Origin of the sequence: Thiopseudomonas denitrificans (assembly GCF_002866065.1) — a bacterium.
In the GTDB taxonomy this organism is placed as follows: domain Bacteria; phylum Pseudomonadota; class Gammaproteobacteria; order Pseudomonadales; family Pseudomonadaceae; genus Thiopseudomonas; species Thiopseudomonas denitrificans.
The window spans coordinates 228111-341528 of sequence record NZ_LNJZ01000007.1; the positions used below are offsets into that span (position 1 = coordinate 228111).

The following is a 113418-nucleotide window of genomic DNA, read 5'->3' on the forward strand; positions in this document are numbered from 1 at the left end:
TACAGGGCTGCTCGTTAAAACAACTCCGGCAAACTATCGAAAATGGTTAAAACCTGCATGAAGTCGTCACCAGGCGGGCATTGCAGCTGTAACCGTTCACCCGTCACCGGATGATCAAACGCCAGCATCGTGGCCGCCAGCATCAGCCGTGATAAGCCGAAGCGTTCGGCAAAGTACTGGTTGTGTCTGGTGCGGCCATAGCTGGTATCGCCAATGATCGGATGCGCAATGTGCTGCATGTGGCGGCGCAGCTGGTGCTTGCGACCGGTGAGCGGGTGCAGCTCCAGCAGGCTGTAACGGCTGTGCGGGTAACCCTCGACCTGCACGGGAATTTCCACCGTTTTTAGTCGCCGAAAACGGGTGCTGGCTTCACGAACCGGCAGCGTCTCATCTTTAAGGCGCTTGTCGGTGGCGTGCTCGCGCAGTGCATGGTCAATCTCGCCCTGCTCCACTGGCCAGCCACGCACCAGCGCCAGATAGGTTTTGCGCACCTTGCCATCCATCATCTGCCTGCCAAAGGCGCTGGCGCTATCGGCATCACGGGCAAACAGCAACAGCCCGGAGGTAGGCCGGTCCAGCCGGTGACAGGGGAACACATGCGCGCCACCGTTAAGTTCGCGGGCATACTGCAGGGCAAACTCGGTGGCGTGACGATCAATCGGGCTGCGGTGTACCAGCAAACCGGCGGGCTTGTGTACCGCCAGCAGCCAGGGGTCGCGGTAGAGTTCGGTGAGGGGGTTGGGCATTACAATCTGGCCAACACCGCCCGAAAGCTTTCCAGCCCGGCTTCCATGTTTTCGATGATCTCTTCTGCCAGCTCGTCCGGTTCGGGCAGGTTTTCCAGATCGGTCAAGCTTTTGTCCCGCAGCCAGAACACATCCAGACTGGTCTTGTCACGCGCCATCAGCTCGTCAAACGAATAACAGCGCCAGCGGCCATCGGGATTGGTATCGGCATCCCAGCTCGCCACACGCTGAGCGGGGTTGTCCGGGTTGTAGCACTGGATGAAGTCCTGCAAATCCTCAAAACGCAGCGGCTTGCGCTTGAGCGTGTGGTGAATGTTGGTGCGGTAATCGTAATACCAGACCTGTTTGGTCCATGGCTCGGGGCTGGCCGGCTGGTTATCGAAAAACAGCACGTTGGCTTTAACGCCCTGTGCGTAAAAAATGCCCGTCGGCAAACGTAAGATGGTATGCAGGTTGGTGCTTTCCAGCAGTTTTTTGCGGATGGTTTCCCCAGCTCCGCCTTCAAACAGCACGTTGTCCGGCACCACCACGGCGGCCTTGCCGGTGGTTTTCAGCATGCTGCGAATGTGTTGCACAAAATTGAGCTGTTTGTTGGAGGTGGTCGCCCAGAAGTCCTGCCGGTTATAGGTCAGATCGTCGCTTTCCTGCTCGCCTTCTTCGTTGGTAAAGCTCATCGAGCTTTTCTTGCCGAACGGCGGATTCGCCAGCACATAGTCCACACTGAGCGGGCTGGGCGCAATCAGCGCATCATTGGGCGAAATCAGGCTGTCGCCGTCCATCTCGCCGATGTTGTGCAAAAACATGTTCATCAGGCACAAGCGGCGGGTATTGGCAACAATCTCGTTGCCATAAAAAGTGCTGTTTTTCAGGAACAGCTTTTGCTCCCTGTCCAGCCGTTGCGCAGTCAGATAATCATAGGCCGCCAGAAAAAAACCACCCGTGCCGCAGGCCGGATCGGCAATGGTCTTGCCCGGCTGCGGGCGCACACATTCCACCATCGCCTGAATCAGCGGACGCGGGGTGAAATACTGTCCGGCTCCGGATTTGGTGTCCTCGGCGTTTTTCTCCAGCAGCCCTTCATAAATATCGCCTTTGACATCAGCGCCCAGCAACAGCCAGTTGGCATCGTCGATCATGTCAATCAGCCGGTAGAGCTTGGCCGGGTCCTGAATCTTGTTTTGCGCCTTGGTAAAAATCTGCCCCAGCATGCCCTTGCGCCTGCCCAGCTCGCGCAGGATTTCCACATAGAGCATTTCCAGCGAAGCACCCTTGCTGTCTTTCAGCGCCTGCCACGAATATTGTGGCGGAATGCCCATATCGCGGCTATAGGGCGGTTTGCTGTATTCATCCGCCATTTTCAGGAAGATCAGATAGGTGAGCTGCTCCAGATAATCACCATACCCCACCCCGTCATCACGCAGGGTGGTACAGAAACTCCAGACACGGGAAACAATGGATGATGCGTTCATAAATAACCTAAAGACAAAGCCAGCAAATTTTCAGTTAACCACAGCTTTTGCGGATACTGGTTACAGATATACATACAATAATTTCGTGTAACTTACGATGCGGTCTTAAGGTACACGAAAAACTCGGAGAAACTCGCATTAGCCCTGAAACTTTATTCGCCGGATAATTTCCATAAAAAATTCGGGCGACCATACTTGCAGCTCTCTGGCATCACGGATAAAGGGCAGCACATCCGCCTTGGCCTTGTCGATATCCAGACTGGCGATACGCTGCTCCAGCAAGCCCAGCACGGCATCGCCAGTCAGTTGCGCAGGCAAGGCTATCTTTTGATTCTCCAGAAACGTGCAGCTTTGAGCCAGTCGTGCCTGTAAATGCACCAGATCCAGCGGGGTTCTTCTGGACACATACCAAACCAGATCGTACCAGTCCCGGCCTTTGGGGCGATTACCCCATGCCCGACACAAAACAGCGTGCATTTTTCCAGCAAACAAACAAGGCATGGTAAAGGTCTTGATGCTGTGCGAGCGCGGCACCAGGCTGATGACCTCTTCCGTCTGAAAATTGGGCGGTGGGTCTGTATCCACTTCCAGCTTGATTTTTACCGCCTGCCCTTTGTGAATGCCTTGGGTCATCTCTGCTGGTGCTTCGATTGCCAGCAGATGCTCCAGCGTATTGCCCTTGATAAAGGCAGAAGCTACCGCGCTGGCACTATTCTTCTGTTTAATTTCTACACTTACAGTAAAACCATAGGCTTGCAGCGTATCAATAATGGCTTGCCGGAACGGGGTAATATCAAAATCTGGCTGTGATTCAAGCAGGGAAAAATCCAGATCTTCAGAAAACCTCGGCAAACGATGCAAAACCCGCAGTGCCGTGCCGCCGTAAAAAGCCGCTTGCCTGAAAAAACCGGCATCATAAAGTGCAACCAGAACAACCTCTTGCAAAATTTCACGCAATGCATAAAAACCCGAGCTGGCGTTGCTTAAATCGTAGCGGCCAAGCATTTGGGTTATGGCTGGATGGGTCATGGGGTCATTCTCTCTATTACGCTGGCCAATGTGGCCAGATTCCTGGAGCGGTACGCTTCGGCAATGGTTTTTATCAGCTCAACATTCATGTTTTCCGGCAAATCGGCGCGCATATCATCTAGCAGATAATCACGCATATCCCGCTGCGACAGCGTACCGAGCCTCCTGTGATAACGAATTTTGTCACACAGCGCCTTCTCGACCGTGGCGACAAAAATACCGCCCTCAACCCGGTCAAAACGCCAGTCAACGCCCAGCGAATAGGCTTGCAACGGGATTTTTTTGTAGCTGAAGCGCCCCACCGGAGTCTCGTAGTACTTGTCATTGCGCGTGGTTGCCGAAGTCATTTCATACACTGCTTCCGGAATGATCCCGTGAAAGCTTAGCGCATACTCAAAAGACAGGTAGGAAGGCGCATACAAGCCGCCGGCAATCGCTTTCAAGTCAAGAAGATGCTTTCGGTAGGCCGGCGCAAAGCAGTAAAAGCCTTTTTTCAGACGAATCAAATCACCCGCCCTGACCAGGCTGGCAATTTTATTGTTGATGTTGCTCACCGTTCCCGCCAGGCGACTGCTGAGCATCTCGTGCGAGATCAGCGAAATGGGCAACTGGTTGGCAAGCTCGATGGTTTTCACTGGCGCTTTTCACCATGAGTAATACTGGATAAGAGTATTATCTATACCAGACTATGGGTGTGCAAGCAAAAATAAGGCGCTATCACAGGGCTGTCAGCAACTGCCTGCCCAGAGCGGTCAGGCGGTATTTTTGGGTTGGGCTGCGGGGTGCGTCTGGCTGGGTCATTTCGATCAGGCCAGCGTCTAACGCCGGGTTCAGATAGTTTTCTAAAAAAGTCGCCCTGTGTCTCAAGCTGACCGCTTGCATAAGCTCCTTGGTGCTTACCCCCATATCTTAACGAGGAAAGCAGTTTTTTTACTTGTTCGGTTACTTGTTCAGCTACTTGTTCGGCTACTTGTTCGGTTACTTGGTGGGCTACTTGGTGGGTTACTTGGTGGGGGCTTGGTTAGCTCACTGAACGCCCTGTTTCTAACTAAGCCAAGGAAAACTGCGAGTTAAAATGAAAATAATAGCGCCCCTTGCAAATCCACTTTTGAAAAGTGAATTTGCAAGAAAGGCAGGGCAAGCCCAAGTTCTGCAACAATTAACTAAACAAGTCTTCCCGAGAATGCTTTTTTCAGGATTGACTGACGCAACAACTCGACCTTGGCTAACGCCGCTTCGATTTCTTTTTCGTTTTGCTCAATTATGGATAGTTTTTCTTCGAGCTGATTAACTATTTCTTGTTGCTCAGCGAACGAACAATAAGGAAGTGAATACTCTGCAAGCCTTGTTTGATTAATAAAAGGTATATTTACACCTCTTAGTTCATTTTTTAGCTTACTCGTAAAGTGAGAGCTTTGAAGAAAATATAAAAAATATTTAGAAATTGAATAATTATTAAAGCTAAACTTTCCCACGCGCTGATAAAGAATAGAAGGACAGTCTTGCTTTCCAAGAATTGCAACTTTAAGCGAATCACCGAGCATAGGGCGATTTAAAGCCATAACTAGATCACCCTCTTCTAGAATCAAGTTTTGATACATATCTTTAAAGTTTTCTGGCAGGTATGCCGTGCTTTCCCATATAGTTTTTCCGAAGCCAACATTTGCTATTTGAAATAATCGAACTCCAGACTCTGAGTAGTCTGACTTTTTAAATGCGAAACCAGAAAGCATTTCATAAAATGAACCGAAGCGGTGCCAGATCCAACTATCAGGTATCGGTGCCAGCTCAGATATTTCATTCAAAGAGAGCGGTTCCGTATTTTTAAACTTTGCAGGTTTCCTAGGAATTCTACCTTCCTTTCCTTGCGCTTCCCAGTCTTTTACTGCTTGCTGCCATTTTTCAAGCTGCTGCTGATAACGGGCTTCACGTTCTTGCTGGATACGGGCAAGCAGTTGCTCAGGGTTTTCCAGCTTATCGGGGTTATCTTTACGCCATTGTTCGGTGAGTTTGCCTTCAAAGGCATGTTTGAGTAGAGATTGGCGGTAAATTTTTAGCTGTTCTTGAGTCGTCTTTAAGCTAGCAATGCCGCTGTCTAGCTCACTAAATAACTCTTCTATTTTAGTAACTATTTTCTCTTGAGCACTCAAAGAGGGAATGGCAATTAATGCATTCTGCAAATATTGAGCTGGGACACGTCTTTGCCCAACGGCTCCCGTCATATTGTGTTCTGCATCTGAACGAAACTGTTTAGAAGACACAACATAGTAAATATATTTTGCCAGAACGTCTTTATTGACTCGTATGACATGGAACTCGGTCGAGCCAAATCCGACTCCGTTTTTGAGCCTTGGAACAACCGCCATCTTTCCGTTTTCCATGCAAGGCGTTATTTTGGCGAACAGCACATCATTTTCAACAAACCCCGTATATCCTTTTTTTACTTCAATAAAATTACGACTTTCAGAAACATCAATCTTGCCACTTTCTGCTTCAACTGCTGCCATCGGCACAAATGAAACTTCTGTTTCATCGTCAATCGCACTCTTATCGAGCCTTGGATTAATACTGGCAATTTCACCAAGGGGTTTAAGCTTCCACCCTTCAGGTAACTGCTGATTTATTTGCTCTTGCACTCTTTTTCGCCTTGTCAGTACGTAATTCTTAATCTACAACCCAAAACACATCTCAGCCTATACACCGCGACAGCAGCCCGGCACAGCCGGGCCATTCCCCCCAACCAGCACGTGGCATGACGGGGTGCAGGCAAGGCCGGAGCAAAGCATCAGCACCTGTGCCGAAGCTCGCTTCGGTGCGGGTGCGTAGCTTTGCGCAGCGCCTTGCCCGCACCCCACAACCACAGCGCAAAAAATCATCAAGCCACCAGCCCCTTATTCATCTCCGCAATCACCCAGTCCATCCTGTCGCCAAACAACTGATACATCCTGCCCAGCCCGCCCTGCGCATCAAAAGGCGATATCTCCAGATCATCGCGCTGAAAATGGCAAGAAATCATGATCTGGTCACGAATCATATGCAGCCAGGCCAGTTGCTCCTCACTGAATTTTTCTTCCGCACTGTTGTTGTGCTGGAAAATCCAGGTTTTAAAGTTGCGCTGCACAGTGCTGGCAAAGGTGGTGATGCTGGAATCCAGCCCGGTGACGCGGCGGATCAGCGCCACCAGTGCAGTCAGCTCTGAAAGCGGGCTGGCCGGCGTTTGCACCTGATCCAGATGCTCATACGCCTGCCACACCCGTAGCGGAGCCAGCTTGGGGCGATCCTGTTTCAGTTTTTCCAGCAGTTGCTTGAGCTGTTGGTAAGTAACTTCGCTGCGCCGTGCCGGAGTCTGGAAATAAATGCTCAGGGCGTTGATTTCGTCCTGGTGTTCGCGCAGGTAATCGGCAAACTCCAGGGTCAGGGCTTCGGCGTTGCTCTGACTGTCGCCTGCCCATTCGGCCTTGGTGAGCTGGTCGAGGTCGTCATGGACGATGGTTTGTTCCTTGTCACGGCGGATGCTGTCGATCAGCTCGATCAGTTCGCCGTTGAACACTCTGGCCACTTCGCCCACCAGTTGTTGCTGTGCCTGCTGGCGAACTTGATCGCCGGGGTCACTGCCGGCTGGCTGGCCGCTGATGGCAAGGGCGCGTTCTTCCACACGGTCGCCATCAATGGCGTTGAACAGTTCACCGACAATATTAAGCAGCGGCACACCACCGGCTTTTGCGGCTATGCGGGCGCGTTCCTTGTCGTCCAGTTGTTTGTCCAGCCGCGCCAGTCGTCCGGCCAGCGAGGAAACGGTATCGGTATCACTGACTCCCAGCATCACGCCCATGGCGAGGTCTTTCAGCGCCACGCTGGGCTTGCTAATCAGCGGCTGGCTGGCGGTTTTCAGCGATTTGGTCACACCAATGGCATCCACAATCACAAAGTGTGTTTTGGCGCTGGTGGCGGACGGGCTGACTTTTTGCAGGCTGTCTTTGTCCAGGGTGCGGGTGCCGCGTCCTTTCATCTGCTCGAAGTAGTTACGGCTTTTTACGTCGCGCATGAACAGCAGGCATTCCAGCGCCTTGACATCGGTGCCGGTAGCAATCATGTCCACGGTGACGGCAATGCGTGGGTAGTAGTCGTTGCGTAGCTGGTTAAGGATGGATTTGGGGTCTTCGCCTTTTTCCAGCAACTGGCCGTCGGCGCTGGTTTTGTCCTGGGCGACGCGGTAGGTGACTTTTTTGCAGAACTGGTTGCTCTCGCCAAACTCTTCGCGCACGGTCTGAATGATGTCGTCGGCGTGGCTGTCGGTTTTGGCGAAAATCAGGGTTTTGGGGATTTCCTTTCGGCCCGGGAAGATGGTCGGCAGGCTGTCCCGGAACGCACGGATCACGGTACGGATCTGGTCGGGGTTGACGATATCGCGGTCGAGCTGTTTGGCGGTGTAGGCTTCGTCTTCGTCCTGGGTTTCCCAGCGTTTTTTGCGGGTCTGGCGTTCGCGACGCTCGACCAGCAGATCGGCATTGATGGTGCCGCCTTTGGTGGTTTTTTCGGTTTCGATGATGAAGACTTCGTGGCCGACGTTGACGCCGTCAGCAACTGCCTGCTCATGGCTGTATTCGCTAATCAGGTTCTTGCGGAAAAATCCGTAAGTGCGCTGGTCCGGCGTGGCGGTCAGGCCGACCAGATAGGCATCGAAGTATTCCAGTACCTGCCGCCACAGGTTGTAAATGGAGCGGTGGCATTCGTCGATGATGATGACATCGAAAAACTCCGGTGGCAGTTTGGGGTTGTACACCACCGGCAGCGGTTCTCTGGGTTTGGTGTATTGCTCGGCGGGGTTGTGTTCTTCCAGGGCTTCATCCAGCGGTTCGTCCTTGAGGATGGAGTACATGCGCTGGATGGTGCTGATATAGACCTGCGAGTCGGTGGGTACGTGGGGGCTTTTCAGGCGCTGCACCCCGTACAGCTCACCAAACTTGCGGTTGTCGTCGTTGGGCAGGAAGCTGAGAAATTCCTGCTCGGCCTGTTCGCCGAGGTTTTTGGTATCGACCAGAAACAGGATGCGGCTGGCGTTGACCGGCTCTTTCAGCAGGCGGTAGCTGGCGGTGATGGCAGTAAAGGTTTTGCCGGCACCGGTGGCCATCTGGATCAGTGCGCGGGGTTTGTCCTGCTTGAGCGAGGCTTCCAGACTGGCGATCGCGGTGCTCTGACATGTGCGCAGGCCGGTCGGGTCAAGTGCTGGCAAGTCTTGCAGGCGGCCACGCAGGGTTTTGTCCTGCATCAGCCAGTACGCCAGGGTTTCCGGGCGGTGGAAGCTGAAGATTTCCCGCGAGCGCGGGCTGGGGTCGGCATTGTCGGTAAAGCGTGTGATTACACCGGTGCTTTCATAGACAAAACGCAGCGCCTGCTGGTTGTTGATGTATTTTAGCCGTGCCTGTGCGTAGCCCTGGGACTGGTCTTCTACCGTGGTGATCTTGTCGCCCCAACTTTCCGGTTTGGCTTCGATTACGCCAACCGCTTGGCGGTCAACAAACAGCACATAGTCTGCCGGACCAACATCGGTCTGAAATTCGCGCACCGCAATACCGGTTGCAGCGGACGGATTCATCTGTCGGAAATTTTGCACAGCCCAGCCTGCATCACGCAGCATCTGGTCGATACGGTCGCGGGCCTGTTGTTCGGGGTGCTGATTGGGCGCTGACATCCTGCTTCCTTTCTTGCATCTGAAAGTGTTTGATTATAAACACTTGAAAGCGAAGTAACAGCGAACTGTTTTGAGTGATGATTCTGTGCTGCCTGTTACCCCCGCACCAGTCCGATCCGCATACCAAAGAGGCCAAACACTGCATTGAGCGTGGCCAGGGTTGGATTGCCTTCGTCCTGCTCCAGTTGGCGCAGCGAGCGCAGGGAGATTTTGCACATACGGGCAAAGCGTTCTTGCTGCAGGCCGGTGATTTCCTTGCGTAGTCGCAGGGTTGCCTGCCCGAAAGTCAGCTCGCCGCTGGCCTGTAGCCGGGCAATTTCGTCCAGCAGCTGTTTGCGTTGGTCGATGTCCATTACAGCAGCCCCCAATCAGTCAGGCGTTTAGGTAGCTGTGCCAGTGCGATGCGTGGATGATTCATGGTGACTAGCGGTAAACCAAGGTCAGTCAATAAATCCGGCAGCGCTAGAAACTCTTGCGCTGCATGGCGTAGGCGTTGGTACAGCTGCTCTGTATCTGTCCAGTCTCCGGCCAGCTGACAGGCGGCTAACCAATCAACCTGCCCGCCCTGCTCGACCGGCTTTGGCCATTTGGTGGTGCGGGTAATGCCCTCATCGTCCATCACCATGGGCGCAAGGTCATAGATGGGTGCCAGCTCGATTCCACTTTCTGTGCGCAATACGGCAAGGTTACGCCCGTGGTTGTCGCTGTTGCCGAGAATTTGATTGAGCAGGTCACGGCGCAGGTATTCAAATACGAGCTCGTCCACTTGATCCTGCTGGCCAGCGCTACGCCACAACTCAACCAGGCATTTCAGCGCATCGGTATGTTGCATGTAAGCGCCGGGCTGATTGACTTGCGCCAGTGAATACATGGACTCAACCGCACGGCGCTGCACGCCCGCGGCGGTAACGGCTCGGTCAAAACGGTGCATCCACAGGCTGGGCTTGTGCGCTTCTTCCAGTGTCATGCCCTGGGTGGTCACTGTGTTTAAGCCTATCTGGCTTACTGCCTGGTAATAACAGTACTCGCTGCGCAGAATATCTTGGTCGCGCGCGCTGGCTTTGTTGCGGGCAAACTTTACAAACCAGTGTTGCACGGCCTGCGTATCTTCTAGGGCAGCGTCAGGATGCAACCTGCCTTGCGTATCTTCGGTGAGCAGCAGCTTGGGTGCCTCACCGCCCGCGCCGGTAGCGCCACCAATTGCCGCGCCCAGCTCGTAGGCATATTCCAGAAAGCTAGCCTCGCGCTGCACTACATCTTGACGGCTAAAGCCCGCATGTGCCACAGGCTCCTGGACTGCTTCTTTGATGCGCAGGTTACCTATTGGCGCTGCCGTATAACGGGACAGCAGATACAGGTCCAGATGGATATCTTGGGGCCTTTGTGTAGCTAACCTGGCTAACAAAAAACGCCTGGCTGCTCCCGCCGGCAAAATATCCAGCAAAAAAGCCGGTGCATGCTCCAGGTGCCAAGCATCCCAGCTGAGCGGGTAGTTAGCGCTAACTGCCAAGCCAAGACGGGTTTGTAAGGCTTCAAGATGCTCAACCAGGTAATCTGACTGATAGGCCAAATTGCAGCGCCCAGCCAAGCCCAATTCGGGCTGCTGAACGCTTAGGCGGGCGGCATCATGCCAAACTCCCTGGTGATAAAGCTGCAAGGTCAGTGGCTGCATAAAAGCACCATAAGGGCATTATAGTGCCGATAACTATAGTGCTTTTGGCTTTTTTAGGCAATAAAGTGCCGAAAGCTTTATTGCTGTGCGAATAAATTCGCACCTACGAGCGGGCTGGTCCCGCTAGAGCATGCACCTGTCGCAGGGCGAGCCTGCTCCTACAGTGTTCTGTCCGAATAAATTCGGACCTACAGTGATGCAATCCGTAGCCCGCACAGCAGGGTTTGATGAACGCTTTATGTAGGTGCGAATTTATTCGCACACAGGCTTCAACCTCAGAGCATCAAAAACAGGCAGGACAACGCCTAAAATTGCCGATTAGTCGTTATTTTCAGCTTTAGAATGACGAATCCGCCACGCCCTGTGGATCTTCTGGTTACGGGCAAAGTCCTGGTCAATGGTTTGCGCACTGATTTCTTCAATGGCGTAACGCTCGGCCAGCTCCGGTTCCAGCTCGAATTTGCGGAAGTTGTTGGAGAAGTACAGCGTGCCGTCTTTGGCCAGCAGGCGCATGGCTTCGTTGATTAGCGTGCGCTGGTCGCGCTGCACGTCGAACACATCCTGCATGCGCTTGGAGTTGGAGAAGGTGGGCGGGTCGATAAAAATCAGGTCGTATTCACCCTGCTCCTTGGCCAGCCACTGCATGACATCGGTCTGCACCAGCTGGTTCTTCTCGGAAAAGCCGTTCAGCGACAGATTACGCCGTGCCCAGTCGAGGTAGGTTTTCGACAGATCCACGCTGGTAGTAGTACGCGCACCACCGGCGGCAGCATGCACCGTGGCAACGCCGGTGTAGCAGAACAGGTTGAGAAAGCGCTTGCCACGGGCTTCACTGGCAATGCGCAAGCGCAGCGGGCGGTGGTCGAGGAACAGGCCGGTATCCAGATAGTCGGTCAGGTTGACCAGCAGCTTGACGTTGCCTTCACGCACTTCCATAAACTCGCCCTTGCTGGCCTGGCGCTCGTACTGGCTCAGGCCGCTCTGGCGTTCGCGGCGTTTGACCACCACCTTGTCGGGCGATACGCCCAGCGCCGACGGAATCGCCGCCAGCACATCCAGCAGGCGCGATTGCGCCTTGTCGGCATCCACCGATTTGGGCGCGGCATATTCCTGCACATGCACCCAATCACCGTAAATGTCGATGGCCACGGCATATTCGGGCATGTCGGCATCGTACAGGCGATAACACTGAATCTCGTTCTGGCGCAGCCATTTGCCCAGTTGCTTGCGATTCTTTTGCAGGCGGTTGGCGAACATTTGTGCGCCATTGGACAGCATGGCCGGGGCTTCGGCTTTGGCGGTTTCGTTGCCGGACTGCTGGCGGGCAGCGCCCTGTTCCGGCTCACGGGCGGTAACAAAGCTTTGCTCCTGCACATCGAACATCAGCAATTTGCAGGGAATCGCGCCGTTGAAGAAGGAATACTGCTTCTGGCTGCGGATGCCCATGCGCTTGCACAATTGCGGCGCACCGGTGAACACGCCAGCCTGCCAGCCTTGCAACTGGCCACGCATGCGCTCGCCCAGATGCTGATAAAGGTACAGCAGGCTGGCTTCGTCACCCAACCGCTCGCCATAGGGCGGGTTACAAATCATCAGGCCGGGCTGGCCGTGATCGGGGCTGGGCGCATAGGTGGCCAGTTCGCCCTGGTAAACCTTGACCCAGTCGCTCAAACCGGCGCGGGCAATATTGTTGCGGGCGGGCTGCATCAGGCGCGGATCGGCTTCGTAGCCGCGAATCCACAGCGGTTCTTGCTGCAAGCCTTTTTCGGCGCGCTGCTCGGCTTCGTCCAGCAGGCGATTCCAGATAGACGGCACATGCCCCTGCCAACCCTGGAAGCCCCAGTATTCACGGCGCAGGCCGGGCGCTACATCGGCGGCCATCAGTGCGCCTTCAATCAAAAAGGTGCCCATGCCGCACATGGGGTCGCTGAGGGCATAACCCTGTTTGGCCAGCTCCGGCCAGTTGGCGCGCAGCAAAATGGCGGCGGCCAAGTTTTCTTTTAAAGGTGCCGCGCCCTGCTGCAAGCGGTAGCCACGCTGGTGCAGGCTGGTACCGGACAAATCCAGCGCCACGGTAATCTCGTCACGGCGCAAATGGACGTTGACGCGCAGATCGGGATTGCGCTTTTCCACGGTTGGGCGGTTGCCCATGCGGTCACGCAGCGCATCGACAATCGCATCTTTGACCTTGAGCGCGCCAAAGTGACTGTTGTCGATGGCCTTGCTGGTGCCGGAAAAATCAATTGCCAGCGTGCTTTTGCTGTCCAGATGGTCGCGCCAGTCGATGCTTTGAATGGCGGCATACAGCTCGTCGGCGGTACGTACCGGGTAGCGGCCAAGCACCAGCAATACGCGGTTGGCCAGCCGTGACCAGAGGCACAGGCGGTAGGCAGTTTCCAGTGTGCCGCGTCCGCTAACCAGCGCCGGACGCTGGCGCGCCTGCTCCAGCCCCAGCGCCTGCGCTTCGGTGAGCAGCAGTTCTTCCAGGCTTTTCGGGCAGCTAAGGTGAAGTTCAAGCAGATTGTCGTCGGACATGAAACAGGGATCTCGAAAAAATAAAAATGTAGGTCCGGGTTGAACCTGTAGGTGCGAATTTATTCGCACATAACCCCCATATTCACGCAACGAAGCGGAGCCACAGGGTGACGATGGCGCATGTGTGCGAATGAATTCGCACCTACAGAGCGGCGATGGCATCCACCGACTCGCGGATCAGCGCCGGGCCCTTGTACAAAAAGCCGGAATAAATCTGCACCAGGCTGGCACCGGCCTCGATTTTCTCTGCCGCATGCTTGCCTTCGGTAATGCCGCCCACTGCGATGATCGGCAAACGGCCCTGCAGGGTTTCGGCCAGCACCCGCACCACATGGGTGCTCTGCTCGCGTACCGGCGCACCCGACAGCCCACCGGCCTCGTCCGCATGCTGCATGCCTTCCACACCCGCGCGGGACAGGGTGGTGTTGGTAGCAATCACGCCGTCCATGCCACAGCCAAGGATGATGTGTGCAACCTGTGCAACTTCTTCATCGGTCATGTCCGGTGCAATCTTGACCGCAATCGGCACACGCCTGCCGTGCATTTCGGTCAGGTCTTCCTGACGCTGCTGCAGGGCGCTCAGCAGTTCTTTCAGCGAGTCGCCATATTGCAGACTGCGCAGGCCCGGGGTGTTGGGCGAACTGATGTTGACAGTGATATAGCTGGCGCTGGTGTAAACCTTGTCCAGACAGTACAGATAGTCGTCGGTAGCCTGCTCAACCGGAGTAGCCAGGTTCTTGCCAATATTGATGCCCAGCACGCCGTCAAATTTGGCGTTGCGCACCCGATCCAGCAGGTAGTCGACACCACGGTTGTTGAACCCCATGCGATTGATTACGCCTTCGGCCTGCGGCAGGCGGAAGATGCGCGGCTTGGGATTGCCCGGCTGCGGGCGTGGCGTGATGGTACCGATCTCGATGAAGCCGAAGCCCAGATCGGACAGGCCGCGGATGGCATCGCCGTTCTTGTCCAGACCGGCAGCCAAACCTACCGGATTGGGAAAATCAATGCCCATGACATTGACCGGCACGGCAGCCGGCTGGCGCACCGCCAGCTTGCTCAACCCCAGGCGACCGGCAGCGCCGAGCAGGTCAAGCGACAGGTCATGGGCGGTTTCTGGCGACAGGGAAAACAACAGCGGGCGGGCAAGTCTATACATGGCAATCAACGGCGTTAAATTAAAAGCGCAAGTATAGCCGATTACGCCAGCCGTCGCAGTGAAATGAACTTGCCTTGCGCATCAAACGTCAGCTCGAAACTGCCATAAATTCCCTCATGGGTAAGGAACGGTTGCAGGCGTCCCGCCGGCAGGCTGACCGACTTGCCTTCACGGCTGCGCAGCAGCACGCGGTTGGCCGTTCCCTGGTAGACCCGCAAAAACTCGTCTGCGGGCAGATCAATCTCAAGATGTAATTTCAACATGGCCAAATTTTCACAAAACATGCACAATACGACCGGTGTTCAAGATATGTCGTGCTGGTCGCCAGCAGCAGTCAAGGTTTCCGGATTTCCAACAAAATGAGCCAGTCTTCGGTTTTGGGCAACCTGTTCAACTCGGTTTTCAAACGCAAGGGGCAGCAGCCGGATTTTGGCTCTGACGATGTGGCTCGCAAGGTGCGCCTGGAATTTCCGCAACCGCTGCTGCCGGAACCAAGCATACACTGGAAACATACGTTACACCTGCAGCAGCTGGCCAATCTGCCGGCCAGCGCACTGTCCGGACCGGTACAGGAAGACAAGGCTGCGGCCTATCGCTTCATCAGCAAAATTGTCAGCATCAGGACAGAAACTGTCACTTCTTTTGACATGCGCGGCCTGTTCGGTCTGAACCACGAACAGGACGATCTGCTGGCCTGTAACAGTTGGGAAGCCCTCGCCCAGTCCGGCCAATGCCGCAACATACGCATCATCAGCATTCGCGATTTCAACCGCGTCCTGTCGATAGCCATCGGCAAGAGCCAGAGTGTCAACCTGCTGTCGACCGCATGGGAGCCCCGGAAAACTTACTGGGCCGACCCGCAAAACACCTGCGAGCTGGCAGCCTCCCTGGTCTATGCCCGCCGCCGTGAATTGCCGATCAATCTTCCGGCCCAGCTGTATCGCACCCACATCAATGCCGGCGCAATCCGCGAGCTGAAGAAGCATTATCACACCCTGGGCATGCCGGTCGCCGCCTGGACAGACCCGGCCTTCATGAATTACCTGGTAACCCACAAGGTACCCTACGCCCGCCTGCCCCTGTCTCTGGGCAGTCTCTCGTTGCAAACCATTTTGTTGCCACGCAGCAGCCCGCTGGCCAATACCTTTGGCAACGGCCTGCGCCAGGCTGGTGCCCATGAGCTGAGTGACTTTCTACTGACACTGACTCAGGCCTGAACATCCCCGCATCCACCTGCAACAGCAATCCGCTGCAGTTTTAGCGCTTGCATATCCGGAAACACTGTATACAATGCCAGTGTACTGTATAAAATCACAGGTATTCCGGCATGAGCAAACTGACCAAGCGGCAAGGTGAAATTCTTGATTTCCTCAAGGACTGGATCGACGAGCACGGCTATCCGCCAACTCGCATCGAGATTGCCCAGGCGCTGGGTTTCAAGTCACCCAACGCTGCCGAAGATCACCTCAAGGCCCTCGCCCGCAAGGGTGCCATTGAAATGATATCCGGCGCATCGCGCGGTATCCGTGTAATTGACGCGGAAGCGGGTGACGTGACGCCACCCGCAAGCGATAGCGAGCTGCCGGTAATCGGCCGTGTTGCTGCCGGCAGCCCGATTCTGGCCCAGCAGCATATCGACAATACCTGCCCCGTCAGCCCGGATCTGTTCAAGCCCCGCGCCCACTATCTGCTGCAGGTGCGCGGGCAGAGCATGAAAGATGCCGGCATCCTTGATGGCGACCTGCTTGCCGTACACATCACCCGCGAGGCCCGCAACGGCCAGCTGGTGGTTGCCCGTCTTGATGACGAGGTGACCGTCAAGCGCTACCAGCGCAAGGGCAACACTGTCTGGCTGATGCCTGAGAACAGCGATTTTGAACCCATCGAGGTTGACCTCGAAAACCAGCAACTGGTGATCGAGGGTCTCGGCGTCGGTGTCATTCGCAGATAGGGGAAATACATCATGAACCTGCAATCATTCGACAATCAGCCCGGCCTGTTCGACCAGCAAGCTGCGGTCAACCTGCAAAGCCACTCCGAGCCGGAAATGGACAGCCATCCCGAGCCCAGCCCCTGGTGCAGCGAAATCATTCTGAGCGGCCGTGCCGAGCATTGCCTGCATCTGCTGGCCCCCATGCTCAAGCTGCTCAGCGAACAACAGGAGGAACGCTGGCTGGCACTGGTGTCGCCTCCGGAACCCCTTACCATGCAATGGCTGCGCAATGCCGGACTGAACCCGCAACGTACCCTGATCTTGCACCCCAAAGGCCTGCAAAGCAGCCAGGAACTGGCCTGTCAGGTGCTTGAGCTGGGCTGCAGCCACACGGGCGTCACCTGGCTCAGCCCCCTGCCCCTCGCAGCCCGCCAAAGGCTGTCACGCGCGGCCGAGTCCGGCGGGGCGCAAAGCATCAACATCAGTCAGCAGTTTGGCGGTGCCTGAAGCGGCATCCCGCTCACATGCCCCAAACATCACAGGCCCGAGCATCAGCTGATCAATCTGCCCGCTATCCGTTTCGCGGCGGATATGCTGAAAAAACATGCCCGCTTCGGGGTAGTTGCGCATCAGCATCGACAGCCATTGCTTGAGCCGGCCCGGAGCATGTCGCGGATGCACTTTCTGGCGCACACGCTGCCAGAACTCCTGCAGCAGCGGCCAAAGCCCGTGCCAGTCCAGCGGCTGATAGGCCTCACCCGCTATATGGGCCTTGATGTGCAAGGCCAGATCAGGTCGGCACACCAGCCCGCGCCCGATCATCACCGACTCGACACCGCTGATTTCCCGACATTTCTGCCAGTCCTGCAATGACCAGATTTCGCCATTGGCCAGTACCGGTACGCTGACCACGTCCTGAATTTTTGCCACCCACTCCCAGTGCGCCGGCGGCCTGTAGCCCTGCACCTTGGTACGCGCATGCACTACCAGCCGGGTGGCTCCACCTTCAGCCAGGGCGCGGGCGCAGTCCAGTGCCGGACTGGTATCTTCATAACCCAGACGCATCTTGGCGGTCAGGGGAACATGTCCGGGCAAGGCGGCACTCACATAGTCGGCAATCCGGTACAGCCGCTCCGGTTCCCTGAGCAAGATCGAGCCGCCCCTGGATTTATTGACCGTTTTCGCCGGGCAACCGAAGTTCAGATCCACCACTGTTGCGCCCAGCTCGACCGCCCGCGCCGCGTTTTCGGCCAGACACACCGGATCAGAACCCAGCAACTGCAAGCGCATCGGCGTGCCATTGGGTGTACTGCTGCGGCTTTTCAGTTCCGGTGCCAGTTGATAAAAGGCTGCCGGCGCCAGTAGCTGATCGGTTACACGAACGAACTCGCTGACACACCAGTCAATGCCTCCCTGGCGGGTAATCAGGTCACGCAGCATGGCATCGGCCAGGCCTTCCATCGGCGCAAGGGCTATTTCCACCCGCTGTGCTCTCCGGAACAGTCACGCCAGGCACTGCCGTAGCCCGCAACAAATTCGTCCGGCATGCGCCTGGGTTTGCCCGTCGACAGCTGCACGCAGACAAAGGTGGTGCGTGCACGCAGTAGCGTGGCACCATCGGCGGGCCGTACCAGCTGAAACAGCCGGTCCATTTTCAAGCGGCTGTCGGTCTGCACCAGCCAGGTTCCCATCAGTACTTCATCGTCCCGAAGGGCGCTAGCCAGATAGTCGATTTCGTGGCGCAAGACAGCCATGCTGCGGTCCAGCCGGGCAAAGCAGTCAAAGCCCAGCCCCAGCGCGTTTGAATGCTGCCATGCGCAGCTCTCCATCCACTGGACATACACCGCATTGTTGACATGCCGCAACTCGTCAATGTGCTCCGGCAACGCCTTGAACCCGGCCACAAAGGGCTCGGGCCGGTCCCAGGGTAAGTTCATGTTCAACCCGTTCATTGAAAACCACATAGCTATTGTTTTGTCGGCAAACCTGTACAGGTCTGCCCTGCGTTAACAGGATTCCCGTGCCTGTCTGGCCAGCCCGGTAATCGTCGGCCACTCCCGCGCCTCGACCAGCACGCGCGGTGCCAGCCAGCTGCCACCGCAGCAGATTACGTTGGGACGTTCCAGATAGCGGGCCAGACTGGCCGGATTGATACCGCCAGAGGGACAAAAGACCACATCCTGAAATGGCCCGGCATAGCTGTCCAGCAGCTCAAGGCCACGCTCGCCCGCCGGGAACAGCTTCAGCTGGCGAAACCCTGCCTCCCGGGCCTGCATCACTTCCGAGGCGGTTTGCACGCCGGGCAGCCAGGGCATCTGTTGCCCGGTTGCAGCTTCGGCCAGCGCCGGGGTAAAACCCGGGCTCACCGCAAACTGCGCTCCCGCCTGCTGCGCCTGTTGCATCTGCCGTGCACTCAGCACCGTGCCTGCACCCACCACCACTTCGGGCAGCTCCTGCCGGATATGGCGTATCACCTCAAGTGCCGGCCCGGTACGCAACGTCACTTCCAGCACGCTAATACCACCCTGCCACAAGGCGCTGGCCAGCGGTACAGCAAGTGCGGGATCATCAATCACCAGCACCGGCAGCACCGGGGCAGCCTGTACCAGGATACCTTCCATCTTCACGACCTACTCCGCCGGGCGCGCCGGCTTCTTGCGCAGCGGGGCGTGGCCGTCATCGCCGGTCAACGGCTTCTTCCGCAGTGACGGCTTGCGTACCGGTTTTGCGCTTTTTTTGTCGGCGGCTTTTTTCTTTTTGCTGCCAGCAGCCTTGCCCGAGCTTTTCACGTTTTTCGGGCCGTGGTAGCCGCCCTTGAGACCCGGCAGCACGCGCTTCTCGAAAGTCTGCTTGAGGTAGCGCTGAATGCTCGACATCAGGTTCCAGTCCAGATGTTCGATCAGGGAAATGGCCAGTCCGTCTTCACCACTGCGCCCGGTCCGGCCAATGCGATGGACATACTCGTCACCCGAGCGCGGCATGTCATAGTTGATAACCAGGTCAACACCTTCGATATCCAGACCGCGGGCGGCGACATCGGTGGCAATCAGCACCCGCTCGCCGCCCTGGCTGAAACGCTCCAGCGCCATTTTGCGTTCCTGCTGATCTTTTTCACCGTGCAGCACGAACACCCGGTAATCCTGGGCACGCAACCGCCCGTAGAGCTGATCAGCCATGGCCCGGGTATTGGTGAATACCATGGCCTTGCGATAATTCTCGTTGGCCAGCAGCCAGGCCAGCAATTTTTCCTTGTGGGCCGCACTCTCGGCCGTGATCACCTGCTGGCGGGTGGTTTCACTGAGCTGTGACACCGGGTTGAGCATCAGGTGTTGCGGATCACGCAACACCGCCTGGGTGATTTCACGCAATGCCCGTCCGCCGGTGGTGGCAGAAAACAGCAGGGTTTGTTGACGATTGCCACAGGCACTGATGATGGCCTGCATGTCTTCGGCAAAACCCATGTCGAGCATGCGGTCAGCTTCATCCAGAATCAGCCAGCGCACCTCGCCTGCCGGCATGCTGCCGGCCTGGATATGCTCCAGCAAGCGTCCGGGGGTTGCCACCAGCACGTCAGGCACCTTGCGCAGCAGCGCCGACTGTTCCTTGAAGCCTTCGCCGCCGATCACCATGGCCGACTGCAGGAAGGTGAAGCGGGCAAAGCGCTCGGTCTCCTCCAGAATTTGCCGGGCCAGCTCGCGGGTCGGTACCAGAATCAGTACGCGGGTGGCTGGTGTTGCGCCGCCTTCTTGCATAGTAAGCAACTGGTGCAGGACCGGCAGCAGGAAGGCCGCCGTCTTGCCGCTACCAGTCTGTGCAGTGGCGCGCAGGTCGCGTCCCGCCAGAATGACGGGAATCGCCTCTTGCTGTACCGGAGTCGGCTCGACAAAGGCATTTTCTTCCAGCGCTCGCAGCAGGCGCTCATGCAGGTTTAGCTGTGCAAACATCAAGGTTTCCAGATAAATGAGGGCAAAGACGGGATTCTACCTGAAGCGCCAGAACGGGGCGAGGTGCCACGCGAGAACCTGTAAGCAGCCGTTTGACATGGTGGTGGCTCAAGGGATGCTCAGCAAAGGCCTGTCTACTGTATAAGGGGGCTTGCCCCCGACAAGTATTGCAGTTCTCTCAGGAGGCAAGCCGCATTCTGTAGGTGCGAATTCATTCGCACATTGGCCTGCAGCCTCATTATGTACCCGCAGGCCCGGCATCGCGTTCGAATAAATTCGAACCGACACGCACTTTGTAGAAAGTTGTCCGTCGGCATTTCGATTGCCCAGCATCGGCACGCAGCTTTTGCGACGACAAGGTATGATAGGCGCTTTTTTCACCAACGGAATTTTTCTCATGACCGACTCCATCAGCCCGCTGTACGCGGAAATACTCGGTGAAACCGCCCGCATCAGCTGGCAGGAACTGGCACCCTGGTTTGCCAGGGGCCAGCTTCTCTGGGTCGCCGCAGACCTGGACCTGGTCAGTGTGGCCGAAGCCATCGCCAGCGATGACAAGCAGCTGGTCAGTAGCCTGATGCAGCAAAACCGCTTGCACCTCCTGACCGATGAACAAGCTGGCGATCTGCACCAGCGAGACCCCGAACTCTGGGCCACTGTGGTCCGGCCCTGGGTGCTGGTACAGGAACGGGCTACAGATGGCGGCTTCATTCGCCACTGACCATTCACAAGACCTCGGCGTGCCCGCAGCCGGATATCCGGGCCGAAAAGCCGCCTGACCAGCAGGTCATCTAGACATTTTGTCCAATAGCAATGCCGGTTTGCCTGTTTTCCTGTTTCGTTACAACGGGTTCTTGACTAAACTCCATGCGTGTAGAGCGAGCCCCGTGCCCGACACTCATCAAAATGACACTTAGAACTATTACAAAGGCAGGCATTTATGAGCAAAACAACCCGTAACCTGAGCAAACTGCTGGCCGCCATGGCGCTAGCCGGTGCAGCCACTTACAGCATGGCCGCCGAGCCCATCAAGATCGCCCTGGCCGGTCCGGTAACCGGTCCTGTTGCCCAGTACGGCGACATGCAGTCCATGGGTGCCAACATGGCTATCGAGCAGATCAACAAGGCTGGCGGCGTCAACGGCCGCATGCTCGAAGCCGTTACCTATGACGATGCCTGCGATCCCAAACAGGCGGTTGCCGTAGCCAACAAGATCGTCAACGACGGCATCCAGTTCGTTGTTGGCCATCTGTGCTCCGGTTCCACCCAGCCGGCTGCCGACATCTATGAAGAAGAAGGCATCCTGATGATCACCGCCGCGTCCACCGCGCCGGAGCTGACCCAGAAGGGTCACACCCTGATCTTCCGCACCATCGGTCTGGACAACATGCAGGGCCCTGCTGCCGGCAAGTACGTGGTTGAAAACCTCAAGCCTGCCCGCGCTGCCGTTCTGCACGACAAGCAGCAGTACGGTGAAGGTGTTGCCACTGCGGTCAAGGCCGCGCTGGACGAAGCCAAGATCCCTGTTGCGCTGTTTGAAGGCGTAACCGCCGGTGACAAGGACTTCTCTGCTCTGATCGCCAAAATGAAGCGTGAAAACGTCGAGTTCGTCTACTTTGGCGGTTACCACCCGGAAATGGGTGCCTTGCTGCGCCAGTCTGCCGAAAACGGCTTCAAGGCCAGGTTCATGGGCCCAGAGGGTGTGGGTAACACCGACATCACTGCCATTGCCGGCGCTGCCGCTGAAGGCATGATGACCACACTGCCCAAGGCATTTGACGAAGATCCCGCCAACGCCGACCTGGTCAAGGCATTCAAGGACAAGGGACAGGACCCGAGCGGTGCTTTCGTATTCCCTGCCTACGCTGCCGTACAGGTGATGGCTGATGCCATGAAAATCACCAACTCCACCGACACCGACAAGATTGCCGAAGCCATCCGCAGCAACAGCTTCGACACTCCAACCGGTACCCTGGAGTTTGACGAGAAAGGCGACCTGAAAGAATTCAGCTTCATCGTCTACGAGTGGCACGCCGACAACACCAAGACCGCTCTGACCGAGTAAGCCCGTACCCTGCCCCGCCACTGGCGGGGCTTCTGGATGTGCCGCAGCCTTTGCGCAGCAAGCTGTCGGCACTTCCTCTATGTTTACCGGTTGGTATTCCCGCATGATTGACGAGTTTTATTATTTCCTGCAACAGCTGCTCAACGGCCTGACCGTCGGCAGTACCTATGCTCTGATTGCCATTGGTTACACCATGGTTTACGGCATCATCGGCATGATCAACTTCGCCCACGGCGAGGTGTACATGATCGGCAGCTATGTCACCTTCATCGCCCTGACCGGGCTGGCCATGCTGGGCCTGGAAAGTTTGCCGCTGCTGATACTTGGCGCTTTTCTGCTCAGCATGATTGTCACCAGCGCCTACGGTTTCAGTATCGAACGGGTCGCCTACCGGCCGCTGCGCGGCAGCAACCGGCTGATCCCGCTGATTTCCGCTATCGGCATGTCGATCCTGCTGCAAAACTTTGTCCGCATTGCCCAGGGCGCGCGTGACGTGGCCATGCCCAGCATGATCACCGGCGGCATCAGCCTTGGTTCCGATGATGCGGCCGCCAGTCTGTCCTACATGCAGATCATCATTTTTGTCACCACCTTCGTTGCCATGCTGGCTCTGTCCATATTCATCAGCCGCTCGCGTACCGGGCGTGCCTGTCGTGCCTGTGCCGAAGACATCAAGATGACCGGCCTGCTCGGCATCAACAGCAACGCCATCATCGCCATCACCTTTGTCATTGGTGCCGCACTGGCGGCCGTGGCCGGCGTATTGCTGAGCCTGTACTACGGCGTGGTCAACCCCTACATCGGCTTCATGGCCGGCCTGAAGGCCTTTACCGCTGCCGTACTTGGCGGCATTGGCAGCATTCCCGGCGCCGTGCTCGGCGGGCTGGTGCTGGGCGTGACCGAGGCCATGACCTCCGGTTACTTCAGCACCCAGTACAAGGATGCCGTGGCCTTTGCCCTGCTGATCCTGATCCTGCTGTTCCGCCCGACCGGCATTCTGGGTCGTCCCGAGGTGGAGAAAGTCTGATGCGTCTTCACTTCAAATCTGCCATTTTCTCCGCGATTGTCGTTGCCATCCTCACCGCAGTGCTGCTGGGTGTGCGCCTGACTCAGGCCGGCTCGCAGCTCACCGTGGTGGTAGCCGACTCTTCCGTTTACTGGAAAATCGCCGCCGCAGCCGGCTTCATTTTCCTCTACAACCTGCTGCGCGACTGGATCGAGCGTGCCAAAGAGGCCATTCCGCGTCCGGCCGGTTTTGGTCAGCGCAATCTTCTCGACCGCCCGCTGCTGCAGAAGCTGGTCTGGCTGATCATCATCATTGCCGCCCTGGCCTTCCCTTTCCTGGCCGGCCGCAGCCAGATCGACCTGGCCACCCTGGTACTGATCTACGTGATGCTGGGCCTGGGGCTGAACATCGTGGTCGGCCTGGCCGGCCTGCTCGACCTGGGTTACGTCGGCTTCTACGCCGTGGGTGCTTACACCTACGCCCTGCTGGCCCAGTATTTCGGCATCGGCTTCTGGAGCGGGCTGGTCGCCTCCGGCATCATGGCGGCCTTCTTCGGCTTCATTCTGGGCTTTCCTGTATTGCGCCTGCGCGGTGACTATCTGGCCATCGTGACCCTTGGTTTTGGCGAGATCATCCGTATCCTGCTGAACAACCTGACCGACATCACCGGCGGCCCGCGCGGCATCGGCAACATCCCCAAGCCGACGCTGTTCAACCTGGAGTTCGCCCGCCGCGCGCCGGAAGGCACGCAAACCTTCCATGATTATTTCGGCATCGCTTTCAACAGCAACCACAGGGTGATTTTCCTCTACCTGCTGGCACTGGTGCTGGTACTGATCACATTGTTCGTGATCAACCGCCTGATGCGCATGCCGATCGGCCGTACCTGGGAGGCCATGCGTGAAGACGAGATCGCCTGCCGTGCATTGGGCCTGAACCCGACCAACATCAAACTCAGCGCCTTTACCATTGGTGCCACCTTCGCCGGTTTTGCCGGCAGCTTCTTCGCCGCCCGCCAGGGTTTCATCAGCCCCGAGTCTTTCACCTTCATCGAGTCGGCCATCATTCTGGCCATCGTGGTGCTCGGTGGTATGGGTTCGCAGATCGGTGTGGTGCTGGCAGCCATCATCATGACCGTCTTGCCGGAGCTGGCCCGCGAGTTCAATGAATACCGCATGCTGCTGTTCGGCCTGATGATGGTGCTGATGATGATCTGGCGTCCGCAGGGGCTGCTGCCGATGAAACGTCCGCATGTGGAGTTGCGCCAATGAGCAAGAACATTCTTGAAGTCAGCGGACTGCGCATGCGTTTTGGCGGCCTGCTGGCCGTGGACGGTGTCGCGCTGGAAGCCCGTGAAGGCCAGATCGTCTCCATGATCGGCCCCAACGGTGCCGGCAAGACCACGGTATTCAACTGCCTGACCGGTTTCTACAAACCGACCGAAGGCGTGATCCGCTTCCGTGGCGAAGAGATCCAGGGCCTGCCCGGCCACAAGATCGCCAACAAGGGCATGATCCGCACCTTTCAGCACGTGCGCCTGTTCAAAAGCATGACCGTACTGGAAAACCTGCTGGTGGCCCAGCATCGCCTGCTCAACAACAACCTGCTGGCCGGCTTGTTCAAGACCCCGCGCTACCGCGATGCCGAGCAGCGCGCGCTGGAACAGTCCCGCTACTGGCTGGACAAGGTCGGCCTGCTGGAACACGCCAACCGTGAAGCCGGCACTCTGGCCTATGGTCAGCAGCGTTACCTGGAAATCATCCGCTGCATGGTCACCAATCCGACCCTGCTGATGCTGGACGAGCCTGCAGCCGGCCTCAACCCCAGTGAAACCGACGGCCTGAAACACCTGATCGCCGAGTTGCGTGACCACCACGAGATGACCGTGCTGCTGATCGAGCACGATATGAAACTGGTGATGGACATCTCCGACCACATTGTCGTGATCAACCAGGGCGCTCCCCTGGCTGCCGGCACACCGGACGAAGTGCGCAACAACCCCGACGTGATCAAAGCCTATCTGGGAGAGGACTAGCATGCTCCAGGTCAGCAACCTGAATACCTTTTACGGCAAGATCCAGGCCCTGCACGATGTCTCCATCGAGGTTAAACGTGGCGAGATCGTCACCCTGATCGGCGCCAACGGCGCCGGCAAGACCACCTTGATGATGAGCCTGTGCGGCGATCCGCGTCCGGCCAGTGGTGACATCATCTACGAGGGCCAGTCGCTGCTCGGCATGCCCACTGCCCAGATCATGCGTCAGGGCATGGCCATAGTACCGGAAGGCCGTCGGGTGTTTGCCCGCCTGACGGTCGAGGAAAACCTCGCCATGGGCGCGTTTTTCTGTGACGACAAGGAAGTCCGTGAAGAGCGTCTGGAGCGGGTATTGGGCCTGTTCCCGCGCCTGCACGAGCGCTTTGCCCAGCGTGCCGGCACCATGTCCGGTGGCGAACAGCAGATGCTGGCAATCGGCCGTGCCCTGATGAGCGAGCCGCGCCTGCTGCTGCTTGACGAGCCTTCGCTGGGTCTTGCTCCCATCATCATCCAACAGATCTTTGCCATTCTGGAACAGCTGCGCGAAGCCGGCGTCACGGTGTTTCTGGTCGAGCAGAACGCCAACCAGGCACTGAAACTGGCAGACAGGGGCTATGTCATGGAGCATGGCCGCGTGGTTCTGGAAGATACCGGTGCCAACCTGCTGGTCAACGAAGACGTGCGCAAGGCCTATTTGGGCGGCTGATAAAGGGTTATTCCGCACAAATAAAAACGGGACGCCTGAGCGTCCCGTTTTTATTGCATGCCAATCAGGCTTGCTGGCGTACCGGAGTCTCGGGGTACCAGGCATCCTGCAGTTCGCTGATTTCAACGCTGGCCGGCTCGCTGCGACCCTTCAGCCAGCTCTCAACAGCACTGCGTTGCTCCGGTGTGACGGAACCACGCGCACCCAGGCAAACCAGTGCGTACTCGGGGCCGCCAATCAGGCCCAGGCCATTGCGTTCGATGGCCTCGACAATGAAATCGGAATAAAAAGCCTCGATGGCCTCATCGGACAGGGACTCGGGATAAGCAACCTGTACTTCAAAGCCCAGTTCCTGGAACTCGTCGACACAGAGTTTTTTGCGCAGACGGCGCGAACGATTTTTTGCCATGACAGCCTCCAAATATCAAGGCGCACAGTCTAACAGACTTCCAGCCTTTGATAGCCAGATATTTGGCCGCATGAGCATACACACCGCGCTGGAGATCACCCTTACGCAGGCTGCTTCTGTAGGTCCGGATTTATCCGGACAAGCCCGGCATCGCCGGGCAACAGAGATTCATGTGCGAATGAATTCGCACCTACGGTCCGGATTTATCCGGGCAAACCCGGCATAGCCGGGCCTCGGAGGTGCGTGTGCGACGTGTGCGACGTGTGCGAATGAATTCGCACCTACAGGTAACCCTTTCGTACAGACGGACTTGCTACTCATAGATACCGGCTAATAAACGGGAAGCCCGATTAAGCAAGTGCCATCACATCTTGACGTCATTTTTTATTACCGGCAGTTCAGGCATACTGTGCTACCTAAACGTTTATCCGGCACAGCAGCCGGTCCATCTTTTTCAAATTCTGCAGTTCATTTTCGATGCGCAAATTTATTTTTTCTGCTTTTCTCGGCCTGTCCGTCAGTCTGACATCCATTGCCCATGCCGCCCATCCTGACGCCAATGACATCCAGCGCGTACTGACACGTCACCAGCTGCCTGCCGACTCCCTGACCCTGATCACCCTGCCCCTGAACGGTACCGCACAGGGCACAAGCTACAACGCCGACAAGTCGGTCAATCCGGCTTCGGTCATGAAACTGGTGACCACCTATGCCGCCCTGGATACCCTCGGCCCGACCTACACCTGGAAAACCGACCTGCTGACCGATGGCGAGGTGATTGGCGATACCCTGCACGGCAACCTGTATTTTCGCAGCGGCGGCGACCCCAAGCTGACCACCGAACGCCTCTGGCTGCTGCTGCGTGACCTCAAGCTGCAGGGCATCAAGCACATTCGCGGCAACCTGATACTGGACGGCAGCTACTACGACATCAAGAACCTGATCGCCTTTGATGGCGAGGCCAGCGACCTGTACCGGCCTTTCATGGTCGAACCCGACGGCCTGCTGATCAACTTCAACGCGCAGCGTTTCATCGTGCGCACCGATCGCGGCAAGGCGGTGGTGGTATCGGACCCGCTGGTTCCCGAAGTGCAGATCAATAACCAGCTGCAGGTAGTTCCGGCCAGAGCCTGTCACGTGCATACCAAGGTCAGTTTCCTGCCGCGCCAGAGTGCCGACCAGCTTAGCCTGACCGTATCCGGCAGCATTCCCGAAGGCTGCAGCAGCGAGCGCTACTTCGCCTTCATTGATCACACGCGCTATTCATCCGGCGTGATCCGGAGCACCTGGGACGACATGGGCGGCACCCTCAACGGCAAAACATTGCTTGGCGAGACACCCGCCAGCGCCAAGCTACTGGCCAGGCTGCCGTCCGCTTCTGTGGCCGACACCATCCGCGACATCAACAAGTTCAGCAACAACACCATTGCAAAACAGTTGTTCATCACCCTGGGTGCCCACTTCCGTACCCCGTCCGATGCCGACGATGTGGTGGCCGCACGTCGCTCCATCAACAACTGGTGGCAAGGGCTGGGCGGCAAGGCCGACACGCTGGTCATCGAAAACGGTTCAGGCCTGTCACGCCAGGAGCGTCTGACCGCCCGAGAGCTGGCCCTGATGTTGCAACAGGCGGCACACAGCCCCTATGCTGCAGAATTTCAGGCATCCCTGCCGGTGGTGGGTGTGGACGGTACCATGCGCCGGCGTCTGGCCAAACAACCCGTTGCCGGCAAGGCCCGCGTCAAGACCGGCACACTGAAAAACGTCCGCGCCATTGCCGGTTACAGCCAGGACAAGGACGGCAACAACTGGGCGGTGGTGATCATTGCCAACCACCACAAGAACCTCAACAACGCCGTGCTCGACGACCTGCTGGCCTCGCTTTACACCCAGCAGCCTGTGCGCTAGGGCAATGCTGTTCCGCCACATGCTGTCCAGGTGCGATCTGTGCGCACCCGGCAGCTAGAAGGAACTCTCGTCCCGCCCTTCCAGCATGGTGCGTTTGAGCAGCACATAGAGCGCACCGGTGCCGCCATGTTTCGGCTGGCATGAACTGAAGCCCAGCACGCGATCGTGCTGACGCAACCATGTGTTGACGTGACTTTTCAGCATCGGCTTGCGGCCGTCCAGCCGGTTGGCCTTGCCGTGGGTGACCCGCACACAGCGCACTTCCAGCTTCACTGCCTCGGCCAGAAAGGCCCATAATTCGCTGCGCGCCCGTTCCACCGTCATGCCGTGCAAATCAATGCTGCCCTCAAAGGCAATCTGACCGGCCTTGAGGCGACGCAACTGGCTGTCCTGCACCCCGTCGCGGCCCCACAACAGAAAGTCTTCCGGCCCCACATCAATCACATACTGATCCGACAGGCCGTCCATCTTTATTTTCGTGCCGGCCTGCACTGCCCGCTGGCGTGCCAGCGTCTGGTTCTGCCTGTCCACCGGCCGGGAGCCGGTCTCCGCCTGATCCACCCGGATCCGGCGTACACCTTTCATCTCGCGGGCAAACAGGGAAAAATCATCATCGTCAGTCATGTTTCGTTCCAGACAAAAACGCCCCACAGGTGTGGGGCGTTTTTGATACAGCAATCAGATTACATCTTGGCAATCATCGCGTCACCAAACTCTGAGCAGGACAGCAGCTTGGCATCGTCCATCAGGCGCTCGAAGTCATAGGTTACGGTTTTCTGGCCAATGGCACCGTTGATGCCCTTGATGATCAGATCGGCCGCTTCGTTCCAGCCCATGTGGCGCAGCATCATTTCTGCAGACAGGATCACGGAACCGGGGTTGACCTTGTCCTGACCGGCGTACTTCGGTGCAGTACCGTGGGTCGCTTCAAACATGGCAACGCTGTCGGACAGGTTGGCACCCGGAGCGATACCGATACCACCGACCTCGGCTGCCAGGGCATCGGACAGGTAGTCACCGTTCAGGTTCAGGGTGGCGATCACGTCGTACTCGGCAGGACGCAGCAGGATCTGCTGCAGCATGGCGTCAGCGATGGCATCCTTGACGATGACGTTCTTGCCGGTTTTCGGGTTCTTGAATTGCATCCACGGACCACCGTCCAGCAGCTCTGCACCGAACTCGTCACGCGCAACCTCGTAGCCCCACTCCTTGAAGGCACCTTCGGTGAACTTCATGATGTTGCCCTTGTGCACGATGGTCAGGGAGTCGCGATCGTTGTCGACCACGTACTGCAGCGCCTTGCGCACCAGACGCTTGGTGCCCTGTTCGGAAACCGGCTTGATGCCGATGCCGCAACCTTCGGTGAAACGGATCTTGGTAACGCCCATTTCCTCGGTGAGGAACTTGATGACCTTGTCGGCTTCCGGGGTACCGGCCTGCCACTCGACACCGGCGTAGATGTCTTCGGAGTTTTCACGGAAGATCACCATGTCCACGTCCTGGGGACGCTTGACCGGGCTGGGTACACCTTCAAACCAGCGTACGGGACGCAGGCAAACGTACAGGTCCAGCTGCTGGCGCAGGGCAACGTTCAGGGAGCGGATGCCGCCACCGACCGGAGTGGTCAGCGGACCCTTGATGGATACAACGTAGTCGCGTACGGCTTCCAGGGTTTCTTCTGGCAGCCAGGTTTCGGAATCGTATACCTGGGTGGCTTTTTCACCGGCATAGACTTCCATCCAGGAAATCTTGCGCTCGCCGCCGTAGGCTTTCTCAACGGCTGCATCAACCACCTTGATCATGACGGGGCTGATGTCAACACCAATACCGTCACCCTCGATGTAAGGAATGACCGGGTTGTTAGGAACGTTCAAGGACATGTCTGCATTAACGGTGATTTTGTCACCGGCTGGCACCTGGATCTTTTGGTATCCCATGCTGTAACTCCGTGGTTAACGTGGTTTAAAACAAAAAACTGTCACGCGTGTGGCCTGACAGAGCTGAAATTCTTCATATAACTGCACATCCGACAACGGATCTGGTGCTTGAGTCACATGTTTTGCAACGCCGGCTATTATAGCATAGTTCCCGCCGGTTACCTTGCAGCTGACCAAGTCTGTTCCACTCCGGACTGCGGGCCATCATAAACCCATACGCGAGGCCCGGTATTACGACCTTAGACTTACGCTTCAAACAAAGCATTCACGGAGCATCTAACCATGACATTCAGCCCCCACATCACCGTTGCCAGCATTGTCGAGCAGGACGGCCGGTTTCTGTTTGTACGTGAGCACACCAGCCGGGGCATCATGATCAACCAGCCGGCCGGACACCTTGAGGCAGGCGAAACCCTCGAACAGGCGGCCGTGCGCGAGACCCTGGAAGAAACCGGCTGGCACGTCAGGATCACCGCCGTCACCGGGATTTATCTGTACCTGGCCCCGAACGGCGTGACCTACCAGCGCCTGTGCTTTGCCGCTACGCCCCTGCAGCGCCAGGATGATGCCGTGCTGGATGCCGAAATCATCGAGCCCTTGTGGCTCAGCCCTGCCGAGCTGCAGGCCGAACGACAACAGTGGCGCAGTCCGCTGGTGATGCAATGCCTGCGGGATCACCTGGCTGGCTCATGCTATCCGCTGGCCATGCTCAAGGGTATTTTTTGACTGCAACCTGATAAACTGCACCCTTTCCAGTCAGCTGTTTTTCGAGAATCATGAACCATCCCCAGCAAACCCGTGTAATCGTCGGCATGTCCGGCGGCGTCGACTCTTCCGTTGCGGCCCTGCTGCTGTTGCAACAAGGCTACCAGGTGGAAGGCCTGTTCATGAAAAACTGGGAAGAGGACGACGGCACCGAATACTGCACCGCCCGCGAGGACCTGGCCGACGCCCGGGCAGTGTGCGACACGCTGGGCATCAAGCTGCATACAGCCAACTTTGCCGCCGAATACTGGGACAATGTATTCGAGCATTTCCTGGCCGAATACCAGGCTGGCCGCACCCCCAACCCGGACATCCTGTGTAACCGGGAAATCAAGTTCAAGGCTTTTCTTGATTATGCCAAAAGCCTGGGTGCCGACCTGATCGCCACCGGCCACTATGTTCGCCGGCTCGACGAAAACGGCCAGAGCCTGCTGCTCAAGGGAGTCGATACCAACAAGGACCAGAGCTATTTTCTCCACGCGGTGGGCGGCCGTGAAATCGCCCAGAGCCTGTTTCCCGTTGGCGAACTGGAAAAGCCGGCCGTTCGCGCACTGGCCGAAGAGCACGGACTGATCACTGCCAGCAAGAAAGACTCGACCGGCATCTGCTTCATTGGCGAGCGCCGCTTTACCGATTTTCTCAGGCAATACCTGCCCGCCCAGCCCGGCCCGATCGAAACCACCGACGGCCAGGTGATCGGCGAGCATGCCGGCTTGATGTACCACACCATCGGCCAGCGCCAGGGGCTGGGCATTGGCGGCATGAAGGACGCCAGCGAAGAGCCCTGGTATGTGCTGGCCAAGGACCTTCAGCGCAACGTATTGATTGTCGGCCAGGGCAATGAGCATCCCTGGCTGTTCTCGCGCAGCCTGGTGGTGCGCCAGGTCAGCTGGATCAACCCGGTGGACGTCACCCGCATTGATGGCCTGAGCGCCAAGGTACGCTATCGCCAGCCCGATCAGAGCTGTAGCGTGGAGCCCCTTGGTGACGGTTTCCAGGTGAATTTCGACCAGCCCCAGCGTGCAGTCACCCTCGGCCAGTCCATTGTATTTTATGACGGTGATGTGTGCCTCGGCGGCGGCATCATCGAGTCCTGCCAACCCTGGGATGAAGGAATTCAGCGGCCATGACCCCACTGCAAGAACAATTGGTGGCTCTTGCCGGCCTGTTCCAAGCGGCACATCTGGTACACAAGCTGGCGCAAACCGGCCAGATCAGCGATGCCTCGCTGGAGTACATGCTCAACACCCTGCTGATACGCAACCCGCAAAGCACGCTGGATGTCTATGGCGGCGATGATTACGCGCTGCGTGACGGCTACCGCACCCTGCAGGCCGCCCTGTTGCGCGACGCCCACAACCTGCCCCGCGAAAGCCTGCGCTACGCCCTGTCCATGCTGGGACTGGAGCAACAGTTCGCCCGCCGCGACGACCTGCTGCAACTGACCGGCGAACGGCTGGAGCGCATCGGCCAACAGGCTGAACAGTTCGGCATTACCAGCAGTGGCGTGGTCGGTGCCTTTGCCGACCTGTACCAGGACACCATCAGCACCTTCAACCAGCGCATCCAGGTGCATGGCGACATGCGTTATCTGCAGCAGGAAGCAACAGCAGCCAAAATCCGCGCATTACTGTTTGCCGGCATCCGCTCCGCCCGGCTCTGGCGCCAGCTGGGCGGCAAGCGCTGGCATCTGTTGTTCAAACGCGGAACCATGCTGACCCAGCTGCAAAACCGCCTGTCGCATTGATGCGCAGCATACAACCCCTGCGTGGCGCAGCCCTGCTGGCCCTGTCGGCCCTGCTGTTTTCGCTGATGGGCGTGTTTATCCGTGAAGCCTCGGTTACGGTCAGCAACGAAGTGATAGTGTTTTTCCGTAACCTGGTGGGCGTGCTGTTCTTTCTGCCACTGGTGCTTGCCAAAGGGTTGCAGCCGCTGAAGACCGACCGGCCACTGACCCACCTGAAACGTACCGCCTACGGGCTGGGCGCCATGTATTGCTTCTTCTATGCCATCGCCCACCTGCCACTGGCCGATGCCATGCTGTTTACCTATTCGGCACCGGTGTTCACACCACTGCTGGCCTGGCTCTGGCTCAAGGAACCGTTGACCAGACGCATGCTGGCACTGTCACTGGTCGGCCTGGCCGGGGTATTGCTGGTCAGCAAGCCTTCGGGGGCCCTGTTCAGCAGCCTGTCGCTGGTCGGCCTGGCCGCCAGTCTGCTCGCCGCCAGCGCCTTTGTGTCCATCCGTGAAATGAGTGACAGCGAGCCGGCCTTCCGTATCGTGTTCTACTTTGCTTTCTTCAGCACCAGCTTATCGGCCATTCCGCTGGCATGGGCCTGGCAGCCGCTGGATTCGCAGCAACTGCTGCTGTTGCTGGCCGCCGGCTTGCTGGCGGCCCTGGCACAGTTTGCCATGTCGCAGGCCTACGCCCTGGCTCCGCCTGGTCTGATTGGCCCGGTGGCCTACAGCGCCATCGTATTCTCCGGCATCATTGCCTGGCTCCTCTGGAACGAAACACCGGGCCCCAGCTCGATCGCCGGTGCCGCCCTGATTTTCACTGCCAGCATCCTGAGCGTAATGCAGAAAAAACCCACCTGAACAGATGCTTCCAATGGCTTGTACCGGCAAGGATCACGTCGGCCGCAACGGAAAAAGCCGGAAAGCCGGCAGCCTGCCTAGATAGCATTTGGCCACCCTATAGATTCGGTTGTAGCTGCCGAAGCAGGCAGGAAGAAACCAAGATGACATACAAGGTCTGATGCAACATGAACCAGCAGCCCGATAACGCCCCTACCGGCACACCAGCACAGCCTGCGTCCCGTCCCGCAGATGAGATGATATCGTCTGAAACTGCGACATCCGCTCCGGAAACTGAAGCGGTCGAATCGCCGTTGCAAAAGAAACAGCAGCTCTGGGCCGGCCTGCCCTACGAAAGCACGCAGATTTTGCGCCTTGCCCCCCTGGCCGCCGAACGTGAAACAGGCTTGCGCCCCCTGCTGTTTGCCTGCCTCAACCGCATCAGCCGCCACAGCAAAGAATTCAGCATGCTGCGCCTGAGCATCACGCTGCCCGAGAAAAAGAATTCGAAAGCAAACAACTGCCTGGAACTCTGGGTTGATCACCGTGAAAAGACCATTCATGTTTTACCCGAGCATGGGCTGGTCACCGATCCGGGCAACCGTGGCCTGGGCCGTTTGCTGCTGGCCCAGGCCATCGACTGGTGCAGTCCAAAATGGCATGACTACAGTTTGCCTACAGTCGGACTGAAAAGCGGCCAGGCCCCCAATGAGCTGGCCCGCTTGCGCCGTGATCACGCCCTGCAGGCACAGGGTTTCACCGTCACCTATAACGACGGCGTACAAATGAGCGCCAGCTGTACCGCTATCCGCCTGGAGCAGCTGGGGCGTGACTGGAACCGGGAAAAGGTCCGCGTGATGGATCACCTGGAAGCCGCACACCTGTTGTACAGCTCGGATCAGAACCTGCGTGCACAGACCGCTCAAATCAAGAAACTGGACGAAAAAATCAGCCTGCTGCAGCGCGATGACAATACGCTCAGGTTCACCATTTTCACCCTGACCTTCTTTGCCATTTTCCAGGCCGGGCTGCTGATCTGGATGGCCACACGCTAGCCAGGGCAGCTGCTCCCTCAGCCCTGCTGCACGTCGTGCAGGCTGCCGCCCATACAATTGGGCGAATCAGGTGCCTGCTCTGCCTGCGACCACTCTTCGGGAGTGTAGGTATGCTGTGCCAGCGCATAGGGCATGACATCTTTCAGTGCTGCATACACCGCCTGCTGACGCCTGACCTTGCTCAGCCCGGCAAACGCCTCTGACACAATCACCGCCTTGTAGTGGGTTTCATGACCACGACTGTGCATGTGGCTTTCATCGGTTACCTCAAGAAATGCAGGGTTGAGCACCTGCAGGGCCGTTTTGATTTTTTCCAGCATCATGATACCGATCCTTCTTGTCCGGTTATTGGAAGTCAGGTATTGACCGGTACAAGCCTGACGCCTGCCCGGAGTTCGCAGCATTTCCGTTGAATTTCCCCGACAATGCACACACTAACGTGAAAAAGCCGCGCTCTGCATCCAGCCAAGGCTCTCTTCGGTGCGACCGGATGGCCGGTATTCCGCCGCCCAGACACCCCGATAGCCGGCCTGCTCCAGCTGATGACGAATAGCCGGAAAATCCAGAACTCCGCTGCCCGGTTCATGCCGCCCCGGGCAATCGGCAAACTGGACATGCCCGATGGCATCCCCGAGCTCGGCAATCGCCTGCCCCGGGTCAATGGCCTGACGCGCCATATGGTACAGGTCCAGCTGTGCCCGGACATTGGGTTGTGCGATCTCGCGCAGCAAGTCCAGCTGTTGTTGCGGGGTATTAAGGAAAAAACCCGGCATATCGAGCGGATTGATCGCCTCGACCAGCACCTCGATATGCAACCGGGAAAAGGCCCGCGCGGCCTCGCGCACATTGGCGGCCAGCGTCATGAAAGCCTGTTCCGGGTCTTGCCCTGCGGTCAGCCGGCCGGCCAGCACATTGACCATTTTCGGCCCGGCAATGGCCGCATACTCCAGCGCAGTATCCAGCGCCTCGGCAAATTCGCGCCGGCGCTGTGGCTGGCACGCCAGCCCGGGCCCACCGTCCATCAGGTCTCCGGCCGGCAGGTTGATCAGCAACAGCGGCATGCCCTGCCGCTCCAGCTCCCGTTTCAGTTCAAGCGGTGACAGCTCGTAGGGAAACTGGATCTCGACTCCGTCAAATCCTGCCTGCCGTGCAGCAGCCACCCGCTCCGGCAAAGGCCGCTCGGTAAACAACAGCGACAGATTGGCAATCAGTTGCATGGTTCCTCCCGGCTGTACAGCTCGATCAGGGTGGACGGATCGCGACCGGCACTGCCGGCGGCAGCATGCATGCGCATCAGCTGGGCCGCAATGCCGCTCATCGGCGTAGCGCTGCCCTGCTCCTGCGACAGGCTGGCCGCCATGTCCAGATCCTTGAGCAGAGTGCGTACATGCCACCTGACCGGTTCAAAGGTACGGCTGGCCATTTGCGGCGCCAGGATCTGCAGCGGCTTGCTGTCAGCAAAACCGCCCGTCAGGGCCGGCGTCAGAAGCTCCGCGTCCACTCCGGCGCGCTGCGCCAGTGCCACCACTTCGGCAATCACCATCGCATTACAAGCCACCAACATCTGGTTGCATATCTTGGTCACCTGCCCGCTGCCTGTCGGCCCCATGTGAGTCAGGCGCTGGCCCAGCTGCATCAGGACCGGTTCCACCCGTGCCAGCACATCGGCAGCGCCACCGGCCATCAGCGTCAGGCTACCGTTTTCGGCACCGCCCACTCCGCCGGACACCGGCACGTCAAGCCAGTGCGCCCCATGCTGCACCACCCGCGCTGCCAGCTCGCGGGTGGCCTGCGGTTCGATGCTGGAGCAGTCAATAATAATCTGGCCTTTTTGCAGGGCAGGCAACACTGCCTCCGTGACCTCGCATACGGCCGAAGTATCCGCCAGGCACAGGATCAGCACGTCACAATGCTGTGCCAGCTCGGCCGGCGTCGCTACCACTGCGGCTCCTTCCGCCTGCAGGGGTGCGCACTTGTCCCGGTTACGGTTCCAGACTGTCAACGGGTAACCGGCCGCCAGCAAGCGCCGGCACATGGGTAGCCCCATCAGGCCTATGCCGGCAAAACCCAGGGTCATGTCTGCTTTGTTCATCGATATGCTCCTGTTTGCCTACTGTCGTACCAGCCGTCCGGTATCCCATGGCGCTTGGTGAGTGCTGCGGTAAGGGTTGATATCCAGCCCGCCCCGGCGCAAATAGCGTGCATGGACGGTCAGCCGTTCAGGTTCGAGCAAACGGTGCAGGTCAAGGAAAATCCGCTCGACGCATTGCTCATGGAAATCCTGATGCTCGCGAAAGCTGACCAGATAACGCAACAGGCCGGCCCGGCAGAGCTTTTTTGTACCCTGGTAATCAATGGCCACACTGCCCCAGTCCGGCTGGCCGGTGACCGGGCAGCACGAGCGCAGCAGATGACTATGGAGTTGCTCGTGAGCGACCTGTTCGCTGGTCTGCAGCAGGCCGGCATCAGGCTCATGGTATTGGCCGATATCAATCTCCAGCCCGTCGATGCAAGCGCCAGGCAAGACTGCCAATCCCTGCGCAGTAGCCTGGTCTAGGTCCAGCATCCGCACCCGGACTGCCGCTCCGGCCACCGCCGACAAGTCATGCTCCATGAGCGAGCAGACGGCATGTGTATCGGCAAAGACGGACTGGTTGAACGAGTTCAGATACAGCTTGAAGGATTTGGATTCGATGATGTTGGGCGAGTCGGCCGGCACTTCTACCTCCGCCATGGCCACCACCGGCTTGCCCGATGGCAACAGCCAGGACAGCTCATAAGCGGTCCAGATGTCGACGCCCAGATACGGCAGCTGCGAGCCGTCAAGGCCAAATTGCTCCCATTTCACCCGTCGCTCGATGGCAAACAGCAGGCTGGCATCATAGCGGGACTTATAACGGGTTTGCTTGCCCAGCAGGGAATGTTCGGCAGGATGTAGCATGGTTGTCTTGCACCTTGATCAGGCTGCCCCGCTCTCTGCCCCATGCAGAAAACCGGTCAGCCAAAACTCCTGATGCAAAGTGTAACAGCAAGGACCTGCCTGCAGCCATGGCATGGCCATGACTGCAGGTGCAATCAGTGCAACCTGAAGCGTTGCAACAAGGCGTTGAGCCCTTCAGCCAGACGGGCCAACTCCTGGCTGGACACCTGTGTTTCATCAGCACCGGCAGAAGTCTGGGCTGACAGGTCGTGAATTGCCACCAGACTTCTGTCGACTTCCTGCGCGACCATCGCCTGCTCTTCAGCCGCACTGGCAATGCTCAGGTTCTGCTGGTTGATCTGGTCCATCAGCTCGGCCGAACGGTTCAGCACTTCCAGTACGTCGTATGCCATTTCCCGCGTGCTGGTCACCCAGCGACTGCTGGTTTCCATATTGTTGACTGCCACCTCGGTTTCATTCTGCACGTTGCCGATCATGCGCTCGATTTCCACCGTGGACTCCTGGGTGCGGCCGGCCAGCGCCCGTACCTCATCGGCCACAACGGCAAACCCGCGTCCCTGCTCGCCGGCCCGGGCGGCTTCGATCGCGGCATTGAGCGCCAGCAGGTTGGTCTGCTCGGCAATGGCACGAATCACTTCGATGACCTGACCGATCTCCTGCACATTACCGGCCAGACGGCCAATACCTTCATTGGTCTTGCCGATCTCCGCCGACAACTTGTCGATGGTGTCCACGGTTTCCTGCAGCCTGCCCTGCCCGGTACGGACCTGAACCTGGGTCTGCTCGGTGTTGCGCGAGGTATTGTTGGCATTGCCTGCCACTTCTTCGATGGCCGCTGTCATCTCGTTGACGGCGGTAACCGCCTGTTCCAGCTGGCTGCTCTGCTCATGCACCGTACGGCTGGAGTCATTGGTAATCAGGCTGAGCTCTTCCGATGTGCTGGCCAGTTGCTGGGACGAGTCGGTGATGTGCTCAAGGGTTCCGCGCAGCTGCTCCTGCATCTGCTGCATCGCGCGGATCATGTCACCTGCCTCATCGCGGCCGCTGTCCTGCACATCACGGGTCAGATCTCCCTCGGCAATGCGCCTGGAGGTTTCCACCGCCAGCCGCAACGGCACCAGCAGGCTGCGGCTGAACAGCATGGCCAACACAATCATCGCCACCAGCGCAGCCACAATGGCAACCGTGATGCTGGTCAGCGAGCTGGACTCTATCGACTGCGCGTTGGCAACGCTGGCACTGGCCTGCTGCATTTCAAACGCAACCAGTGCATTCACGGCTTCCACAGCCTGCGCTCCCTGGGCTGTCAGGCGAATGTCAATCTCCTCGGCCAGCTGCTCCTGGCCAGCCTGGCGTGCCTGCATCCACTGCCCCAGCGATACATTGTAGACCTCCACCAGCGAAACGGCCTGCTGCAACAGCTTGCCACCCTCGGCAGAAACGATTGCTGCCAGCTTGTCGCCATTGGCCTTGAATGAGCGACCAGCCTCCTCAACTGTTCTCAGGGCTGACTGCTTGGCTGCCTCGTCAGAAGTCAGGGCAAAGTTGGCGGTATACAACCGCATGGTCAGGAAGTCGCGACGCATTTCACCTACCGCTGCCACCTGTGGCAAACGCAGCGTGCCCAACTCTTCGGTGATGTGCCCGAGCCGGTTTTGCTGCACTATGGAAAAAACGCCCAGTAACAGGGTGATCAGACCCAGCAGGCCAAAAAAAAGTGCCGCCCGGGGGGCAATGCGCAGGTTGCGGAACATGGCAGTTTCCTTCTTTGTGATGTACGGACATTCTATCGACCGCAGGCCGGCAACCTTGAATTATAAAATTCGTATATGTACCTGCTTTCCCGTGGTATTCAGAGGCTGGCAAGTATGGCGGCGACAGCCTGCCCCGGATTGTCTGCACGGGTGACCGGGCGGCCAATGACCAGATAGTCGGAACCGGCCTGCATCGCCCGGGCCGGCGTCAGGATGCGTTTCTGATCGTCACTGGCACTGCCTGCCGGGCGAATGCCCGGCGTTACCAGCTGGCCCGCCGGCCACTGTTGCTTGAGTGCCTGCGCTTCCTGTGCCGAGCAGACCAGCCCGTCCAGCCCGGCCTGCTCGGCCAGGCCGGCCAGACGCAACACTTGTTCTTGCGGTGCCACATCCAGCCCGATACCGGCCAGATCCTCCCGTTCCATGCTGGTCAGTACCGTCACGCCAATCAGCAACGGCTTGCTGCCCTGATGCTGCTCCAGCACTTCACGGCAGGCGGCCATCATTTTCAAACCGCCCGAGCAGTGCACATTGACCATCCACACGCCCATTTCCGCCGCCGCCTTCACCGCCATCGCGGTGGTGTTGGGAATATCATGGAATTTCAGATCAAGGAACACCTCAAAGCCCAGCTGATGCAGCGCATCCACCACCTGCGGTCCGCAGCGGGTAAACAGTTCCTTGCCGACCTTGACCCGGCAGTCCTGTGGATTCAGCTGGCGGGCCATGGCCATGGCCTGCTCAAAACCGGGAAAATCAAGGGCAACAACAACGGGGCTGTTCATGGACATGCTCTCAGGTCTGGAAAAACCCACATTGTACCCAGTGTCTGCGCTGGCGTCACACCCGCAAGCCGCCCGATGATAGAGCCTCCTGTATTTTACAAATGAGAATTATTATCATAAAGAACTCTAAATGGCATCTGCCGGCCACGGGTGTATAGTGGAGTTCATTCTTTCGATGAGGCCCTGCCCATGCCCTGGTATATCTGGCTGGTGATCGCCGCTGCGTTGGGCAGCATTGTCGGCAGCCTGTTGCTGCTGCGCGATACCGCACACAAAATGCCGATTGATCCCGATGCGCTGGAGCGGATGAAAGCTCGTAATGCCGAGCTGGACGCTGCCGAGCGCAAAGACCACGACTGATTGACCACTTGCAGGAGAAGCACATGACTACCCGTACCGAAACCGACAGCATGGGCACCATTGAAGTCCCGGCGGATGCCTACTGGGGCGCACAGACCCAGCGCTCCAAACAAAACTTTGTGATTGGCGGCCAGCAGATGCCGCTGGCGGTGGTGCATGCACTGGCACAGGTGAAAAAAGCCGCCGCCAAAGTCAACGCCGAGCTGGGCGAGCTGCCACAGGAGCTGGCCAGCCTGATTGAACAGGCCGCCGACGAAGTGATCAGCGGTACGCTGGATGCACACTTTCCGCTGGTGGTCTGGCAAACCGGCAGCGGCACCCAGAGCAACATGAACGTCAATGAAGTGATTGCCGGGCGCGCCAACGAAATCGCCGGACAGGGCCGTGGCGGCAAGTCGCCGGTACACCCCAACGATCACGTCAACCGCGCACAAAGCTCCAACGACAGCTTCCCCACCGCCATGTACATCGCCGTGTTGCAGGCCGTAAATAACCAGCTGCTGCCCGGTATGCAAACCCTGCGCGACGGGCTGCATGCCCAGTCACAACGCTATATGGATCTGGTGAAAACCGGCCGCACCCACATGATGGATGCCACGCCAGTCACCTTCGGCCAGGAGCTATCGGCTTTTGTTGCCCAGCTGGATTACGCCCGCGCCGCCATTGAAAACAGCCTGCCCGCCATCTGCCAGATTGCCCAGGGCGGCACGGCCGTGGGCACCGGCCTCAACAGCCACCCGCAATTTGCCGAAAAAGTCGCCGCTGCACTGGCCGCGCAAACCGGCCTGCCTCTGATCAGTGCGCCCAACAAGTTTGCCGCACTGGCTGGCCATGAGCGTCTGGTGATCCTGTCTGGCGCATTGAAAACCCTCGCTGTAGTATTGATGAAGCTGGCCAACGACCTGCGCCTGCTCGGCTCCGGCCCGCGTGCCGGTTTTGCCGAGGTGCTGTTGCCCGCCAATGAGCCGGGCAGCTCGATCATGCCGGGCAAGGTCAACCCGACCCAGTGCGAGGCGCTGTCGATGCTGGCCTGCCAGGTGATCGGCAATGACACCACCGTCAGCATGGCCGCCAGCCAGGGGCATTTGCAGCTCAACGTGTTCAAGCCGGTGATTGTGCACAACCTGCTGGAATCCATCCGCCTGCTGGCCGATGGTTGCGTGAATTTCCAGGAGCACTGCGTGGCCGGCATGAGCGCCAACGAGCAGCAAATGGCCGCCCATCTGGAAAACGGCCTGATGCTGGTCACCGCCCTCAACCGCCACATCGGCTACGACAACGCGGCAAAAATCGCCAAGAAAGCCTACGAGGAAAACAAGACCCTGCGCCAGGCCGCCATCGAACTGGAACTGGTCACTGACGAGCAGTTCAACCAGTGGGTACGTCCGCAAGACATGCTCAAACCCGAGTAAGCCCTCTCTCCACACACAACAACGCCGCGATTAATCGCGGCGTTGTTGTGTGTGGCTTCTGCCCCGGGACCGCTCAAGCTTTATTGTCGGCGTCGCGACAGCAGCCCGGCACCGCCGGGCCACCCTCCTCCCCCACCCGCACAAAGTTTATCGGGTGCGGCGGAGCGTCTCAGCCGTACCCAAAAGCCGCAGTGAAAAGCCTACCCACACTTGCTCTCGCCACAGGCCAGACAGGTCAGGCAACCATCCATCTGGATCGCCGCCTTGACATGACACTTGCCACAGCGTTGCGCACCGGCCGGATAGCTCTGCGTGCTGTCGTCGCAATTGGGGGCTACCTGCGCCTGGGCACTGATCTGCTCGTATTCGGCCCGTTTCTGCGCCAGATACGCCTGCTGGTGCAGGTCCGGTTCGGACTCGATCATGCCGATGTGTTTGAGATGACGCTCCAGCACATCGCCGATCTCCGCCACCAGCGACGGCATCCAGCGGCCGCCCCGCATCAGATAGCCGCCCTTGGGGTCGAACACGCTTTGCAGCTCTTCCACCAGGAAGGTGCAGTCGCCACCCTTGCGGAACACCGCTGAAATGATCAGGGTCAGCGCCGCGATCCACTGGTAGTGCTCCATGTTCTTGGAGTTGATGAAAATCTCGAACGGACGGCGCTGCTCATGTTCGGTACCTGGGTTCAGCACGATATCGTTGATGGTGACGTAGTAGGCATGCTCGGAAGTCGGGGTCTTGATCTTGTAGGTGCTGCCGACCAGATGCTCCGGACGCTTGACCTTCTCGTGCATTTCCACATAGTCCGGCTCGGGTGCCGGCGTTGCTGCTACCGCCTCCGGCTTGACCACTTCAAAACCGGTGATTTTTTCATTGATGCTGATGCTCATGGTTGCTGCTCTCCGCTCAGAACTTGCCGTAGTAGCCTTCTTTCAAGGCTTCGTACAGGTTGGCGGCGGTGTGGGTTTCACCGTCATATTCGATTTCTTCGTTGCCCTTGACTTCAACCACGCTGCCGTCGGCCAGGGAGAACCGGTAGGTGGTGCTGGCCAGGTCTTCCTCCTTGACCAGCACGCCCTGGAACGCCTCGGGATTGAAACGGAAAGTGGTGCAACCCTTGAGCCCCTGCTGCCAGGCGTAGCGGTAGATGTCCTTGAAATCCTCGTAGGGGTAATCTGTCGGTACGTTAGCCGTCTTGGAAATGGACGAATCGATCCACTTCTGCGCTGCCGCCTGCACATCCACATGCTGGATCGGCGTGACCTCGTCGGCGCTGATGAAGTAGTCCGGCAGATCGGCCGGGGTCGCTTGCGAATTGACCAGGGTACGGTAGGCCAGCAATTCGTAGCTGAATACGTCGACCTGCTCCTTGGTTTTCTTGCCCTCGCGGATGATGTTGCGGAAATAATGATGGGCAAAGCTCGGCTCGATGCCGTTGGATGCGTTATTGGCCAGCGACAGGGAAATGGTGCCGGTTGGCGCAATCGAGCTGTGGTGGGTAAAGCGCCCACCCTCTTCAACCAGTGCGGCCACCAGCTCCGGCTCTTCCTCGGCCACCTGCTGCATGTAGCGGCTATAGCGGCCCCACAGCAGCCTGCCCTTGACCTTGTCGCCGGCCTTGAGGCCGTCGGTAACCATTTCCGGGCGACGGGCCAACATCTCGCCGGTTACCTCGAAGTCCTCGTCCATGATCGGTGCCACGCCTTTTTCACGCCCCAGCTCCAGCCCCGCACGCCAGCCTTCCAGCGCCATCTCGCGCGATACCTGCTCGGTGAAAGCCAGCGACTGGGCCGAGCCGTACTTCATGCCGAGCAGGGTCATGGTCGAGCCCAGGCCCAAAAAGCCCATGCCATGACGGCGCTTGCGGTAAATCTCGTCACGCTGTTCGGGTAGTGGCAGGCCGTTGATTTCCACCACGTTGTCCAGCATGCGGGTGAAAATGTTGACCACCTTGCGATACTCATCCCAGTCAAAACGGGCATTGTCGCTGAACGGCTCACGCACGAAGCGGGTCAGGTTGATAGAGCCCAGCAGGCAGGCGCCATGGGGCGGCAAGGGTTGTTCACCGCACGGATTGGTGGCACGCACATCTTCGCAGAACCAGTTGTTGTTCATCTGGTTGACGCGATCAATCAGGATGAAGCCCGGTTCGGCAAAATCATAGGTGGAGGCCATGATCGAGTCCCAGATGCGCCGGGCCCTGATCACGCGGTAGATGCGGCAGGCGACCTTGCCGTCCTCGCGCACCACATAGTTGCGATGGGTGGGCCAGTAGCGCCAGATGATCGTGTCCGGATCATCCAGATCCAGCTGGTCCGCTTGCTGTTCGGCAGCACTGACCGGAAACGCCAGTGACCAGTCGGCATCCTGCTCCACCGCCTGCATGAATTCGGTGGTAATCAGCAGCGACAGGTTGAACTGGCGCAGGCGACCGTCCTCGCGCTTGGCACGGATGAAGTCCAGCACGTCCGGGTGACCGACATCAAAGGTGGCCATTTGCGCACCCCGGCGGCCACCGGCCGAAGATACGGTGAAGCACATCTTGTCGTAGATATCCATGAACGACAGCGGGCCGGAAGTGTAGGCACCGGCACCGGACACATAGGCGCCACGGGGGCGCAGGGTGGAAAATTCGTAGCCGATGCCGCAACCGGCTTTCAGCGTCAGCCCGGCCTCGTGCAGCTTGGACAGAATGTCATCCATGGAGTCGCCAATGGTCGCCGACACGGTGCAGTTGATGGTTGAAGTGGCCGGTTTCCAGGCCAGCGCTCCCGCGTTGGAGATGATCCGCCCCGCCGGAATGGCACCACGATGCAGGGCCCACAGGAACTGCTCGTACCAGTGCTCGCGGTGCTCCGGCAGCTCGATGTCGGCCAGGGCGCGGGCCACCCGTTCATGGGTGGCGGCGATGGTTTCATCTACCGGACGACCGTCCTTGCTTTTCAGACGGTATTTGGCATCCCAGATATCGGCCGATGCCGGTTGCAGGGCAATGGACTGGACAGCTTTGATGTTCGAAGGCTGTTTGACGGCTTGGTTCATGCATGACTCCTGCGACTCGTCGCACCACGACGGGCACGCGAGAAAACACAAGTTATTGGGTTAATGCATGAACCCTATACGCACATGATGTGGATATCAAGCCGAGACCGGTACGTTTTCTTGATCCGGATTATGGCAGGCCGCCAAGGCCGCGACGCATGGGGCCTGCATCCGGCTACCGCTTGTCGGAAGATTTCCTTCACGCCACTCCGGACATGACGCACATTTTTGTCATGGCCGGAGCTGCGCCGAAAGCCTTGCAGACTGTCCGCTCTTTCAGCCGGCAGCGCCGAGCATCAGCGCCTTCATTTCGGCGACGGCATTTTCCAGGCCGACAAACAGGGCATGGGCAATGATGGCATGACCGATGTTCAACTCGTTGATGCCGGGAATCGCGGCAATCGCCTCCACATTCTGGTAGTTGAGACCATGGCCGGCGTTAACCACCAGCCCCTGTTTCTGGGCAAAAGCGGCCGCCTTGCGGACCTTCTCCAGCTCGACCGCCTGCTGCTGTGCGGTTTGCGCGGCCGAGTAATGGCCGGTGTGCAGCTCGATGGTGGTGGCACCGGTGCGCTTGACCGCCAGGATCTGCTGCTCGTCGGCATCCAGAAAGATCGAAACCTGGATACCGGCCTTTTGCAGGCGCTCGACGGCGGCAGCAATACGGGCTTCCTGGCCGGCCACGTCCAGCCCGCCTTCGGTGGTCAGCTCGGCACGGGTTTCCGGTACCAGGCACACATGTTCGGGGCGGATGCGCTCGACTATCGCCAGCATCTCTTCGGTCACAGCCATTTCAAAGTTCATCGGGGTGCGCATCAGTTCACGCAGCAGCTCGACATCACGGTCCTGGATGTGGCGGCGGTCTTCACGCAGATGGATGGTGATGCCGTCAGCACCGGCCTGCTCGCACAGCAGCGCGGCCTTGACCGGTTCCGGGTCGCGTCCGCCACGGGCCTGGCGCAGGGTAGCGATGTGATCGATATTGACGCCCAGCAGGATGCGTTGTTTGGTGTTCATGCAGAAGACTCCTTGTGCCGCAGAAAGAGTTCGCGGCTCATTAACGGGCGGTTGCCCAGATGGGGGGCCAAGGCCTGGCGCATCAGGCGCTTGGCCGTCCGCACCACCCCGGGTTGTTGCCATTGTACGGCAGCCAGCGCCTGCAGGTCGGCGCCAAGAAAAGCACCGGGCTGTATTGCGGCAACCGGCAGAAAACCGCTTTCCGGCTGCAGCAGATACCAGCCCTGCGGCTCCAGCGGCCGGCCCTGACTGTCCTGTTCGAGGGAAAAACCATAACCCAGCTGCTCCAGCAAACGCCATTCGTAACTGCGCAACAGCGGCTCGACCGCATGGCCGGCAGCCAGCGCCTGCAGGGTCAGGTGATAATGTTCATGAACCTGCGGTTGCGGGTCGGCCAGTGGCAGCAAACGCATGCTCAGTTCATTGAGATACAGGGCGCACATCAGGCGCTCACCCTGCAACAGCAAAAAACCGCCGGCCGGCTCCAGCCGGGCAATGCTTTTCAGCTCGCCCTGCCCGCGCAGCTCGACTTCAAGACAGTTGAAAGGCCGCGCCGCACTGCCCTTTTTGCTGCGATAACCGCGCAACACGGCACGGATGCGGCCCTGCTCGCGGGTGAACAGGTCAAGCAATGCGCTGGTTTCCTTGTAGGGGCGCACATGCAGGACAAATGCCTGATCTGTCTGCATGTCCATGCGCGGCCGGCCTGCGTCTAGTCCTGATAGCCCAGCGAACGCAGGGCGCGTTCGTCATCGGACCAGCCTTTCTTCACCTTGACCCAGAGGTTGAGCATGACCTTGTTGTCGAACAGGGTTTCCATGTCCTTGCGCGCTTCTTGGCCAATCAGCTTGATGCGTTCACCCTTGTCACCAATCAGGATCTTCTTCTGGCCTTCACGTTCAACCAGAATCAGGGCATGGATGTGCAGGATGCGGCCTTCATGCTTGAACTCCTCGATCTCGACCGTCATCTGGTACGGCAGTTCGGCACCCAGCTGGCGCATGATTTTTTCACGCACCAGTTCGGCGGCCAGAAAGCGGCTGGAACGGTCGGTGATCTGGTCTTCCGGATAGAAGTGCTCGTTCTCCGGCAGACGCTCGCCAATCAGCTGTTCCAGCGTGTCCAGATTGTGCTGGTGCAGGGCGGAAATGGGTACGATTTCAGCCTGTGGCAGCTTGTCCTGCAGCCATTGCAGGTGCTCCAGCATGTCCAGCTTGTCTTCCAGCCGGTCTGACTTGTTGACGGCGACAATTAGCGGACAGCGCAAATCCTTGATGCGCTCGTATACCATCTCGTCTTCTTCGGTCCAGCGCATGCGGTCAACGACAAACACGCAGACATCGATGTCGCGCAGTGCCGTCAGGGCACTGCGGTTCATGTAGCGGTTGAGCGCGGTCTGGCCACCGGCATGCAAACCCGGTGTGTCAATGTAGATGGCCTGCACCGCACCCTCGGTCTTGATACCCAGCATGTTGTGCCGGGTGGTTTGCGGCTTGCGTGAGGTGATGGCCAGTTTCTGTCCGAGAACATGGTTGATCAGGGTTGACTTGCCCACATTCGGGCGTCCCACCACGGCAACGTAGCCACAACGGCTGTTGATTGATTCAGTCATGGTTGTTTCCGTTTTCGACGCCAAGGGCTACCAGCGCGGCGGCGGCGGCCACCTGTTCGGCAATGCGGCGGCTGCCGCCCTGACCGCTGGTTTTGTGATCCAGCAGGCTGACCTGGCATTCAACATGAAAGGTACGGCAGTGCGGTTCGCCCTGGATATCCACCACTTCGTAGCCGGGCAGTTCGCAACCGCGAGACTGCAGGAACTCCTGCAGCCGGGTTTTTGCATCCTTGTTGGTATCCACCAGCGTCAGGCCGGCAAACTCGTGTTCCAGCCAGGCCAATACCCGTTCGCGGGCCGCTTCCATGCCACTATCCAGATAGATGGCACCAATGATGGCCTCAGTGGCATCGGCAAGAATGGACTCGCGCCGAAAGCCGCCACTCTTCAGCTCGCCGGACCCCAGCCGCAAGTAGTCGCCCAGATCCATGGCGCGGGCCAGTACGGCCAGGGTTTCACCCTTGACCAGACGGGCACGCAGGCGCGACAGCTGACCCTCACGGGCCTGGTCGAAATGCTGAAACAGTGCTTCGCCGGCGACAAAGTTGAGCACGGCGTCGCCGAGAAACTCGAGACGCTCGTTGTTGCGTCCGGAAAAGCTGCGGTGGGTCAAGGCCAGCGTCAGCAGGCTGCTGTCCTTGAACTGGTAACCCAATTTGCGCTGCAGGCTTGCTAGGGGATTATTCACTGGTTACGCACGCGATATTCTTTGTCAAAAGAAACGACAAGGTCGATATTTTTCAGGATTTTCTCCCGCACTTCATACTTCAGGCGCACATGGAACTCGCCGGCCTCGGCGCGCACGTCCATGATGTCTGCGGCATTCAGGTCGCGAATGTTGTTGACCTGCATGTTCTTGTTGATGTGCGAGTAGAACTCGCCAACATTGTGCACCCTGACGCCGCTAGCCGCATCACGATCAACCGCCGTGATCATCTTGTCCAGCGCCCTGTTATCCATATAGTGGGGAAACAGCTTGAAGCCGACACTGGCAAAAAAGCCGGCCAGTATCAGGATTACCAGCCATCCGGTCAGCGAAACACCGCGTTGCTTTGCACTATTCATGAAACTCCCTCTGGTCATCAGTTCGGGTCGATTTTGGCAATATTGTCAGTCAATCAGGCCAGCCCGCGACAGGTTCGGCAGGTTGCCCGTTTTGGGTGATGGCCAGCTTAGCCAGATCAGCGATGCTTTGCCAACGATATAGGAGTCAGGCACCATGCCCATGAACTCCGGAGCGATATGCGGATCATTCCAGTAGCGGCTGTCCTTGGAGTTGTCACGGTTGTCACCCAGCATGAAGTAGTGCCCTTCCGGCACCAGCCACTCGCGGCTGGGCTCCATGCGCCGGTTGTTTTCCTTGCGTACCTGATAGCTGTGCTCGCCCAGCTGCTCGGTAAACAGCTGCGCCCGGCCCAGGCTGCCGGGCTCTTCACCCAGCCACTGTTCCGGCACGGGCTCGCCGTTGATATACAGCCGTTTGTCGAAGCTGTAGGTGACGATATCGCCCGGCACGCCGACCACCCGTTTGATGTAGTTGATGCGCGGATCTTCCGGATACTTGAATACCATGACATCGCCACGCTGCGGATCGCCCAGCGGTACTACCTTCAGGTCCACCACCGGCAGGCGTATGCCGTAGGAAAACTTGTTGACCAGAATGAAGTCGCCCACCTGGAGGGTCGGGATCATCGAGCCGGACGGAATCTGGAACGGCTCGAACAGGAACGAGCGCAGCACGAAGACAATGGCCAGCACGGGAAACAGCGACTTGCCGTATTCGACCGCTACCGGTTCCTTGTCCAGCTGCGCCAGTATTTTCTCGTCGGCAGTGCTCACCTGTTGCCGGTAGGCGGCAATTGCACGCTGACGGCGTGGCGCCAGCCACAGGCGATCGGCCAGTGCCAGGCCACCACTGACCGCCACCGCGATCACCAGGAGAAGCGGAAAATCCAGATTCATGGCTTAGTCATCCACTCGCAACACAGCGAGGAAGGCTTCTTGCGGAATTTCCACGTTACCCACCTGCTTCATGCGCTTCTTGCCGGCCTTCTGTTTTTCCAGCAGTTTCTTTTTACGGCTGACGTCACCACCGTAACACTTGGCCAGAACGTTCTTGCGCAACGCCTTGACGTTGGTGCGTGCCACGATCTGGCCACCGATGGCAGCCTGGATGGCGACATCATACATCTGGCGCGGAATCAGCTCTTTCATTTTTTCGGTGAGCACGCGGCCCTTGCCGGCGGCCTGATCACGATGCACGATCAGCGCCAGTGCATCGACCTTGTCACCGTTGATCAGGATGTCCAGCCGGGTCAGGTTGGCCGCCTGGAAACGGTCAAAACTATACTCCAGCGACGCATAGCCACGGCTGACCGATTTGAGGCGGTCAAAGAAATCCAGTACTACCTCGTTCATCGGCAGCTCGTAAATCACCTGCACCTGGCTGCCGAGGAAATTCATGTCCACCTGCACGCCACGCTTCTCGATGCACAGGGTAATGACATTGCCCAGATGTTCCTGTGGCACCAGAATGGTGGCCTTGACAATCGGCTCGCGCATTTCCTGGATCACCGACGGGTCGGGCATGCGTGAGGGGTTGTCGACATAGATCACGTCACCGTTTTTCAACTCGGTCTCGAAGACCACCGTTGGTGCGGTGGTGATCAGGTCCAGGTCGTACTCGCGCTCCAGCCGCTCCTGGATGATTTCCATGTGCAGCATGCCGAGAAAACCGATGCGGAAACCGAAGCCCAGCGCCTCGGAGCTTTCCGGCTCGTACTGCAGGGCCGCGTCGTTGAGGGTGAGCTTTTCCAGCGCGTCACGGAAATCCTCGAAGTCCTCGGAACTCACCGGAAACAGGCCGGCATACACCTGCGGCTTGATACGCTGAAAACCCGGCAGCATTTCCACATCCGGCGTGTTGGACAGGGTCAGGGTGTCGCCCACCGGAGCACCCTGGATATCCTTGATGCCGGCAATCACGAAGCCGACTTCACCGGCCTTCAGGCCGTCGGTCTGGGTGTGCTTGGGGTTGAATACGCCGACACTGTCGACCTGATGTACGCGCCCGGTGGACTTGACCAGAATCTTGTCGCCTTTTTTCACCCGGCCATGCTTGACCCGCACCAGCGACACCACACCGAGGTAGTTGTCGAACCAGGAATCGATGATCAGCGCCTGCAGGGGGGCGTCAATCTCGCCTTCCGGCGGTGGAATCTGCGTGATCAGGCGTTCGATCACTTCCTCCACGCCCAGTCCTGTCTTGGCACTGCACTGGACCGCATCGGTGGCATCGATGCCAATCACGTTTTCGATCTCTTCCTGCACCCGTTCCGGCTCGGCTTGCGGCAGGTCGATCTTGTTCAGCACCGGCATCACCTCGAGGCCCTGCTCAATGGCCGTGTAGCAGTTGGCGACTGACTGGGCCTCGACGCCCTGCCCTGCATCCACCACCAGCAAGGCACCCTCGCAGGCAGCCAGCGAACGGCTGACCTCATAGGTGAAGTCGACGTGGCCGGGAGTATCAATGAAGTTCAGCTGGTAGGTCTGGCCATCACGAGCCTTGTATTCAAGGGTGACACTGTGCGCCTTGATGGTGATGCCGCGCTCACGCTCAAGGTCCATGGAGTCCAGTACACGGGACTCCATTTCGCGCTCGCTCAGCCCGCCACAGATCTGGATCAGGCGATCAGCCAGGGTGGACTTGCCGTGGTCAATATGGGCAATGATGGAAAAATTACGAATATGACTCAGGTCGCTCACAGAACTTCACTCTAATTAAGGACTCGACGGCCAAAGCCGGCAAAAATAGTGCGCAAGTTTACCTGATTGCAGGTGTCGCCGTCATCCTTGGCGTGAAAGGCTGCTGTCGTCACCAGATTTCTGGCATGCTCCCCCGCTTGCGCAAGGCGCTGGCCGGGCAGCTGGCTTGCCTGTCTTCATCAGGCATACAAAACACAAACCGGAGCAAGCTCCGGTTTGTGATTATCATGACAGCCCGGATACGCCTAGCGGGCGAGCTTGAACGTGATGAAACTGGCACGTCCCTGACGCAGGACCCGCATCGACAGTGAGCGGTCCCGTGGCAATTTCTGCACGATGGTGTTGAAGGACTTGACCGAGTCTACCTGCTGGTTGTTCAGGTGCGTGATCACATCACCCGGACGCAGGCCGATCATCGCTGCCGGGCCTTCGTACACATCCTGGATGAGCACACCGGTCTCCAGGTCAATCATCTTTTTCTGTTCGGCGGTCAGCTCGGTAACGGAAATTCCCAGCGGATTTTCCATGCGCTTGCCATCGCCACGCGCCTTGCCGGCAACAGCATCCCCGCTCTCGCCCGGTGCAGCACCCACCTTGACCTTGAGCGTCTGGCGCTTGCCTTCACGCATCACGTCCAGCCGTGCGCTATCACCCGGTTTGAGCGCTCCAACCAGGTGCGGCAGATCAGCAGACATGACGACCTGCTTGCCATTCATGCCCAGGATCACGTCACCCAGCTGGATGCCGCCACGGGCAGCCGGACTGTCTTCCAGAATCTGCACCACCAGCGCTCCCGCCGGCTTGTCCAGGCCAAAGGACTCGGCCAGGTCCTTGTTGACCTCCTGAATCACCACACCCAGCCAGCCGCGCTCGACCTTGCCGCTATGCTTCAGCTGGTCAGCCACATCCATGGCCACTTCCATGGGAATGGCGAAAGACAGCCCCATGAAACCGCCGGAGCGGGTAAAGATCTGCGAATTGATGCCCACCACCTCGCCGCTCAGGTTGAACAGGGGACCGCCGGAATTGCCCGGGTTGATCGCAACATCGGTCTGGATGAAAGGCACATAGTTGTCATTGGGCAGGTTGCGCCCCTTGGCCGAGACAATCCCTGCCGTAACCGAGTGGTCAAAACCGAAAGGAGAGCCGATCGCCAGCACCCACTCGCCGACCTTGAGGTCTTTCGACTTTCCGGCCCTGACTACGGGCAGGTCCTTGCCTTCCACCTTGAGCAAGGCGACATCGGTACGGGTATCGGTCCCGACCAGCTCGGCCAGCAGCTCGCTGCGATCAGACAGACGGACAATGATCTCGTCGGCATCCGCCACCACATGGTTATTGGTCAGGATGTAGCCGTCCGCAGAAATGATGAAGCCCGAGCCCAGTGACTGTGCTTCCTGGCGCCGCTGATTGTCGGGCGAGCGTGGCGCCGGGAAGGCATGCTCGAAGAAGTCACGGAAAATCGGTGGCAGCCCTTCCAGTTCGGGGATCGTCAACTGTCCGCGTCCGGCCATTGCCGCCTGCGGCTTCTGCCGGGTACTGATATTGACAACAGCCGGCGAGGACTCCTCCACCAGAGCGGTAAAATCCGGCAATTGCGCCATGGCTGCGGGGGCCAGGACAATCATCAGGCTGGCACACAGCCCGACAAGCAATGCTTTCGCAGTACGCATCCTTTTTTACTCCACTACTTGATTGATCAGAAACTGCTGTCGGTCATGGTGCAAGAATGCCACCAGCCGGCAATACGTTTTTTCTGACACATCCCGTGGCGACAAGTTCCGGCAATCAGGGCTGCCAGCGAATGATGTCCTGTTGAGCAGCAGGTGACGACTCGACCCGTACCACCAGCGGTAGCATATCGCGCTTTCCGGCAAGGCTGCGGTTATACAGGTACAGACAGAATACCGCTGCGGCAAAACCGGTCAGGCCGGCAATGATCGCCCCCCCTTCGCCCAGCCCGAGCCGGTCGGCAGCCAGGGCGCCGGCCAGCAGGGCCAGCAACGGCAACAGATAGACCAGCACCGCCCCGCGCAGGGCCAGCGACTCGGTAACGCCGATGACAACCCGGTCACCGACCCGGACCGGAAATTCGCACCACGCCACGACCTCATGGCAGCGCCCCGGCTGCAGGCTCTGCATCAGCCCCTGCCCGCAAGCGGCCCGTGCCTTGCAGCTGCCACAGGCACTCTGCCGGCTGACTGCAACCCTGACCTGCTTGCCGTCCACCGCCATGACCTGCCCCTGCTCTTCAATCATCAGCGGCCCCGTTGCTGCTCAGGCTGACTGACAGGGCGATGCGCTGTGCAGTTGCCGCCGGGACCTCTCCGAGAACGGTGATCATGTAGCGTTGGCTGCCTTCTTCCACCGGTCGTGAAATGACCACCGTCGGGCCCAGCTGCCGGTGTTCCATATCCATCAGGCCGGCATCCACCGCGGTGACAAAAATGCTGAAATGCGCCAGCCCGTCAAAAAACAGCTGGCTGCTGATGCCCTGCTGTTGCACCGGCCCCTGACTGACCGCCACGAAACCCTCCGGCACCCAGCCGGCCCGCCACTGCGGGCCGGCCTCTCCATCCGCCCGCTCCTCAGTCCTGACCGGCTCGCAGTCCGCCACCTGTAACAGTTCCGCCGGCTGCTCGCCCACGGCAAGGTTGACAAACTGAAAGCGTTCCAGCAGTTCACCCTGCTCATTGAGCAGCAGGGATTTCAAGACCACACCGGCCTCAAGGTCGAAATGGATTTCAAGCGGATAGCGATGTACGTCGCGCGGTGTGAACAGAAGGATTGCCGCATCGCGGCCCGCAACACGCCCGCGCCCGACGTGCTCGGTATGGTAGCCGGCCGCCATGCGTTGCAAGTCGAACTTGCGCAACAGCAAAACCGGTTCGGGTACACTGGCCAGCGGTGAATCCGGAAACTGGCGCGCCATGCAATCCAGATAACCGTCGCTGCGCAAGGCCTCCAGACGGCTGCCGTTCAGACGCAGAAAGCGCTCCCGGTAATGTCCGTCACCATCCGCCTGTCGCCAAACCTCATGGGTGGAAAACACGCCGGTGCGCTCATACACGAAGCTGCCATGGTAACTGGTACGTTCCTGCAGGTGCTGCCACTGCAGCAGCTGCTCATCCAGTGTCAGGGCCGCTGCCCAGCGCCCCGTCGTCAACAATGCTGCCAGTAGCGCCAGCCAGGCCAGGCGACACCACACGGAACTAGCGCCCTTCCATGCTGGCAGTACGAGCATAAGGCAAGGCACCTTCGGCTCCGCTGATGCCGGTCTGCTGCGCATGCTGTTTCAGGTACAGGGGTAACTGCTCACGATGCCAGCGGCTGGAACGTGCAATATCCTGCTGCTCTTCCTGCTTCTCCTGCCCGCTGTAACTGGCCAGTACTACCGGGCGCTCGCGCAGGTATGCGGGCGCCGCCGGCATCTGCACCGCAGGTTCTGCCGTTTGCGCCAGCACCGGCTCCGGGCCCTGTAACTGGGACTGGTTGTAAAAGCGCACACCGCCCAGCACCGCCAGGGTGACCGATGCGGCGACAGCAAAACGCTGCCAGTTCCGCCAGCCGGAAGCGGAAGAAGAGCCGGCGGGCCTTGCCTCTTGCGGCTGACGCAAGGGGCTGTCCATCTCGATGCCATCCAGCGCGGCACGCACGCCAGCCGACACGTCGACATGCACCAGCGGTTCCTGGTGCATGGCCGAGCGGACCTGATTCAGGCCCTGCCATGTCTGGCGAATCCCCGGCTCGTCCAGATGCCTGAGTATGCGCTGCAACTCCAGCTCTCCGGCTTCACCGTCCATCAGTGCGGACAGGGCTTGTTCAAGGCTATGTTCACTCATGCAACAACTTCCTCAGGTAAAATCAGCTGTCATGCAGCAAGGGGCGCAAGGCTTTGTCTACCGCCTCACGGGCACGAAAAATGCGCGAACGCACCGTACCCACCGGACACTGCATCACATGGGCAATGTCCTCATAACTCATGCCTTCGTATTCGCGCAGCGTCAGAGCCACACGCAGATCCTCCGGCAGTTTGCGGATGCTGTGCTGCACGGTCTCTTCGATCTCGTCACGCAGCAGCAACCGCTCGGGTGTATCTATGTTCTTCAGTGCATGGTCGCCATCGTAAAACTCGGCGTCCCCGGCATCGACATCGGCACTGGGCGGCCGGCGATTACGCGACACCAGATAATTCTTGGCTGTATTGATGGCAATCCGGTACAGCCAGGTATAAAAAGCACTCTCGCCACGGAAGTTGCCCAGTGCCCGGTACGCCTTGACGAAGGCCTCCTGGGTGACATCCTGGGCTTCGTGCGAATCGTGCACAAAACGCACCACCAGCGCCATGATCCGGCTCTGGTATTTCAATACCAGCAGGTCAAATGCACGTTTGTCGCCCTTTTGCACCCGCTCAACCAGCAGTTTGTCTTCGTCGGCGGTCATGTACCGTACCCGGCCAAGCCGCTTTTGCCCCGCATGTGTATATCAATGATCATTTGACTTATCCCCTGGGCCTGCTGCGCTCCGTTGGCAGAGGCCACCCGTAATCCGGCCGCCTTTCTGGTGAAGGCTGGCCACAGGTTGCCTGTATTGAACAACCTTTGCAGAAAAAGTTCCCCGATATGCATCTTGTCGCGCATGCAGCGCTATACTAACACCGCATTTTCATGACGGACGTCACAACATGAGTCATTCTTACAGACACGACGTACTGATTATCGGCAGCGGCGCTGCCGGCCTCAGCGCCGCCCTCAAACTGCCCGGCAATCTGAACATCGCCGTGCTCAGCAAGGGCAAGCTCAATTACGGTTCCACCTACTTTGCCCAGGGCGGCGTTGCTGCCGTACTGGACGAAACCGACAGCATCGAGGCCCACGTCAGGGATACCCTGAACGCCGGCGGTGGCCTGTGTCGCGAAGATGCGGTGGAGTTTACCGTAGCCAACAGCCGCGCCGCCATCAACTGGCTGCTCGAGCTGGGCGTGCCCTTTACCCGCAATACGCCGGAGCAGGAACTGGAGCAGCATTACGCCTACCACCTGACCCGCGAAGGCGGCCATAGTCACCGGCGCATCATCCACGCCGCCGATGCCACCGGATCCGCGATTTTTGACACGCTGCTGCGCCACTGCCGCTTGCGCAGCAACATACAGCTGCTTGAGGACCAGCTGGCGGTCGACCTGATTGTCCAGCCGGCCAGCGACCACTCTGCCAGACGCTGCGTCGGTGCCTACGTGCTGAACAGCCACACAGGCGAGGTCGACACCCATGCCGCCCGCTTTGTCATCCTGGCCACCGGTGGCGCGGCCAAGGTGTACCTGTACACCAGCAACCCGGACGGCGCCTGTGGTGACGGCATCGCCATGGCCTGGCGGGCCGGCTGTCGGGTTGCCAATCTGGAGTTCAACCAGTTTCACCCGACCTGCCTGTATCATCCGCAAGCGAAAAGCTTCCTGATCACTGAAGCATTGCGCGGTGAAGGTGCCGTACTCAAGTTGCCCAGCGGCGAGCGCTTCATGGAACGCTACGATGAACGCCTCGAACTGGCCCCGCGCGATATCGTCGCCCGCGCCATCGACCACGAAATGAAGCGTCTGGGCCTTGATCATGTCTATCTGGACATCAGCCACAAGCCGGCCAGCTTCATCCGCGAACATTTCCCCACGGTTTACCGCCGCTGCCTCAAGTTCGGCCTGGACATTGCCCGCGAGCCGATCCCGGTGGTACCTGCCGCCCACTACACCTGTGGCGGCGTGATGACCGACCAGCACGGCCGGACCGATCTCGCCGGCCTGTACGCGATTGGCGAAACCAGCTATACCGGCCTGCATGGCGCCAACCGCATGGCCAGCAACTCGTTACTGGAGTGTTTTGTCTACGCCCAGTCCGCTGCCGAACACATCGACAGCTGCCAGGCCAGTATCGGCGAGCCCGAGCTGCCACCGGCGTGGGACGCCAGCCAGGTGACCGATTCGGACGAAGACGTGGTAATTTCACACAACTGGGACGAATTGCGCCGCTTCATGTGGAACTATGTCGGTATCGTGCGTACCGACAAGCGACTACAACGGGCACTGCACAGGGTATTGCTGCTACACAAGGAAATTGACGAGTTCTACAGCAACTACCGGGTCACTCCGGATCTACTTGAACTGCGCAACCTGGCGTTAGTTGCCGAACTGATGATCCGTTGCGCCATGCAGCGCAAGGAAAGTCGCGGCCTGCACTTTACGCTTGATTACCCCGGACAGCTTCCGGTGGCACAGGAGACCGTTCTGCTGCCCCCTCACATACAGGGATGAAACGCAGCCATAGCCGTAAACGTCTGTGGCTGTCGGCGGGCAGTACATCCGCCGGCAGCACCAGGCTACGCACCCTGCGCTGCCCCGCATAACGAAAACGCACAATCACCAGCTGCCGGATGACCAGACTGCCGGCCAGTATCTGCACCGACCGCCAGCCACTATCGCTGCGCCACAGCTCCCAGCCGGCGGTTTTGCAGTAGCGCAGGCCGGTGCGACAAACCGGACCGCGCCGGTAGCTGTCACGGGCCAGACACAGCAGCGTCCAGGCCGCGCAAAAAAACATCAGACCCGCTTTTGCCTGTACCGGCAAACCACTGCCAGCCAGCGCCAGCACAGCCAGTACGGCCAGTGCCGCCTGCACAGTCACCAGCAGCCGCGACGGCAACCAGAAGCAGGCCGGCATGATCAGCCCCGCCGACGGTTGCGGCTGTGTTCCAGCACCAGTCCGATGATCTTTTGCAGGTCTTCATCATCAGGCTGGTTGCGACGCATGAACCAGCCAAACATGTCCTGGTCCTCACAGCTCAGCAGCTTTTCATAACGCGCCTGATCATCTGCAGCAAGACCGGCATAGGCCTCCCGCACAAAAGGCACCAACAATTCATCCAGTTCCAGCATGCCACGGCGGCTGTGCCAGAACAGACGGTTCAGTTCAGTTTCTGTTGTCATTGAAAATCTCCGGTTAACCGAGCGCAAGTATAAGCCAGCCACTGCGGTTTGGCACCCACTGACAAGCCGGAGCGAAAGCACTATCATATCGGCCTGTCATTCCAGAGAGGCAACACCATGAGTCAGTCGCCGGGTTTTATCGTTCTAGATCATCAGGGCATGCTTTCGGTACGCGGTGTCGATGCTGCCAAATTCCTGCAAGGCCAGCTCACCTGCAACCTCAACTATGTCAGCCATGATCAAAGTACCCTGGGGGCCCGCTGCAACCCCAAAGGCCGCATGCAATCCAGTTTCCGCCTGGTGCTGCAGGGCGACGGTTTCCTGCTTTCGATGGCCCGCTCACTGGTGGAAAAACAGCTGGTGGAAATCAGGAAGTTCGCCATGTTCTCCAAGTCGGTGCTGAAAGATGAAAGCACCAGCTGGGTGCAACTGGGCCTGATCGGCGCAGACAGTATCCTGCCGGAACTGGGCATCGAGCTGCCAGCCACCCCTGGTGCCGTGGTCCAGCACAACCAGATGCTGGCCATCCGCGTCAGCCCGTCCCTGGCCGAACTGTGGCTGCCGGCAACGGATGCGCCCTGCACCATTCGCCAACTGGCTGCCGGCATCGAACAAAAGGACCGCAATGCATGGCAGCTCGAACTGATCCGTTGCGGCCTGGGTCACGTTACGGAAGATTCGTACGAAAGTTATATTCCACAAATGTTAAACTTGCCGGCTCTTGATGCCGTGAGCTTCAAGAAGGGTTGCTACAGCGGCCAGGAAATCGTTGCCCGCATGCAGTATCTGGGCAAGCAGAAGCGCCACATGCTGCGTTTTACCTCTCCCGGAGACGAGCTTCCGGCAGCCGGGACAGCCCTGCTGCTGGCCGATGGCGGCAAGGCCGGCGAGGTTGTCAGTGCGGCACGCAGCACCGAAGGCATCGAGTTGCTGGCCGTGGTTCAGACAGATGCCGCACAGGAGCAGCAGCTGACCCTTGATACCGCCAGCCGCCCCCCCCTGACCCTGGCCAGCCTGCCATACGAGATTGATGTCGAGCGCGAGATCCAGCGCTAACGGCCGTCCGGCTGGCTGATCAATTCAGGTCCGGACAAGCGCGACGACCCTGCAGAATCCACATACTGGTGCCAAACCCGGCCTTGTTTTCACACCAGTACCCCCATTTTTTTTGGAGTTGCCATGAGTGCACTGATTGAAACCGTCAAGTCCGAGTTGCTGGATGCCATCAATAACGACGAGCTGATCCTCCCCACGCTGCCTGAAGTGGCCCTGCGTGTACGTGAAACAGCCGAAGATCCGGACGCCACCATCGGCACACTGGGCAAGGTCATCAGCAATGACGCAGCACTGACCGCACGCATCATCAAGGTTGTCAACAGCCCCCTGCTGCGCAGCACCAGCGAAATCACCGACCTCAACATGGCCGTCAACCGGCTCGGCATGAACTACACCGCCAACCTCGCCATGGGACTGGCCATGGAACAGATGTTCCAGGCCACCTCCGACGTGATCGATCGCCGCCTGCGCGAAGTCTGGGCCCGCAGCACCGAGGTGGCAGGCATCAGTCACGTCCTGTGCCGCCAGTTCACCCGGCTGATGCCGGACCAGGCCACCCTGGCCGGGCTGGTACACCAGATCGGCATCCTGCCGATCCTCACCTACGCCGAAGAAAACAGCCAGCTGCTCAACGACTCCTTCACCCTGGAAAAAGTCATCGAACAGCTGCACCCCCAGCTTGGACAGCGCATCCTGCAAGCCTGGGATTTTCCGCAGGCCCTGAGCAGCGTGCCCGCCGAACACCTGGATTTTGATCGACAAACAGCACAGACCGATTACACCGATATCGTGCAGGTCGCCCTGCTGCAAAGTCATGCCGGCAGCGAGCACCCGCTGGGACAGATTGACTGGGCCGGTGTGGACGCCTTCCGCAAGCTGGGGCTTGAGGTCATTGACCAGGACCTTGATGCCGACGAGGACCTGAGCGCCTCCATGGAAGCAGCCACCCGCATGCTGCAGGCCTGACCGCCTGCCGGGATGCGGGTCCGGCCTGCATCCCCTGGTCCGGCATTGACTTCCGTCAAGGCCATCCGTCGGCAAAGTACCTAAATTAACTGGCTGTAGCCAGAGCGCCCTCAAGTTGCACCCAGCCTGGACAAATTGGCCGTTTGCCGATTTGTAACCAGTCTTTCACCCGCCTGGCCCACCCTTTCGAGGCGGGCATTGTTTACCACCGCAAACCTTGCCAGCAGCCTTCCCACCTTCTGTTTTCCGGGAGTCTTCATGGAACTGGTTTGCCCAGCTGGCAGCCTGCCAGCACTGAAAGCCGCCGTGCGCCAAGGCGCCGACGCAATTTACGTCGGTTTCAAGGATGACACCAATGCCCGCCACTTTGCCGGCCTCAACCTGACCGACAAGCAACTGGCCGAAGGCGTTGACCTGATTCGCAAAAACAACAAAAAAATCTACATTGCCGTCAACACCTATGCCCAGCCCGACGGCTGGGAGCGCTGGCAGCGTGCCGTCGACCAGGCTGCCGCAATGGGTGTCAACGCCATGATCGCCGCCGACCCGGCGGTACTGGCCTACGCCAGCAAAAACCATCCCGACCTCAACCTGCACCTGTCGGTACAGGGCTCCGCTACCAACGGTCCGGCCCTGTCTTTCTACCAGCAGCGCTACAACATCAAGCGCGCCGTACTGCCACGCGTGCTGTCGCTGGCCCAGGTCAAACAGGTAGCTGAAAGCACCACCGTTCCCATTGAAGTCTTCGCCTTTGGCAGCCTGTGCATCATGGCCGAGGGGCGCTGCCATCTGTCGTCCTACATGACCGGCGAATCACCCAACCTGTGTGGCGTCTGTTCGCCGGCCAAGGCGGTACGCTGGAGCAACGAGGACGGCAAGCTCAGCTCCCGCCTCAACGAAGTGCTCATCGACCGCTACGAGGAAGGTGAAGCCGCCGGTTACCCGACCCTGTGCAAGGGCCGTTTCATCGTCAACGGCAAGAAATTCCATGCCCTGGAAGAACCCACCAGCCTGGACACCATGGACCTGATCCCCGAGCTGGACAGGATTGGCGTCAAGGCGGTGAAAATTGAAGGCCGCCAGCGCAGCCCAGCCTACAGCGAACAGGTCACCCGCGCCTGGCGCGAGGCACTCGACAGCTACCGGCACAATCCCGGCGGCTTCAGGGTCGAAAACAGCTGGCGCCAAACCCTGGCCGGCCTGTCCGAAGGCAGCCAGACCACCCTCGGTGCCTATCACCGCGCCTGGCAATAGGAGTTGATCGAACAATGAAACTTTCCCTGGGCCCCATCCTTTTTTTCTGGCCCCGTGACCAGGTCACCCGCTTCTATGCCGACATGGCCGAACAACCGCTGGACATCATCTACATGGGTGAAACCGTCTGTTCCAAACGCCGCGAGTTCAACCTCGACGGCTGGATCGGACTGGCCCGTGAACTGCAACAGGCCACCAGGGCGCAGATCGTGCTGTCCGGCCTGACCCTGATCGAAGCCAACTCCGAGGTTTCCAGCCTCAAGCGCCTGTGCGACAACGGCGACTTCATGGTGGAGGCCAACGACATGGCAGCGGTGCAGTTCCTGTCCGAACGCAAGCTGCAATTTGCTGGCGGCCCGGCGCTGAACATCTATAGCGGTCATGCGCTGGCCGAATTCATCGACAGCGGGCTGATCCGCTGGGCGCCTCCGGTCGAATGTTCCGGCAACATGATCAACAATACCCTGCAACAGCTGGATGCCATGAGCATCCCGCGCCCGGAAGTCGAAGTATTCGCCTACGGTCACTTGCCGCTGGCCTATTCGGCCCGCTGCTTTACCGCTCGCGCAGAAAACCGGCCCAAGGACGAGTGCGAATTCTGCTGCATCAATTATGAGGAAGGCATTCCGCTGGCCAGCCAGGAAGGACAACCGCTGTTCACCATCAACGGCATCCAGACCATGTCGGCCGAAATCAACAACCTGCTGGCCGACTATCCGTCACTGGCCAGGCAGGGTGCCGATATTGCCCGCCTCAGCCCGCGGGCCAAAGGCATGACAGAGGTGATCCGGGCATGGGACCTTGTCCGTCAGGGTGGCCAACCACCACTGGCGGTACAGGGCTGCAATGGCTACTGGCATGGCCGCCCCGGAATGGTAACCGCCGAGGAGGCCGGACTATGCTGAAGAAAACCATCCCTTTCCTGCTCTCGGCCGGTGATCGCGTATTGCCGCTGACCCGCCATACACCTTATTTTGCCCAGCGACTGGCAATGCAGCGCGGTCTCAACAAGGTATTTGCCGAAGCACTGGAAGACGGCCTGTTCGACATACTGGACGACCGCTGGGTACAGCTGCGCATTCATGATCTGGGCCTGCAGTGGTGCATTACCAAAAGCCCGCGCAGCAACCAGCTGCTGGTTGCCCGGCAGGCACCCGTAGAGGTCACGATTGCCGGTAACTGGCGTGAGTTCCTGTTGCTGGCCAGCCGTCAGGAAGATCCTGACACCCTGTTCTTCCGCCGCCGCCTGCAAATCGACGGCGATACCGAGCTGGGCCTGGCGGTCAAGAACCTGATTGACAGCCTCGACCCTGAAAGCCTGCCCAAATGGCTCTGGCATGCAGTAGAGGCCTTTGGCCAGAGCGCAGCCGCACAGCAGCAGGCACAAATCCTGTCGGGCGAGCCACGTGCTACTGCCGGCTAAAAAAGATAACGCGACGGACGCAGCAGGCTGCTAGCCTGCTGCGTTTAGTCCACGCTGCAGGTCGGCCCGGATGTCTTCCAGCTCCTCCAGACCCACCGCAATACGTAGCAGACCGTCGCCAATTCCCATGCCGGCACGCTCTTCGGGTTTGAGGCGGCCATGGGTGGTACTGGCAGGATGGGTGATGGTGGTTTTGGCATCGCCCAGGTTGGCAGTGATGGAAATCATCCGGGTCGCGTCGATGAAACGCCATGCTGCTTCCTGCCCGCCACGGATGTCAAAGCTCACCACCGCACCGAAGCCGCCCGGCTGCTGCCGGCAGGCCAGCGTGTGCTGCGGATGGCTGTCCAGCCCGGCGTAATAGACTTTTTCCACCTGCGGCTGCTGCTCGAGCCACAGTGCCAGCGCCATGCTGCTTGCGCAATGCGCACGCATGCGCAAACGCAAGGTCTCCAGCCCCTTGAGGAACACCCAAGCATTGAACGGGCTCATGCTCGGCCCCGCCGTGCGCAGGAAACCGACCACTTCGGTCATCAGCTCCTTGCTGCCGGCCACCGCACCACCCAGGCAGCGGCCCTGGCCGTCGATGTATTTGGTCGCCGAATGGATCACCACGTCAGCTCCCAGCTTCAGCGGTTGCTGCAATGCCGGAGTACAGAAACAGTTGTCCACCACCAGCAACGCACCGGCCTCATGGGCAATCGCCGCCAACGCACCGATATCTGCCAGCTCGGCCAACGGATTGGAAGGAGACTCCAGATACAGCAGCCTGGTATTGGACTGGCAAGCAGCTTTCCATGCCTGCGGGTCATCAATGGCAACATAGGTGACTTCGATGCCAAAGCGTTTGAAGTACTTGTCAAACAGGCTGACCGTAGCCCCGAAGATGCTGCGTGATACCAGCACATGGTCGCCTGCGCTGCAGAAGCTCATCACCGTGGCCATGATGGCCGACATGCCGGATGCCGTGGCCACTGCTTTCTCCGCCCCTTCCAGCGCCGCCAGACGCTCTTCAAAGGTGCGCACGGTCGGGTTGGTGTAGCGCGAGTAGACGTTGCCCGGCTCGCTGCCGGCAAAACAGGCCGCCGCATGCGCGGCATCCCTGAACACATAGCTGGATGTGGTGAAAATCGCTTCACCATGCTCGCCTTCCGGGCTGCGCCGGTAGCCGGCACGTACGGCCAGCGTATCAAAATCAGCGCCACTCAGGTCACTGTCAAGTTGCCCGGGATGCCAGTCTGTAATCATGTCCTGCTGCCTTATATCCGGTTAGTTGTCGCTGTTGTACAGCTCGATGATCGCATTGGCCTGCGGCTTGTCTTCAAAGTCCAGCTCGGCCTGCAAGGTTTCAATCTGGTTCAGGTAGTTTTCATCGATATCGCCCGTCACGTACTGGCCATCAAACACCGAACAGTCGAACCGGTCGATTTTCACTTTGCCACCCTCAGTGGAGGCAATCAGGTCGTCCAGGTCCTGGAACAGCAGCCAGTCCGCCCCGATCAGTTCGCCAACTTCCTCTGCGGTGCGGTTGTGGGCAATCAGGTCCTGCACGCTGGGCATGTCGATGCCATAAACGTTGCGATAGCGTACTTCCGGAGCTGCCGAGCAGAAATAGACCTTGTTGGCACCGGCATTGCGGGCCATCTGGATGATTTCCTGACAGGTGGTGCCGCGCACGATCGAGTCATCGACCAGCATCACGTTCTTGCCGCGGAACTCAAGCTCGATGGCGTTGAGTTTCTGCCGCACCGATTTCTTGCGCAACGCCTGACCGGGCATGATGAAGGTTCGGCCGATATAGCGGTTCTTGATGAAGCCTTCGCGATACTTGACCCCCAGCCGGTGGGCCAGCTCCAGCGCGGAAGTGCGGCTGGTGTCCGGTATCGGGATGATCACGTCGATGTCATGGTCGGGCCGTTCGCGCAGGATCTTGTCGGCCAGTTTCTCGCCCATTTTCATCCGCGCCTTGTACACCGAGATACCGTCAATGATCGAGTCCGGACGGGCCAGGTAGACATGCTCGAAAATACAGGGAGTCAGCTGGGGGTTGCGTGCACACTGACGGGTATGCAGCTGACCATCTTCGGTGATATAGACCGCCTCGCCCGGAGCAACGTCACGGATCAGGCTAAAGCCCAGGGCATCAAGCGCCACGCTTTCGGACGCGATCATGTATTCGGTACCCTGCTCCGTTTCACGGCTGCCAAAGACAATCGGCCGGATGCCATGCGGATCACGGAAACCGACCACGCCATGCCCGGTGATCATCGACACCACGGCATAGGCACCACGGCAACGCTCGTGCACCCGGCCAACGGCATTGAAGATGTCATCCGGGGTCGGCTGCAGTGCTCCGCCCTGCCCCAGCTCGTGAGCAAAGACATTGAGCAGAACCTCGGCATCGGAGTTGGTGTTGATGTGGCGCAGGTCGGCCTCGAAAATCTCCTTGGCCAGCTGGCGCACATTGGTCAGGTTGCCGTTTTGTGCCAGGGTGATGCCGTACGGCGAGTTGACGTAGAACGGCTGTGCCTCGGCGGTACTGGCACTGCCCTCGACCGGGTAGCGCACATGGCCAATGCCGATATGACCGAGCAGCTCCTTCATGTGACGGGTGCGGAACACATCCCGGACCAGCCCGTCCGCCTTGCGTAAAAATAGCCGTCCCTGTTTGCTGGTAACCATCCCGGCAGCGTCCTGCCCGCGATGCTGTAATACGGTCAATGCATCGTACAACGACTGATTGACCTCTGATTTACCCACAATTGCGACTATACCGCACATGAATGACAACCCCTGCCTTGCAGATTTAACTTTGCGCACCGCGCCTTTACTGTCATGACCGGACGGCCATGACAGGTCTACCGGTTACCCGCGTTCTGGCCCAGTTCCAGCACCAGATTTTTCGACCAGTCAGCAACCAGCAGAAAATGCGGGACCAATACGGAATCACGCCACCAGGCGTCATGAATCACGGGAGAAAGGCTCAGCACGCCGACTGCCACCACAACCAGCAGAACACCGCGTGCCGCGCCAAAAAACATGCCTAAAAAACGGTCGGTGCCGCTCAGCCCGGTCGCCCGGACCAGCTGCGCAAGCAAGAAATTGATCAGGCCACCGGCTATCAGGGTGGCAATAAACAGCAGCGCGCAAGCGCTGATGACACGCAAGGAGGGCGTCTCGATATAAGGCGTCAGATAGCCGGACAGGTCACCACCAAACAGCCAGGCCATCACTCCGGCCACCACCCAGGTGACCAGTGAAAGCGCTTCCTTGATGAAACCGCGTGTCAGGCTAATCAGGGCAGAAATCCCGATCAGCGCCAGGATGACGGCATCAAGCCAGTTGAACGTCACAGTCAGCTTCCGGTGTGTAAAAACGGAATTCTAACAGAGCATCCCGGCCCTGATAACCCTTTTCTTTTTCTGGCCGCAATGCCCGCTGCACAGCGCATGCCCGAAAAGACGACTGCAGGCCGTCTGCCCTCCCCCCGGACCGGAAACCTCTGGAGCGCGCAGCGAAAAGCAGCCGGCTCCCACTTAAAAACCCCTGTTTTTCCATGTACACTGCGCATGCCGCACGCCAAGGCCCTGATTCTTCCAGCTGCCGGTCGGCATTCGCAATACCCGGATCAACCCAAGGAATTCCATACAGTGCCCCAGAGTTTTTTACGTATTCTGTTTCCCCTGTTCGGTGGATTGTTCATGATCAGCCTTGCCAGTGCAGAACCCTACGGCGACAAGCAGATTTTCGGCCTGCACGAACAGGTTTACCTGCCCGAGCTGGGTGTCAGCCTCGCAGCCAAACTGGACACCGGTGCAACCACCTCGTCCCTGAGCGCCCGCAACATCAAACGCTTCAAGCGTGATGGCGAATCCTGGGTGCGTTTCCAGCTAGCCTGGGACAAGGCCCCCGAGCAGGTATACGAACTGCCGCTGACCCGCATATCCCGGATCAAGAGGCGCGCCGATGACGTTGATCCCGAAGAAGAAAAAACCTACAGCGCCCGTCCCGTGATCAGCCTCACACTGCACATCGGCGAGCGGCAACAACCGATTGAAGTGAACCTTACCGACCGCAGTGCGTTCAAATACCCTTTCCTGCTGGGCGCTCACGGCCTCAAGGCGCTGGGTGCCGTGGTCGACCCGGCCATCAGCATGACCGCCGGCAAGCCCGGCTTGTCGCCCACCGCCACTCCCCTGTCCGAGTAAATACAGATGCGCTCACTTACCCTGCACCTTAAAATCCTGATTGCCGCACTGGTCAGCCTGGGCGTGCTGATGACGGTCTACCAGATCTTCGTGCTCAACATCCCGGTTACCGAACACGAAACCGACAACCTGTGGAATATCGATGCCAAGATCGAATTCCAGGCCAGCGGCAATGCCCCGGTCAAGCTGCAAATGTACGTTCCGCCGCTGGGTGACAATTACACCAGCCTGAACGAGAGCTTCATCTCGAAAAACTATGGCGTCAGTGTCAACCGGCAAAACGAAAACCGCCAGATCACCTGGTCGGCCCGCCGCAACGCAGGCAAGCAGACCCTGTATTACCGCATGGTGCTGACCACCCGCTTCGGTGCCGACCAAGCCAAACCTAGCGGCCCGGTATTCCGTGAGAGCCTGCCGGTCGAAGGCATGGAGAAAATCGCTGCCGAGGCCCTGCTGGCCCCCATCCGCCAGCACTCGGCCGACATCGAAACATTCATCAGCGAAACCATCAAACGCGTCAACAACAAGGATGACGACAACAGCAAACTGCTGCTGGGCGGCAACAACAGCCCGGAACGCAAGGCCGACGTGATCGACCTGGTCCTGTCCATCGCCAAGGTTCCCATGCAGCGCGTGCACACCCTGCGCCTCGACATCGGTGCCAACCAGGAGCCGGAACTCTGGATCCGCAGTTTCAATGGCAAGAAATGGCTGTACTTCAACCCGCAAACCGGCCAGCAGGGCCTGCCTGCCGACCGCCTGATCTGGTGGCTGGGCGACGAACCCCTGTTCAACCTGGAAGGTGGCAGCCGTCCGCAGGTGACCTTCACCATCAACAGCAGCGAGATCAACGCCATCCGCCTGGCCCAGCTGACCGGCAGCGCCAGCAGCGCCACCAGCTTCCTCGATTACTCGCTGTACGGCCTGCCGCTGAGCACCCAGCAAACCTATCAGGTGATGATCATGATCCCGATCGGTGTGCTGGTAATCCTGATCCTGCGCAACCTGGGCGGCCTGCAGACCCTCGGCACCTTCACGCCGGTACTGATCGCGCTGGCCTTCCGCGAGACCCAGCTGGGCTTCGGCATCCTGCTGTTCAGCCTGATCACCGCGCTGGGCCTGTCGTTGCGTTCCTACCTTGAGCACCTCAAGCTGCAAATGCTGCCACGCCTGTCGGTGGTACTGACCTTCGTGGTGGTATTGATCGCCGTGATCAGCCTGTTCAGCCACAAGCTGGGGCTGGAGCGCGGCCTGTCCATCTCGCTGTTCCCGATGGTAATCCTGACCATGACCATCGAGCGCCTGTCGATCACCTGGGAGGAACGTGGCGGCAATACCGCCTTCAAGGTGGCGGTCGGCACATTGTTTGCTGCCACGCTGGCGCACTACCTGATGAGCATCCAGGAGCTGAACTACTTCGTGTTCACCTTCCCCGGCGTACTGCTGGTAATGGTCGGCTTCATGCTGGCAATGGGCCGCTACCGTGGCTATCGCCTGACCGAACTGTTCCGCTTCAAAGCATTCCTGAAGGACTAAGCCCATGTTCGGCCTGATCAAGACCTGGCGCGAGCTGGAAGCCAAAGGCATCATGGGCATCAACCGCCGCAATGCCGACTATGTACTCAAGTACAACAAGCGCAGCCTGTATCCGGTGGTGGATGACAAGATCCTCACCAAAGAGCGGGCGCTGGCCAACGGCATCAATGTGCCGGAAATGTATGGCATCATCGAGTCGGAACGCGACATCAGCAAGCTGCACAAGATCCTCGACGGGCGCAACGACTTTGTCATCAAGCCCGCCCAGGGTGCCGGCGGCGACGGCATCATCGTGATTGCCGACCGCTTTGAAGGCCGCTACAAGACCGTCTCCGGCAAGATCATCAGCCATGACGAAATCGAGTATCAGGTCTCCAACATCCTGACCGGGCTGTATTCGCTGGGCGGCGGCCGTGACCGCGCCCTGATCGAGTACCGCGTTTCGCCCGACCCGATCTTCAAGAGCATCAGCTACGAAGGCGTGCCCGACATCCGCATCATCGTGCTGATGGGTTATCCGGTGATGGCCATGCTGCGCCTGCCCACCCGCCAGTCCGGCGGCAAGGCCAACCTGCACCAGGGCGCCATTGGTGTCGGCGTCGATCTGGCCACCGGCATCACCCTGCAGGGCACCTGGCTCAACAACAAGATCAGCAAACACCCCGACACCACCCAGCCGGTAGCCGGTGTACAGCTGCCCTACTGGCAGCAATTCATGGAACTGGCCGCCAGCTGCTACGAGCTCTGCGGCCTGGGCTACATTGGCGTCGACATGGTGCTAGACCAGGAAAAAGGCCCGCTGATCCTTGAGCTCAACGCCCGCCCTGGCCTGAACATCCAGATTGCCAACAACGCCGGCCTGACACCCCGTGCCCACGCCATTGAAAGCCACGTGGCCACGCTGGCAAAAGAGAACCACACGGAAACACCAGCCGAACGTGTCGCGCTGGCCCAGCAACTGTTTGCCGCGAAGTAACCGATGGAAGAACGACAACCCGGCTTTTACCCCCTTCCCTGGCAGGCTGACATCAGCCTGCGTTTCTCACACTTTCACCATGCCCCCGGTGCCATTCTGCTCGACAGCGGCCAACCTGCTCCGACAGGCCCGGCCCGCTTCGACATCGCCAGCGCCTGGCCACTGGCACAGATCAGCCCGGACGCGGCAGAAACCCCGGCAGCCTTTCTCGGCCGCGCCCGACAGCTGCTGCAACAGCTGCCTGTCGACGATTCCGGCCAGCATCGCCAGCTGCCCTTCACCGGCGGCCTGCTCGGCTATCTGGGCTACCACTTCGGCCAACCGGCCAGCCGTCACTCCCGCGTGCTGCCGGATGCGCAAGTCGGGCTGTACGACTGGGCGCTGATCAATGATCACCACCAGCAGCACAGCTGGCTGTACTGCCACAGCAGCATGACGCATGAGCGGCGGCAGTTTCTTCTGCACTTGCTACAGGCAGGACAACCTGCAAGGAACGACGACTTCCGCCTGCTGAATGTCTTCCAGCCCCTGATCAGCGCCGATGAATACAGGCAGGGTATCGAGCAGGTCCAGGCCGCCATCCGTGCCGGTACCTGCCTTCAGGTCAATTTCACCCAGCGTTTCGACAGCACTTGCACCGGCGATCCCTGGACGGCATACACAACCTTGCGCACGCAGTGTCCCACCCCCTACGCCGGTTTTGTCCGGCTCGGTCCCGGGGACGCAATCCTGAGCGCGTCCCCCGAACGCTTTCTCGGAATCCGTGACAGCCTGCTGGAAGCCCGCCCGATCAAGGGTACCCGCCGCCGCGGACGCACCCCGGAAGAAGACCGCGCACTGGCTGACGAGCTGCTGGCCAGCGCCAAGGACCGGGCGGAAAACCTGATGATCGTCGAGCTGCAGCAAGCCGAGCTGGCACCGCTGTGTGACGACATCCGGGTACCGCAGCTGGCAGCACTGGAAAGCTACCCGAACGTGCACCACCTGGTCAGTTGTGTGCAGGGCCGGCTCAAGCCCGGCAAGGATGCACTGGATGTACTGGAGCAGTGTTTTCCCGGTGCGTCCATCAGCGGTACCCCGAAAGAGCCGGTGCTGCAGCTGATTGACCGGCTGGAAGCCTCTTCACGGGAAATCTACTGCGGCAGCCTGTTCTATCTCGACAACCGGGGCCGCTTTGACAGCTCGGTGTGCATCCGCACCCTGCTGGCACTTAATGGCGACATTCACTGCTGGGGCGGCGGCGGCATCACCCTCGCCTCGGAGTGGCAAGCCGAACACCAGGAATCAATCGACAAGGTCAGCGTGCTGATGCAGGCGCTACAAGCGATGTCCAGCCCGGTCCGGTAACAGCGGCCCGGGCGGGTAACAGTCACTGGCGGAACTTGGTTCTGCCCCCGATCCCTGTATACTCAGATCCTTTAGCATTGTTATACGCATATATTTCAAGGAGCGCTCCATGAGCCTGATACTTGTTGCCATCCTGGTCATCGCCGCCCTGTTCATTGTTTGGGGCGTAGGTCTGTACAACGCCCTGGTGCGCCTGAAACATGGTGTAGGCAAGGCGTGGGCGAATATCGACGTATTGCTCAAGCAGCGTCACGAAGAGCTGCCAAAACTGGTCGATACCTGCAAGCAATACATGCAGTACGAACAGGGCGTGCTAGAGTCGGTGATCGGCGCGCGCAACGCCGTGCACCAGGCCAAGGAAGCACATGATCTGGGTGCTCTGGGCCAGGCTGAAACCGGCCTGCGCAGCGGTCTGGGCAAGCTGTTTGCCCTGGCGGAAAACTATCCCGAGCTGAAGGCCAATGAAAACTTCCAGTTCTTGCAGCAACGCATCGCCAGCCTGGAAAGCGCCATTGCCGACCGCCGCGAGCTGTACAACGAAGCCGTCAACCTGAACAACGTGCGCATCGAACAGTTCCCCGACGTGCTGATTGCACGCTGGTTCGGTTTTGCTGCCGCCGAGCTGCTGCGCTTCAGCGAGGCCGAAACCGCCGACGTCAACATCCGCAACCTGTTTGGCTAGCCATGGACTGGCTGGGCCTGACCGTCACCCTGGGCATTACCGGTGGCCTGTGCGTGGGCGGCGGCTGGTGGTTTGTCCACTGCCAGCGCCAGGCGCGCTTCCTGCTCGACACGCCCACATCCAAAATCCGTTCGGCAGCGCAGGGCTATGTCGAGCTGTACGGCTTTCTGGTTGACAGCGAAACCCCGCTGAGTGGCCCGCTCAGCGGCCTGCCCTGCCTCTGGTGGAGTTACCGGATCGAGGAGTACCAGCGCCGGAGCAACAATAACAACAGCAGCTGGCGAACGCTGGAGCAAAAATCCAGCGCTGCCATGCTCAAGCTCGATGACAGTACCGGCCAGTGCCTGATAGACCCGAGCGGGGCGAAAATCATTCCGGTCAGCCGCCAGGTCTGGCATGGCGACCGGCGTCATCCCCTGGCCGGTCAGCCGCAACACTGGTTCAGCGCCGCCCTGCTCGGCCGCCGTCGCTACCGTTATACCGAAGAACGCCTTCACGCCGGCGAACCCCTATATGCCATCGGCCACTTCTATTCAAAGGGGGGCGGCCACCAGACGCTGAATGCGGAAGCCATGCAGTCGGCCATCATTCGTCAATGGAAACAGGATTTTCCGGCCCTGCTGCAGCGCTTCGACCGCAACCGGGATGGCCAGTTTGATGCCGGCGAATGGCAGCAGGTTCGCCAGGCCGCGCTGCAGCAGGCCCAACAGCAAAAACGGCAGCAAGCCACCGCCCCTGCCGGACACTTCATGCGCAAACCGGATGAAAACCTGCCGTTCATCCTCTCCAGCCATGGCGAAGACCAGCTGGCACGCAAGCTGCGCTGGAAAAGCCTGGGCGGAGCATTGCTCTGCATTGCCGGTGCGCTGGCCAGCGCTCATGTTCTTAACGGGCTATGAGCAGGACGCACCCGGACAAATGCCGAGAGGCTCCCGCCAGCTGCCTAAGGCTGTACGACATCAAGGCGCTGCTGTAAACGATCCAGGGCACGGGTCATCTGCAGCCTGAAAGCCGACATCTCCTCACTCAGCTCCTGACGTCCCTGACGTTCCGCCTCCACCTGCTGCGCCAGCCTGAGCAGTGATTGCTGCAGCTGGCCATGGCGCTCCGGCAGATCGGCCAGCGTGGCAAGCAGCACTTCTTTTTCGGCAAGCTGGCCGCTAATCACTTCCAGCTGCTGGCGATCCAGGCTCGACTGTTCCTGCAATTCATGCACTGATGCCTGCAGTCCGCCCAAAGCAGCCGACAACTCCTGTTGCAGGAGCGCCACATCCTTGCCCTGTTGCACCACCTCTGTCTGCAGGCGCTGCTGCGCGGCATCCAGAGCCAGGGCCACCTGCTCAACCCCCTGCGACTGTTCATCCAGCTGCTGTGCCAGCCCCGGCAATTGCTGTTGCAGCCCGCCCTGCACCGCCTGCAGAGCCTGCACTTGATCCGTCAGCACAGCCAGCTGCCCAACCTGCTGGCTGACCTCGCCAAGCAACTCCGACATGCCCAGCACCCGTCCCTGCAGGCGGCCAAGGCCGGCTGTGCGTTCGTCCAGTTGCTGCAGGTGCTGCAGCGAGTCCTCGCCCAGCCCGGCAAAACTTTCCTGGGTGGCTACCAGCTGACCCTGCAATTCCTGCAGCTGATGCCGCTGCAGCATGTACTGGCCGGCCAGCGCCAGCATCAGTACGGCAATGGCCAGCCACACACCGGTTTGCCGTCGTCCGCCCGCTGTGCCACGCCGGCCAGGGTTTTCGGGTTCCGCCCTCAAAGGATATTCCACACCAGCCACCTGCTCCGTTGATATTGCCTACGCTGCTGAAAAACAAATGCAGGCCATCGCCTGTTATCCACAAAAGGAATCAACATATAAAAAACAATTACTTTATAGAATAAAGAAAGGTTGTTACTGTGCCTGCTGTTTCGCTGACAGACCCAGGGATAGCTTTATGTATCTGTATGACTCATATGACCAGCAACTCGTTCAGGAGCGTGTTGCCCAGTACCGCGACCAGACCCGGCGCTACCTTGCCGGCGAGCTGAGCGAGGAAGAATTCCTGCCCCTGCGCCTGCAGAATGGCCTGTATATCCAGCGCCATGCCCCCATGCTGCGCATTGCCGGCCCCTACGGCATGCTGGCCTCCCGTCAACTGCGCATGCTGGCACAGATCACGCGCAAGTATGACAAGGAATACGCCCATATTACCACCCGCACCAACGTTCAGCTGAACTGGCCAAAGCTCGAAGATGTGCCCGACATTCTGGCCGACCTGGCCAGCGTGCAGATGCACTCGATCCAGACCAGCGGCAACTGCATCCGCAACACCACCACCGATCCGTTTGCCGGCGTGGCACCGGACGAGGTGGTGGACCCGCGCCCCTGGTGCGAGATCCTGCGCCAGTGGTCCACCTTCCACCCGGAATTCCTGCGTCTGCCACGCAAGTTCAAATTTGCCATCAACGGCAGCCTCATCGACCGCGCGGCCACCGAAGTGCATGACATCGGCCTGCACCTGTGTCACAACGAACAGGGCGAGCTTGGTTTCCGGGTATTGGTGGGCGGCGGCCTGGGCCGTACTCCCCTGCTGGGCAGCGTCATCAAGGAATTCTTGCCCTGGCAGCACGTATTGAGCTACATGGAGGCCATCCTGCGCGTGTACAACCGCTTTGGCCGCCGCGACAACAAGTTCAAGGCCCGCATCAAGATTCTGGTCAAGGCCCTGACACCGGAAGGCTTTGCTGCCAAGGTTGACGAAGAATGGCAGTATCTGAAAGACGGCCCGACAACCCTGACCGCCGAAGAAGTCGAGCGTGTCAGCCAGCACTTTACCGAGCCGGATTACCTTGCCCTGCACAACGAAGAGCAGTTGCTGGCGCAACAGGACCTTGAATACCCCGGTTTTGCCCGCTGGCGTTCGCGCAACACCCACCCACACAAGAAGCCGGGTTACATCAGTGTTGTTCTTTCACTGAAAAAAACCGGCGTTGCACCCGGTGACATCACCGCCAGACAACTCGATGCGGTGGCCGATCTGGCCGAACGCTACAGCTTTGGCGAAGCACGCGGCACCCGCGAGCAGAATCTGGTGCTGGCCGATGTCGAGCAGCGCGAGCTGCTGGCGTTATGGCAGGAAATCCGCGAGCTTGGCTTTGCCACTCCCAATATCGGTCTGCTCAGCGATATCGTCTGCTGCCCGGGCGGTGACTACTGCGCACTGGCCAACGCCAAGTCGATACCGGTGGCCGAAGCCATTCAGCAACGTTTTGAGGATCTGGATTTCCTGTTCGACATCGGCGATCTGCACCTCAACATCTCCGGCTGCATGAACGCCTGCGGCCACCACCATATCGGTCACATCGGCATTCTTGGTGTGGACAAGAAAGGCGAGGAATTCTACCAGGTTTCCCTTGGTGGCAGCAGCGGCCGCGAGACCAGTCTGGGCAAAATTCTCGGTCCCTCCTTCGCCCAGGACGCCATGCCTGACGTGATCAGCAAGCTGATTGGCGTTTACCTTGACAACCGCACCGAAGAAGAACGTTTCATTGATACCTACCAGCGCATCGGCCTGGAACCCTTCAAGGAGAAAGTCTATGCCCCGCATCATTAAGAATCGCGAAGTCATTGAAGACCAGTGGACCCTGTTGCCGGCCGATGCCGACGTACAGGACGCCCTGGATTGCCGGCAGCCAATCATTCCGCTGGCCCTGTGGCAGGCCCATGCCGACCAGTTGCGCTCAATAGCGCAACTGGGCATCTGGCTCGACAGCAACGAACTGGTGGAAGATCTGGCTCAGGACCTGGAGGTGTTCAGCCTGGTTGCGCTCAACTTTCCCGTCTTCACCGACGGGCGGCACTTCAGCAGTGCCCGCCTGCTGCGCGAACGCTATGCGTTCAAGAAAGAGGTCCGTGCCATTGGCGATGTGCTGCGTGATCAGCTACTGATGATGAAGCGCTGCGGCTTTGATGCTTTTGCAGTACGCGATGACCGCGACCCCCATGATGCCCTTCGCGCACTGGACGAGTTCAGCGTGCAGTACCAGGGCGCCTGGGACATCCCCCTGCCCCTTTACCGCCGCCGTGCAGCCGCCAGCCAGGTAGCCGTGGCAACCGTCTAGTGATACTTGGCAGCAGCAAACAAGTGAAGCCCATATCAACACGATATGGGCTTTACTCACGTCCCGTAAGAATGCCTGAACACCAGCGCTGACGGACAAACCAAAACCAAAGCGCTTTTCCTGTACCGCTTAAAACAAGAAACCCGGCCTAAGCCGGGTTTCTTTTGTTGCCTGACTCAGATCTTACTGAACCTGTGCTTCAACCGCTGCTTCTACGCGACGGTTCAGGGCACGGCCTTCTTTGGTGCTGTTGTCGGCAATTGGACGGCTCTCGCCGTAGCCAACAGAGTTCACGCGCTCGGACTCAACACCGTACTGCTCGACCAGTACCTGGCGAACGGCGTTAGCACGACGCTCGGACAGCTTCTGGTTGTAAGCATCAGGACCGACGGAGTCGGTGTGACCTTCAACAGTGGTGCTCAGCTGCGGGTACTGCTTCATGAACTCGGCCAGGTTCTGGATGTCGGCGTAGCTGCCATCCTTGACGTTGGCCTTGTCGAAGTCGAACAGGACTTCCAGCTCAACGCGAACGGTTTCTGGCTCAACCGGCTCTTCGTAAACAACCGGGGCTGGCTCTTCGACTACAACAGGAGCCGGCTTGGCAGCGCCGCCGAAGTTCAGACCAATGCCCAGACCGGCCATCCACTCGGACTGATGGTTGTCGAAGCCGTGCATGCCGTCAACACCGGCACGTACGAAGAAGTTGTCGGCGAAGTAGTACTTGGCACCGGCACCGATCAGCGCCATGGTGGTACGGTCACGGCCATTACCGGAGCGGCTGTAAGCACCTTCGATGTTGCTCAGGCTCTGGTGACCGATACCTGCTGACAGGTAAGGACGCAGGGCGTTCTCGGCGCTACGGAAGTGGTAGGTCGCGTCCAGGCTGGCCAGGCTGCCGTTGATTTTCTTGCGCTTGTTGCCTTCGCTTGCCAGTTTGTCCTTGGAATCAAGGCTGTGGTACTCGCCGTAGGACAGGCCCAGAGATACAGCTTCAGTCAGGAAGTAGCTGACAGAACCACCGTACAGGTTGCCGTTGTCCATTTTGCGGGCGCTGTCAGTGAAGTAGCGCTTGGCAGTGGCTTCCACTTCAACGGCGCCCTGACCTTGTGCAAATGCGTTAACGGAACCTGCAGCCAGAACTGCAGCTACGGCGATACCCAGGGTATTCTTCAACTTCATAAAAATTTCCTCATCAGTAAGGAAGGGTGGTTAAAATCCCGGCTATTATATCAGGTTTTCGCCAGAATAGTTCTGTTTTAATTTGTCTATCGCCCTTTTATAGCGCATCTTGGTTGCGCTCAGCCCGAGGTGCATGATGTTGGCGATGTCCTGAAATTCTAGCTCAGCCACAAACCGCAAGATGATAATTTCACGATCTATTTGGTTCACGTTCAGCAACCAGCGATCCAGACTCCGGTCTTCCCTGATCAGCGGTGCATCGTCCTCGCTCGCCTCCTCAACCGGGTTCAGGCTCAGGGCGTCCATCAGCCGCTTCTTGCGCTTCTCACGCCGGTACTGGGTAATGCATTCGTTGTAGGTGATGCTGTACAACCAGGTCTTGAACTTGGATTTGCCCTCGAACTTCTTCAGTCCGTACAAGACCTTGAGCATGATTTCCTGGCTGACGTCATCGGCATCCCGTTCGTTACCCAGATAACGGGCACACACATTGTACAACGTGGCCTGGTACCTGCGCATCAACTCTTCGTAGGCACGTGTAACAGTGAAAAGTTCCACCTGGGCACGCTGCACCAGTTCCTCATCGCTCAACTGCGCAGGAACATAGGACAGATGGTTTTTTTTCGAACTGGTCAAGACGGATCAGGCCGCAAGAATCATGATCGGAAGATGCATGTCCGGACTACTCTTGCGGGCTGGTTACGTGCTGCTCCAGCAACACCCGGTTGGCAAAGTACACCAGCTCGCCATCATCGGTCTGGATAATGGTTTTCACGGTACCCATTTCCTCGATGGTGCCTGCAATTCCGTCAACCACCACCCGCTGCCCCAGCTCGTACAGTTCCCGCACATAGATACCGGCAACGATCTGCGCGGCAATGCCGCGACAGCCAAAACCGATGGCCAGGGCTGCAGCAATGCCGATACTGAGCAACACGATGGCGATGACATAGTTGAGCAGTTCGGCCTTGATTTCCAGTTGGCCAATCGCCACCGAAATACTGATGATGATGACCAGCCCCTGAGCCAGCCGGCCCAGCGCTGCGGCATAGTCAATTCCGACGCCTTCGGCGGCACCCGACACCACCGAGTTGAGCAGCTGTGCCAGCAGGATGCCGGCCACCAGTACCAGGGCTGCAGCAAATACCTTGGGCACATACAGCGCCAGCGTATCCAGCGTCGCGGAGATCCGCTCCAGCCCCAGCGACTCGAGGGCCGAGACCAGAAACACCAGCAGGACAAACCAGTACACGATCCGGCCGACCAGCGTCGACATGGGTACCTTGATGCCGACACGCGCCATCATCTTGTTCAGGCCGGTACCTTGCGTGAGGCGGTCCAGTCCCAGCTTGGCCAGCAGCTTCGACAGCAGCGCATCCAGCAGGCGGGCCACGACAAAGCCGACGATGACAACCACCAGCGCGCCAATCAGGTTGGGAATGAACGCGGCGATTTTCTGCCACAGGGTGCTCATTGCACCCACCAGGCTCTGTGTCCATGAATCAAGCTGCATAGTTATTGCGCCTTGTGTTTATCAGTGGATTTGCCCGGCAACCGGGAAACCGGCCGCCAGTGTGCCGAGACCCCTTCAAGACCGAGCATCACCGCCTCCAGCGCCCGTCCCGACAGCATCAGCAAGGCACCGGCACCGGTCTGCCGGTTGGCCGTTTTCAATACCCGCTCCAGCGCCCTTGCAGACGGTTGTCTGGCACCGGGCCCCTGCAAAAGTTCACGCAGGGATTCTTCAAAAGGATCGTTGTTCATCCGCCTGTCCTGGTCTGGCCAGCCTCTGGCAATATCGCGGCACAATGCTGTCCTGGATGCCGCAGGCTCCATGGCGGTGTAACCGCACGCGATACGGGCCATTACTCCATGCGCCGGTGGTTACTCGGGCATTTTCAGCTCGTGGGCTGCAACAATGATGCCGTTGTTGTCGGCATAGACGTATTCGCCGGGGCGGAAGGTAACCCCGCCAAAGGTGACCGTCACGTTGAGGTCGCCAATATCCCGCTTGTCGGTTTTCATCGGATGGCTGGCCAGAGCCTGTATGCCCAGACCGGTTTGCGCGAGCACATCCACATCACGCACACAGCCATAGATGATGATGCCTTCCCAGCCGTTTTTCGCCGCCCTGGCCGCCAGCATGTCACCAAGCAAGGCGCGACGCAGCGAGCCGCCGCCATCAACCACCATCACCTTGCCTTTGCCGGGCTGGTCAACCTGGGCCTTGACCACCGAGTTGTCCTCAAAACATTTGACGGTTACGATTTCCCCGCCAAAGGAATCGCGTCCGCCAAAGTTGGCAAACATCGGCTCGACTACCGCTACATCCGGGTAGGCATCGCAAAGGTCTGGAGTTACATAGGTCATGGTCATTTCCTTCATGGCTGCTCAGGGACTGGTTTTGCAAATGCGGGGTAGTTTATACGCCCGCCCGCATGCCGACAAATTTCCACGACATTTTCACCTTTTATACCGGGTTCCGGCAACAGGCAGGGGGTTAATCCTGCAAAAGGCTCCCCGCATCAAGCCGGTGCCGCACAAAGGATTCACGCAACGAAACCAGCGCACGGTTGCGCAAGCTGATGACCTGCTGCCGGCTCAGTTGCAGCTGCTCGGCGATCTGGAGCAACGTCTGGCCGGATTGATCATCCAGCCCGAAATAACGGGTCAGTATCTGCGCCTGCTGGGGCGGCATGTACGACAGCCATTCCCGTATTTTTTGCAACAGCTGTTCCCGCTCCAGCTTCCGGCAGGGTGAAAGGTAGTCCTCGCCCGGCTCCAGCGTTGCCGGCAGCATGTCCGGCCAGGCTCCGGAACCATCCGCATTCAGGAAATGATCCGGACTGCTGGCTGACGGCGGCCCGGACAGCTGCCCGGCACCATTCTGCCCGTGCTCCTGCCAGTGTTCGCGCAGCATCCGCTGCTGGCGACGCTGCTGCAGCACCAGCCGTCGCGGCTTCAGCACCACCGAACGCTGTTCCCGTGCCGTCTGGTCGATCGCCTGACGCACCCACCAGGCAGCATAAACAACAAAACGGTGACCACGCTGCGGATCAAACTTGTCCACAGCACGAATCAGCCCAAGGTTGCCTCCGCCAATCAGGTCGGCAAAGGACAGGCCATCAGCCCGGTATCTGCGAGCAATGCTCACCACCAGACGCAGGTTATGCCGAATCAGCAGGTTGCGCGCCTTCTGCTCTCCCGAGCGGGCCCGTTGCGCATAATTTTGCTCTTCTTCGGCAGTCAGCAGCGGCACCTGCCGCAGCTCGCTCAGGTAGCTTCCGACATCTTCGCGCACAACACAGGAATGCCGGGCATGACTGTCATGCTGCCCGCCATCGACCTTGGCAATTGCAATGGAATGATATGAATGCACAGACGTTGTACACATCTGGTTGCCCTCCTTGACATGAAAAATATCCTTTTTGCAACCCCGGCCGCACAGTGCACAACACTGCCTGCCGCTTGCATGAAGCTCAAACAGTGCCGGGGCTGGCGTTACGAAGCCTACAGGGGTGTGCTTGCGGCGTGTTTGCGTAACCCATACCGGTACTGCAAACACCAAACAAGCCAAAACCTGCGCCTTAGCGCCCCGGCAAGTATTGCAACGGATCCACCGGACTACCCTGACGGCGAATCTCGAAATGCAGCTTGACCCGGTCGGTACCGGTCGAGCCCATTTCGGCAATCTGCTGGCCGGCACCGACCTGTTGCCCCTCGTTCACCAGCAACCGGCGGTTGTGGCCATAGGCGCTGATAAAGGTGTCATCGTGCTTGATGATAATCAGCTCGCCATAACCCCGCAAGTCACTGCCGGCATAGACCACCGTTCCCTTGGCCGTTGCCTTGACCGGTTGTCCGATCTGCCCGGCGATATCAATGCCCTTGTTCAATGTGGTATTGCTGGAAAAACGGCTGATGACCGTCCCTTCGGCCGGCCACAGCCACTTGCCAACGGGGGCTGCCTGCTTGGGCGTGCTGGCAGCCGGTTTGCTTGTTGCTGTTGCAGCCGGTTTGCTGACCGGTTTGGCGGCCGGTTTTGCCGCAGGCTTGCTGGTCGTGGCGGATGGACGCGCAGGTGTCGCCGGCTTGGCCGCTGCGACCGTTCTGGCCGGCTTCTTGGAGAAATGGATGACCTGTCCCGGACGGATCGTATAGGGAGCGGGGATACCATTACTGGCGGCCAGCTCCTTCCAGTCACGCCCAAAGCGGAACGCGATCGAATACAGGGTATCTTGCGGACGCACGACATAAGAGCCGCTGGTCACCGGCCTGACAGCCTTCTGGCTGGCTGCCGGCTGGCTGCGGTGCTGGCGATCCACCACTGGCGCGTTGGTGCTGCTGGCGCAACCGCCCAACAGGGCAGTCAACGCGACGGCCAGCAGCGGAATGAACAGAAAGCGCCCGGTGACGCCTGGCATTGCACCCTTGAGCATGAATTTTCCTAATGGTCGTCTCTGCAAACAGGTCGCATTATGCGGTAAATTTTCGTTCTGGCAAATGTCGCCGAATACTTCTCCGTTCCGCTCCAGCCCCGGTCATGCCTTTTTCCGGGCAAAACGCTCAAGCACCAGCACCAGCATGAAACCGGTCACCGCCAGCAGGATGGCAAGCCACAGCTGTGCATCCTGGCCGGTCAATTCGGTGAATTGCCAGGGCAACAGGTTTTCTTCACGCAAGGGAACGTCCTGCCCCTTGCTGTTGGTATAAAAACCGACCGCCTGCTTCCATGGCCAGACCTTGTTCAGCGATCCAAGCATGAAGCCGGTCAACAGCGCCAGGGTTACATCATGAAAACGGTTCAATGCCGCCCTCAGCAAGCGGGCAAAACCGAGCAGGCCAAAAGCGCAGCCCAGCGAAAAAACGGCAATCACGCCCAGATCAAGCCGTTGCACGGCATCCAGCACAAAATGGTACAGCCCCATCAGCAACAGCAGGAAACTACCGGAAACACCCGGCAGGATCATGGCGCAAATGGCAATCGCACCGGCAAAGAACAGGCTCAGGTAATCCTGCCCCCAGTGCAGCGGTGCAGCCACGGTGATATACCAGGCACAGAGCACGCCGGCAGCAAACGCAGCCAGACCGGCCAGACTCCAGTGTCTGATGGTGCGTCCGACCACCCAGCACGAAACCAGAATCAGGCCAAAGAAAAATGACCAGACCGGTACCGTCTGATGTTCCAGCAGCCAGGTAATCAGGCGCGCCAGCGTCAGGATGCTGGTGGCAATACCGGCCAGCAACACCAGCAGGAAGTTGGCATGCACCAGCGTCCAGGCTTCACGCACCCGCCCCCTGAGCAGCCAGACCATGCCCTGGGGCATCTTGGCCAGGGCATCCAGCAATTGGCCATAAATACCCGAAATAAAGGCAATGGTGCCGCCTGATACGCCCGGTACCACATCGGCAGTGCCCATGGCGATACCTTTCAGGTAGAGCAAAAGGTAATTTTTCACTGCAGTGCTCCAGTGAGCAGGGGAACAAAGCGGACCGGGTCCAGCTCGTGCCGGACAAAGCCCTGGGCGGTATGCTCGATCAGGTACAGCCGCTGTTCGCCATGCTCGTCACCGACCGGAATCACCATGCGGCCGCCCGGTGCCAACTGGTCCAGCAGGGCCTGCGGCACTTCGCTGGCGGCAGCGGTGACCAGAATCCCGTTGTAGGGTGCCAGTGCATTCCAGCCGGTCCAGCCATCGGCCCAGCGGTATACCACATTACGGATGTTCAGCTGTTGCAGGCGCTCCTTGGCACGATCCTGCAGCGCCTGGATGCGCTCGACGGTGAACACCCGCTCGACCAGCTGTGCCAGCACTGCGGTCTGATAGCCACATCCGGTACCGATTTCCAGCACCTTGTCCAGCGGGCCAGCCGACAGCAGCAGTTCGGTCATGCGGCCAACCATATAAGGCTGGGAAATGGTCTGGTTGTGGCCGATCGGCAGTGCCGTATCTTCATAAGCCCGGTGCGCCAGTGCCTCGTCCACGAACAGGTGGCGTGGCGTACGCAAAATCACGTCCAGTACCCGGGGGTTGCTCAGGCCGTCCTCGCTCAGGCGCTGCACCAGACGTTCACGGGTGCGCTGCGACGTCATCCCGATGCCACGCTGCAACAGACTGTTCACAACAAACCCTCCACCCAGCTTTGCACGTCGTCAAGCCGGGCATGAAACGTGCGGTCCAGTTGCAGCGGCGTGACGGTTACATAGCCCTGCCTGATCGCATGAAAATCCGTGCCCTCTTCTCCGTCCGCCACCGTACCGGCCGCTGCCAGCCAGTAGCCGGTCTTGCCGCGCGGATTGACCGTTTTGACCGGCGCAGCCGCACGGGCACGATGCCCCAGCCGGGTCAGCCGGATACCGCGAATCTCGTCCAGCGGCAGGTTGGGAATATTGACATTGAGCACACTGTGCGGCGGCAACTGCAGCTTGTGCTGGCCCTGAATCAGCTGCCGGGCAAACCAGCTGGCCGTGGCCAGATGGGTGGTCTGGCGCGACACCAGCGAAAAGGCAAATGCCGGACGATCGAGAAAGCGTCCCTCCAGCGCTGCGGCTACAGTCCCCGAATACAACACGTCATCACCAAGGTTGGCACCCAGATTGATGCCGGCCACTACCATATCGACGGGCTGTTCCAGATAGCCGTTGAGTGCCAGATGCACACAGTCGGTAGGAGTCCCGTCGACGCTGATGAAACCATTGGCCAGCGGCTGCGGGTGCAGCGGCCGGTTCAGGGTCAGGGAGCTGCTGGCACCGCTGCAGTCCTGCTCGGGAGCCACCACCGTGCAGTCGGCAAAATCGCACAGGGCATCATGCAGGGCCGACAGGCCCGGCGCATTGACGCCATCATCATTGGCAATCAGGATTCGCATTGAGGATCATCCCCTTCCACAGTGACCAGCTCGACCAGCTCGCGCAATACGGAGGTGGCAAAACAGCCGGTCGGCAAAACAAATTCAAGTTGCAGGCAGTCGTCAGCCGGCCAGCTCCATTGCAAGTCCCGTACCGGCAAACGCAGGATACGGCGTTCCTGTTTCAGCCCGGCCTGTTCCAGCCAGCGACACAGGGCAGGTTCTGCCGCCGCAACGGTCTGCTCGATGGCCAGCATTCCCTCCTGCGACGGCAGCTCACCCACACCCCAGAGTGCTGCCGTCGGATGCAGGTCCAGCAGGGCAAGGCGCGGATCGGCGCATTCCTCAACACCGGCAAGAAAGAAGCTGCGGCTTTGCGTGAACGAGAGTACATCGCCGGGCAGTGCCCGGTTCCAGCTGCCATCGGCCACCCGCTGCGCCAGCATGCGGTTGAACAGTGCGCTGCGTGCAGTAGACAGCAGCCGCGAACGCAAATTGCGCCGCTCCGGCAGCTGGCCGCCAGCCGCATAATGGCGGGCCTGATGCAAATTGTGGCCATCATGACCAAATCGTTGCGGGCCATAGTAGTTGGGTACACCGCCGTCGGCAATCTGCTGCAGACGCTGCTCCAGACACTGCCGGTCAGCCTGCACTCCCGTCAGCCGCACCACGAAACCGTTGGCGCTGTGTGCGCCACGCTGCAGCTTGCGGCCATGGCGTACCGCCTGACGGATATGCAACTGTGCATGCTGCAAGGCCGCTGTATCCAGCTCGCGGCCGGGCACATGCAGGCTGAACCACTGTCGTGTCAGCGCCTGGCGGTCTTTCAGCCCGGCATAGCTGATGAACTTCTGTGCCAGACCAAAGGTTCTGGACAGGATCCGCACCGCCTCTTCGGTATTCAGCTCGCGTTTCTCGACCAGCAGCCAGAGATGCTCCCCGCTGCCGGAAAGGGGAATATCCAGCACCTCATTGACCTGAAAGTCCTCGGCGCTGGCTTTCAGCACCGCACGGCCACAGGGCCGTCCCCAGGCTGTCGGCCCAAGCAATGCCGTATCTGTCATCACTGCTCCAGCAACACAACGGCGTGGGCGGCAATGCCTTCCTTGCGCCCGACAAAACCGAGGCTCTCGGTGGTGGTCGCCTTCACATTGACCTGCCCTTCACTGACCCGCAGCTCCTGTGCAATGATGCTGCGCATGGCATCGATATGGGGTGCCATTTTCGGTGCCTGGGCCTGAATGGTGCTGTCCAGATTGACAACCTGCCAGCCACGCGCCTCCACCATGCACATCACGGTTTGCAGCAACTGGCGGCTGTCGGCACCGCGAAAGCGCGGGTCGGTATCAGGAAAGTGACGGCCAATATCACCCAGCGCCAGCGCTCCCAGCAGCGCGTCACAAATGGCGTGCAACAGCACGTCACCATCGGAGTGGGCAACAAAGGACCGGTTGTGCTCAATGCGCACCCCACCCAGGGTAATGTGATCACCCTCCTGGAAGCGGTGTACATCGTAACCATGGCCAATACGCATCATCAGGTTCGTCTCCAGGGCTAGGCAGCGGTTTCTGCCGGCGCAAAATGCCGGTCCAGGTATTCAATAATGGCCGATGACTCATACAGCCACTCGACGCCCACGGCAGTCTCTATGCGCAGGCAGGGTACCTGGCGCTTGCCACCCTGCTGCTCCAGCTCGGCCCGGGCTTCGCTGCCCTGCCCGGCCTCCACCAGCGTCACCGGCACATTGAGCCGGTGCAGGTGGCGGCGCACCTTGATACAAAAAGGACAGGCACGAAACTGGTACAGGCGCAAGGCACGGGCCTGTTCGTTGACTCTCTCCTGCTCTGCCGGCGCACGCCTGACCGGTTTTGGCAAGGTCAGCCAGTTGGCAAAAACAATAATCATGCCCAGCCCGTTACGTAAGGCCTTGATCAACATTCTTCTCTCCTCCGGATATCCGGCGGGCCGGTACTGCCTGCCGGATCAAATCGGCGCATTCTAGCAGGCTTTGCCAGTCAGGGTTAATCGGCTTCCTGGGAGGCCCTGCTGTTTTTCCGCACAATAGCACCGTATAATGCGGCGCTTTAGCCGAATAACACTTTTCACAGGACATCATCTTCATGGCAACTCATGCAACCAACGAATTCCGCTCCGGCCTTCGCGTAATGGTAGAAGGCGAACCCTGCATCATGACTGATGTCGAGTTCGTCAAGCCGGGCAAGGGCCAGGCCTTTACCCGCGTCAAAATGCGCAACATCCGCACCGACCGTGTCTGGGAGCGCACGTTCAAGTCTGGCGAAACCCTGGAAAGCGCCGACATCCAGGAACGCGACATGGAATACCTCTATGAAGATGGCGAGTTCTGGCACTTCATGGCCACCGACGGCTCCTTCGAGCAGCTGGCTGCCGGCGAGGATGCCATCGGCGACACCAAGAAGTGGCTCAAAGAACAGGAAGTCTACACCGTCATGCTGTTCAACGAAGCCGTGGTCAGCGTCACCGCCCCCAACTTCATCGAGCTGGAAGTGGCAGAGACCGACCCCGGCCTGAAAGGCGATACCGCCCAGGGCGGCTCCAAGCCAGCCACCCTGAGCACCGGCGCGGTCGTTCGCGTGCCGCTGTTCATCGTCACCGGCGAGAAACTGCGGATCGACACCCGTACCGGCGAGTACGTCAGCCGCGCCTGATCCCGGCTGTCATTCAAAAAGGGAGCCAAGGCTCCCTTTTTCTTTGAGGAACATTCTTCCATGCACAACTGGCAACCCGGTGCAGCGCTGCAAAACCTGCAGGCACGGCAGCAACTGTACCGCAGCATCCGCGACTTCTTTTACCGGCGCGGCGTTCTGGAAGTGGAAACTCCACTACTCAACCAGGCGCCGGTCGCCGACCCCAACATCACACCGATACAGGCCGATGGCAACCGCTGGCTGCACACCTCGCCCGAATACGCCATGAAGCGCCTGCTCTGCGCCGGCAGCGGGGACATCTACCAGATCTGCAAGGTCTTTCGCCAGGGCGAAGCCGGCCGCCGGCACAACCCCGAATTCAGCATGCTGGAATGGTACCGGGTTGGCTGGAGCCTGCCACAACTGATGCAGGAAGTGGCCGAACTGCTGCAACTGGCGCTGGCCGAACGGTATCCAGAGCTGCCGGTGCGCTCCTATAGCTACCGGCAGGCACTGCAGGAGTTCGCCGGCCTCGACGTGCTGTCCTGCAGCGACCACGACATTGCCACGCTTGGCCGACAGCTGGCCAACGCCGATCTCGAACTGGACCGGGACGGCTGGCTGGATGTCATCATGAGCCATCAGGTAGAGCCTGCCCTGCCGCGCAACACACTGGTCTTTGTCGACAACTTCCCTGCCTCCCAGGCCGCTCTGGCCAAGATCCTGCCGCAAGCCGACGGCGCCGCCTGGGCACAACGTTTCGAGGTGTTCTTCAACGGCATGGAACTGGCCAACGGCTATGACGAACTGCTGGACGCCGATATCCAGCGCCAGCGCTTTGCCCGCGAGCTGGCCGGCACCGGCCGGCCCTGTGACGAACGCCTGCTGGCCGCACTGGAACAGGGCCTGCCAGACTGCAGCGGCGTTGCCCTCGGGCTGGACCGCCTGCTGCTGCATGCCACCGGTGCTGACAACATCCGGCAGGTAATCAGCTTTGACTGGTACAGTGCCTGAGCCGCAACAGCAGCAAAAAAATCAATACCTTGGCAGCAAAACTGTTACTCAAGATGTTTTTTGATTTATGCCACCCCACGACCAACAGATTTAAGTCATAATCAACCTGGAATAACGACGGCTGACATGCCTTTAAGGAGAACCCATGCAACTGAAAAATCTACTTGTGGTGATTGATCCCACCAGCAAAGACAAGCAACCCTCCCTGGATCGTGCCACCCTGGTCGCCTCCCGTACCGGTGCTGCAGTCGAACTGCTGATCTGCGATCACAACTCGGCCCTGGAAGACGGTTATTTCACTGATCGCGCCGCGCAGCAACGTGCCCGCACCGCCCTGCTGGCCGAACGCATGGACTGGCTCGAAGAACTGGCACAGCCCCTGCGCGACAAAGGCATCGAAACCCGCTGCAAAGTACGCTGGGGCAAGCCGCTGTATAACGAAATCATTGCCCACGTGAAGGAAACCTCGCCTGACCTGGTATTCCGTAACGCCACCACCCACGGCACCCTGCAACGCCTGCTGTTCAGCAACACCAGCTGGCAGCTGATTCGCCACTGCCCGGCCCCCCTGTGGCTGGTGCGTGAAGGCGAATGGCGCGGCCAGACTGCAGCCACGGCGGTAGACCCGATGCACTCTGCCGACAAGCCGGCCTCACTGGATCATCGCCTGATCGCTGCCAGCCTGGAGCTGGAAAAGAGCGGCATGCACACCCAGTACGTACACAGCTATAACCCGCTGCCCAAGACCCTGGTACTGGAGGCCGAACTGGTGCTGGCCTACGACGACTACCTCGCCGAAGCCGAACAGCGCCACAAGGATGCATTCAGCGAGCTGTTCGCCCAGTATCCGGTCAAGCCGGAACAGCAGCACCTGCTCAAGGGCGTGCCGGAAGAATCCATTCCACGCTTTGTCCAGGAAAATGCGGTTGACCTGCTGATCATGGGTGCCATCTCCCGTGGCAACCTGGAAAACGCCCTGATCGGCAACACAGCCGAGCGCGTACTGGAAAACTCCGACTGCGACCTGCTGGTCATCAAGCCCGTCTGACCCTCCGGCGACCCGCCTGCCCTGGCAGGCGGGTCCGCTGTACACAGGGACATCACTTCCTGCCTCTCTCCTGCCCATGATCATGCTTTCCGGCGCCATTGCGTGCAGCGTGGCCGTTTCCGTTCTGCTCAAGCTTGCCCGCCGTTTCCAGCTGCAAGTTGCCCAGTCAGTACTGGTCAACTATGTGGTAGCCTCGGCCCTGGTGCTTTATCTGCTCAAGCCCCCGTTTTCCGATGCGCCGCATCTGCTGGAACACTGGCCACTGCTGGCCGCGCTGGGCCTGCTGCTGCCCAGTGTATTTCTGGTGATGGCGGCTGCCGTAGACCGGGCCGGCATTGCCCGCAGTGACGCGGCCCAGCGCCTGTCGCTGGTGTTACCCTTGCTGGCCGCATTCTTGCTGTTTGGCGAAACCGCCGATGCCGGCAAACTGCTGGGGCTTGGCCTGGCCATTCTGGCCCTGCTCGGGCTGATACACCGGGAGGAAGCCGCCACCCGGCTGGGCAAAAGCGGCCTGCTGTTACTGCCTGCAGTCTGGGCCGGCTACGGGGTGATTGATATCTGCTTCAAGCAGATGGCCAAAACCGGCGCCCGCTTCCCGGTGATTCTGCTGGCCTGCTTCCTGCTTGCCGGCTGTTTCCTGGCCTTATGGCTGATCCTGCGCAAAACCCGCTGGCACCTGCCCAGCCTGGCCGGCGGCGTACTGCTCGGTCTGTTCAACTTCGGCAATATTTACGCCTATATCCGCGCCCACCAGGACATGCCTGAAAACCCGGCACTGGTATTCACCGCCATGAACATCGGCGTCATCGTGCTCGGCAGCCTCAGCGGCATACTGCTGTTCCGCGAACGCCTGACCCGGGTAAACCTGGCCGGCATCCTGCTGGCCGGCCTGGCCATCGTCTTGTTGATACCGGTGTAAAAGTGCATGCCACCGGGGTCAGGTATGCTCAAACAAGCCCTGCCCGGGTATTATCTGCCAACAAACCTGACAAGCGTGCTTGCAGGTCTGGTTTAGTGCCATGTCTTGGTCAGTAATCCTGTGTCCGCCCACCGCAATGGCGTCCAGAATAGTCTGTACCTCGGGAAGCATCATCAGGATACTTTCCAGATTGACGGCGTCGTATACCAACACAGAGATATCCCGGCGGGCCGGCTGCAATGCCAGTGGCTGATTCGGCTGCATCTTCCAGTGGCTTTCTTGTGGCGGTTCGTGCGGGTTATTTTCATTCAATGGCAAACAAACACATCATCCAGTGTTTGAGCATCCAGAATGTTGTCAGTCCAGCACTCCAGCTCGTGCTCAGTGGCTTGTTGCAGGCGCTGCCGGGTGCTGCTGTCCAGCGGGCCAAAGCGGCGGGTGATCTGGCGCAGCAACACGCTCAGGCTGCCTTGTTGCATACCTTGTTGCATGCCTTGCTGTATCCCTTCCTGCAGCAGACGTTCGGTCAATCCGGTCATTTTGCTGTTCTCCTGCGGGTAGCGTTGTTGGTACTCGTGCATTTGATTATCATCCAGGGCGGTATAGATGTCGATGAAGTCAATGTATTTGAGCTGTTTTTCTGGGTCGGGTTCCAGGCTGAACAGCCCGCTCATGGCATGGGCATAGATGTCCACTTTTTGCTCTTCCGGCCAGCGCATGTTGGGCAGGTTGAGCCGCGCCACCAGGTTCTGGCTGTCCAGATAATGACTGGCATCCAGCTGCGCCAGATCGCACTTGAGGTACTGAAAACTCAAATAGGTCAGCTGGTCGCCACCGAGCTGTAGCCGGGTCGGCAGTCTGCGTGCATCACGCAAAAAAATCACCACCGGCACAACCCGGCTCGTGCCATACATTTCCGACAGCTCCAGGCAGTAATGAGCCAGCCGGTGAATGGAAAAACGCTGCGGACTGGTTTCCTCTTCCAGCACAAACAGCAGCGCGTCACGGCGGCCGTCCGGCCACTCGACCAGTAGCGGTACGTCCAGCTCATGAAAGCGGTCACCGAGGCGATTTTTCAGTTGTTCCTGACGGATCGGGGTGATCTGTGCGCCGGGGTTGATATGCGCGGCTTCGCTCGCGGCGAAAAACTCCAGCGCCTGATGGCTGTAATCGAGGATCAGGTTTTTAAAGTTCTGATCATGACTGATGGGGTTGGGCATGCGACGCTCGTCCTTGTAGCGGTGCGGAGCTACAGGCTGCGTTATCCAGTGGCGAGTTGCAAGCGGACGTGCGCCGAAGTGTGAAGCAGTTTGATTACCCGAAAGTCAGCATCAGGCATCAAAGAATGCACCCCATGGTTCCTGTAGAGTTAATTGGTGCTCGCGCATCACGCTCTTTCTCTAATTCCACGGACGCAAATCGACAATCGCCACCACATTGACACTTTCACGATTGAGCAACACCACCATGTCGCGCCCAACAGCCGCCAGTGGCAGCCAGCCATCCGCATCAGGATGTCTTTGCAGTACCTCACGGACCCGGCTATCAGGGTTGAAATCGTTTAATAAAGAAAGGGCACGAATGCGCAACCAGACGCTGTGCCGGTGTTGTTCGATCGGCCGATAAAGATTGGGACGCTGGGCAAGGTCAAACCCGCCAAGTACCGACTCGAACAGCAAATCATTCTGGCTTGCTGCTGCCTCCGGCAAAAGTGCAATTGTCCACCCCGGACCAAACCATGAAGGACGGCGGTACTCTGGCAAAGCCTCGCTCAACTGACGCAAATCCAAATCATTGTTGCGCACCAGTTCAAAGCGGTCCTGGGCAAATACCAGCCAGGCCGGACGGCCTTCTGCCACACTGTACACTCCATAAAACAAGGCACAGAGCTGCAAGCAAGCGATCACGACCAGGTCCAGCACCAGAGTTTTCTTGCCGGGTTTGAACACCAGTAATGTCAAGGCAGGCCCAAGGACCACATCGATAGCCAACAGCATCAGGAAAATACCCGTCACTCCTGTTGCTGCATGCAGCGGTGACGGATACCAGATAAAAAATACCAGACACATCACAACCAGGGCGATCAACGCTGAAATCATCAGGTGAAGCAAAAACGCTTTCAAACGGGGTTGCATATCGGCTTTCCGGTTCAATGATTGCAGTACTTACACTACAGAAAAATATAATCCTGACGGCCTACTCTGTTGACAACTCAAGCAGCGGGCCAACCTGCGGGTTCGTTTCAGCCGCAAACTCCAGCTCATGAACTGCCCGGGCATACAGCTTTTCACCATGCAAACGCCTGAGAATCTGCAACTGCTGATAAGCATCTTCTATCCTGCCGTTGTATGCCAACAGCAGTACTTGCTTGTACATACTGGGACCCTGGGAGTATCTGCGGGCCACCTGTGCATGCCTGGCCAGTTCCTGTTCACTCAAACCGGCTGTTACAGGTACACGTGCATGCCAGGTAAAAGCCTGTAACTGATCCAGCAACAGAACATCCGGTGCCGGCTGCTCCGCCCTGAGTTTACCTATGCCGCCCTTTTCAAAGCGCAGCAGACGAAAGTCTTCCTCGATTGCCCGGTAATCATGCCAGATGGCGGCATACAAGCCTGTTGCCGCAGCCAGGAACAGCATCACCGCCCGACGCGGCACCGGCCAGACCCTGCACGGCACACTGGCCTGCAAGCTGCCCACCAGCAACCCCACCGGCAACAGGAAATAGGCATAGGCATGCGGGTACTCAAGCAGGGCATGTACCAAAAAACAGCCTGTGGCCAGTACCGCAAACAGCTGTTCCGTGGTGCGTGCCAGAAAAGCCAGCCGCAACAGATAGCCACCAACAAGCAGAATGATTACCGCGCCCAGCACCGGCCCGTTCCAGACCAGCAGGTCGAGAAAAACATTATGCGTATATTCGGTGTATTCAAAGCGGGGCAGGTCTGTAAAAAAAGGAACCGCAGCCAACTGGGCCATGCTGGCCTGTTGCCAGCCGTACCCCCACAAGGGGCCATTTGCAATGGCATGTACAAACTGGCTATACAGCGGCCAGCGGCTATGGGCCTGTGCTCGCTCGGCCAACGAGGTCAGTTTTTCAAGGTCCAGCCATTCGGACAGCTCCGGCACCAGCCAGACAAAGCCTGCATACAGGGCTACCCAGCTCACCGCCATGCCAGAGCCGAGCCGTCTTGTGTTATGCGTATTTTTCCACCACCACAGCACAACGAAAAACACCGCCATCAGCCAGGGAGCGCGCGATTGGCTCAGGGCAATGACAAACAGAAAGAGAACCGTCAACAAACCAGTACTGACACGATGCAGCAGGTGTTTTTCATACAGAAACAACACGCCCGCCAGTGCCAGGGCCAACAGGGCAGCCAGGTGATTGGGCTGGGCAAGATTGGCATAGGGCCGTCCGCCCGGCCGCAAGTCGGCAACCCACAGGGTACCGGGCTGCATCAGCCACTGGTATAGCGCCAGCCATGCGGAAATGACGCCGGCAACAATCAGTACAGCGGCCAGCCCCTGCAATAGCTGCGGTTGTGCCTGCCGGCCTTGCGCCAGGTTATAGCCGACAATCAGCATGGCCAGAAAAAACAGGATATAGGTGGCACTCACCAGCGCATCACCCGGAAAATACAAGAGTCCGCCGACATATTGGGCAAGCGGCACACATGCCAGCAACACCAGTAGCAGATAGGAAGCCGGGACCTGTAGTTGTACCCTTGGGCCTACAGGCAGCAGCAAAGCGGCAATCAGCAACAGCCCGGCCAGAAACGCGGCTGATTCGTGATAAAAGGATACCCATGGCACGTAGTGGTTGGGCAGTACAAAGCTGGCCAACAAGGCAGCACAGGCAAAAAATAGAAATATCTTCATGAATATGACAACACCCGCCGAAGCGGGTGTTGATTCCTGGGAACTAACAGTTGTTAGTTGCCACGGCAGCTTGCTGGCAGGAACTTGACTGGCATTGTTGTGCCGTCAGCTGCAAGGCCACAGCGCCAGCGGTTAATATTTTGTCCACGAGTAGCAACGTTACCAGCATCATTGAGCGGTGCCATGCTAATAACCATGTTATCAGCACCGTTGCCGACACCAGCAGTTGCTGAAGTTGCGGTAATGATACCGGTTGCAAGAACATTTAAGTTCTGAACATATTGTGTAGCAGCGGAAGCTCCAACTGTACAGCCCCAATTATCATGGTTCTGAGTGGGCAATGAAGCGCCTGATTGATAAACTTCAGTCACAGAAGTGCGGCATTGGGACATGGACAGCAGGATTTCAGACACCTTGGCACGGGTGGTGTAATCCTGGTAGGCAGGCAGCGCAATGGCAGCCAGAATACCGATAATCGCCACAACGATCATCAGTTCGATAAGGGTGAAGCCCTTTTGCATGTTTTTCATGTTTCTCTCCTGAATTAGTCAAAGCAGGTCCGGTTCGGGATCTCCCGTTTCCGATAAACCTGTCAGGAGTACTGCAACGGCTGTGCCAGCTTTTTTTCCGGTGCCAAAAACATGTAGAAACCGCCTCGAAAACCGGGCCTGAAAACCGCCCAAACAAGCCCGCAGACCTTGCAAAACAAGGGCTACAGGATCAAACACATATTCAATAAATATTTTTTCCGCTGCCATATCGGCATGTCTGTGACAGCCTGTGACAGCCGTGCCTGTCACAGCCGGTTATTGTGACAGCCCGGTTTGTCACAGCCTTTTGCTGTGACAGTTCATTCTGTCACAGCAGCTTTATGCGACAGGCACGATTCGTGATATAACATTCCGGCCGGCACAAGGCCCAAAGGCCACTGCCCTTTTATGGAGAGTTCATGGAGAAGCCTGTTTCTGTTATCAGTATTGATGCTGCTGCCCTGCTGACGGGCACCAGCAAGCGTACCCTGTGGCGACGCCTGAGTACCGGCAAGCTGCAGCGGCACAGCACCGACGAGCGCGGGCGGGTGATGCTGGCGCTGGACGATGTGGCCGGGCAGTCCTGTATCGAGCTGGCCGAAAATGCCGACGGCTACGCCTTGCTGCATGACGCAGACCGGGGCAACAGCCAGGCGCAGAACGACCTGGCGCTGCTGTTTCTGGAGCAGGAACGGCCGGATATTGCCGCGCAAAGGTTCTTGCTCGCTGCGCAGCAGCAGCATGCCGATGCCATGCACTACCTGAGCACGCTGTATGAGCAGGGGTGCGGCGTGGAGTGCTGTGAAAACACCGCGCTGTTGTGGCGTGCCAAAGCCGCCAATCTTGGACACCTGATTGCCCGGGCCCAGCTTGCACCCATGGTGGAGCCGGCCGAAACCGCTCAGTAACCGCCCCGCGCGACACATCGCCCGGCGGGTCGCCGGATTGCGCTGCCGGGCCTGCCGCTAATCAATCACCCGCCGAAACGGCGGCAAGGCATTGAGCAGCGCCTTGCCGTACCGCTGTGTCACCAGCCGGCGGTCAAGGATGGTCACCTGCCCCCGGTCCTGCTCGTTGCGCAACAAGCGTCCGCACGCCTGGATCAGGCGCAGCGAGGCATCCGGCACGGCGATCTCCATGAACGGGTTGCCGCCGCGTGCTTCAATCCAGTCGGCCAGTGCTGCTTCCACCGGGTCGTCCGGCACGGCAAAGGGAATCTTGGCGATCACCACATGCTGACAGTAGTCACCGGGCAGGTCGACACCTTCGGCAAAGCTGGCCAGGCCGAACAGCACGCTGGCCTCGCCGTCATCAATGCGGTTTTTGTGCTTTTGCAGGGTTTCCTGCCGTGACAGCCGGCCCTGTATCAGCACCCGCTTGCGCCAGTCACGCTCCAGTCCTTCAAACACATCGTTCATCTGCCTGCGTGACGAAAACAGCACCAGCGCACCCAGGTTGTGTTCCAGCAGGCCGGGCAAGGCCCGCACAATCGCCCGGCTGTGGGCATCGACATCCCGTATGTCCACACCCAGATCGGGTACATGCAGGGTGCCGGCCTCGGCATGGTTGAACGGGCTGGGCACCACGGCCAGCTGTGCCGAAGCCGGCAGCCCGGCACGCATGCTGAAGCGGTCGAAACGCCCCAGCGCGGTCAGGGTGGCCGACGTCAGCAGCACGCCATGTGCCGCGTACCACAGATGGCGACGCAGGGTTTCTGCCGCCAGTATCGGGCTGGAATTGACCTCGATGTCGGCACCGGCATCGGTCAGCGCCAGCCAGCGGGCCGAGGGTGCCGCCTCGGCGGCATCTTCGGCAGTAAAGGATGACCAGAGCGCCAGGTTGGCATCGGCACGGGTGTACAGGCTGCCAAACAGCGGAAACCATTCCTCGGCCAATGAGCTGTCAACCGGGCTGCCCGGCTCATCTTCCATGGCTTTTTTCAGGTGGTCATTGATGCGGGCCAGCGTGTCCGCCAGCTGCATGTAGCCCTTTTTAAGCTCCAGCCCCTGCTCGCGCAGCGCATCCGGCACCACACCGCCGGCAAAACGGTGCCGGGGCTGCTCGTACTCGCTGTTGCCCACCGGCGCGAATTCGGCCAGTTCACGGCAGGTGGCAAACACGAAGCCCTGCTGTTCACGCAGGGTTTTGGCCAGTGCCGGCACCTGCTCCATCAGGGTTCCCATCTCGCCCTGCAATTGGTTTTGCGCATGCAGGCGGGTCAGGGTTTTTTCCGTCTGGCCCAACCACTCGGAGGTGGCATGCAAACGGGTGCTGTGCGCGAAGTGGTTGATGGCCTTGTCGGGCAGATGATGGCCTTCGTCAAAGATATAGAAGCTGTCTTTCGGGTGTGGCAGCACCATGCCGCCGCCCAGCGCCAGGTCTGCCAGCACCAGGTCATGGTTGGTGACGATGACATCCACCTTTTCCAGCCCCTCACGCGCCTTGTAGAAGGAACAGCTGTCGTAGTTGCTGCAGCGGCGCCCGAGGCACTGGGTGTGATCGGTGGTGATGATGCGCCAGGTGCTGTCCTCAATGGCTTCCGGCCAGCTGTCACGGTCACCGTTCCAGCGACCGCGTGACAAACGGTCGAGCATGTCGCCAAACAGCTGCTTGTGCTCGTCACTGACGTCAATATGGTAGCCCTGCTCGGCCAGCATGTCGGCCTGCCGGCGCTCCTGGCCATGGCTGTCGAGCCAGTGGTCCAGGCGCGACAAACACAGGTAACGCCCCCGGCCCTTGGCCAGCGCATAGGAAAACTTCAGGCCGCTGTTCTTGATGATGTCGGGCAGGTCCTTGTCGACGATCTGCTCCTGCAGGGCCACGGTTGCCGTGGCGATCACCAGACGCTTTTCTGCGGCACGGGCCACCGGAATCGCCGCCAGGCTATAGGCGACGGTTTTACCGGTACCAGTCCCCGCCTCGACCACAACGACAGCCGGATCGCCACAGCGTTCGTTGTCGTCGTTGGTTTCAATGCTGCCCAGGCCGCGGGCCACCTCGGCAATCATCAGGCGCTGACCGTAGCGGGCTTTCAGCTCCTTGTGTTCCAGAAACCGGCTATAGGCTGCCTGAATGGCGTGTTTGAGTTCATCGGTGAGCATTGCAGTCCAATTGTTCCACTGGATATCCGTTCAGTGCATGATAGCCGGAATCGCGGCAATTTGCCGGCTTTTTCAGTCGGGCTGCTCAATGCTCAGGTGTGAAATATCCGGCGGCGTGACCGGTTGTGCGCCGGGCAGCTGCTCCAGATCGCTGCCTGCCGGTGCCAGGCTGATGCCGGACACGTCAATGTCGACAACCGCGACCTCGGCCCTGTCCTGCAAAAGGTCTGCGCCAACTGCCGCCAGCCCGAAGTCGGGTGCCTGCACGTGGGCAAAGGCCGCCATATACTCATCACGCGGTGCAACCTCCAGCACGGCCGCCGGACTGGCCCCGGCTGCGGCCTGCACCGCCGGCTCTGGTCTGTGCCGGCTGTCATCAGCTGCTGCGGCTGGCGCAGCAGGCTGCCCATCGGCAGCGCCATGCTCGGCAACCAGTTCAACCAGTGCTCCGACCCGGGTAAACGCCTGCCGGTACTTTTCTGTTGTGGCCTGGTCCAGGCCGCGCTTGACCACGATGCGCCGGCCAGAGAAGAACTGGTCAAGCAATGGTTCGCCGGCATTGAACAGGCGCTGTATCCCCAGACGGACCTGCTGTGCATCGGCACCTGGCGCTATCTGTCCGGAAAAGGCAATCTCGTATGTGTGCATGGCATGTCCTTGAGCTGGATGACTATCTTGGCGGGCTGCAACAACATTAAAGCACAGCTTGAGCTGCCTCCCAACCTGCCACCCTCTGCCACTGAAGTTGCAGGGCGGCGGTGTTGCAATCAGACGCATTAGCTCGTATTTTACCGGTTCAGTGCTGCAACAGCCGCGTTTTCTTCCGTTTTACAAGGATTTCTGGTGATCGCCCTCCCTTTTTTCCGGTTTCATATCGGCATGCGCGTATTTGCCGTGTTGTTGCTGGCTTTTTTCACCAGTAGTTGCAGTACCTGGTTCGGTCGCGATTTTCGTGAACCCGAAGTGCAGCTGGTCAATGTCGAGCTGGTCTATGCCCGTTTGCTGGAACAGGAATTCCTGCTCGAATTCCGCATCGACAACCCGAACGAACAGAGCCTGCCGGTGCGCGGCATGACTTACAACCTGGACATCAACGGCATTTCACTGGGTCGCGGTCAAAGCAACCAGTGGCTGACGGTACCAGCCAATGGCAGCGCACGTTTCGAGCTGCGGGCACATACCAACCTGTGGCGACACGTGAAAAACCTGGTGGCATTGTTCAGAAATCCTGACCAGCCCATAAGCTACGCCCTGGAGGCCGAGCTGAAAACCGGACTGATGTTCAATAAAAAAGTACCGGTACGTCGTCGGGGCAGTTTCACGCCCGGCGAGTACCTTGACAGTTCCTACTGATTTTCCGGGGGGTTGTATCGTGGGCGATGCCTTGTTTCTTACGCTACTGGTCGGCACATTGCTGGTACTGGCGCTGGCCGCCTACGCGCTGTATGTATGGCGCAAGGTATGGCAACAACGCAAACAGCTGGAAAACCACCAGCAGGAAGTGGCCAGCAAACTGGCCGGCGACCTGAAGATACTCTGCGGCAGCCTGCTGGACGAGCAGATGCCATGGATCGAGGGCTGTATCCGCCTCAAGGTGATCCTGGAGCACTACAATTTCGAACTGAGCCACGACGAGGCTTACTCGGTATTCCAGGAAGTGTTTTTCGCCACCGAGCACATCCCCACCCATGAAGCCTGGAAGGCGCTGGACAAGGCCGAACGGCGCAAACACGAAGAAACATTTGCCGTCCTGGAAGAGCAGTACCGCACGCGCAGTTTCACGGCCGCACGCCAATTGTTGACACAACTGGGTGAACCGGCAAGAGCCGGCGCGGGTGCCACGGTGCAGGCCTGGTCACCGGCCGGAAAGGACGAACCGGCAAAACATACCCTGCACTAGCGGCCCGGACTCCCCGGGCCGGCTATGACATGACAGCCGGGGATATCAGGGGCCACTGCCTGCCGAAAAATACGGCTTCAGGTGCGCTGCCGGCGCGCGCTGGCAACAAAGTCCAGCATCCAGCCGCCGATTCGGTGACCATCATGACCTTGCTGCAGGCTGTTCAGGCTTCCGGCATAGAACTCGGGCGTATAGATTCCCTGGCGCAGCTGTAGCAACGAGCGGGAAAACTCCGGCGTGAACTCGGGATGTCCCTGAAAGCACAGTACCTGCCCCTCCAGCATGAAGGCGGCATTGGGGCAGAAATCGCTGCTGGCAAGCAAGCGGGCACCTGCCGGCAGACGCGTGACCTGGTCGCGATGACTGATCAGCATATTGACACTCGGCGGACACTCATGGCTGGCTAGCGAGGAAACCAGCATACGGTAGCGATGCACGCCCGCACCCCAGCCCTGTGGAGCGCGCTCGGTCAGGCCGCCCAGCACCAGTGCCAGAATCTGGTGGCCAAAGCAGACTCCCAGCAGGACATCTCCGGCCCGGTAGCGTATCAGCAGGTATTCGCGCAGGCGCACAATCCACGCATCCATGCCAAAGGAGTCGGCCTTGCTGCCCGTCACCAGAAACGCATCGAAATGCTCTGTTTCGCTGGGATAATCACCGCGCACCACGTTGTACACGGCGAATTGCGCCGGCTGCTGCTGGCTACCCAGCAGCTTGACGAACATGGAACCGAAACTGTGAAAACCCGGCTGCAACTGCGGATGCAGGTCATCAGCTTCGAGTATGCAAATCTTGAGCGGCATGGCTTCCTCCTGGCAACCGCCACATTCTAGCCCGAATGCGGCGCTGTTGCAGCGCCGGCACGACAGAGCCTGTGCCGGCTTTGTTGCCGCTGCCAAATCACTCCCGGTAGCGACGCAGCTTCAGCGGCTTGCCAACTACACGGGTGTCCTTGAGCTTGCCCAGCAGGCGCTCCAGCCCTTCCTCGGGCAGTTCAACCAGGCTGAAGGTTTCGCGGATCTGGATGCGGCCAATGGCGTCGCGGGCCAGGCCGCCTTCGTTGAGAATGGCACCCAGCAGGTTGCGTGCGGCAACACCGTCACGGGTACCCAGTGCGGTACGGCAACGCACCCGGCCCAGTTCGGGCAACGGAGACGCACGGTGCTCCCGACGACCCTCACGGTTACGCTCGCGCTCGCCCCGCGGGCCACGCTCGGTCTGACGGCCGCGCTCGGGTCGTGCGGTGACCACATCAACCGGGTATTCGCGGTCAATGCCGGCAGCATCAAACGCCAGGCCTTCGGTCAGTTTGCCGAGCAGGGCCAACGCAAGGTCTTCCGGATGGCAATCCAGACTGCTGGTCAGGCGCTCAAGCAGCGCCTTGTGCTGGCCCGGTGCCGCTTTCATGCGCGGGGCCAGGTCGGCCTGCAGGTTGTTGATGCGCGCCTGCAGCACGTCGGCAGCCGCCGGAATTTCCATGGGCTCGATTTTCTGGCCGATTACCCGCTCGACCACGCTCAGCATGCGACGCTCACGCGGCGTCACCAGCAGCAGGGCACGACCGTCACGGCCGGCCCGGCCGGTACGGCCAATGCGGTGCACGTAGGACTCGGGGTCGTAAGGCATATCCACGTTGAGCACGTGGGTGATGCGTGGCACGTCCAGGCCACGCGCCGCCACGTCGGTGGCGATCACGATGTCCAGGCGACCGTCTTTCAGGGAGTCGATGACCTGCTCCCGGTGATTCTGGGCGATGTCGCCATTGAGGGCGGCAACCTTGTAGCCACGATCCTGCAGGGCGGATGCCAGATCCAGGGTCTGCTGCTTGGTGCGCACAAAGGCAATCAGGGCATCAAAGTCTTCGACTTCCAGCAGCCGCAGCACTGCGCTGGCTTTCTGGTCGGCATGCACCATGATGTGCGCCTGCTCGATGCGGGCGACGGTCTGGGTCTTGCTGGCAATCTTCACATGCTGCGGCTCGCGCAGGTGCTGTTCGGCAATGGCACGGATGGAGTGCGGCAGCGTCGCGGAAAACAGTACGGTCTGGCGCTCGGCGGGCAGTGACTGGAAAATCGCTTCCAGATCTTCCATGAAGCCCATTTTGAGCATTTCATCAGCTTCGTCCAGCACCAGGTAGTTGACCGTGCCCAGCAACTCGGCGTTGCGTGACAGGTGATCAACCAGACGGCCCGGGGTGGCCACAATGATCTGGGCACCCTGACGCAGGGCGCGCAGCTGCAGCCCCATGGGCGCTCCACCGTAGACTGCAACCACGTTAACGCCCGGCATTTCGCTGGCAAAGGTTTCGAACGCTTCAGACACCTGCAGGGCCAATTCACGGGTTGGTGCCAACACCAGTACCTGGGGCTCGCGACGCTGCGGGTCGATTTTCGACAGTATGGGCAGGGCAAACGCGGCGGTCTTGCCGGTACCGGTTTGCGCCTGGCCGATCATGTCCTGACCGGACATGATGATGGGGATGGATTGCGCCTGAATCGGGGAAGGCTCTTCGTAGCCTGCTTTTTCGATGGCGCGCAAAATCGGCGACGAAATGCCGAGTGCAGCAAAGCTGCCGGTTTCCTGGGTCATGGTATGCCTCGTATGCATCGGCAATACCCAAGAAAGCTGCGTACCCATGAAAGATCGAAACGATCGCCCCGGCAACCTGTAGTGAGTATATGCGCTGAATGCTGTATATAAAAAGAAAACGGAACCTGCGGTTCCTGATACGCCTGGGACGCAATAGTCGAAGCCTGGCTTCGCGGGATATTGTCAAATCCTGAACGGGCCCGTTTTAGGGCGCGCATAGTGTAGCAAGTAGACCAAGGCAGCACAAGTTTGTTTTGACGCCAAAACTCAGGCCTGCACCGTCAGCTCATCCGGTCCCGGCAAGTCCCGCCGGGAGGCAAAGAGCATTTCTGCGCCGGTCAGCGGATCGGTAAATGCCAGGCTGCGGGCCAGCAATTGCAGCGGTCGGCTGAAGTCGTCGGCCGCACGGCGCAGCGGCTGCGGATAGAAGTCATCCCCCACGATCGGTGCTCCCAGGGCAGACAGGTGTACCCGTAACTGGTGCTTGCGCCCGCTCAGTGGCAGCAGGCGGTAATGCCAGTGATGCCGGTAACGGGCAAGCACCTCGATGCGCGTTTCGCTGTTGGCTTCACCGGCCACTTCACGACTACGAAAGAAATGCACGTCATCGCTGATGATCCGGCTGCGCCGCAGATGAGGAAACTGCAGCTGCGGCAAGGGCGCTGCCAGCGCCTCGTAAACCTTGTCGACCTGTTGTCGGCGAAACAGCGCCTGGTAGGTATCACGCTCATGCGGTTGCTTGCACAACAGCAAGACGCCGGCGGTGAGACGATCAAGACGGTGGACCGGCGTCAGTTCCGGCAACTGTAGCCGCTGCTGCAGCCTGTGCAGGACGGTTTGTTCGACATAGTTGCCCACCGGTGCGGTGGCGAGAAAATGGGGTTTGTCAACGACAACCAGGTGCTCGTTCTCAAACAGGATGTCTTCACGAAAAGGCACCTGTGGCTCGTGCTCAAGTTCGCGAAAATAATAGATCACCTGGCCGCCATGGCAGCCTGCATCAACCGGCAGGGGCTGGTGCCGGGCATCAAGCACCCTGCCCTGCAGCAGCCGCTTGCGCCAGATACCGGGCCCGATACGAGGAAAGCGCTGGCACAAGAACTCCAGCAAGCCGGGCGGACTGTCAACCGGTATCACCACCCGGCTGGCACCTTGCGGCTTACCGTGCTGCACGGGCAGGCCGGCGCACGACCATCCGGCGGCGCGCTATCAGTCGATGCATGGGCCGTCTGCCGGTTGCCAGCGCAAACGCGCTTTCCCGAAACGACATGAACAGCAACCGCCCCGGGTCAGTGCAGGGTATGCTGCGCCGGGCTGACTTCTTCACTGTCATAGGTTTCGTCTTCGGGCAGGTGACCGGCAGCTTCCAGCCCTGCATGGAACATGGCACGGGCGACATCAATGTAGCGTTCCTGCAAAAACTCCCGCGCCTCGCCGGAAAAATTCAGCGTCACCAGCGGGGCTTCTTCATCGGAGCGGCGCAATACAATGCGTCCGTCGGGCAATTCAACAATTTCCAGAAAGGCTTTGGACATGATTCTCTTTGGCCGCAAAGGCGGCAGACAGGCTAAAACGGGCTGCGCAGTGTAGCAGCAAAAGGGCCATGCATGTCAGGTTTGCCGCTTCCTGCTATGATTCGCCCTTTGCTCCGGCATCGCCCGCAGAGCGTTTTCCTCGCAGCGGATCCTTTATGGTTATCTCTTTCGGTATTCTGACCTTTGTTGCCGTGGCCTACATGGCAATCCTGTTTGCCATTGCCTTTTATGGAGACCGGCGCACCAAACCGCTCCACCCCAGGCTGCGCGTTGCGGTATACAGCTTTTCGCTGGCGGTATACTGCAGCAGCTGGACCTTTTTCGGCTCGGTCGGCCAGGCCGCCGGGCAGCTGTGGTCGTTCCTGCCGATCTATTTGGGGCCGATCCTGCTATTGATGTTCGCGCCCTGGGTGATCAAGAAAATGGTCATCATCAGCAAGCAGGAAAACATCACCTCGATTGCCGACTTCATTGCCGCCCGTTACGGCAAATCACAAAAACTGGCGGTATTCATCACCCTGATCTGCCTGGTCGGCATCCTGCCCTACCTCGCCCTGCAACTGAAGGGCATCGTGCTCGGCGTCAATCTGCTCACTCTCGACTCGACCCACAGCGGCGAGCAGCAAGGCCAGGACATCGCCTTGTTCGTCACCGTGGGGCTGGCCCTGTTCACCATCCTGTTCGGCACCCGCAACCTGGACGTGACCGAGCACCACCGCGGCCTGATGTTTGCCATTGCCTTCGAGTCCCTGATCAAGCTGATGGCCTTCATTGCCGTCGGCCTGTTTGTGCTGTACGGCATGTATGGCGGGCCCGTCGACCTGTGGCAAACGGCCAAGGCCGCCCCCGAGCTGGAAGAGTTCTGGGCAACCCGCATCAACTGGCCGCACATGCTGGTGCAAACCTGCGTGGCGATGATGGCGGTCTACACCCTGCCCCGGCAGTTTCACGTCACCGTGGTTGAAAACAACGTCACCGCCGACCTCAAGTTCGCCCGCTGGATCTTCCCCCTCTATCTGCTGATTGTCGCCGCATTCATTGTCCCCCTGGCGCTGGCCGGCCAGCTGCGCCTGCCTTCCGGCGTGACGCCGGATTCCTTCGTGATCAGCCTGCCGCTGGCCGAAGGCTACCCGCTACTGGCGATACTGGCTTTCATCGGCGGTGCGTCGGCGGCCACCGGCATGGTGATTGTCGGCGTGGTGACCCTGTCAGTGATGATCTCCAACCATATCCTGCTGCCGCTGCTGTTGCAGGCGCGCACCACCGACCGGCCGTTCGAGGCGTTCCGTTACTGGATGCTGACGGCGCGCCGGCTGAGCATCATCGTCATCCTGCTGCTGGCCTATGTCAGTTACCGCCTGCTCAATGCCAACGCCAGTCTGGCCACCATCGGCCAGGTGGCTTTTGCCGCGCTGACCCAGATGGCACCAGCAATGATCGGCGCCCTGATCTGGAAAAAGGCCAACCGCCAGGGCGTGTTCGCCGGTTTGATCACCGGCTCCCTGCTCTGGGCCTACACCCTGGTGCTGCCACTGATTGCCAGCAGTTTCGGTGCCGACCCGGAAGGCATTCCCGGCCTGCAGTGGCTGTATGCCGTCCCGCTCGGTTTCGAGGTGGACCCGCTGACACTGGGCGTGACACTGTCGCTAAGCGGCAACTTTATGGTGTTTGCCCTGGTGTCACTGTTTTCCCGCACGCGGGTTTCGGAGCACTGGCAAGCCAACCGTTTCATCAGCCTGCAGGTGGGCAACAAGGCGCCCCTGTCAGTCCAGGTCAGTGACCTGCTAACCCTGGCCGGCCGTTTTGTCGGCGAGGACCGCGCCCGCCACAGCTTCATCCGTTTCGCCTACACCCGCGGCATTGCCTTCAATCTGACCGAGACCGCCAGCAGCGACTGGATTGCCCACACCGAACGCCTGCTGACCGGCGTACTCGGGGCGTCTTCCACCCGAGTGGTGGTTCGCGCCGCGATCGAGGGGCGTGAAATGCACGTCGAAGACGTGGTGCGCATTGTCGGCGAAGCCTCCGAAGCCTTGCAGTTCAACCGGACCCTGCTGCAGGGTGCCATCGAAAACCTGACCCAGGGCATCAGTGTGGTTGACCGCTCGTTGCAACTGGTGGCCTGGAACACCCGTTACCTGCAGCTATTCGACTACCCGGAGGGCCTGATCCAGGTCGGCCGGCCGATTGGCGACATCATCCGTCACAACGCGGAAAAGGGGCTGTGCGGCCCCGGCGAGGTGGAATCGCACGTCAGCAAGCGCCTGTACTGGATGCGCCAGGGCACGGCACACACCTCCGAGCGCCTGTTTCCCAATGGCAAGGTCATCGAGCTGATCGGCAACCCGATGCCCGGCGGCGGTTTCGTCATGAGCTTCACCGACATCACCGCGTTCCGCAAAGCGGAGCAGGCTTTGAAAGAAGCCAACGAGGGGCTGGAGCAACGGGTCAGCGAACGGACTCACGAGCTGTCACAACTGAACCAGGAGCTGACCAGCGCCAAGCGCGTTGCCGAGGACGCCAACGCCTCGAAAACCCGGTTTCTGGCTGCCGTCAGCCACGACCTGATGCAACCGCTGAATGCCGCGCGCCTGTTCTCCGCCGCTCTGTCACATCAGGAAAGCCTGCCGGAGGAGGCACAGGAGCTGGTGCGCAACCTGGATAGTTCGTTACGCTCTGCCGAAGACCTGATCAGCGACCTGCTCGACATGTCCCGCCTTGAGGGCGGCAGCGTCACCCCCAACCCGCAACCCTTTGCGTTGCGCCCCTGGCTGGAAGCGCTGGGTGCCGAATTTACCGTGCTGGCAGAACAGCAGGGCATCGAGTTTCGCCTGTTTGCGCCCGACATTCGGGTCAACAGCGATGCCCGCCTGCTGCGCCGCATCGTGCAGAACTTCCTGACCAATGCGTTCCGCTACGCCAAAGGCAAGGTGTTGCTCGGCGTGCGCCGCCAGGGCCACCATGTCCGCCTGGAAGTATGGGACTGCGGCCCCGGCATTCCCGAAGACAAGCTGAACTTCATCTTTGAGGAGTTCAAGCGCCTGGACAGCCACCAGACCCGGGAAGAGAAAGGCCTCGGCCTTGGCCTGGCCATTGCCGACGGCCTGTGCAAACTGCTGGCCCACCCGATCCGGGTGCAGTCACGCCTGGGCAGGGGCAGTGTCTTCAGCGTTACCGTTCCCCTGTATCAGGGGCAGCTGCAGCCCGTTGCCAGCACGCCGCTCCAGGCCCACTCGACCCGGCCTCTGCAGGACGTGGCGGTACTCTGCATCGACAATGAAGAGAGCATTCTGAGCGGCATGCGCAGCCTGCTCAGCCGCTGGGGCTGCGATGTGCGGGTGGCACGCAATACTGGCGACTGCGAGGAACTGCTGGCCAACGACGGTTTTGTGCCCCAGATTATCCTGATCGATTACCACCTGGATAATGGCCAGACCGGGATCAATGTCATGCGCTGGCTGCGAGAAAGCCTGAAAAACCCGCATCTGCCCGGCATTGTCATCAGCGCTGATGCGCGCCCGGAGTTACCCGTACAGGTGCATAACGAAAAACTCGGTTTTCTGCCCAAACCGGTCAAGCCGGCGGCCTTGCGGGCGCTGATGAACAAACTCTGCGAAGGCTAGTGGCCTGTACGGCAGACAAAAAAAGGGCGACCGGAGTCGCCCAAATAGCCTTGCATGCACTGCATGTCAAAAAATCAGGATTTGCGCTCCTCGGCTTTTTTGACGAAAAAATACAACCCGATGAAAAACGAAATCATCAATGCCACTGTGCCCACTCCGGCAAAGACCACTACATCCATAAACATGACAATTCTCCAGCCCGTAATAAAACCTTAATCAACACTAATGCAGTTCGGAGCGGCACTCATTGATCAAGGTCAACAGTGCTCCCGATTTGTATCAACCGGTGATACGCAGGCCATCCGGAAGCGACACTGTCAAACCCTGAGGTTGACCAGCAACCCTTTGCGGCTCATCGGCTTTTTCCCCGGCATGACGGGGTCTTCGAGCTGCTCCTCTTCTTCGCTGTCGTCTTCCTGCTGCTTGCGCCGGTACTGGTCCTGTCCGTCCGGCTGCTTGTCTTCCAGCCGGACCTGGCTATTGGCTTCGCTTTCACTGGCCGGCGTGACCGGCTGGATATCAGAGCGGGGCTTGACCGGGTCCTGCTGGACCGTTACCGGCACCAGCCCCTGGGGAATCGGGGGCAACATGTTGCACCTCCTGCTGGTAAGCATTGATGTTTCGCGCTGCTGCGCATGGCCGCAATCCCGACCGCACAATACGGGTATCCTGCTTTCAGGCCAGCAACAGCGGGCCCATCTGCTTGCCGGCCTGACCAATCAGACCCGAAACAGCGCATGACATTCCATCCGCAAGCAAATATCAATCCGTCTCTGGTTGTAAAGCGCAGGGCCGCAGCTGCAACTGTATCGGCACAGACCCGTGCGGGCTGTAGCCAAATCCGCTAGAATGGCGCGCTTTTCTTTACACCATGCGGAGATTTGAATGTCACAGCAGTATTTTCCCGGTCAGCGCTGGATCAGTGACAGCGAGGCGGAACTGGGTTTGGGTACCGTACTGACCTGCGACCAGCGCCTGCTCACCCTGCTCTATCCTGCCAGCGGGGAAACCCGCCAATACTCGTTGCGCAATGCGCCCCTGACCCGGGTCCGCTTCGTACCGGGCGACGAAATCAGCCATCACGACGGCTGGAGCATGACCGTGCGCGAAGTCGAGGAACACGACGGACTGCTGACGTACCACGGCTTTGACCGCAACAACGAGGACTGTAGCCTGCCGGAAACCGGGCTGTCCAACTTCATCCGCTTCCGCCTGGCCAGCGACCGCCTGCTGGCCGGCCAGGTTGATCCGCTCGACTGGTTCAGCCTGCGTTACAGCAGCCTGCAACAGCGCAGCAAACAGCAACAAAGCGGGCTCTGGGGGCTGGGCGGGCCACGCATCGCGCCGATTGCCCACCAGCTGCACATCGGCCGCGAAGTGGCCGACCGCATGGCTCCCCGGGTGCTGCTGGCAGACGAAGTCGGCCTGGGCAAGACCATCGAAGCCGGCCTGGTCATTCACCGTCAACTGTTGACCGGACGTGCCAGCCGCATCCTGCTGATCGTACCGGAAAGCCTGGTCCATCAGTGGCTGGTCGAGCTGCTGCGCCGCTTCAACCTGCAGGCCAGCATTTATGACTATGAAGTATTTCGCGCCAGCGATGCCGACAACCCGTTTGAAGACGCACAGATCGCCCTGATGTCGCTGGACTGGATCCGTGATGACGAGCAGGCCAGAAACGCCCTGCTCGCTGCCCAGTGGGACATTCTGGTGGTCGATGAAGCACACCACCTGGAGTGGTCGCCGGAGCAGGCCAGCCCGTCCTATGCGCTGGTGGAACGACTGGCACAACAGATTTCCGGCGTTTTGCTGCTGACCGCCACTCCGGAGCAGCTCGGGCTGGAAAGCCACTTTGCCCGTTTGCGCCTGCTCGATCCGCACCGCTTTCATGATCTGGCCGCCTTCCGTGAAGAAAGCCGGCATTTCCATACGATAGCCGACGCCGCCGGCGAGCTGCTGGAGGATCACAACCTGTCGGCAGAGCACAGCCAGCTGCTGGAACAGTTGCTGGACGGACAGCAAGACCTGATCCGGCAGGCCCGTCAGCCCGAAGCACGGGAGGCGCGGGAGCAGCTGGTACACATGCTGGTTGACCGCCACGGCACCGGACGGCTGCTGTTTCGCAACACCCGGGCCGCCATGCAGGGCTTTCCCGGCCGGCTGTTGCATCCGGCACCACTGCTGCCACCCGCAGAGTACCTGCCCGGCGGCAGCGGCCTGAAAAGCCGCCTCTACCCCGAGCTGTATTATCAGTCCCGCCTGCCCGAGGACAGCGAACAGCGCTGGTGGCAGTTTGACCCGCGTGTGGACTGGCTGCTCGAAACCCTGAAAAGCCTCAAGGGCAAAAAAGTCCTGGTCATCTGCGCCAGCGCCTATACCGCGCTGGATCTGGACGAGGCCCTGCGCGTGCGCAGCGGCATTCCCGCCACGACCTTCCACGAAGGCATGACCATCATCGAGCGTGACCGGGCCGCAGCCTGGTTCTCTGACGAAGAGTTCGGCGCCCAGGTGCTGATCTGTTCGGAAATCGGCAGTGAGGGCCGCAACTTCCAGTTCAGCCATCACCTGGTACTGTTTGACCTGCCATTGCACCCCGACCTGCTGGAACAGCGCATTGGCCGGCTCGACCGTATCGGCCAGGAGCACGACATCAACATCCACGTGCCCTACTTCAGCGGCGGCAGCCAGCAGCGCATGTTCGAGTGGTACCACCAGGGACATGACGCTTTCCTGAATACCAGCCCGACCGCGCAGGCGCTGGAGCAACAGTTTGCCGGGCAGCTGGAGACAGCCCTGCCCGCCGAGGGCGACGAGCCAGCCTGGCAAGAACTGCTGGAGCAGGCCCGCACCCTGCGGCTGCAACTGGCGGAAGAAATGCACAGGGGCCGTGACCGCCTGCTGGAAATCAACTCCGGTGGCAGCGGTCGTGGCGAGCAGCTGGCGGCGCAGATCATCCGCCAGGAAAAAAGCTTCGACCTGCCCATCTATATGGAACAGCTGTTTGATGCCTTTGGCATACACAGCGAAGACCACTCGGACAACGCCTTCATCCTGCGCCCCGGTGAAAAAATGCTGGATGCAAGTTTCCCGCTGGGCAGCGACGAGGCGGTCACCATCACCTACGACCGTGACCTGGCTCTCAGCCGTGAAGACATGCAATTCATCACCTGGGAACACCCGATGGTGCAAGGCGGCATGGATCTGGTACTGTCCGGCTCGATGGGCAACAGCGCCGTGGCCCTGCTGAAAAACAAGGCGGTCAAGCCCGGCACCGTGCTGGTCGAGCTGCTCTATGTCAGCGAGGCGATTGCTCCCCGCCACTTGCAGCTGGGCCGTTACATGCCGCCCACCATCATCCGCTGCCTGCTGGACCAGCAGGGTCGCAACCTGGCCGACAAGGTCAGCTTCGAGACGCTCAACAGCCAGCTGGAAAGCGTGCCCCGCGCCAGTGCCGCCAAATTTGCCCGCAGCCAGCGTGACGATCTGGCCAGTCTGGTGAAAAAAGCCGACGCACTGGTACAGCCCCGTCACCAGGAGCTGGCACAGCAGGCCCACGCCGCCTTTGAACAGGCCCTCAATGCCGAAATCGGACGTCTGGTCGCCTTGCAGCAGATCAACCCCAGCGTACGTGATGAAGAGATCAACCTGCTGCGTCGCCAGCTGGAGGAAGGCAGCGAGCTGCTGGGCAAGGCCACGGTACGACTGGAAGCCATTCGTGTGCTGGTAGCCGGCTGACGGCCATGCCCGCCGCCGGCTTCAGCCGCCGGATGCCGCTGCAGGCAGCCGGCTGCGGCATCCTTTTCCTGCTTCCGGAGGCCCTCGTGGACAGTTTTCAGCTACAGGTGATTGGCGAGGTACGTTCCTGCTTCAAAGAAAAATTCGCCATTCCACGCCAGCCGGCACTGGCACCGGCGGCTCGCGGCATCATCGAGCTGCGCCCGCCCTACAACCAGCCGCACGCACTGGCCGGACTGGAGCAGGTCAGCCATGTCTGGGTGATTTTTCTCTTTCATCAGGCCCTCGACCAGCAGCACCGGTTGCAGGTGCGCCCGCCACGGCTTGGCGGCAATCAGCGCCTGGGCGTGTTTGCCAGCCGCGCCAGTCACCGGCCCAACAGCATCGGGCAGTCACTGGTCAGGCTTGAACGCATTGACGAAGAATGCCGGCTGCACATTTCCGGCATCGATCTGCTTGATGGCACGCCGGTGCTGGACATCAAACCCTACATTCCCTTTGTCGAGTCGGTACCTGATGCCTGGAACCGCATTGCCGAACAGCCGCCGGCACTGCTGCCTGTCGACTGGCAGCCTGCAGCTCTGGCGTCGGCGCGGGAGCATGCCCGGCGCTTGCAGGAACCCCTGGTGGAGCTGATCGAGCAGTGTCTGGCGCAGGACCCGAAACCGGCCTACCAGCAGCCGGAACCTTCACGCCAGTATGGGGCGCGGCTGCATGATGTGAACGTGGTCTGGTGTTATCCGGAGGCTGGGCGGGTTTTGGTGCTTTTGGTAGAGTAATTTTGTGCTTTTGGTGCGCTGAGGTGTTTGGTGTACTTGATTCGCCTGGTGAGGGCAAGACGCTCCGCAAAGCTCGCGTTGCCCGCGCTGTTAAAAGCAGCGCGAACAACAAGGCTTTGCTCCGGTCTCGCCCTCACCTTTCAACACCATGCACGGTGGGAGGGATAGAGGTCCGGCTGCGCCGGACTGCTGACGCCCTTTTTGCTGATTGATTTGTGGTAACTTCAGAGTTGATAGATTTGGCTGCGCTGCTGCTTTGTTTGCCTGCTTTTTTTGCCTGTGCAAGTCCGCAACCACAGCATACAAATTGGCACTGTCTGAAGCTAACTCTGGCTGTACATAACCTGCTGCCCAGTATTGAGTAGGGTTCGCGGATTTATCAGGCAGTCGAAAGGCTCTCATTCTAGTAAGTAAAGGAGTTCCGCTCAAACTACAAATATTCAGCCAATCACAGCGACAGTAGCCCGGCGTAGCCGGGCCACCCTCCTTCCACCCGCACAGGGTGTATTGGGTGTGACGGGGTGTTGTGTCAGGCATCAGCCGGCTGTGGCATTTTAAGGACACGGCCGAGCGTCAGCCTGATACAGCCCCACGGCACACCCCCGCACCGTATGTGCAAAAAATCACTCTTCGACCAACCCACCATCCTGCAACCGCAACACCCTCTGCATTTGCTGTGCCAGCTCGGGGTCGTGGGTCACCACCAGAAAACTGGTGCCCAGCGATTCGGACAACTCCAGCATCAGCGCCTGAATGCTCTGTGCCGTGGCCCGGTCCAGGTTGCCGGTCGGCTCGTCCAGCAGCACCAGCTCGGGACGGTTGACCAGAGCACGGGCAATCGCCACCCGCTGGCGCTCGCCACCGGACAGCTCGGCCGGCTTGTGCTCCAGCCGGTGGCCCAGCCCGACCCGTTCCAGCAGGGTTACGGCCCGCTCACGGGCTGCATCAATCGGGGTGGTGCCAATCAGCAACGGCATGCAGACGTTTTCGATGGCTGTGAACTCGGGCAACAAGTGGTGAAACTGATAGACAAAACCCAGCGCACGGTTGCGCAGCAAGCCGCGTTTGCGCTCCGACAGTGCCGACAATTCCTCGCCGGCCAGCCAGACGCTGCCGCTGGTTGGCACATCCAGCCCGGCCAGCATGTGCAGCAGCGTGGTCTTGCCCGAGCCGGAGCTGCCGACAATGGCCATGCGCTCGCCAGCCCGCAGCTGCAGATCAATGTTTTTCAGCACCTCGACCTTCGCCGGGCCTTCCTGGTAGGTCTTGCCCAGCTGGCGACACTCAAGAACAATCGGCTTATTCATAGCGCAGGGCCTCCGCCGGCTGTGTCCGTGAAGCACGCCACGCCGGATACAGCGTGGCCAGGAAACTCATGCCCAGTGCCGCACTGCAGATCAGCAGCACATCCTGCCAGCGCAGCTCCGAGGGCAGATAGCTGATGAAATACACGTCCGAGCTCAGGAACTGGTGACCGAAGAAGGATTCGATGGCCGCCACCCAGGTGGTGACATTCAGCGCACTGATCACGCCCAGTACGCCGCCGATCAGCGTGCCGATCACACCAATCAATGTACCCTGCACCATGAACACCGCCATGATCTGGCGCGGTGAAGCACCCAGCGTGCGCAAAATGGCAATATCGGCTTTCTTGTCGGTGACTACCATCACCAGTGTGGAAATGATATTGAACGCAGCAACCGCGACAATCAGCAACAGCAACAGGGCGATCATAGTCTTTTCCATCTGGATCGCCTGGAACAGGTTGCCGTGGCTGCGAGTCCAGTCACGCGGATGCAGGTCGCTGTCTTCGATGGTGGCGGCGATCTCCCAGGAGACCCGCGGCGCGTCGAACAGGTCTTTCAGCTTGAGGCGAATGCCCTCCACCTGGTGTGGCTGCCAGCGCGACAGGCGGGCGGCGTCGGCGATATGGATCAGGGCCAGCGAGCCGTCCAGCTCGGCCCCCACCTTGAAAATGCCGGCCACGGTAAAACGCTTCAGGCGCGGAAACACCCCGGCCGGAGTGACCGAGGCTTCCGGCAACACAAAGGTCAGTTTGTCGCCAACCCGCACATTGAAACGCCGCGCGGTCGTTTCGCCGATGATGATCGAGAAATCGCCGCTTTTCAGGTCCGCAAGGCTGCCGGCCTGCATGTGATTGCTGATGATCGAGACATCATCTTCGGCCTCAGGCAACACCCCGTTGACCAG

General features: G+C 59.3%; 115 protein-coding genes (1 of these 115 cut by a window edge). 41 read left to right on the forward strand and 74 right to left on the reverse strand.

Translation table 11 applies throughout. The features are described from left to right. Nucleotides 1–14 precede the first annotated feature (14 nt). The 12 genes from AR306_RS07015 to AR306_RS07065 all read right to left on the reverse strand — a co-directional run bounded on the left by AR306_RS07015 (nucleotide 15) and on the right by AR306_RS07065 (nucleotide 14565). A complete protein-coding gene (locus AR306_RS07015; RefSeq protein ID WP_101496847.1) occupies nucleotides 15–746 on the reverse strand; it encodes a pseudouridine synthase in 732 nt (243 codons plus the stop codon). Beyond that, nucleotides 746–2215, reverse strand: coding sequence for a class I SAM-dependent DNA methyltransferase (locus AR306_RS07020; protein ID WP_101496848.1), 1470 nt, complete (start codon nucleotides 2213–2215; stop codon nucleotides 746–748). The genes AR306_RS07015 and AR306_RS07020 overlap by 1 nt, the downstream gene beginning before the upstream one ends. A 138-nt stretch (nucleotides 2216–2353) precedes the next feature. After that, nucleotides 2354–3244 (reverse strand): nucleotidyl transferase AbiEii/AbiGii toxin family protein, encoded by an 891-nt coding sequence (locus AR306_RS07025; protein ID WP_101496849.1) that lies wholly within the window; start codon nucleotides 3242–3244, stop codon nucleotides 2354–2356. Next, the gene (locus AR306_RS07030) at nucleotides 3241–3879 is read right to left on the reverse strand and encodes a type IV toxin-antitoxin system AbiEi family antitoxin domain-containing protein (RefSeq protein ID WP_101496850.1); all 639 of its coding nucleotides are present in this window, start codon (nucleotides 3877–3879) and stop codon (nucleotides 3241–3243) included. Before AR306_RS07030 ends, AR306_RS07025 begins: the two co-directional genes overlap by 4 nt. A gap of 82 nt (nucleotides 3880–3961) precedes the next feature. Beyond that, the gene (locus AR306_RS13725) at nucleotides 3962–4150 is read right to left on the reverse strand and encodes a Fic family protein (RefSeq protein ID WP_407071188.1); all 189 of its coding nucleotides are present in this window, start codon (nucleotides 4148–4150) and stop codon (nucleotides 3962–3964) included. A 257-nt stretch (nucleotides 4151–4407) separates the two neighbouring features. Then, entirely contained in the window at nucleotides 4408–5880 is a 1473-nt protein-coding gene (locus AR306_RS07035; protein ID WP_101496851.1) for a restriction endonuclease subunit S, read from the reverse strand. Nucleotides 5881–6119: 239 nt separating this feature from the next. Beyond that, nucleotides 6120–8936, reverse strand: coding sequence for a type I restriction endonuclease subunit R (locus AR306_RS07040; RefSeq protein ID WP_101496852.1), 2817 nt, complete (start codon nucleotides 8934–8936; stop codon nucleotides 6120–6122). Nucleotides 8937–9031: 95 nt separating this feature from the next. Continuing rightward, nucleotides 9032–9289, reverse strand: a complete 258-nt coding sequence (locus AR306_RS07045) for a helix-turn-helix domain-containing protein (RefSeq protein ID WP_101496853.1) — start codon at nucleotides 9287–9289, stop codon at nucleotides 9032–9034. Beyond that, nucleotides 9289–10608, reverse strand: a complete 1320-nt coding sequence (locus AR306_RS07050) for a type II toxin-antitoxin system HipA family toxin (protein ID WP_101496854.1) — start codon at nucleotides 10606–10608, stop codon at nucleotides 9289–9291. Before AR306_RS07050 ends, AR306_RS07045 begins: the two co-directional genes overlap by 1 nt. Before the next feature lie 318 nt (nucleotides 10609–10926). After that, complete coding sequence (gene rlmKL, locus AR306_RS07055; RefSeq protein WP_101496855.1) at nucleotides 10927–13143, reverse strand: bifunctional 23S rRNA (guanine(2069)-N(7))-methyltransferase RlmK/23S rRNA (guanine(2445)-N(2))-methyltransferase RlmL; 2217 nt, start codon at nucleotides 13141–13143, stop codon at nucleotides 10927–10929. A gap of 142 nt (nucleotides 13144–13285) precedes the next feature. Further along, the gene (locus AR306_RS07060; protein WP_101496856.1) at nucleotides 13286–14302 is read right to left on the reverse strand and encodes a quinone-dependent dihydroorotate dehydrogenase; all 1017 of its coding nucleotides are present in this window, start codon (nucleotides 14300–14302) and stop codon (nucleotides 13286–13288) included. Between the two features lie 41 nt (nucleotides 14303–14343). After that, nucleotides 14344–14565: a DUF2835 domain-containing protein gene (locus AR306_RS07065; protein ID WP_101496991.1), complete on the reverse strand. Its 222-nt coding sequence runs from the start codon at nucleotides 14563–14565 to the stop codon at nucleotides 14344–14346. Between the two features lie 96 nt (nucleotides 14566–14661). Here AR306_RS07065 and AR306_RS07070 point away from each other — a divergent pair, with 96 nt between their 5' ends. The 3 genes from AR306_RS07070 to sulA all read left to right on the forward strand — a co-directional run bounded on the left by AR306_RS07070 (nucleotide 14662) and on the right by sulA (nucleotide 16742). Next, on the forward strand, nucleotides 14662–15519 hold the full coding sequence (locus AR306_RS07070) for a DUF6685 family protein (RefSeq protein WP_133539587.1): 858 nt from the start codon (nucleotides 14662–14664) through the stop codon (nucleotides 15517–15519). A 110-nt stretch (nucleotides 15520–15629) separates the two neighbouring features. After that, complete coding sequence (gene lexA, locus AR306_RS07075; protein ID WP_101496858.1) at nucleotides 15630–16253, forward strand: transcriptional repressor LexA; 624 nt, start codon at nucleotides 15630–15632, stop codon at nucleotides 16251–16253. A 12-nt stretch (nucleotides 16254–16265) separates the two neighbouring features. After that, entirely contained in the window at nucleotides 16266–16742 is a 477-nt protein-coding gene (gene sulA, locus AR306_RS07080) for an SOS-induced cell division inhibitor SulA (protein WP_101496859.1), read from the forward strand. On the opposite strand, the gene AR306_RS07085 is transcribed toward sulA, so the two are convergent. From AR306_RS07085 to AR306_RS07100, 4 genes are all read right to left on the reverse strand, one after another. Then, nucleotides 16677–17717 carry a tRNA dihydrouridine synthase gene (locus AR306_RS07085; RefSeq protein ID WP_101496860.1) on the reverse strand — a complete coding sequence of 347 codons (1041 nt, stop codon included), beginning with the start codon at nucleotides 17715–17717 and terminating at the stop codon, nucleotides 16677–16679. The two genes, sulA and AR306_RS07085, sit on opposite strands and share 66 nt — an antisense overlap. Then, on the reverse strand, nucleotides 17708–18172 hold the full coding sequence (locus AR306_RS07090; RefSeq protein ID WP_101496861.1) for an acyl-CoA thioesterase: 465 nt from the start codon (nucleotides 18170–18172) through the stop codon (nucleotides 17708–17710). Before AR306_RS07090 ends, AR306_RS07085 begins: the two co-directional genes overlap by 10 nt. 69 nt (nucleotides 18173–18241) lie before the next feature. Continuing rightward, nucleotides 18242–18856 (reverse strand): bifunctional 4-hydroxy-2-oxoglutarate aldolase/2-dehydro-3-deoxy-phosphogluconate aldolase, encoded by a 615-nt coding sequence (eda, locus tag AR306_RS07095; protein ID WP_101496862.1) that lies wholly within the window; start codon nucleotides 18854–18856, stop codon nucleotides 18242–18244. Nucleotides 18857–18865: 9 nt separating this feature from the next. After that, on the reverse strand, nucleotides 18866–20179 hold the full coding sequence (locus AR306_RS07100; protein WP_101496863.1) for a DEAD/DEAH box helicase: 1314 nt from the start codon (nucleotides 20177–20179) through the stop codon (nucleotides 18866–18868). 397 nt (nucleotides 20180–20576) lie between these two features. On the opposite strand from AR306_RS07100, the gene AR306_RS07105 reads away from it, so the two are divergent. The 6 genes from AR306_RS07105 (at nucleotide 20577) to AR306_RS07130 (ending at nucleotide 25991) form a co-directional block, all read left to right on the forward strand. Further along, a complete protein-coding gene (locus AR306_RS07105; RefSeq protein ID WP_101496864.1) occupies nucleotides 20577–20900 on the forward strand; it encodes a DUF2288 domain-containing protein in 324 nt (107 codons plus the stop codon). 219 nt (nucleotides 20901–21119) lie between these two features. Further along, nucleotides 21120–22244, forward strand: coding sequence for a branched-chain amino acid ABC transporter substrate-binding protein (locus tag AR306_RS07110; protein WP_101496865.1), 1125 nt, complete (start codon nucleotides 21120–21122; stop codon nucleotides 22242–22244). Nucleotides 22245–22347: 103 nt separating this feature from the next. After that, nucleotides 22348–23271 carry a high-affinity branched-chain amino acid ABC transporter permease LivH gene (gene livH / locus AR306_RS07115; RefSeq protein WP_166627815.1) on the forward strand — a complete coding sequence of 308 codons (924 nt, stop codon included), beginning with the start codon at nucleotides 22348–22350 and terminating at the stop codon, nucleotides 23269–23271. Then, nucleotides 23271–24521: a high-affinity branched-chain amino acid ABC transporter permease LivM gene (locus tag AR306_RS07120; RefSeq protein WP_101496866.1), complete on the forward strand. Its 1251-nt coding sequence runs from the start codon at nucleotides 23271–23273 to the stop codon at nucleotides 24519–24521. The genes livH and AR306_RS07120 overlap by 1 nt, the downstream gene beginning before the upstream one ends. After that, entirely contained in the window at nucleotides 24518–25285 is a 768-nt protein-coding gene (livG, locus tag AR306_RS07125; RefSeq protein WP_101496867.1) for a high-affinity branched-chain amino acid ABC transporter ATP-binding protein LivG, read from the forward strand. The genes AR306_RS07120 and livG overlap by 4 nt, the downstream gene beginning before the upstream one ends. Before the next feature lies 1 nt (nucleotide 25286). After that, nucleotides 25287–25991: an ABC transporter ATP-binding protein gene (locus AR306_RS07130; protein ID WP_101496868.1), complete on the forward strand. Its 705-nt coding sequence runs from the start codon at nucleotides 25287–25289 to the stop codon at nucleotides 25989–25991. Between the two features lie 64 nt (nucleotides 25992–26055). Here the strand turns inward: AR306_RS07130 and AR306_RS07135 are convergent, their stop codons facing one another. Beyond that, nucleotides 26056–26400: a YggL 50S ribosome-binding family protein gene (locus AR306_RS07135; RefSeq protein WP_101496869.1), complete on the reverse strand. Its 345-nt coding sequence runs from the start codon at nucleotides 26398–26400 to the stop codon at nucleotides 26056–26058. 477 nt (nucleotides 26401–26877) lie between these two features. On the opposite strand from AR306_RS07135, the gene dacB reads away from it, so the two are divergent. Continuing rightward, nucleotides 26878–28308 (forward strand): D-alanyl-D-alanine carboxypeptidase/D-alanyl-D-alanine endopeptidase, encoded by a 1431-nt coding sequence (dacB, locus tag AR306_RS07140; protein WP_101496870.1) that lies wholly within the window; start codon nucleotides 26878–26880, stop codon nucleotides 28306–28308. A 54-nt stretch (nucleotides 28309–28362) separates the two neighbouring features. Here dacB and AR306_RS07145 read toward each other — a convergent pair whose 3' ends face one another. Both AR306_RS07145 and icd read right to left on the reverse strand, forming a co-directional pair. Next, nucleotides 28363–28932 (reverse strand): Smr/MutS family protein, encoded by a 570-nt coding sequence (locus AR306_RS07145; protein ID WP_101496871.1) that lies wholly within the window; start codon nucleotides 28930–28932, stop codon nucleotides 28363–28365. Between the two features lie 59 nt (nucleotides 28933–28991). Next, a complete protein-coding gene (gene icd / locus AR306_RS07150; RefSeq protein WP_101496872.1) occupies nucleotides 28992–30245 on the reverse strand; it encodes an NADP-dependent isocitrate dehydrogenase in 1254 nt (417 codons plus the stop codon). 282 nt (nucleotides 30246–30527) lie between these two features. On the opposite strand from icd, the gene AR306_RS07155 reads away from it, so the two are divergent. The 5 genes from AR306_RS07155 to AR306_RS07175 all read left to right on the forward strand — a co-directional run bounded on the left by AR306_RS07155 (nucleotide 30528) and on the right by AR306_RS07175 (nucleotide 34645). Further along, nucleotides 30528–30971 (forward strand): NUDIX hydrolase, encoded by a 444-nt coding sequence (locus AR306_RS07155; RefSeq protein ID WP_101496873.1) that lies wholly within the window; start codon nucleotides 30528–30530, stop codon nucleotides 30969–30971. Nucleotides 30972–31021: 50 nt separating this feature from the next. Next, nucleotides 31022–32140: a tRNA 2-thiouridine(34) synthase MnmA gene (mnmA, locus tag AR306_RS07160; protein WP_101496874.1), complete on the forward strand. Its 1119-nt coding sequence runs from the start codon at nucleotides 31022–31024 to the stop codon at nucleotides 32138–32140. Continuing rightward, nucleotides 32137–32757 carry a high frequency lysogenization protein HflD gene (gene hflD / locus AR306_RS07165; protein ID WP_101496875.1) on the forward strand — a complete coding sequence of 207 codons (621 nt, stop codon included), beginning with the start codon at nucleotides 32137–32139 and terminating at the stop codon, nucleotides 32755–32757. Before mnmA ends, hflD begins: the two co-directional genes overlap by 4 nt. Next, entirely contained in the window at nucleotides 32757–33611 is an 855-nt protein-coding gene (locus tag AR306_RS07170) for a DMT family transporter (RefSeq protein ID WP_101496876.1), read from the forward strand. Before hflD ends, AR306_RS07170 begins: the two co-directional genes overlap by 1 nt. Before the next feature lie 236 nt (nucleotides 33612–33847). Beyond that, entirely contained in the window at nucleotides 33848–34645 is a 798-nt protein-coding gene (locus AR306_RS07175; protein WP_133539591.1) for a hypothetical protein, read from the forward strand. Nucleotides 34646–34662: 17 nt separating this feature from the next. Here AR306_RS07175 and AR306_RS07180 read toward each other — a convergent pair whose 3' ends face one another. The 6 genes from AR306_RS07180 to pyrF form a co-directional block, all read right to left on the reverse strand. Continuing rightward, on the reverse strand, nucleotides 34663–34968 hold the full coding sequence (locus tag AR306_RS07180; protein ID WP_101496878.1) for a BolA family protein: 306 nt from the start codon (nucleotides 34966–34968) through the stop codon (nucleotides 34663–34665). 111 nt (nucleotides 34969–35079) lie between these two features. Continuing rightward, complete coding sequence (locus AR306_RS07185) at nucleotides 35080–35862, reverse strand: hydroxypyruvate isomerase family protein (RefSeq protein ID WP_101496879.1); 783 nt, start codon at nucleotides 35860–35862, stop codon at nucleotides 35080–35082. Beyond that, nucleotides 35853–36737, reverse strand: a complete 885-nt coding sequence (locus AR306_RS07190) for an NAD(P)-dependent oxidoreductase (RefSeq protein ID WP_101496880.1) — start codon at nucleotides 36735–36737, stop codon at nucleotides 35853–35855. The genes AR306_RS07185 and AR306_RS07190 overlap by 10 nt, the downstream gene beginning before the upstream one ends. 18 nt (nucleotides 36738–36755) lie before the next feature. Then, a complete protein-coding gene (queF, locus tag AR306_RS07195) occupies nucleotides 36756–37586 on the reverse strand; it encodes an NADPH-dependent 7-cyano-7-deazaguanine reductase QueF (RefSeq protein ID WP_101496881.1) in 831 nt (276 codons plus the stop codon). Nucleotides 37587–37720: 134 nt separating this feature from the next. After that, entirely contained in the window at nucleotides 37721–39340 is a 1620-nt protein-coding gene (locus AR306_RS07200) for a methyl-accepting chemotaxis protein (protein WP_101496882.1), read from the reverse strand. A gap of 98 nt (nucleotides 39341–39438) precedes the next feature. Beyond that, complete coding sequence (gene pyrF / locus AR306_RS07205) at nucleotides 39439–40131, reverse strand: orotidine-5'-phosphate decarboxylase (protein WP_101496883.1); 693 nt, start codon at nucleotides 40129–40131, stop codon at nucleotides 39439–39441. Nucleotides 40132–40314: 183 nt separating this feature from the next. Between pyrF and AR306_RS07210 the strand changes: the two genes are divergently transcribed. After that, nucleotides 40315–40485, forward strand: coding sequence for a DUF2897 family protein (locus tag AR306_RS07210; RefSeq protein ID WP_101496884.1), 171 nt, complete (start codon nucleotides 40315–40317; stop codon nucleotides 40483–40485). A gap of 23 nt (nucleotides 40486–40508) precedes the next feature. After that, nucleotides 40509–41897, forward strand: coding sequence for a class II fumarate hydratase (locus tag AR306_RS07215; protein ID WP_101496885.1), 1389 nt, complete (start codon nucleotides 40509–40511; stop codon nucleotides 41895–41897). Nucleotides 41898–42097: 200 nt separating this feature from the next. On the opposite strand, the gene AR306_RS07220 is transcribed toward AR306_RS07215, so the two are convergent. The 14 genes from AR306_RS07220 to rpoE all read right to left on the reverse strand — a co-directional run bounded on the left by AR306_RS07220 (nucleotide 42098) and on the right by rpoE (nucleotide 55779). Beyond that, the gene (locus AR306_RS07220) at nucleotides 42098–42790 is read right to left on the reverse strand and encodes a TSCPD domain-containing protein (protein ID WP_101496886.1); all 693 of its coding nucleotides are present in this window, start codon (nucleotides 42788–42790) and stop codon (nucleotides 42098–42100) included. A 16-nt stretch (nucleotides 42791–42806) separates the two neighbouring features. After that, nucleotides 42807–44942, reverse strand: coding sequence for an adenosylcobalamin-dependent ribonucleoside-diphosphate reductase (locus AR306_RS07225; protein ID WP_101496887.1), 2136 nt, complete (start codon nucleotides 44940–44942; stop codon nucleotides 42807–42809). Nucleotides 44943–45218: 276 nt separating this feature from the next. Beyond that, complete coding sequence (gene pdxJ / locus AR306_RS07230) at nucleotides 45219–45959, reverse strand: pyridoxine 5'-phosphate synthase (RefSeq protein WP_101496888.1); 741 nt, start codon at nucleotides 45957–45959, stop codon at nucleotides 45219–45221. Beyond that, nucleotides 45956–46654 (reverse strand): DNA repair protein RecO, encoded by a 699-nt coding sequence (gene recO / locus AR306_RS07235; RefSeq protein ID WP_407071189.1) that lies wholly within the window; start codon nucleotides 46652–46654, stop codon nucleotides 45956–45958. The genes pdxJ and recO overlap by 4 nt, the downstream gene beginning before the upstream one ends. Nucleotides 46655–46671: 17 nt before the next feature. Then, nucleotides 46672–47571, reverse strand: coding sequence for a GTPase Era (era, locus tag AR306_RS07240; protein ID WP_101496889.1), 900 nt, complete (start codon nucleotides 47569–47571; stop codon nucleotides 46672–46674). After that, on the reverse strand, nucleotides 47564–48259 hold the full coding sequence (gene rnc, locus AR306_RS07245; RefSeq protein ID WP_101496890.1) for a ribonuclease III: 696 nt from the start codon (nucleotides 48257–48259) through the stop codon (nucleotides 47564–47566). Before rnc ends, era begins: the two co-directional genes overlap by 8 nt. After that, the gene (locus tag AR306_RS07250; protein WP_101496891.1) at nucleotides 48256–48636 is read right to left on the reverse strand and encodes a DUF4845 domain-containing protein; all 381 of its coding nucleotides are present in this window, start codon (nucleotides 48634–48636) and stop codon (nucleotides 48256–48258) included. Before AR306_RS07250 ends, rnc begins: the two co-directional genes overlap by 4 nt. Before the next feature lie 45 nt (nucleotides 48637–48681). Continuing rightward, nucleotides 48682–49533: a signal peptidase I gene (gene lepB / locus AR306_RS07255; protein WP_101496892.1), complete on the reverse strand. Its 852-nt coding sequence runs from the start codon at nucleotides 49531–49533 to the stop codon at nucleotides 48682–48684. 3 nt (nucleotides 49534–49536) lie between these two features. After that, nucleotides 49537–51336, reverse strand: coding sequence for a translation elongation factor 4 (lepA, locus tag AR306_RS07260; protein WP_101496893.1), 1800 nt, complete (start codon nucleotides 51334–51336; stop codon nucleotides 49537–49539). A 245-nt stretch (nucleotides 51337–51581) separates the two neighbouring features. Beyond that, complete coding sequence (locus AR306_RS07265) at nucleotides 51582–53009, reverse strand: DegQ family serine endoprotease (RefSeq protein ID WP_101496894.1); 1428 nt, start codon at nucleotides 53007–53009, stop codon at nucleotides 51582–51584. 115 nt (nucleotides 53010–53124) lie between these two features. Beyond that, complete coding sequence (locus tag AR306_RS07270; RefSeq protein WP_101496895.1) at nucleotides 53125–53595, reverse strand: SoxR reducing system RseC family protein; 471 nt, start codon at nucleotides 53593–53595, stop codon at nucleotides 53125–53127. Next, entirely contained in the window at nucleotides 53588–54544 is a 957-nt protein-coding gene (locus AR306_RS07275) for a MucB/RseB C-terminal domain-containing protein (protein WP_166627816.1), read from the reverse strand. Before AR306_RS07275 ends, AR306_RS07270 begins: the two co-directional genes overlap by 8 nt. A 4-nt stretch (nucleotides 54545–54548) precedes the next feature. After that, entirely contained in the window at nucleotides 54549–55178 is a 630-nt protein-coding gene (locus AR306_RS07280) for a sigma-E factor negative regulatory protein (RefSeq protein WP_101496897.1), read from the reverse strand. Nucleotides 55179–55200: 22 nt separating this feature from the next. Next, complete coding sequence (rpoE, locus tag AR306_RS07285; RefSeq protein ID WP_101496898.1) at nucleotides 55201–55779, reverse strand: RNA polymerase sigma factor RpoE; 579 nt, start codon at nucleotides 55777–55779, stop codon at nucleotides 55201–55203. A gap of 241 nt (nucleotides 55780–56020) precedes the next feature. Here rpoE and nadB point away from each other — a divergent pair, with 241 nt between their 5' ends. After that, nucleotides 56021–57637, forward strand: a complete 1617-nt coding sequence (nadB, locus tag AR306_RS07295) for an L-aspartate oxidase (protein ID WP_101496900.1) — start codon at nucleotides 56021–56023, stop codon at nucleotides 57635–57637. Here the strand turns inward: nadB and AR306_RS07300 are convergent. Both AR306_RS07300 and AR306_RS07305 read right to left on the reverse strand, forming a co-directional pair. Further along, the gene (locus tag AR306_RS07300; RefSeq protein ID WP_101496901.1) at nucleotides 57564–58043 is read right to left on the reverse strand and encodes a protein YgfX; all 480 of its coding nucleotides are present in this window, start codon (nucleotides 58041–58043) and stop codon (nucleotides 57564–57566) included. The two genes, nadB and AR306_RS07300, sit on opposite strands and share 74 nt — an antisense overlap. Nucleotides 58044–58045: 2 nt before the next feature. Further along, on the reverse strand, nucleotides 58046–58309 hold the full coding sequence (locus AR306_RS07305; protein ID WP_101496902.1) for an FAD assembly factor SdhE: 264 nt from the start codon (nucleotides 58307–58309) through the stop codon (nucleotides 58046–58048). A gap of 117 nt (nucleotides 58310–58426) precedes the next feature. On the opposite strand from AR306_RS07305, the gene ygfZ reads away from it, so the two are divergent. The 5 genes from ygfZ to ubiT all read left to right on the forward strand — a co-directional run bounded on the left by ygfZ (nucleotide 58427) and on the right by ubiT (nucleotide 63008). Continuing rightward, entirely contained in the window at nucleotides 58427–59365 is a 939-nt protein-coding gene (gene ygfZ, locus AR306_RS07310; protein WP_101496903.1) for a CAF17-like 4Fe-4S cluster assembly/insertion protein YgfZ, read from the forward strand. Nucleotides 59366–59488: 123 nt separating this feature from the next. Continuing rightward, nucleotides 59489–60331 carry an HDOD domain-containing protein gene (locus tag AR306_RS07315; RefSeq protein WP_101496904.1) on the forward strand — a complete coding sequence of 281 codons (843 nt, stop codon included), beginning with the start codon at nucleotides 59489–59491 and terminating at the stop codon, nucleotides 60329–60331. Between the two features lie 258 nt (nucleotides 60332–60589). Continuing rightward, nucleotides 60590–61585 carry a ubiquinone anaerobic biosynthesis protein UbiU gene (gene ubiU, locus AR306_RS07320; RefSeq protein ID WP_101496905.1) on the forward strand — a complete coding sequence of 332 codons (996 nt, stop codon included), beginning with the start codon at nucleotides 60590–60592 and terminating at the stop codon, nucleotides 61583–61585. 14 nt (nucleotides 61586–61599) lie between these two features. After that, entirely contained in the window at nucleotides 61600–62490 is an 891-nt protein-coding gene (locus AR306_RS07325; RefSeq protein ID WP_101496906.1) for a U32 family peptidase, read from the forward strand. After that, nucleotides 62484–63008, forward strand: a complete 525-nt coding sequence (gene ubiT / locus AR306_RS07330; protein WP_101496907.1) for a ubiquinone anaerobic biosynthesis accessory factor UbiT — start codon at nucleotides 62484–62486, stop codon at nucleotides 63006–63008. Before AR306_RS07325 ends, ubiT begins: the two co-directional genes overlap by 7 nt. A 30-nt stretch (nucleotides 63009–63038) precedes the next feature. On the opposite strand, the gene AR306_RS07335 is transcribed toward ubiT, so the two are convergent. The 3 genes from AR306_RS07335 to AR306_RS07345 all read right to left on the reverse strand — a co-directional run bounded on the left by AR306_RS07335 (nucleotide 63039) and on the right by AR306_RS07345 (nucleotide 66361). Continuing rightward, nucleotides 63039–64256, reverse strand: a complete 1218-nt coding sequence (locus AR306_RS07335) for an O-succinylhomoserine sulfhydrylase (protein WP_101496908.1) — start codon at nucleotides 64254–64256, stop codon at nucleotides 63039–63041. A gap of 21 nt (nucleotides 64257–64277) precedes the next feature. Further along, nucleotides 64278–65789 (reverse strand): amidophosphoribosyltransferase, encoded by a 1512-nt coding sequence (gene purF, locus AR306_RS07340; protein ID WP_101496909.1) that lies wholly within the window; start codon nucleotides 65787–65789, stop codon nucleotides 64278–64280. Nucleotides 65790–65866: 77 nt separating this feature from the next. Beyond that, nucleotides 65867–66361 carry a CvpA family protein gene (locus tag AR306_RS07345; protein WP_101496910.1) on the reverse strand — a complete coding sequence of 165 codons (495 nt, stop codon included), beginning with the start codon at nucleotides 66359–66361 and terminating at the stop codon, nucleotides 65867–65869. A gap of 348 nt (nucleotides 66362–66709) precedes the next feature. Here AR306_RS07345 and AR306_RS07350 point away from each other — a divergent pair, with 348 nt between their 5' ends. The 6 genes from AR306_RS07350 (at nucleotide 66710) to AR306_RS07375 (ending at nucleotide 72656) form a co-directional block, all read left to right on the forward strand. Continuing rightward, entirely contained in the window at nucleotides 66710–67216 is a 507-nt protein-coding gene (locus AR306_RS07350; protein WP_101496994.1) for an ATP-dependent zinc protease family protein, read from the forward strand. Nucleotides 67217–67222: 6 nt separating this feature from the next. Next, nucleotides 67223–68752, forward strand: coding sequence for an osmotic stress tolerance membrane protein RloB (rloB, locus tag AR306_RS07355; RefSeq protein WP_101496911.1), 1530 nt, complete (start codon nucleotides 67223–67225; stop codon nucleotides 68750–68752). A 4-nt stretch (nucleotides 68753–68756) separates the two neighbouring features. Then, nucleotides 68757–69728: an alpha-L-glutamate ligase-like protein gene (locus AR306_RS07360; protein ID WP_101496912.1), complete on the forward strand. Its 972-nt coding sequence runs from the start codon at nucleotides 68757–68759 to the stop codon at nucleotides 69726–69728. 3 nt (nucleotides 69729–69731) lie between these two features. Next, nucleotides 69732–71075: an anthranilate synthase component I family protein gene (locus AR306_RS07365; RefSeq protein ID WP_101496913.1), complete on the forward strand. Its 1344-nt coding sequence runs from the start codon at nucleotides 69732–69734 to the stop codon at nucleotides 71073–71075. 109 nt (nucleotides 71076–71184) lie between these two features. After that, nucleotides 71185–71757, forward strand: coding sequence for a LemA family protein (locus AR306_RS07370; protein WP_101496914.1), 573 nt, complete (start codon nucleotides 71185–71187; stop codon nucleotides 71755–71757). Nucleotides 71758–71759: 2 nt separating this feature from the next. Next, the gene (locus AR306_RS07375; protein WP_101496915.1) at nucleotides 71760–72656 is read left to right on the forward strand and encodes a GIDE domain-containing protein; all 897 of its coding nucleotides are present in this window, start codon (nucleotides 71760–71762) and stop codon (nucleotides 72654–72656) included. Nucleotides 72657–72700: 44 nt separating this feature from the next. On the opposite strand, the gene AR306_RS13620 is transcribed toward AR306_RS07375, so the two are convergent. After that, nucleotides 72701–73525: a hypothetical protein gene (locus AR306_RS13620; protein ID WP_133539593.1), complete on the reverse strand. Its 825-nt coding sequence runs from the start codon at nucleotides 73523–73525 to the stop codon at nucleotides 72701–72703. 166 nt (nucleotides 73526–73691) lie between these two features. Here AR306_RS13620 and AR306_RS07385 point away from each other — a divergent pair, with 166 nt between their 5' ends. Together AR306_RS07385 and AR306_RS07390 are read left to right on the forward strand one after the other, a co-directional pair. Next, complete coding sequence (locus tag AR306_RS07385) at nucleotides 73692–75350, forward strand: nitrite/sulfite reductase (RefSeq protein WP_101496917.1); 1659 nt, start codon at nucleotides 73692–73694, stop codon at nucleotides 75348–75350. After that, the gene (locus AR306_RS07390; protein ID WP_101496918.1) at nucleotides 75334–75858 is read left to right on the forward strand and encodes a DUF934 domain-containing protein; all 525 of its coding nucleotides are present in this window, start codon (nucleotides 75334–75336) and stop codon (nucleotides 75856–75858) included. Before AR306_RS07385 ends, AR306_RS07390 begins: the two co-directional genes overlap by 17 nt. A gap of 183 nt (nucleotides 75859–76041) precedes the next feature. On the opposite strand, the gene AR306_RS07395 is transcribed toward AR306_RS07390, so the two are convergent. From AR306_RS07395 to AR306_RS07455, 13 genes are all read right to left on the reverse strand, one after another. Beyond that, complete coding sequence (locus AR306_RS07395; RefSeq protein WP_101496919.1) at nucleotides 76042–77037, reverse strand: OmpA family protein; 996 nt, start codon at nucleotides 77035–77037, stop codon at nucleotides 76042–76044. Nucleotides 77038–77082: 45 nt separating this feature from the next. Further along, the gene (sigX, locus tag AR306_RS07400; protein ID WP_240622505.1) at nucleotides 77083–77673 is read right to left on the reverse strand and encodes an RNA polymerase sigma factor SigX; all 591 of its coding nucleotides are present in this window, start codon (nucleotides 77671–77673) and stop codon (nucleotides 77083–77085) included. A 46-nt stretch (nucleotides 77674–77719) separates the two neighbouring features. Continuing rightward, complete coding sequence (locus AR306_RS07405; protein ID WP_101496920.1) at nucleotides 77720–78550, reverse strand: mechanosensitive ion channel family protein; 831 nt, start codon at nucleotides 78548–78550, stop codon at nucleotides 77720–77722. A gap of 2 nt (nucleotides 78551–78552) precedes the next feature. Next, nucleotides 78553–78801, reverse strand: coding sequence for a CrfX protein (locus AR306_RS07410; protein ID WP_101496921.1), 249 nt, complete (start codon nucleotides 78799–78801; stop codon nucleotides 78553–78555). A 120-nt stretch (nucleotides 78802–78921) separates the two neighbouring features. Next, nucleotides 78922–79407 carry a ribonuclease E activity regulator RraA gene (gene rraA / locus AR306_RS07415; protein ID WP_101496922.1) on the reverse strand — a complete coding sequence of 162 codons (486 nt, stop codon included), beginning with the start codon at nucleotides 79405–79407 and terminating at the stop codon, nucleotides 78922–78924. A 130-nt stretch (nucleotides 79408–79537) separates the two neighbouring features. Further along, nucleotides 79538–80431, reverse strand: a complete 894-nt coding sequence (locus tag AR306_RS07420) for a sigma-70 family RNA polymerase sigma factor (RefSeq protein ID WP_101496923.1) — start codon at nucleotides 80429–80431, stop codon at nucleotides 79538–79540. A gap of 193 nt (nucleotides 80432–80624) precedes the next feature. After that, the gene (locus tag AR306_RS07425; RefSeq protein ID WP_101496924.1) at nucleotides 80625–81476 is read right to left on the reverse strand and encodes a peptidoglycan DD-metalloendopeptidase family protein; all 852 of its coding nucleotides are present in this window, start codon (nucleotides 81474–81476) and stop codon (nucleotides 80625–80627) included. Nucleotides 81477–81578: 102 nt separating this feature from the next. Continuing rightward, entirely contained in the window at nucleotides 81579–82496 is a 918-nt protein-coding gene (locus tag AR306_RS07430; protein WP_101496925.1) for a DUF368 domain-containing protein, read from the reverse strand. After that, nucleotides 82493–83131, reverse strand: coding sequence for a protein-L-isoaspartate(D-aspartate) O-methyltransferase (locus tag AR306_RS07435; RefSeq protein ID WP_101496997.1), 639 nt, complete (start codon nucleotides 83129–83131; stop codon nucleotides 82493–82495). The genes AR306_RS07430 and AR306_RS07435 overlap by 4 nt, the downstream gene beginning before the upstream one ends. Nucleotides 83132–83157: 26 nt before the next feature. After that, nucleotides 83158–83907 carry a 5'/3'-nucleotidase SurE gene (surE, locus tag AR306_RS07440; protein WP_101496926.1) on the reverse strand — a complete coding sequence of 250 codons (750 nt, stop codon included), beginning with the start codon at nucleotides 83905–83907 and terminating at the stop codon, nucleotides 83158–83160. Continuing rightward, on the reverse strand, nucleotides 83895–84950 hold the full coding sequence (gene truD, locus AR306_RS07445) for a tRNA pseudouridine(13) synthase TruD (RefSeq protein WP_101496927.1): 1056 nt from the start codon (nucleotides 84948–84950) through the stop codon (nucleotides 83895–83897). The genes surE and truD overlap by 13 nt, the downstream gene beginning before the upstream one ends. Beyond that, complete coding sequence (ispF, locus tag AR306_RS07450) at nucleotides 84950–85420, reverse strand: 2-C-methyl-D-erythritol 2,4-cyclodiphosphate synthase (protein WP_101496996.1); 471 nt, start codon at nucleotides 85418–85420, stop codon at nucleotides 84950–84952. Before ispF ends, truD begins: the two co-directional genes overlap by 1 nt. A 20-nt stretch (nucleotides 85421–85440) precedes the next feature. Then, a complete protein-coding gene (locus AR306_RS07455; RefSeq protein ID WP_101496928.1) occupies nucleotides 85441–85824 on the reverse strand; it encodes a glutaredoxin family protein in 384 nt (127 codons plus the stop codon). A 182-nt stretch (nucleotides 85825–86006) separates the two neighbouring features. Here AR306_RS07455 and efp point away from each other — a divergent pair, with 182 nt between their 5' ends. The 4 genes from efp to AR306_RS07475 all read left to right on the forward strand — a co-directional run bounded on the left by efp (nucleotide 86007) and on the right by AR306_RS07475 (nucleotide 89533). Further along, nucleotides 86007–86573, forward strand: coding sequence for an elongation factor P (gene efp, locus AR306_RS07460; protein ID WP_101496929.1), 567 nt, complete (start codon nucleotides 86007–86009; stop codon nucleotides 86571–86573). A 60-nt stretch (nucleotides 86574–86633) separates the two neighbouring features. After that, on the forward strand, nucleotides 86634–87566 hold the full coding sequence (gene epmA / locus AR306_RS07465) for an EF-P lysine aminoacylase EpmA (protein ID WP_101496930.1): 933 nt from the start codon (nucleotides 86634–86636) through the stop codon (nucleotides 87564–87566). 145 nt (nucleotides 87567–87711) lie between these two features. After that, the gene (locus AR306_RS07470) at nucleotides 87712–88614 is read left to right on the forward strand and encodes a universal stress protein (RefSeq protein WP_101496931.1); all 903 of its coding nucleotides are present in this window, start codon (nucleotides 87712–87714) and stop codon (nucleotides 88612–88614) included. Nucleotides 88615–88723: 109 nt separating this feature from the next. Beyond that, nucleotides 88724–89533 (forward strand): EamA/RhaT family transporter, encoded by an 810-nt coding sequence (locus AR306_RS07475; RefSeq protein ID WP_206167978.1) that lies wholly within the window; start codon nucleotides 88724–88726, stop codon nucleotides 89531–89533. A gap of 18 nt (nucleotides 89534–89551) precedes the next feature. On the opposite strand, the gene AR306_RS07480 is transcribed toward AR306_RS07475, so the two are convergent. From AR306_RS07480 to AR306_RS13170, 6 genes are all read right to left on the reverse strand, one after another. Next, entirely contained in the window at nucleotides 89552–89851 is a 300-nt protein-coding gene (locus tag AR306_RS07480) for a hypothetical protein (RefSeq protein WP_133539595.1), read from the reverse strand. Beyond that, nucleotides 89842–90753 (reverse strand): DUF4351 domain-containing protein, encoded by a 912-nt coding sequence (locus tag AR306_RS07485; protein ID WP_206167979.1) that lies wholly within the window; start codon nucleotides 90751–90753, stop codon nucleotides 89842–89844. Before AR306_RS07485 ends, AR306_RS07480 begins: the two co-directional genes overlap by 10 nt. A gap of 180 nt (nucleotides 90754–90933) precedes the next feature. Then, complete coding sequence (gene tfpZ / locus AR306_RS07490; protein WP_240622506.1) at nucleotides 90934–91656, reverse strand: TfpX/TfpZ family type IV pilin accessory protein; 723 nt, start codon at nucleotides 91654–91656, stop codon at nucleotides 90934–90936. A gap of 73 nt (nucleotides 91657–91729) precedes the next feature. Beyond that, nucleotides 91730–93415, reverse strand: coding sequence for a PglL family O-oligosaccharyltransferase (locus AR306_RS07495; RefSeq protein WP_101496935.1), 1686 nt, complete (start codon nucleotides 93413–93415; stop codon nucleotides 91730–91732). A 53-nt stretch (nucleotides 93416–93468) separates the two neighbouring features. Continuing rightward, nucleotides 93469–93945 carry a pilin gene (locus AR306_RS07500; RefSeq protein ID WP_101496936.1) on the reverse strand — a complete coding sequence of 159 codons (477 nt, stop codon included), beginning with the start codon at nucleotides 93943–93945 and terminating at the stop codon, nucleotides 93469–93471. Nucleotides 93946–93963: 18 nt separating this feature from the next. Further along, nucleotides 93964–94173: a hypothetical protein gene (locus tag AR306_RS13170; RefSeq protein ID WP_133539597.1), complete on the reverse strand. Its 210-nt coding sequence runs from the start codon at nucleotides 94171–94173 to the stop codon at nucleotides 93964–93966. 191 nt (nucleotides 94174–94364) lie between these two features. Between AR306_RS13170 and AR306_RS07505 the strand changes: the two genes are divergently transcribed. Continuing rightward, nucleotides 94365–94853, forward strand: coding sequence for a tetratricopeptide repeat protein (locus AR306_RS07505; protein WP_101496937.1), 489 nt, complete (start codon nucleotides 94365–94367; stop codon nucleotides 94851–94853). Nucleotides 94854–94910: 57 nt separating this feature from the next. Here AR306_RS07505 and dinG read toward each other — a convergent pair whose 3' ends face one another. Both dinG and AR306_RS07515 read right to left on the reverse strand, forming a co-directional pair. Continuing rightward, nucleotides 94911–97046, reverse strand: a complete 2136-nt coding sequence (gene dinG / locus AR306_RS07510; RefSeq protein WP_101496938.1) for an ATP-dependent DNA helicase DinG — start codon at nucleotides 97044–97046, stop codon at nucleotides 94911–94913. Nucleotides 97047–97118: 72 nt separating this feature from the next. After that, the gene (locus tag AR306_RS07515; RefSeq protein WP_101496939.1) at nucleotides 97119–97694 is read right to left on the reverse strand and encodes a hypothetical protein; all 576 of its coding nucleotides are present in this window, start codon (nucleotides 97692–97694) and stop codon (nucleotides 97119–97121) included. A 195-nt stretch (nucleotides 97695–97889) separates the two neighbouring features. Between AR306_RS07515 and AR306_RS07520 the strand changes: the two genes are divergently transcribed. Together AR306_RS07520 and AR306_RS07525 are read left to right on the forward strand one after the other, a co-directional pair. Next, nucleotides 97890–98399: an LEA type 2 family protein gene (locus AR306_RS07520; RefSeq protein ID WP_240622507.1), complete on the forward strand. Its 510-nt coding sequence runs from the start codon at nucleotides 97890–97892 to the stop codon at nucleotides 98397–98399. Between the two features lie 19 nt (nucleotides 98400–98418). Continuing rightward, nucleotides 98419–98946: a DUF2489 domain-containing protein gene (locus AR306_RS07525; protein ID WP_101496940.1), complete on the forward strand. Its 528-nt coding sequence runs from the start codon at nucleotides 98419–98421 to the stop codon at nucleotides 98944–98946. Nucleotides 98947–99023: 77 nt separating this feature from the next. Here the strand turns inward: AR306_RS07525 and AR306_RS07530 are convergent, their stop codons facing one another. From AR306_RS07530 to AR306_RS07545, 4 genes are all read right to left on the reverse strand, one after another. Further along, entirely contained in the window at nucleotides 99024–99749 is a 726-nt protein-coding gene (locus AR306_RS07530) for an amidotransferase (protein WP_101496941.1), read from the reverse strand. Nucleotides 99750–99846: 97 nt separating this feature from the next. Then, a complete protein-coding gene (locus tag AR306_RS07535; protein ID WP_101496942.1) occupies nucleotides 99847–101535 on the reverse strand; it encodes a DEAD/DEAH box helicase in 1689 nt (562 codons plus the stop codon). A 267-nt stretch (nucleotides 101536–101802) separates the two neighbouring features. After that, nucleotides 101803–102708 carry a pseudouridine synthase gene (locus tag AR306_RS07540; RefSeq protein WP_240622508.1) on the reverse strand — a complete coding sequence of 302 codons (906 nt, stop codon included), beginning with the start codon at nucleotides 102706–102708 and terminating at the stop codon, nucleotides 101803–101805. 116 nt (nucleotides 102709–102824) lie between these two features. Further along, on the reverse strand, nucleotides 102825–103070 hold the full coding sequence (locus tag AR306_RS07545; RefSeq protein ID WP_101496943.1) for a hypothetical protein: 246 nt from the start codon (nucleotides 103068–103070) through the stop codon (nucleotides 102825–102827). A 155-nt stretch (nucleotides 103071–103225) separates the two neighbouring features. On the opposite strand from AR306_RS07545, the gene AR306_RS07550 reads away from it, so the two are divergent. After that, the gene (locus AR306_RS07550) at nucleotides 103226–106693 is read left to right on the forward strand and encodes a PAS domain-containing hybrid sensor histidine kinase/response regulator (protein WP_101496944.1); all 3468 of its coding nucleotides are present in this window, start codon (nucleotides 103226–103228) and stop codon (nucleotides 106691–106693) included. A 74-nt stretch (nucleotides 106694–106767) separates the two neighbouring features. On the opposite strand, the gene ccoM is transcribed toward AR306_RS07550, so the two are convergent. After that, complete coding sequence (gene ccoM, locus AR306_RS13625) at nucleotides 106768–106878, reverse strand: cytochrome c oxidase subunit CcoM (RefSeq protein ID WP_276307457.1); 111 nt, start codon at nucleotides 106876–106878, stop codon at nucleotides 106768–106770. Between the two features lie 132 nt (nucleotides 106879–107010). After that, nucleotides 107011–107283, reverse strand: coding sequence for an aspartate-semialdehyde dehydrogenase (locus tag AR306_RS13450; RefSeq protein ID WP_101496945.1), 273 nt, complete (start codon nucleotides 107281–107283; stop codon nucleotides 107011–107013). A 295-nt stretch (nucleotides 107284–107578) separates the two neighbouring features. Between AR306_RS13450 and rapA the strand changes: the two genes are divergently transcribed. Next, nucleotides 107579–110428 carry an RNA polymerase-associated protein RapA gene (gene rapA, locus AR306_RS07560; protein WP_101496946.1) on the forward strand — a complete coding sequence of 950 codons (2850 nt, stop codon included), beginning with the start codon at nucleotides 107579–107581 and terminating at the stop codon, nucleotides 110426–110428. A gap of 86 nt (nucleotides 110429–110514) precedes the next feature. Next, nucleotides 110515–111207 (forward strand): tRNA (N6-threonylcarbamoyladenosine(37)-N6)-methyltransferase TrmO, encoded by a 693-nt coding sequence (gene tsaA / locus AR306_RS07565; RefSeq protein WP_240622509.1) that lies wholly within the window; start codon nucleotides 110515–110517, stop codon nucleotides 111205–111207. 623 nt (nucleotides 111208–111830) lie between these two features. Here the strand turns inward: tsaA and lolD are convergent. Beyond that, nucleotides 111831–112514, reverse strand: a complete 684-nt coding sequence (gene lolD, locus AR306_RS07570; RefSeq protein WP_101496947.1) for a lipoprotein-releasing ABC transporter ATP-binding protein LolD — start codon at nucleotides 112512–112514, stop codon at nucleotides 111831–111833. After that, on the reverse strand, nucleotides 112507–113418 hold the 3' portion of the coding sequence (locus AR306_RS07575; RefSeq protein ID WP_101496948.1) for a lipoprotein-releasing ABC transporter permease subunit. It continues 336 nt past the right edge of the window; 912 of the gene's 1248 nt are visible here — the last part of the coding sequence; the start codon falls outside the window, past its right edge; its stop codon occupies nucleotides 112507–112509. The genes lolD and AR306_RS07575 overlap by 8 nt, the downstream gene beginning before the upstream one ends.

Bases quoted from the DNA above. Each gene is read 5' to 3' on its own strand.
- AR306_RS07120 (WP_101496866.1), top strand. From the start codon at position 23,271: ATGCGTCTTCACTTCAAATCTGCCATTTTCTCCGCGATTGTCGTTGCC.
- AR306_RS07365 (WP_101496913.1), top strand. From the start codon at position 69,732: ATGGAAGAACGACAACCCGGCTTTTACCCCCTTCCCTGGCAGGCTGAC.
- AR306_RS07375 (WP_101496915.1), top strand. From the start codon at position 71,760: ATGGACTGGCTGGGCCTGACCGTCACCCTGGGCATTACCGGTGGCCTG.
- icd (WP_101496872.1), bottom strand. From the start codon at position 30,245: ATGGGATACCAAAAGATCCAGGTGCCAGCCGGTGACAAAATCACCGTT.
- rapA (WP_101496946.1), top strand. From the start codon at position 107,579: ATGTCACAGCAGTATTTTCCCGGTCAGCGCTGGATCAGTGACAGCGAG.
- AR306_RS07145 (WP_101496871.1), bottom strand. From the start codon at position 28,932: ATGACTGACGATGATGATTTTTCCCTGTTTGCCCGCGAGATGAAAGGT.
- AR306_RS07110 (WP_101496865.1), top strand. From the start codon at position 21,120: ATGAGCAAAACAACCCGTAACCTGAGCAAACTGCTGGCCGCCATGGCG.
- truD (WP_101496927.1), bottom strand. From the start codon at position 84,950: ATGACAGATACGGCATTGCTTGGGCCGACAGCCTGGGGACGGCCCTGT.
- AR306_RS07350 (WP_101496994.1), top strand. From the start codon at position 66,710: ATGATCAGCCTTGCCAGTGCAGAACCCTACGGCGACAAGCAGATTTTC.
- AR306_RS07410 (WP_101496921.1), bottom strand. From the start codon at position 78,801: ATGAACAACGATCCTTTTGAAGAATCCCTGCGTGAACTTTTGCAGGGG.
- AR306_RS07100 (WP_101496863.1), bottom strand. From the start codon at position 20,179: ATGTTTGCACAGCTAAACCTGCATGAGCGCCTGCTGCGAGCGCTGGAA.
- AR306_RS07190 (WP_101496880.1), bottom strand. From the start codon at position 36,737: ATGAACAAAGCAGACATGACCCTGGGTTTTGCCGGCATAGGCCTGATG.
- AR306_RS07495 (WP_101496935.1), bottom strand. From the start codon at position 93,415: ATGAAGATATTTCTATTTTTTGCCTGTGCTGCCTTGTTGGCCAGCTTT.
- AR306_RS07405 (WP_101496920.1), bottom strand. From the start codon at position 78,550: ATGCAGCTTGATTCATGGACACAGAGCCTGGTGGGTGCAATGAGCACC.
- pdxJ (WP_101496888.1), bottom strand. From the start codon at position 45,959: ATGAACACCAAACAACGCATCCTGCTGGGCGTCAATATCGATCACATC.
- AR306_RS07500 (WP_101496936.1), bottom strand. From the start codon at position 93,945: ATGAAAAACATGCAAAAGGGCTTCACCCTTATCGAACTGATGATCGTT.
- epmA (WP_101496930.1), top strand. From the start codon at position 86,634: ATGCACAACTGGCAACCCGGTGCAGCGCTGCAAAACCTGCAGGCACGG.
- AR306_RS07070 (WP_133539587.1), top strand. From the start codon at position 14,662: ATGAGCCAGTCTTCGGTTTTGGGCAACCTGTTCAACTCGGTTTTCAAA.
- AR306_RS07210 (WP_101496884.1), top strand. From the start codon at position 40,315: ATGCCCTGGTATATCTGGCTGGTGATCGCCGCTGCGTTGGGCAGCATT.
- lexA (WP_101496858.1), top strand. From the start codon at position 15,630: ATGAGCAAACTGACCAAGCGGCAAGGTGAAATTCTTGATTTCCTCAAG.
- surE (WP_101496926.1), bottom strand. From the start codon at position 83,907: ATGCGAATCCTGATTGCCAATGATGATGGCGTCAATGCGCCGGGCCTG.
- AR306_RS07155 (WP_101496873.1), top strand. From the start codon at position 30,528: ATGACATTCAGCCCCCACATCACCGTTGCCAGCATTGTCGAGCAGGAC.
- AR306_RS07280 (WP_101496897.1), bottom strand. From the start codon at position 55,178: ATGAGTGAACATAGCCTTGAACAAGCCCTGTCCGCACTGATGGACGGT.
- AR306_RS07455 (WP_101496928.1), bottom strand. From the start codon at position 85,824: ATGTTGATCAAGGCCTTACGTAACGGGCTGGGCATGATTATTGTTTTT.
- AR306_RS07025 (WP_101496849.1), bottom strand. From the start codon at position 3,244: ATGACCCATCCAGCCATAACCCAAATGCTTGGCCGCTACGATTTAAGC.
- AR306_RS07170 (WP_101496876.1), top strand. From the start codon at position 32,757: ATGCGCAGCATACAACCCCTGCGTGGCGCAGCCCTGCTGGCCCTGTCG.
- AR306_RS07370 (WP_101496914.1), top strand. From the start codon at position 71,185: ATGAGCCTGATACTTGTTGCCATCCTGGTCATCGCCGCCCTGTTCATT.
- AR306_RS07175 (WP_133539591.1), top strand. From the start codon at position 33,848: ATGATATCGTCTGAAACTGCGACATCCGCTCCGGAAACTGAAGCGGTC.
- rloB (WP_101496911.1), top strand. From the start codon at position 67,223: ATGCGCTCACTTACCCTGCACCTTAAAATCCTGATTGCCGCACTGGTC.
- lepB (WP_101496892.1), bottom strand. From the start codon at position 49,533: ATGAATCTGGATTTTCCGCTTCTCCTGGTGATCGCGGTGGCGGTCAGT.
- AR306_RS07065 (WP_101496991.1), bottom strand. From the start codon at position 14,565: ATGTTGAAATTACATCTTGAGATTGATCTGCCCGCAGACGAGTTTTTG.
- AR306_RS13170 (WP_133539597.1), bottom strand. From the start codon at position 94,173: ATGGCAGCGGAAAAAATATTTATTGAATATGTGTTTGATCCTGTAGCC.
- rraA (WP_101496922.1), bottom strand. From the start codon at position 79,407: ATGACCTATGTAACTCCAGACCTTTGCGATGCCTACCCGGATGTAGCG.
- ccoM (WP_276307457.1), bottom strand. From the start codon at position 106,878: ATGTTTATGGATGTAGTGGTCTTTGCCGGAGTGGGCACAGTGGCATTG.
- mnmA (WP_101496874.1), top strand. From the start codon at position 31,022: ATGAACCATCCCCAGCAAACCCGTGTAATCGTCGGCATGTCCGGCGGC.
- AR306_RS07180 (WP_101496878.1), bottom strand. From the start codon at position 34,968: ATGATGCTGGAAAAAATCAAAACGGCCCTGCAGGTGCTCAACCCTGCA.
- ygfZ (WP_101496903.1), top strand. From the start codon at position 58,427: ATGAGTCAGTCGCCGGGTTTTATCGTTCTAGATCATCAGGGCATGCTT.
- era (WP_101496889.1), bottom strand. From the start codon at position 47,571: ATGACTGAATCAATCAACAGCCGTTGTGGCTACGTTGCCGTGGTGGGA.
- AR306_RS07105 (WP_101496864.1), top strand. From the start codon at position 20,577: ATGACCGACTCCATCAGCCCGCTGTACGCGGAAATACTCGGTGAAACC.
- AR306_RS07090 (WP_101496861.1), bottom strand. From the start codon at position 18,172: ATGAACTTACCCTGGGACCGGCCCGAGCCCTTTGTGGCCGGGTTCAAG.
- AR306_RS07305 (WP_101496902.1), bottom strand. From the start codon at position 58,309: ATGACAACAGAAACTGAACTGAACCGTCTGTTCTGGCACAGCCGCCGT.
- sulA (WP_101496859.1), top strand. From the start codon at position 16,266: ATGAACCTGCAATCATTCGACAATCAGCCCGGCCTGTTCGACCAGCAA.
- queF (WP_101496881.1), bottom strand. From the start codon at position 37,586: ATGCTACATCCTGCCGAACATTCCCTGCTGGGCAAGCAAACCCGTTAT.
- AR306_RS07250 (WP_101496891.1), bottom strand. From the start codon at position 48,636: ATGAATAGTGCAAAGCAACGCGGTGTTTCGCTGACCGGATGGCTGGTA.
- AR306_RS07435 (WP_101496997.1), bottom strand. From the start codon at position 83,131: ATGACGTCGCAGCGCACCCGTGAACGTCTGGTGCAGCGCCTGAGCGAG.
- AR306_RS07515 (WP_101496939.1), bottom strand. From the start codon at position 97,694: ATGCACACATACGAGATTGCCTTTTCCGGACAGATAGCGCCAGGTGCC.
- hflD (WP_101496875.1), top strand. From the start codon at position 32,137: ATGACCCCACTGCAAGAACAATTGGTGGCTCTTGCCGGCCTGTTCCAA.
- AR306_RS13725 (WP_407071188.1), bottom strand. From the start codon at position 4,150: ATGGGGGTAAGCACCAAGGAGCTTATGCAAGCGGTCAGCTTGAGACAC.
- AR306_RS07385 (WP_101496917.1), top strand. From the start codon at position 73,692: ATGTATCTGTATGACTCATATGACCAGCAACTCGTTCAGGAGCGTGTT.
- eda (WP_101496862.1), bottom strand. From the start codon at position 18,856: ATGGAAGGTATCCTGGTACAGGCTGCCCCGGTGCTGCCGGTGCTGGTG.
- AR306_RS07395 (WP_101496919.1), bottom strand. From the start codon at position 77,037: ATGAAGTTGAAGAATACCCTGGGTATCGCCGTAGCTGCAGTTCTGGCT.
- AR306_RS07360 (WP_101496912.1), top strand. From the start codon at position 68,757: ATGTTCGGCCTGATCAAGACCTGGCGCGAGCTGGAAGCCAAAGGCATC.
- AR306_RS07220 (WP_101496886.1), bottom strand. From the start codon at position 42,790: ATGAGCATCAGCATCAATGAAAAAATCACCGGTTTTGAAGTGGTCAAG.
- AR306_RS07020 (WP_101496848.1), bottom strand. From the start codon at position 2,215: ATGAACGCATCATCCATTGTTTCCCGTGTCTGGAGTTTCTGTACCACC.
- AR306_RS07315 (WP_101496904.1), top strand. From the start codon at position 59,489: ATGAGTGCACTGATTGAAACCGTCAAGTCCGAGTTGCTGGATGCCATC.
- AR306_RS07420 (WP_101496923.1), bottom strand. From the start codon at position 80,431: ATGTGTACAACGTCTGTGCATTCATATCATTCCATTGCAATTGCCAAG.
- ubiT (WP_101496907.1), top strand. From the start codon at position 62,484: ATGCTGAAGAAAACCATCCCTTTCCTGCTCTCGGCCGGTGATCGCGTA.
- AR306_RS07060 (WP_101496856.1), bottom strand. From the start codon at position 14,302: ATGTATAGACTTGCCCGCCCGCTGTTGTTTTCCCTGTCGCCAGAAACC.
- recO (WP_407071189.1), bottom strand. From the start codon at position 46,654: ATGGACATGCAGACAGATCAGGCATTTGTCCTGCATGTGCGCCCCTAC.
- AR306_RS07335 (WP_101496908.1), bottom strand. From the start codon at position 64,256: ATGATTACAGACTGGCATCCCGGGCAACTTGACAGTGACCTGAGTGGC.
- AR306_RS07045 (WP_101496853.1), bottom strand. From the start codon at position 9,289: ATGGACATCGACCAACGCAAACAGCTGCTGGACGAAATTGCCCGGCTA.
- AR306_RS07040 (WP_101496852.1), bottom strand. From the start codon at position 8,936: ATGTCAGCGCCCAATCAGCACCCCGAACAACAGGCCCGCGACCGTATC.
- AR306_RS07425 (WP_101496924.1), bottom strand. From the start codon at position 81,476: ATGCTCAAGGGTGCAATGCCAGGCGTCACCGGGCGCTTTCTGTTCATT.
- AR306_RS07225 (WP_101496887.1), bottom strand. From the start codon at position 44,942: ATGAACCAAGCCGTCAAACAGCCTTCGAACATCAAAGCTGTCCAGTCC.
- dacB (WP_101496870.1), top strand. From the start codon at position 26,878: ATGCGCAAATTTATTTTTTCTGCTTTTCTCGGCCTGTCCGTCAGTCTG.
- efp (WP_101496929.1), top strand. From the start codon at position 86,007: ATGGCAACTCATGCAACCAACGAATTCCGCTCCGGCCTTCGCGTAATG.
- AR306_RS07050 (WP_101496854.1), bottom strand. From the start codon at position 10,608: ATGCAGCCACTGACCTTGCAGCTTTATCACCAGGGAGTTTGGCATGAT.
- AR306_RS07300 (WP_101496901.1), bottom strand. From the start codon at position 58,043: ATGCCGGCCTGCTTCTGGTTGCCGTCGCGGCTGCTGGTGACTGTGCAG.
- AR306_RS07215 (WP_101496885.1), top strand. From the start codon at position 40,509: ATGACTACCCGTACCGAAACCGACAGCATGGGCACCATTGAAGTCCCG.
- rlmKL (WP_101496855.1), bottom strand. From the start codon at position 13,143: ATGTCCGACGACAATCTGCTTGAACTTCACCTTAGCTGCCCGAAAAGC.
- AR306_RS07470 (WP_101496931.1), top strand. From the start codon at position 87,712: ATGCAACTGAAAAATCTACTTGTGGTGATTGATCCCACCAGCAAAGAC.
- AR306_RS07135 (WP_101496869.1), bottom strand. From the start codon at position 26,400: ATGGCAAAAAATCGTTCGCGCCGTCTGCGCAAAAAACTCTGTGTCGAC.
- AR306_RS07200 (WP_101496882.1), bottom strand. From the start codon at position 39,340: ATGTTCCGCAACCTGCGCATTGCCCCCCGGGCGGCACTTTTTTTTGGC.
- AR306_RS07130 (WP_101496868.1), top strand. From the start codon at position 25,287: ATGCTCCAGGTCAGCAACCTGAATACCTTTTACGGCAAGATCCAGGCC.
- ubiU (WP_101496905.1), top strand. From the start codon at position 60,590: ATGGAACTGGTTTGCCCAGCTGGCAGCCTGCCAGCACTGAAAGCCGCC.
- livG (WP_101496867.1), top strand. From the start codon at position 24,518: ATGAGCAAGAACATTCTTGAAGTCAGCGGACTGCGCATGCGTTTTGGC.
- AR306_RS07505 (WP_101496937.1), top strand. From the start codon at position 94,365: ATGGAGAAGCCTGTTTCTGTTATCAGTATTGATGCTGCTGCCCTGCTG.
- lolD (WP_101496947.1), bottom strand. From the start codon at position 112,514: ATGAATAAGCCGATTGTTCTTGAGTGTCGCCAGCTGGGCAAGACCTAC.
- AR306_RS07485 (WP_206167979.1), bottom strand. From the start codon at position 90,753: ATGCCCAACCCCATCAGTCATGATCAGAACTTTAAAAACCTGATCCTC.
- AR306_RS07545 (WP_101496943.1), bottom strand. From the start codon at position 103,070: ATGTCCAAAGCCTTTCTGGAAATTGTTGAATTGCCCGACGGACGCATT.
- AR306_RS13450 (WP_101496945.1), bottom strand. From the start codon at position 107,283: ATGTTGCCCCCGATTCCCCAGGGGCTGGTGCCGGTAACGGTCCAGCAG.
- AR306_RS07550 (WP_101496944.1), top strand. From the start codon at position 103,226: ATGGTTATCTCTTTCGGTATTCTGACCTTTGTTGCCGTGGCCTACATG.
- AR306_RS07535 (WP_101496942.1), bottom strand. From the start codon at position 101,535: ATGACCCAGGAAACCGGCAGCTTTGCTGCACTCGGCATTTCGTCGCCG.
- nadB (WP_101496900.1), top strand. From the start codon at position 56,021: ATGAGTCATTCTTACAGACACGACGTACTGATTATCGGCAGCGGCGCT.
- dinG (WP_101496938.1), bottom strand. From the start codon at position 97,046: ATGCTCACCGATGAACTCAAACACGCCATTCAGGCAGCCTATAGCCGG.
- AR306_RS07185 (WP_101496879.1), bottom strand. From the start codon at position 35,862: ATGCAACTGATTGCCAATCTGTCGCTGTTGTTTACCGAGCGGCCTTTG.
- AR306_RS07265 (WP_101496894.1), bottom strand. From the start codon at position 53,009: ATGCGTACTGCGAAAGCATTGCTTGTCGGGCTGTGTGCCAGCCTGATG.
- livH (WP_166627815.1), top strand. From the start codon at position 22,348: ATGATTGACGAGTTTTATTATTTCCTGCAACAGCTGCTCAACGGCCTG.
- AR306_RS07325 (WP_101496906.1), top strand. From the start codon at position 61,600: ATGAAACTTTCCCTGGGCCCCATCCTTTTTTTCTGGCCCCGTGACCAG.
- AR306_RS07270 (WP_101496895.1), bottom strand. From the start codon at position 53,595: ATGATTGAAGAGCAGGGGCAGGTCATGGCGGTGGACGGCAAGCAGGTC.
- pyrF (WP_101496883.1), bottom strand. From the start codon at position 40,131: ATGTCCATGAACAGCCCCGTTGTTGTTGCCCTTGATTTTCCCGGTTTT.
- AR306_RS07015 (WP_101496847.1), bottom strand. From the start codon at position 746: ATGCCCAACCCCCTCACCGAACTCTACCGCGACCCCTGGCTGCTGGCG.
- AR306_RS07390 (WP_101496918.1), top strand. From the start codon at position 75,334: ATGCCCCGCATCATTAAGAATCGCGAAGTCATTGAAGACCAGTGGACC.
- purF (WP_101496909.1), bottom strand. From the start codon at position 65,789: ATGTGCGGTATAGTCGCAATTGTGGGTAAATCAGAGGTCAATCAGTCG.
- rpoE (WP_101496898.1), bottom strand. From the start codon at position 55,779: ATGACCGCCGACGAAGACAAACTGCTGGTTGAGCGGGTGCAAAAGGGC.
- ispF (WP_101496996.1), bottom strand. From the start codon at position 85,420: ATGCGTATTGGCCATGGTTACGATGTACACCGCTTCCAGGAGGGTGAT.
- AR306_RS07530 (WP_101496941.1), bottom strand. From the start codon at position 99,749: ATGCCGCTCAAGATTTGCATACTCGAAGCTGATGACCTGCATCCGCAG.